The sequence below is a fragment of the Dysosmobacter acutus genome (genome assembly GCF_018919205.1).
Taxonomy (GTDB): Bacteria; Bacillota; Clostridia; order Oscillospirales; family Oscillospiraceae; genus Oscillibacter; species Oscillibacter acutus.
The window spans coordinates 1,198,567-1,310,777 of sequence record NZ_JAHLQN010000001.1 but is presented as its reverse complement, the minus strand read 5'-3'; the positions used below and the strand labels follow the sequence as shown (position 1 = coordinate 1,310,777).

Annotated in this window: 118 protein-coding genes and 5 tRNA genes (1 of these 123 running past the window's edge); 46 read left to right on the top strand and 77 right to left on the bottom strand. The window is 57.8% G+C overall.

Features of this window, described 5'->3' with window-relative positions; genetic code table 11:
- The 19 genes from KQI82_RS06410 to KQI82_RS06320 form a co-directional block, all read left to right on the top strand.
- On the top strand, positions 1-1,254 hold the 3' portion of the coding sequence (locus tag KQI82_RS06410; RefSeq protein ID WP_216632032.1) for a major capsid protein. The gene continues 429 nt to the left of window position 1, outside the view; only the last 1,254 of its 1,683 coding nucleotides appear in the window; its start codon lies off the left edge, out of view; its stop codon occupies positions 1,252-1,254.
- Positions 1,255-1,266: 12 nt separating this feature from the next.
- The gene (locus KQI82_RS06405; RefSeq protein WP_216632031.1) at positions 1,267-1,509 is read left to right on the top strand and encodes a hypothetical protein; all 243 of its coding nucleotides are present in this window, start codon (positions 1,267-1,269) and stop codon (positions 1,507-1,509) included.
- 1,046 nt (positions 1,510-2,555) lie between these two features.
- Positions 2,556-2,777: a hypothetical protein gene (locus KQI82_RS06400; protein ID WP_216632030.1), complete on the top strand. Its 222-nt coding sequence runs from the start codon at positions 2,556-2,558 to the stop codon at positions 2,775-2,777.
- Positions 2,778-2,808: 31 nt separating this feature from the next.
- Positions 2,809-3,240 (top strand): DNA-packaging protein, encoded by a 432-nt coding sequence (locus KQI82_RS06395; protein ID WP_216632029.1) that lies wholly within the window; start codon positions 2,809-2,811, stop codon positions 3,238-3,240.
- The gene (locus tag KQI82_RS06390) at positions 3,237-3,449 is read left to right on the top strand and encodes a hypothetical protein (RefSeq protein ID WP_216632028.1); all 213 of its coding nucleotides are present in this window, start codon (positions 3,237-3,239) and stop codon (positions 3,447-3,449) included. The genes KQI82_RS06395 and KQI82_RS06390 overlap by 4 nt, the downstream gene beginning before the upstream one ends.
- A complete protein-coding gene (locus KQI82_RS06385; RefSeq protein WP_216632027.1) occupies positions 3,446-3,883 on the top strand; it encodes a hypothetical protein in 438 nt (145 codons plus the stop codon). The genes KQI82_RS06390 and KQI82_RS06385 overlap by 4 nt, the downstream gene beginning before the upstream one ends.
- A gap of 103 nt (positions 3,884-3,986) precedes the next feature.
- The gene (locus KQI82_RS06380) at positions 3,987-4,853 is read left to right on the top strand and encodes a hypothetical protein (protein ID WP_216632026.1); all 867 of its coding nucleotides are present in this window, start codon (positions 3,987-3,989) and stop codon (positions 4,851-4,853) included.
- A gap of 58 nt (positions 4,854-4,911) precedes the next feature.
- Positions 4,912-5,751: a hypothetical protein gene (locus KQI82_RS06375; RefSeq protein ID WP_216632025.1), complete on the top strand. Its 840-nt coding sequence runs from the start codon at positions 4,912-4,914 to the stop codon at positions 5,749-5,751.
- Positions 5,752-5,863: 112 nt separating this feature from the next.
- Positions 5,864-7,363, top strand: a complete 1,500-nt coding sequence (locus tag KQI82_RS06370; protein WP_216632024.1) for a phage terminase large subunit — start codon at positions 5,864-5,866, stop codon at positions 7,361-7,363.
- Between the two features lie 27 nt (positions 7,364-7,390).
- Positions 7,391-9,211 (top strand): hypothetical protein, encoded by a 1,821-nt coding sequence (locus KQI82_RS06365; protein WP_216632023.1) that lies wholly within the window; start codon positions 7,391-7,393, stop codon positions 9,209-9,211.
- 10 nt (positions 9,212-9,221) lie between these two features.
- Positions 9,222-10,883: a portal protein gene (locus tag KQI82_RS06360; protein WP_216632022.1), complete on the top strand. Its 1,662-nt coding sequence runs from the start codon at positions 9,222-9,224 to the stop codon at positions 10,881-10,883.
- A 14-nt stretch (positions 10,884-10,897) separates the two neighbouring features.
- On the top strand, positions 10,898-12,781 hold the full coding sequence (locus KQI82_RS15620) for a collagen-like protein (protein ID WP_241426634.1): 1,884 nt from the start codon (positions 10,898-10,900) through the stop codon (positions 12,779-12,781).
- Between the two features lie 11 nt (positions 12,782-12,792).
- On the top strand, positions 12,793-13,299 hold the full coding sequence (locus KQI82_RS06350) for a hypothetical protein (RefSeq protein WP_216632021.1): 507 nt from the start codon (positions 12,793-12,795) through the stop codon (positions 13,297-13,299).
- Positions 13,300-13,326: 27 nt separating this feature from the next.
- Complete coding sequence (locus KQI82_RS06345) at positions 13,327-13,566, top strand: hypothetical protein (protein ID WP_216632020.1); 240 nt, start codon at positions 13,327-13,329, stop codon at positions 13,564-13,566.
- A gap of 14 nt (positions 13,567-13,580) precedes the next feature.
- Positions 13,581-13,889, top strand: coding sequence for a hypothetical protein (locus KQI82_RS06340; protein WP_216632019.1), 309 nt, complete (start codon positions 13,581-13,583; stop codon positions 13,887-13,889).
- 359 nt (positions 13,890-14,248) lie between these two features.
- Entirely contained in the window at positions 14,249-14,527 is a 279-nt protein-coding gene (locus tag KQI82_RS06335) for a phage holin family protein (protein WP_216632018.1), read from the top strand.
- Positions 14,520-15,545: a D-Ala-D-Ala carboxypeptidase family metallohydrolase gene (locus KQI82_RS06330; protein ID WP_216632017.1), complete on the top strand. Its 1,026-nt coding sequence runs from the start codon at positions 14,520-14,522 to the stop codon at positions 15,543-15,545. Before KQI82_RS06335 ends, KQI82_RS06330 begins: the two co-directional genes overlap by 8 nt.
- Positions 15,546-15,558: 13 nt before the next feature.
- Positions 15,559-16,908 carry a hypothetical protein gene (locus tag KQI82_RS06325; RefSeq protein WP_216632016.1) on the top strand — a complete coding sequence of 450 codons (1,350 nt, stop codon included), beginning with the start codon at positions 15,559-15,561 and terminating at the stop codon, positions 16,906-16,908.
- A gap of 12 nt (positions 16,909-16,920) precedes the next feature.
- A complete protein-coding gene (locus KQI82_RS06320; protein ID WP_216632015.1) occupies positions 16,921-21,873 on the top strand; it encodes an LPD3 domain-containing protein in 4,953 nt (1,650 codons plus the stop codon).
- A 37-nt stretch (positions 21,874-21,910) separates the two neighbouring features.
- Here KQI82_RS06320 and KQI82_RS06315 read toward each other — a convergent pair whose 3' ends face one another.
- The 3 genes from KQI82_RS06315 to KQI82_RS15615 form a co-directional block, all read right to left on the bottom strand.
- Entirely contained in the window at positions 21,911-22,648 is a 738-nt protein-coding gene (locus KQI82_RS06315) for a phage antirepressor KilAC domain-containing protein (protein WP_216632014.1), read from the bottom strand.
- An 11-nt stretch (positions 22,649-22,659) separates the two neighbouring features.
- Positions 22,660-22,830 carry a hypothetical protein gene (locus tag KQI82_RS06310; protein WP_216632013.1) on the bottom strand — a complete coding sequence of 57 codons (171 nt, stop codon included), beginning with the start codon at positions 22,828-22,830 and terminating at the stop codon, positions 22,660-22,662.
- A 129-nt stretch (positions 22,831-22,959) separates the two neighbouring features.
- A complete protein-coding gene (locus KQI82_RS15615; RefSeq protein ID WP_241426633.1) occupies positions 22,960-23,091 on the bottom strand; it encodes a ribbon-helix-helix protein, CopG family in 132 nt (43 codons plus the stop codon).
- A 168-nt stretch (positions 23,092-23,259) separates the two neighbouring features.
- Here KQI82_RS15615 and KQI82_RS06305 point away from each other — a divergent pair, with 168 nt between their 5' ends.
- Positions 23,260-23,502 (top strand): hypothetical protein, encoded by a 243-nt coding sequence (locus tag KQI82_RS06305; RefSeq protein ID WP_216632012.1) that lies wholly within the window; start codon positions 23,260-23,262, stop codon positions 23,500-23,502.
- Positions 23,503-23,533: 31 nt separating this feature from the next.
- On the opposite strand, the gene KQI82_RS06300 is transcribed toward KQI82_RS06305, so the two are convergent.
- The 17 genes from KQI82_RS06300 to KQI82_RS06225 all read right to left on the bottom strand — a co-directional run bounded on the left by KQI82_RS06300 (position 23,534) and on the right by KQI82_RS06225 (position 31,487).
- The gene (locus tag KQI82_RS06300) at positions 23,534-23,695 is read right to left on the bottom strand and encodes a hypothetical protein (protein WP_216632011.1); all 162 of its coding nucleotides are present in this window, start codon (positions 23,693-23,695) and stop codon (positions 23,534-23,536) included.
- Complete coding sequence (locus KQI82_RS06295; protein ID WP_216632010.1) at positions 23,692-24,090, bottom strand: RusA family crossover junction endodeoxyribonuclease; 399 nt, start codon at positions 24,088-24,090, stop codon at positions 23,692-23,694. Before KQI82_RS06295 ends, KQI82_RS06300 begins: the two co-directional genes overlap by 4 nt.
- Entirely contained in the window at positions 24,087-24,248 is a 162-nt protein-coding gene (locus tag KQI82_RS06290) for a hypothetical protein (RefSeq protein WP_216632009.1), read from the bottom strand. Before KQI82_RS06290 ends, KQI82_RS06295 begins: the two co-directional genes overlap by 4 nt.
- 35 nt (positions 24,249-24,283) lie before the next feature.
- Positions 24,284-24,550: a hypothetical protein gene (locus tag KQI82_RS06285; RefSeq protein WP_216632008.1), complete on the bottom strand. Its 267-nt coding sequence runs from the start codon at positions 24,548-24,550 to the stop codon at positions 24,284-24,286.
- Positions 24,551-24,771: 221 nt separating this feature from the next.
- Positions 24,772-24,969, bottom strand: a complete 198-nt coding sequence (locus tag KQI82_RS15875) for a DUF551 domain-containing protein (protein ID WP_338149001.1) — start codon at positions 24,967-24,969, stop codon at positions 24,772-24,774.
- 4 nt (positions 24,970-24,973) lie between these two features.
- Positions 24,974-25,246: a hypothetical protein gene (locus tag KQI82_RS15605; protein WP_241426902.1), complete on the bottom strand. Its 273-nt coding sequence runs from the start codon at positions 25,244-25,246 to the stop codon at positions 24,974-24,976.
- Positions 25,239-25,427 (bottom strand): hypothetical protein, encoded by a 189-nt coding sequence (locus KQI82_RS06275; protein WP_216632006.1) that lies wholly within the window; start codon positions 25,425-25,427, stop codon positions 25,239-25,241. Before KQI82_RS06275 ends, KQI82_RS15605 begins: the two co-directional genes overlap by 8 nt.
- A gap of 31 nt (positions 25,428-25,458) precedes the next feature.
- The gene (locus tag KQI82_RS06270) at positions 25,459-25,707 is read right to left on the bottom strand and encodes a hypothetical protein (protein ID WP_216632005.1); all 249 of its coding nucleotides are present in this window, start codon (positions 25,705-25,707) and stop codon (positions 25,459-25,461) included.
- A complete protein-coding gene (locus KQI82_RS06265) occupies positions 25,694-25,852 on the bottom strand; it encodes a hypothetical protein (RefSeq protein ID WP_216632004.1) in 159 nt (52 codons plus the stop codon). Before KQI82_RS06265 ends, KQI82_RS06270 begins: the two co-directional genes overlap by 14 nt.
- Positions 25,845-26,315, bottom strand: coding sequence for a hypothetical protein (locus KQI82_RS06260; RefSeq protein ID WP_216632003.1), 471 nt, complete (start codon positions 26,313-26,315; stop codon positions 25,845-25,847). The genes KQI82_RS06265 and KQI82_RS06260 overlap by 8 nt, the downstream gene beginning before the upstream one ends.
- Positions 26,312-26,734, bottom strand: a complete 423-nt coding sequence (locus KQI82_RS06255; RefSeq protein ID WP_216632002.1) for a hypothetical protein — start codon at positions 26,732-26,734, stop codon at positions 26,312-26,314. The genes KQI82_RS06260 and KQI82_RS06255 overlap by 4 nt, the downstream gene beginning before the upstream one ends.
- Before the next feature lie 3 nt (positions 26,735-26,737).
- Complete coding sequence (locus KQI82_RS06250; RefSeq protein WP_216632001.1) at positions 26,738-26,923, bottom strand: hypothetical protein; 186 nt, start codon at positions 26,921-26,923, stop codon at positions 26,738-26,740.
- Positions 26,920-27,297 (bottom strand): hypothetical protein, encoded by a 378-nt coding sequence (locus KQI82_RS06245; protein WP_216632000.1) that lies wholly within the window; start codon positions 27,295-27,297, stop codon positions 26,920-26,922. Before KQI82_RS06245 ends, KQI82_RS06250 begins: the two co-directional genes overlap by 4 nt.
- 317 nt (positions 27,298-27,614) lie before the next feature.
- Complete coding sequence (locus KQI82_RS06240) at positions 27,615-28,217, bottom strand: hypothetical protein (RefSeq protein ID WP_216631999.1); 603 nt, start codon at positions 28,215-28,217, stop codon at positions 27,615-27,617.
- Positions 28,218-28,367: 150 nt separating this feature from the next.
- Entirely contained in the window at positions 28,368-29,477 is a 1,110-nt protein-coding gene (locus tag KQI82_RS06235; protein ID WP_216631998.1) for a tyrosine-type recombinase/integrase, read from the bottom strand.
- Between the two features lie 473 nt (positions 29,478-29,950).
- Positions 29,951-30,364 (bottom strand): type III toxin-antitoxin system TenpIN family toxin, encoded by a 414-nt coding sequence (tenpIN, locus tag KQI82_RS06230; protein WP_216631997.1) that lies wholly within the window; start codon positions 30,362-30,364, stop codon positions 29,951-29,953.
- A gap of 340 nt (positions 30,365-30,704) precedes the next feature.
- Positions 30,705-31,487, bottom strand: a complete 783-nt coding sequence (locus KQI82_RS06225; RefSeq protein ID WP_216631996.1) for an XRE family transcriptional regulator — start codon at positions 31,485-31,487, stop codon at positions 30,705-30,707.
- Positions 31,488-31,933: 446 nt separating this feature from the next.
- Between KQI82_RS06225 and KQI82_RS06220 the strand changes: the two genes are divergently transcribed.
- Complete coding sequence (locus KQI82_RS06220; RefSeq protein WP_216631995.1) at positions 31,934-32,140, top strand: helix-turn-helix transcriptional regulator; 207 nt, start codon at positions 31,934-31,936, stop codon at positions 32,138-32,140.
- A gap of 98 nt (positions 32,141-32,238) precedes the next feature.
- Here KQI82_RS06220 and KQI82_RS06215 read toward each other — a convergent pair whose 3' ends face one another.
- A complete protein-coding gene (locus KQI82_RS06215) occupies positions 32,239-32,718 on the bottom strand; it encodes a hypothetical protein (RefSeq protein ID WP_216631994.1) in 480 nt (159 codons plus the stop codon).
- A gap of 94 nt (positions 32,719-32,812) precedes the next feature.
- On the opposite strand from KQI82_RS06215, the gene KQI82_RS06210 reads away from it, so the two are divergent.
- Entirely contained in the window at positions 32,813-33,034 is a 222-nt protein-coding gene (locus tag KQI82_RS06210; protein ID WP_216631993.1) for a hypothetical protein, read from the top strand.
- Entirely contained in the window at positions 33,019-33,219 is a 201-nt protein-coding gene (locus KQI82_RS06205; RefSeq protein WP_216631992.1) for a helix-turn-helix transcriptional regulator, read from the top strand. The genes KQI82_RS06210 and KQI82_RS06205 overlap by 16 nt, the downstream gene beginning before the upstream one ends.
- Here the strand turns inward: KQI82_RS06205 and KQI82_RS06200 are convergent.
- Both KQI82_RS06200 and KQI82_RS06195 read right to left on the bottom strand, forming a co-directional pair.
- Positions 33,213-33,428 (bottom strand): hypothetical protein, encoded by a 216-nt coding sequence (locus KQI82_RS06200; protein ID WP_216631991.1) that lies wholly within the window; start codon positions 33,426-33,428, stop codon positions 33,213-33,215. The two genes, KQI82_RS06205 and KQI82_RS06200, sit on opposite strands and share 7 nt — an antisense overlap.
- On the bottom strand, positions 33,425-33,643 hold the full coding sequence (locus KQI82_RS06195; protein WP_216631990.1) for a helix-turn-helix domain-containing protein: 219 nt from the start codon (positions 33,641-33,643) through the stop codon (positions 33,425-33,427). Before KQI82_RS06195 ends, KQI82_RS06200 begins: the two co-directional genes overlap by 4 nt.
- A gap of 342 nt (positions 33,644-33,985) precedes the next feature.
- Here KQI82_RS06195 and KQI82_RS06190 point away from each other — a divergent pair, with 342 nt between their 5' ends.
- The 10 genes from KQI82_RS06190 (at position 33,986) to KQI82_RS06145 (ending at position 39,717) form a co-directional block, all read left to right on the top strand.
- Positions 33,986-34,180: a hypothetical protein gene (locus KQI82_RS06190; RefSeq protein WP_216631989.1), complete on the top strand. Its 195-nt coding sequence runs from the start codon at positions 33,986-33,988 to the stop codon at positions 34,178-34,180.
- A gap of 69 nt (positions 34,181-34,249) precedes the next feature.
- Positions 34,250-34,555, top strand: coding sequence for a hypothetical protein (locus tag KQI82_RS06185; protein ID WP_216631988.1), 306 nt, complete (start codon positions 34,250-34,252; stop codon positions 34,553-34,555).
- A complete protein-coding gene (locus KQI82_RS06180) occupies positions 34,542-35,123 on the top strand; it encodes a hypothetical protein (RefSeq protein ID WP_216631987.1) in 582 nt (193 codons plus the stop codon). Before KQI82_RS06185 ends, KQI82_RS06180 begins: the two co-directional genes overlap by 14 nt.
- Complete coding sequence (locus KQI82_RS06175; protein ID WP_216631986.1) at positions 35,120-35,842, top strand: hypothetical protein; 723 nt, start codon at positions 35,120-35,122, stop codon at positions 35,840-35,842. Before KQI82_RS06180 ends, KQI82_RS06175 begins: the two co-directional genes overlap by 4 nt.
- A gap of 1 nt (position 35,843) precedes the next feature.
- Positions 35,844-36,266, top strand: coding sequence for a single-stranded DNA-binding protein (locus KQI82_RS06170; RefSeq protein ID WP_216631985.1), 423 nt, complete (start codon positions 35,844-35,846; stop codon positions 36,264-36,266).
- Between the two features lie 9 nt (positions 36,267-36,275).
- Complete coding sequence (locus KQI82_RS06165; RefSeq protein ID WP_216631984.1) at positions 36,276-36,854, top strand: DUF6291 domain-containing protein; 579 nt, start codon at positions 36,276-36,278, stop codon at positions 36,852-36,854.
- Complete coding sequence (locus KQI82_RS06160) at positions 36,844-38,190, top strand: AAA family ATPase (protein ID WP_216631983.1); 1,347 nt, start codon at positions 36,844-36,846, stop codon at positions 38,188-38,190. The genes KQI82_RS06165 and KQI82_RS06160 overlap by 11 nt, the downstream gene beginning before the upstream one ends.
- The gene (locus tag KQI82_RS06155; protein WP_216631982.1) at positions 38,177-38,566 is read left to right on the top strand and encodes a hypothetical protein; all 390 of its coding nucleotides are present in this window, start codon (positions 38,177-38,179) and stop codon (positions 38,564-38,566) included. The genes KQI82_RS06160 and KQI82_RS06155 overlap by 14 nt, the downstream gene beginning before the upstream one ends.
- Positions 38,567-38,657: 91 nt before the next feature.
- Positions 38,658-39,239, top strand: a complete 582-nt coding sequence (locus KQI82_RS06150) for a hypothetical protein (protein WP_216631981.1) — start codon at positions 38,658-38,660, stop codon at positions 39,237-39,239.
- A gap of 82 nt (positions 39,240-39,321) precedes the next feature.
- Positions 39,322-39,717 (top strand): hypothetical protein, encoded by a 396-nt coding sequence (locus tag KQI82_RS06145; RefSeq protein WP_216631980.1) that lies wholly within the window; start codon positions 39,322-39,324, stop codon positions 39,715-39,717.
- A gap of 645 nt (positions 39,718-40,362) precedes the next feature.
- On the opposite strand, the gene KQI82_RS06140 is transcribed toward KQI82_RS06145, so the two are convergent.
- The 14 genes from KQI82_RS06140 to KQI82_RS06075 all read right to left on the bottom strand — a co-directional run bounded on the left by KQI82_RS06140 (position 40,363) and on the right by KQI82_RS06075 (position 56,739).
- Positions 40,363-41,739, bottom strand: coding sequence for a transglutaminase-like domain-containing protein (locus tag KQI82_RS06140; RefSeq protein ID WP_216631979.1), 1,377 nt, complete (start codon positions 41,737-41,739; stop codon positions 40,363-40,365).
- Positions 41,740-41,839: 100 nt separating this feature from the next.
- The gene (locus tag KQI82_RS06135; protein WP_216631978.1) at positions 41,840-43,024 is read right to left on the bottom strand and encodes a DUF819 family protein; all 1,185 of its coding nucleotides are present in this window, start codon (positions 43,022-43,024) and stop codon (positions 41,840-41,842) included.
- A gap of 178 nt (positions 43,025-43,202) precedes the next feature.
- Positions 43,203-44,294 (bottom strand): dipeptide epimerase, encoded by a 1,092-nt coding sequence (locus KQI82_RS06130; protein WP_216631977.1) that lies wholly within the window; start codon positions 44,292-44,294, stop codon positions 43,203-43,205.
- 20 nt (positions 44,295-44,314) lie between these two features.
- Positions 44,315-45,685 (bottom strand): dipeptidase PepV, encoded by a 1,371-nt coding sequence (gene pepV / locus KQI82_RS06125; protein WP_216631976.1) that lies wholly within the window; start codon positions 45,683-45,685, stop codon positions 44,315-44,317.
- 151 nt (positions 45,686-45,836) lie between these two features.
- Positions 45,837-46,163: a DUF3870 domain-containing protein gene (locus KQI82_RS06120; RefSeq protein ID WP_216631975.1), complete on the bottom strand. Its 327-nt coding sequence runs from the start codon at positions 46,161-46,163 to the stop codon at positions 45,837-45,839.
- A 366-nt stretch (positions 46,164-46,529) separates the two neighbouring features.
- Positions 46,530-47,882, bottom strand: coding sequence for an MATE family efflux transporter (locus KQI82_RS06115; protein ID WP_216631974.1), 1,353 nt, complete (start codon positions 47,880-47,882; stop codon positions 46,530-46,532).
- An 84-nt stretch (positions 47,883-47,966) separates the two neighbouring features.
- Positions 47,967-48,914, bottom strand: coding sequence for an ABC transporter ATP-binding protein (locus KQI82_RS06110; RefSeq protein ID WP_216631973.1), 948 nt, complete (start codon positions 48,912-48,914; stop codon positions 47,967-47,969).
- 2 nt (positions 48,915-48,916) lie between these two features.
- Positions 48,917-49,936 (bottom strand): ABC transporter ATP-binding protein, encoded by a 1,020-nt coding sequence (locus tag KQI82_RS06105; protein ID WP_216631972.1) that lies wholly within the window; start codon positions 49,934-49,936, stop codon positions 48,917-48,919.
- A gap of 32 nt (positions 49,937-49,968) precedes the next feature.
- A complete protein-coding gene (locus KQI82_RS06100; protein WP_216631971.1) occupies positions 49,969-50,844 on the bottom strand; it encodes an ABC transporter permease in 876 nt (291 codons plus the stop codon).
- 8 nt (positions 50,845-50,852) lie between these two features.
- Positions 50,853-51,791 carry a nickel ABC transporter permease gene (gene nikB / locus KQI82_RS06095; protein ID WP_216631970.1) on the bottom strand — a complete coding sequence of 313 codons (939 nt, stop codon included), beginning with the start codon at positions 51,789-51,791 and terminating at the stop codon, positions 50,853-50,855.
- Between the two features lie 43 nt (positions 51,792-51,834).
- Positions 51,835-52,656, bottom strand: a complete 822-nt coding sequence (locus KQI82_RS06090) for a tetratricopeptide repeat protein (RefSeq protein ID WP_216631969.1) — start codon at positions 52,654-52,656, stop codon at positions 51,835-51,837.
- A gap of 42 nt (positions 52,657-52,698) precedes the next feature.
- Positions 52,699-54,699 (bottom strand): S9 family peptidase, encoded by a 2,001-nt coding sequence (locus KQI82_RS06085; RefSeq protein ID WP_216631968.1) that lies wholly within the window; start codon positions 54,697-54,699, stop codon positions 52,699-52,701.
- Positions 54,700-54,768: 69 nt separating this feature from the next.
- Positions 54,769-55,134 (bottom strand): Rid family hydrolase, encoded by a 366-nt coding sequence (locus KQI82_RS06080; protein ID WP_216631967.1) that lies wholly within the window; start codon positions 55,132-55,134, stop codon positions 54,769-54,771.
- Positions 55,135-55,158: 24 nt separating this feature from the next.
- Positions 55,159-56,739 carry an ABC transporter substrate-binding protein gene (locus KQI82_RS06075; protein WP_216631966.1) on the bottom strand — a complete coding sequence of 527 codons (1,581 nt, stop codon included), beginning with the start codon at positions 56,737-56,739 and terminating at the stop codon, positions 55,159-55,161.
- A 148-nt stretch (positions 56,740-56,887) separates the two neighbouring features.
- Here KQI82_RS06075 and KQI82_RS06070 point away from each other — a divergent pair, with 148 nt between their 5' ends.
- Complete coding sequence (locus KQI82_RS06070; protein ID WP_216631965.1) at positions 56,888-57,802, top strand: LysR family transcriptional regulator; 915 nt, start codon at positions 56,888-56,890, stop codon at positions 57,800-57,802.
- Positions 57,803-57,894: 92 nt separating this feature from the next.
- Here the strand turns inward: KQI82_RS06070 and KQI82_RS06065 are convergent.
- From KQI82_RS06065 to KQI82_RS06030, 8 genes are all read right to left on the bottom strand, one after another.
- Positions 57,895-57,969 (bottom strand) — tRNA-Cys (locus tag KQI82_RS06065).
- A gap of 70 nt (positions 57,970-58,039) precedes the next feature.
- Positions 58,040-58,115: transfer RNA gene (locus KQI82_RS06060), tRNA-Gly, on the bottom strand.
- Between the two features lie 3 nt (positions 58,116-58,118).
- Positions 58,119-58,194, bottom strand: a tRNA-Phe gene (locus KQI82_RS06055).
- Between the two features lie 3 nt (positions 58,195-58,197).
- Positions 58,198-58,274 (bottom strand) — tRNA-Asp (locus KQI82_RS06050).
- 91 nt (positions 58,275-58,365) lie between these two features.
- Positions 58,366-58,442, bottom strand: a tRNA-Val gene (locus KQI82_RS06045).
- A gap of 93 nt (positions 58,443-58,535) precedes the next feature.
- Positions 58,536-59,429 (bottom strand): Hsp33 family molecular chaperone HslO, encoded by an 894-nt coding sequence (gene hslO, locus KQI82_RS06040; protein WP_216631964.1) that lies wholly within the window; start codon positions 59,427-59,429, stop codon positions 58,536-58,538.
- Positions 59,430-59,443: 14 nt separating this feature from the next.
- Entirely contained in the window at positions 59,444-60,184 is a 741-nt protein-coding gene (locus KQI82_RS06035; protein WP_216631963.1) for a class I SAM-dependent DNA methyltransferase, read from the bottom strand.
- Complete coding sequence (locus KQI82_RS06030; protein WP_216631962.1) at positions 60,181-60,471, bottom strand: YerC/YecD family TrpR-related protein; 291 nt, start codon at positions 60,469-60,471, stop codon at positions 60,181-60,183. The genes KQI82_RS06035 and KQI82_RS06030 overlap by 4 nt, the downstream gene beginning before the upstream one ends.
- 127 nt (positions 60,472-60,598) lie before the next feature.
- Here KQI82_RS06030 and KQI82_RS06025 point away from each other — a divergent pair, with 127 nt between their 5' ends.
- Positions 60,599-61,270, top strand: a complete 672-nt coding sequence (locus KQI82_RS06025) for an RsiV family protein (RefSeq protein ID WP_216631961.1) — start codon at positions 60,599-60,601, stop codon at positions 61,268-61,270.
- A 47-nt stretch (positions 61,271-61,317) separates the two neighbouring features.
- Here the strand turns inward: KQI82_RS06025 and KQI82_RS06020 are convergent, their stop codons facing one another.
- From KQI82_RS06020 to KQI82_RS05995, 6 genes are all read right to left on the bottom strand, one after another.
- A complete protein-coding gene (locus KQI82_RS06020; protein WP_216631960.1) occupies positions 61,318-62,568 on the bottom strand; it encodes a dicarboxylate/amino acid:cation symporter in 1,251 nt (416 codons plus the stop codon).
- Between the two features lie 223 nt (positions 62,569-62,791).
- Complete coding sequence (locus KQI82_RS06015; RefSeq protein WP_216631959.1) at positions 62,792-63,550, bottom strand: sulfite exporter TauE/SafE family protein; 759 nt, start codon at positions 63,548-63,550, stop codon at positions 62,792-62,794.
- A 4-nt stretch (positions 63,551-63,554) separates the two neighbouring features.
- Entirely contained in the window at positions 63,555-63,827 is a 273-nt protein-coding gene (locus KQI82_RS06010) for a chorismate mutase (protein ID WP_216631958.1), read from the bottom strand.
- Between the two features lie 21 nt (positions 63,828-63,848).
- Positions 63,849-64,382 (bottom strand): gamma carbonic anhydrase family protein, encoded by a 534-nt coding sequence (locus tag KQI82_RS06005; RefSeq protein WP_338149000.1) that lies wholly within the window; start codon positions 64,380-64,382, stop codon positions 63,849-63,851.
- Positions 64,357-65,589: an aminopeptidase gene (locus KQI82_RS06000; RefSeq protein ID WP_216631957.1), complete on the bottom strand. Its 1,233-nt coding sequence runs from the start codon at positions 65,587-65,589 to the stop codon at positions 64,357-64,359. The genes KQI82_RS06005 and KQI82_RS06000 overlap by 26 nt, the downstream gene beginning before the upstream one ends.
- Before the next feature lie 124 nt (positions 65,590-65,713).
- Entirely contained in the window at positions 65,714-66,583 is an 870-nt protein-coding gene (locus tag KQI82_RS05995) for a YihY/virulence factor BrkB family protein (protein WP_216631956.1), read from the bottom strand.
- A 149-nt stretch (positions 66,584-66,732) separates the two neighbouring features.
- Between KQI82_RS05995 and KQI82_RS05990 the strand changes: the two genes are divergently transcribed.
- Positions 66,733-67,104 (top strand): cupin domain-containing protein, encoded by a 372-nt coding sequence (locus KQI82_RS05990; RefSeq protein WP_216631955.1) that lies wholly within the window; start codon positions 66,733-66,735, stop codon positions 67,102-67,104.
- A 124-nt stretch (positions 67,105-67,228) separates the two neighbouring features.
- On the opposite strand, the gene KQI82_RS05985 is transcribed toward KQI82_RS05990, so the two are convergent.
- From KQI82_RS05985 to KQI82_RS05955, 7 genes are all read right to left on the bottom strand, one after another.
- Positions 67,229-69,166 (bottom strand): NAD(P)/FAD-dependent oxidoreductase, encoded by a 1,938-nt coding sequence (locus KQI82_RS05985; RefSeq protein WP_216631954.1) that lies wholly within the window; start codon positions 69,164-69,166, stop codon positions 67,229-67,231.
- Positions 69,167-69,170: 4 nt separating this feature from the next.
- Positions 69,171-69,782: a peroxidase-related enzyme gene (locus KQI82_RS05980; protein ID WP_216631953.1), complete on the bottom strand. Its 612-nt coding sequence runs from the start codon at positions 69,780-69,782 to the stop codon at positions 69,171-69,173.
- 163 nt (positions 69,783-69,945) lie between these two features.
- Entirely contained in the window at positions 69,946-70,713 is a 768-nt protein-coding gene (locus tag KQI82_RS05975; RefSeq protein ID WP_216631952.1) for a cyclase family protein, read from the bottom strand.
- Positions 70,714-70,989: 276 nt separating this feature from the next.
- Complete coding sequence (locus KQI82_RS05970) at positions 70,990-71,397, bottom strand: RbsD/FucU family protein (RefSeq protein WP_216631951.1); 408 nt, start codon at positions 71,395-71,397, stop codon at positions 70,990-70,992.
- 14 nt (positions 71,398-71,411) lie between these two features.
- Entirely contained in the window at positions 71,412-72,026 is a 615-nt protein-coding gene (locus KQI82_RS05965) for an SIS domain-containing protein (RefSeq protein ID WP_216631950.1), read from the bottom strand.
- 43 nt (positions 72,027-72,069) lie between these two features.
- Complete coding sequence (gene rbsK / locus KQI82_RS05960) at positions 72,070-73,068, bottom strand: ribokinase (RefSeq protein WP_216631949.1); 999 nt, start codon at positions 73,066-73,068, stop codon at positions 72,070-72,072.
- 168 nt (positions 73,069-73,236) lie between these two features.
- Entirely contained in the window at positions 73,237-74,304 is a 1,068-nt protein-coding gene (locus KQI82_RS05955) for a branched-chain amino acid aminotransferase (protein ID WP_216631948.1), read from the bottom strand.
- Positions 74,305-75,174: 870 nt separating this feature from the next.
- Between KQI82_RS05955 and KQI82_RS05950 the strand changes: the two genes are divergently transcribed.
- On the top strand, positions 75,175-76,539 hold the full coding sequence (locus KQI82_RS05950; protein ID WP_338148952.1) for an MmgE/PrpD family protein: 1,365 nt from the start codon (positions 75,175-75,177) through the stop codon (positions 76,537-76,539).
- Here KQI82_RS05950 and KQI82_RS05945 read toward each other — a convergent pair.
- Entirely contained in the window at positions 76,536-77,483 is a 948-nt protein-coding gene (locus KQI82_RS05945; RefSeq protein ID WP_216631946.1) for a LysR family transcriptional regulator, read from the bottom strand. The two genes, KQI82_RS05950 and KQI82_RS05945, sit on opposite strands and share 4 nt — an antisense overlap.
- A 109-nt stretch (positions 77,484-77,592) precedes the next feature.
- Between KQI82_RS05945 and KQI82_RS05940 the strand changes: the two genes are divergently transcribed.
- The 6 genes from KQI82_RS05940 (at position 77,593) to KQI82_RS05915 (ending at position 84,979) form a co-directional block, all read left to right on the top strand.
- Positions 77,593-78,090: a tripartite tricarboxylate transporter TctB family protein gene (locus KQI82_RS05940; RefSeq protein ID WP_216631945.1), complete on the top strand. Its 498-nt coding sequence runs from the start codon at positions 77,593-77,595 to the stop codon at positions 78,088-78,090.
- A gap of 67 nt (positions 78,091-78,157) precedes the next feature.
- Complete coding sequence (locus tag KQI82_RS05935) at positions 78,158-79,168, top strand: Bug family tripartite tricarboxylate transporter substrate binding protein (RefSeq protein ID WP_216631944.1); 1,011 nt, start codon at positions 78,158-78,160, stop codon at positions 79,166-79,168.
- A gap of 143 nt (positions 79,169-79,311) precedes the next feature.
- A complete protein-coding gene (locus tag KQI82_RS05930; RefSeq protein WP_216631943.1) occupies positions 79,312-80,757 on the top strand; it encodes a tripartite tricarboxylate transporter permease in 1,446 nt (481 codons plus the stop codon).
- Positions 80,758-80,785: 28 nt separating this feature from the next.
- The gene (locus KQI82_RS05925) at positions 80,786-82,546 is read left to right on the top strand and encodes a M28 family peptidase (protein ID WP_216631942.1); all 1,761 of its coding nucleotides are present in this window, start codon (positions 80,786-80,788) and stop codon (positions 82,544-82,546) included.
- Positions 82,547-82,551: 5 nt separating this feature from the next.
- Positions 82,552-83,748, top strand: a complete 1,197-nt coding sequence (locus KQI82_RS05920) for an amidohydrolase (protein WP_216631941.1) — start codon at positions 82,552-82,554, stop codon at positions 83,746-83,748.
- Positions 83,749-83,758: 10 nt separating this feature from the next.
- Positions 83,759-84,979 (top strand): NADP-dependent isocitrate dehydrogenase, encoded by a 1,221-nt coding sequence (locus KQI82_RS05915; protein ID WP_216631940.1) that lies wholly within the window; start codon positions 83,759-83,761, stop codon positions 84,977-84,979.
- A gap of 162 nt (positions 84,980-85,141) precedes the next feature.
- On the opposite strand, the gene KQI82_RS05910 is transcribed toward KQI82_RS05915, so the two are convergent.
- The 15 genes from KQI82_RS05910 to KQI82_RS05840 all read right to left on the bottom strand — a co-directional run bounded on the left by KQI82_RS05910 (position 85,142) and on the right by KQI82_RS05840 (position 102,431).
- Complete coding sequence (locus KQI82_RS05910; protein ID WP_216631939.1) at positions 85,142-86,440, bottom strand: acetyl-CoA hydrolase/transferase family protein; 1,299 nt, start codon at positions 86,438-86,440, stop codon at positions 85,142-85,144.
- A gap of 60 nt (positions 86,441-86,500) precedes the next feature.
- Positions 86,501-87,037, bottom strand: a complete 537-nt coding sequence (locus tag KQI82_RS05905; protein ID WP_216631938.1) for a 2-oxoacid:acceptor oxidoreductase family protein — start codon at positions 87,035-87,037, stop codon at positions 86,501-86,503.
- Position 87,038: 1 nt separating this feature from the next.
- Positions 87,039-87,788 (bottom strand): thiamine pyrophosphate-dependent enzyme, encoded by a 750-nt coding sequence (locus KQI82_RS05900; RefSeq protein ID WP_216631937.1) that lies wholly within the window; start codon positions 87,786-87,788, stop codon positions 87,039-87,041.
- Between the two features lies 1 nt (position 87,789).
- Positions 87,790-88,860: a 3-methyl-2-oxobutanoate dehydrogenase subunit VorB gene (locus KQI82_RS05895; RefSeq protein WP_216631936.1), complete on the bottom strand. Its 1,071-nt coding sequence runs from the start codon at positions 88,858-88,860 to the stop codon at positions 87,790-87,792.
- Between the two features lie 17 nt (positions 88,861-88,877).
- Entirely contained in the window at positions 88,878-89,090 is a 213-nt protein-coding gene (locus tag KQI82_RS05890) for a 4Fe-4S binding protein (RefSeq protein WP_216631935.1), read from the bottom strand.
- 28 nt (positions 89,091-89,118) lie between these two features.
- Positions 89,119-89,796 carry a hypothetical protein gene (locus KQI82_RS05885; RefSeq protein ID WP_241426630.1) on the bottom strand — a complete coding sequence of 226 codons (678 nt, stop codon included), beginning with the start codon at positions 89,794-89,796 and terminating at the stop codon, positions 89,119-89,121.
- 232 nt (positions 89,797-90,028) lie between these two features.
- On the bottom strand, positions 90,029-91,738 hold the full coding sequence (locus KQI82_RS05880) for a carbon starvation CstA family protein (RefSeq protein ID WP_216631934.1): 1,710 nt from the start codon (positions 91,736-91,738) through the stop codon (positions 90,029-90,031).
- An 86-nt stretch (positions 91,739-91,824) separates the two neighbouring features.
- Positions 91,825-92,328, bottom strand: a complete 504-nt coding sequence (locus tag KQI82_RS05875; RefSeq protein WP_216631933.1) for a DUF8052 family protein — start codon at positions 92,326-92,328, stop codon at positions 91,825-91,827.
- 360 nt (positions 92,329-92,688) lie between these two features.
- Entirely contained in the window at positions 92,689-93,372 is a 684-nt protein-coding gene (locus KQI82_RS05870) for a FadR/GntR family transcriptional regulator (RefSeq protein WP_216631932.1), read from the bottom strand.
- Positions 93,373-93,597: 225 nt separating this feature from the next.
- On the bottom strand, positions 93,598-95,340 hold the full coding sequence (gene pyk / locus KQI82_RS05865; RefSeq protein ID WP_216631931.1) for a pyruvate kinase: 1,743 nt from the start codon (positions 95,338-95,340) through the stop codon (positions 93,598-93,600).
- Between the two features lie 215 nt (positions 95,341-95,555).
- Positions 95,556-97,421 carry an S-layer homology domain-containing protein gene (locus KQI82_RS05860; RefSeq protein WP_216631930.1) on the bottom strand — a complete coding sequence of 622 codons (1,866 nt, stop codon included), beginning with the start codon at positions 97,419-97,421 and terminating at the stop codon, positions 95,556-95,558.
- 16 nt (positions 97,422-97,437) lie between these two features.
- Positions 97,438-98,637 carry an ABC transporter permease gene (locus KQI82_RS05855; protein WP_216631929.1) on the bottom strand — a complete coding sequence of 400 codons (1,200 nt, stop codon included), beginning with the start codon at positions 98,635-98,637 and terminating at the stop codon, positions 97,438-97,440.
- Positions 98,634-99,374, bottom strand: a complete 741-nt coding sequence (locus KQI82_RS05850; RefSeq protein WP_216631928.1) for an ABC transporter ATP-binding protein — start codon at positions 99,372-99,374, stop codon at positions 98,634-98,636. The genes KQI82_RS05855 and KQI82_RS05850 overlap by 4 nt, the downstream gene beginning before the upstream one ends.
- Positions 99,371-101,089: an efflux RND transporter periplasmic adaptor subunit gene (locus KQI82_RS05845; RefSeq protein ID WP_216631927.1), complete on the bottom strand. Its 1,719-nt coding sequence runs from the start codon at positions 101,087-101,089 to the stop codon at positions 99,371-99,373. Before KQI82_RS05845 ends, KQI82_RS05850 begins: the two co-directional genes overlap by 4 nt.
- A gap of 175 nt (positions 101,090-101,264) precedes the next feature.
- On the bottom strand, positions 101,265-102,431 hold the full coding sequence (locus KQI82_RS05840) for a pyridoxal phosphate-dependent aminotransferase (RefSeq protein ID WP_216631926.1): 1,167 nt from the start codon (positions 102,429-102,431) through the stop codon (positions 101,265-101,267).
- A gap of 388 nt (positions 102,432-102,819) precedes the next feature.
- On the opposite strand from KQI82_RS05840, the gene KQI82_RS05835 reads away from it, so the two are divergent.
- From KQI82_RS05835 to KQI82_RS05825, 3 genes are all read left to right on the top strand, one after another.
- The gene (locus tag KQI82_RS05835; RefSeq protein ID WP_216631925.1) at positions 102,820-103,506 is read left to right on the top strand and encodes an anaerobic ribonucleoside-triphosphate reductase activating protein; all 687 of its coding nucleotides are present in this window, start codon (positions 102,820-102,822) and stop codon (positions 103,504-103,506) included.
- 315 nt (positions 103,507-103,821) lie between these two features.
- Complete coding sequence (locus KQI82_RS05830) at positions 103,822-106,194, top strand: ribonucleoside triphosphate reductase (RefSeq protein ID WP_216631924.1); 2,373 nt, start codon at positions 103,822-103,824, stop codon at positions 106,192-106,194.
- A 256-nt stretch (positions 106,195-106,450) separates the two neighbouring features.
- The gene (locus tag KQI82_RS05825; protein WP_216631923.1) at positions 106,451-107,815 is read left to right on the top strand and encodes a cation:proton antiporter; all 1,365 of its coding nucleotides are present in this window, start codon (positions 106,451-106,453) and stop codon (positions 107,813-107,815) included.
- Between the two features lie 160 nt (positions 107,816-107,975).
- On the opposite strand, the gene KQI82_RS05820 is transcribed toward KQI82_RS05825, so the two are convergent.
- The 3 genes from KQI82_RS05820 to KQI82_RS05810 all read right to left on the bottom strand — a co-directional run bounded on the left by KQI82_RS05820 (position 107,976) and on the right by KQI82_RS05810 (position 112,124).
- Positions 107,976-109,358, bottom strand: a complete 1,383-nt coding sequence (locus KQI82_RS05820) for an MATE family efflux transporter (protein WP_216631922.1) — start codon at positions 109,356-109,358, stop codon at positions 107,976-107,978.
- 152 nt (positions 109,359-109,510) lie between these two features.
- Complete coding sequence (locus KQI82_RS05815) at positions 109,511-110,689, bottom strand: ABC transporter ATP-binding protein (protein WP_216631921.1); 1,179 nt, start codon at positions 110,687-110,689, stop codon at positions 109,511-109,513.
- Positions 110,690-110,999: 310 nt separating this feature from the next.
- Positions 111,000-112,124, bottom strand: a complete 1,125-nt coding sequence (locus KQI82_RS05810) for an aldo/keto reductase (protein ID WP_216631920.1) — start codon at positions 112,122-112,124, stop codon at positions 111,000-111,002.
- Between the last annotated feature and the right edge of the window lie 87 nt (positions 112,125-112,211).

Sequence of the window (112,211 nt, the reverse complement as noted above, 5' to 3'; positions counted from 1 at the left end):
CTTCCCTTCCGTGCTTATGCCCTGGTGATGAATGAATGGTTCAGAGACGAGAATCTACAGGATCCGCTTGTTGTGCCAGTCGACGATGCCACCGTCACAGGTGTGAATACCGGTACTTTTGTTACCGATGTTGCCAAAGGTGGTCTTCCCTACGTTGCTGCCAAGTATCACGATTATTTCACAAGCTGCCTCCCTGCTCCGCAGAAAGGCCCTGATGTTTTGATTCCCGTTGCTCAAGGTGGTAAGACTCCCGTTTATGCTACCAGTGATTATCATGATCCTGGTGAGCTGCCTAAGATGGGCACATATCCTGTTCCGCTTGCTGGTTATAGTGCATTAAGTAGTAATCCTACTCTTAATAAGGGTTATTTTTCCAATGAAGGTGGTTCTGTTACTTCTCCTGATCAAAAATATCGTATGGGCGATGTTTCTGACAAATGGTCTAATCTTGCTCCCGCTAACCTTTGGGCAATTGAGACCAATCCCATGGCTGCTACCATTAATCAGTTGCGCATGGCCTTCCAGATTCAAAAGCTTTATGAACGTGATGCCCGCGGTGGCTCCAGGTACATTGAGATCCTGAAATCTCATTTTGGTGTTACCTCTCCGGATGCCCGTCTCCAGCGTCCTGAATATCTTGGCGGAAACCGTGTGCCTATTAATGTGAATCAGATCGTGCAGCAGTCCGCCACTCAGGACGGCTCTACTCCCCAGGGAACGCCTGTCGGCCTCTCCCTCACCACGGATAGTAACAATGATTTTACCAAGTCCTTTACTGAGCATGGTTTTGTGATCGGCGTTATGGTTGCCAGGTATGATCATACCTATCAGCAGGGAATCGAACGCATGTGGTCCCGGAAGGATCGCTTTGATTACTATTGGCCCGTGTTTGCAAATATCGGTGAGCAGGCCGTGAAGAATAAGGAAATTTATGCCCAGGGCAACGCCCAGGATGATGAAGTGTTCGGCTACCAGGAAGCCTGGGCAGATTATCGGTATAAGCCGAACCGAGTTACAGGTGAAATGAGATCAAGCTATGCGCAAAGTTTGGATGTATGGCATCTTGCTGATGATTATTCAGCTTTGCCTTTTTTGTCTGCCGATTGGATCAGAGAAGATAAAACAAACGTTGATCGTGTTCTTGCTGTTCAGTCTTCTGTTTCTAATCAGCTTTTCTGCGATATTTACGTGAAGAATCGGACGACCCGGCCTATGCCCATGTACTCTATCCCTGGTCTGATCGACCACCATTAAGGAGTTGACTTTATGGCTACTACAGGATATGATGTTTCCAGATTCCAGACTCCTGCAATTAACTCTGTTGCCGGTCAGGCTATGTCTCAGATCAATAGTATTCGTGGCATCTCTGCCGAAAACACTGCTAAGAGCGCGGAAATGGCCGCTGAGAATCGCAATTGGCAACAGGCCCAGAATCAGCTTGCCATGGAGTTTAATGCCCGTGAAGCCGCGAAAAACCGTTCCTGGCAGGAATACATGTCCAATTTGTAAAGATTGCAAGCAATGCCGCATTATTATTGTGTTGCTGTGTTCGCACTGTGAACGGGGCAGGTATATGAGAAAGGGGGCCATTTAGCCCCCTTTTATTGTTTAGACGATGAAGATATGCAGAAAACTGCCGTGGTTGCGAAAGAGCAAAAGATCACCGCCCAGGCGGCCGGCCAGAGCGTCAACGCATGGATTATTGACGCGATCAGGGAGAAACTGTGAACAGAGGGGACCGGGGCTTTGGCTCTGGCCCCCTTTCCGTTTTATCTTGAGTCGAAAGAAAGAAAAATCCCCCCTTTTGCCCCCTCTTTCTCTCCCTCTCATACTCTCCCTCTCATTCTCCCCCTATAATCCCCCAAAAAAGAAAGAAAGCGGGTTACTTGCTCTTTTGGGGGTTTTAGGGGGCCTTTTCTCAACCTGACGCGATTCCCCGTGTGTCATATCCTGTTTTTGCTTTACCCTGTTCCCAATGTGGGGCTAAATGGGGGGAAAGAGAGGGATTGGAGGGCACGCGCGCGAAAGCGCGGCGATTTGGCGGGAGTTGCGGGAAGCGGGGAAAGCGGCGGGGGAGTGGCGGAGCGTGGGAGGGCGCGTTTCCCTTGTATTTTTAACTTGCAGTTGCAGATAGAGGCTTACGGCGCAAGGGATTGGCGGGTTGCTGTGTCGGCGCTGTGTTTTTAGGGCGGCGGCAGGAGGCGCGGCAGGGGTGGGACTGCTTCCGGGCCGGTCGGCGGGGGCGGATGAAGAAGCGGAAGCAACGAGGGGACAACCGGGGACATGCGGGGACACGGGCGGTGGAGCGGGGCTGTTGTGGCTTACCATGTAGCAAGACAGCCGGCGGACGCTGTGGGGCGCTGTATCGGTATGCCCTGCCAGGGGCTGCGGGCGCGCTGCGTCGGGCCAGGTTCAAAGGCCCGCACCCCCCTCCCCCCCATCGGTAGGGGTAGCGGAAAAACGGGGGCGTCCCAAATGGAAGGTATAGGGTATTATCCTCATTCTCTTTTGGCGCGGCTTCAAGCACTGCTGAAAAGGAAGGGCGGCTACAGCCATTGGCCCCACTGGGTGCAGCGGCTGATTCGCGGGTGGGGGCAGGAGAAAAACAGACGGCGCTCTCTGCGCTGAAGGCCGCAAAAATGGAAATCAGGCATTTGCGCAATATTACAACTTATTACAAACATATACAGCTATCATTTATTAGATTTTCTTTTTTTGTGGACTTTTTCGGCATCTCGGTATATAAGGCAGAAGTAGGAAAGAATCGTCCGGCCTAAAACCCTTAGGCTGGGAACGTGTGAAAAAGGGGTGAGCAAACTGGCTGAGCAGAAAAAGGGCTCCAGGACTCAGGAGCGTGTGTTTCAAGGCAACGGCGAGTTGGACACGGCCATTGAAGCTTACTTTTCCCAAGTGGACGCAGAGCATCAGGCCGGGGGCAGCGGCCGGTACGACGAGTTCGGCCTGGCATTGAGCCTTGGCGTCAACCGCCGGACCCTGGCGAACTGGGCTGGCGACGAGGACGACCCTCAGCGCCGTTTCCTGGTGAACCGGGCCTATGACCGGATCGCCCACCAGCTGATCTCCGGCGACCCGTGGAACGACAAGTTCACCACCCAGAAGTCCATGAAGCTGATTGAGCAGGAGCGCTTTGGCGGGTACAACACCAAATCCAGCGTGAAGCAGGACACCACCATCCAGGTAAAGTTTGGGGAGGGGGCTGACGAGGAGTGTATGAAATGATCTTTGTGTGTTTGTCCCTCATCCAGATCATCCTCCTGTGCGCCCTGCTGGCAGAATGTAAGCGCCTTTCCGCTTCCCCCGCCCGCACGGCAGCCCTGGCAGAACCGGATGACGAGGAGGAAGCCGACCGGCTCAGGCGCCGGATGGATGAAGGCGTAACCAACCTCATGAGTTATGAGCCAAAGGTACCGGAGGTAAAGCTGCCATGACGGGTCAGGAAATTTTTGACATTGCCATCCACATCATGGACGAGCAGCACGAGACCACCGGCGCGACCATTACAGCGGACACCAAGGACTATCGCTTTCGAGCGGTAGACCTCATCAACTCCCTTGGGCAGGAGTGCTATACCCTAAGCGATACCTGCCAGGCGGAGGACGGCGCCCGTCCGGTTTTCCCCAAGCTCCGCGATCTCCAGGACACGGCAGGGCTGGACGACTACGTGGCCGGAGTCATTCTCCCCTATGGCCTGGCCTACCTGCTGGTTCAGGGTGAGGACAGCGATCCCGGCCTTGCCAACACCTGCCTGCAGCGTTATCAGGAGCTGAAGGCGGAGGCGCGCAGGCTGATGCCGGCCAGGTCTTTTCAAGAGATTGAGCGCCCCTATGGCGGCCTTGAGCTTGGGGAGTTCAGCCGCTGGTAGGGCGGCCCGCTTCAGCCACTGGGGAACATCCAGTTGAATCAATCCAACCGACCAGTTGGAACTGAATACTCTGGCCCAAACCAGGGCCGGGAAGGAGCAGCTTATGGAAGAAATCCTGAACACCACCGCTGAGGAGGAGGCCGGCATCGAGACCAACGATGCAGAGTTTTCCGCAGGATGGGGGGAGGAGGAGAGCCCGGCAGCGTATGGGCCTGACGCCCCGGAGACCACTGGGGAAGCGGCTGAGATTGCGCCGGAGAACGGTGACGCCCCGGAGGATGCCGGCGGCGCACAGCAAAAGGCCGGCCACGGCGAATCCGAACAGTCCGAAGCAAAGCAGACAGAGGAAAAAGCGGCGCAGGACATTGCGTTCAAAGTGAAGTACATGGACGAGGAGAAGACCGTCAGCGCGGAAGAGGCCCCTGCCCTGATCCAAAAGGGTATGGACTATGACCGCATCCGTGTGAAATACGACGAGGCAAAACCTGTCATCGAGTTCATGTCCCGCTATGCCCGTGAGGCCGGAGTGAGCCTGAGCGAGTATGTAGACCATCTGCGCATCGAGGAGAAAAAGGCCGCCGGGATGCCGGAAGAAGATGCAAGGCGGGCAGTGGAGTTAGACAACCGGGAAGAGCGCCTCCGCCAGGAGGAAGCATCCTCGGCCAAGGCAGCTGAACAAACAGCCGCAAGCATCGCCGCTGCTGAAAAACAAAGGGCCGACATTGAAGCTTTTGCAAGAGAATACCCCGACGTAAACCCCACCGAAATCCCACGGGAAGTGTGGGACAAAGTGCGATCCGGGGAGAGTCTTTTGGGCGCCTATACGCGCTATGAAAACGAGACTCTGAAGGTTGCCCTTGCCGCCGCCAGCAAGGCGCGGGAAAACGCGGTCCGATCCACCGGCTCACTGAAAAGCGCCGGCTCAGACAACACAAACCGCGACCCCTTTGACGAGGGATGGGAGGATTGACTAAATCCCTGGGCAACTTTTTTTCAACGTCGGGAGACATGGAAAAGGAGAAATGAATATGGCAAGTACTGTAAATTATGCAAGCAAAGCCTCCCCCAAGGTGGTGGATCGCTTCAAGCTGAGCAGCCGCACGGAGGGCCTGTTCAGCAACAAATATGACTTTGTGGGCGTCCGCACGCTGCGCCTCTACACCAACGACCTGGTCACGCTCAACGACTACAGCCGCACCGCATCTGCCAACCGCTACGGCACCCCGGCGGAGTTGGGCGATACCTACCAGGAGATGGCCATGAGCCAGGACAAGTCCTTTGTCTACACCATCGACAAAGGCAATTCCTCCGACCAGCTCAACATCAAGCAGGCCAACGCCACGCTGAAGGAGAATATCGACTGCGTGGTGATCCCCGCGGTGGACAAGTACCGCCTGAGCGTACTGAAGGCCAAGGCCGGATTGGAGCATGTCACCGGCACCATGACCAAGGCCAACATCGTCGAAACCATCATGACCGCCGCCGGTGAGATGAGCGACGAGCTGGTCCCCCTCAGCGGGCGCGTATTGCTCATCAAGCAGAGCGAGTACATCAAGTGCAAGCTTTCCGACCAGATCATGGGCAATGATGTTTTGGGCAAGACCGTCATCACCAACGGCACCATGGGCAATCTGGACTCCATGGAGGTCCGGGTGGTTCCCGACAGCTACATGCCCACGGGCACCAATTTCCTGATTGTCTGGAAGGGCGCGGCCCTGGCCCCGGTGAAGATCAAGGACTACAAAATCCACACCGACCCGCCCGGCGTCAGCGGAAACCTGGTGGAGTTCCGCATGTACCACGACTGCTTTGTGCTGGATACCAAAGCCAAGGGCATCCTGCGCGGCGTCACCACCGCCACAGCCTAAGCTCTCAACAAAGGAGCGGAGCGCACAGACTTAAGTGTACTCCGCTCCTTTCCCCTATCTGCCGGTCCGGCACAGGCAGCAAAGCGCCCGCGGCCTCTTACAGGAGAAGCTTATGAAAAAAATCTCACCGACCAAACGGAATATTGAAGGCGTCCCCTTTGAGCTTGGGGACCTGTACCCCAAGCAGCGCCTCTTCTGCACCGCCCGGCAGCGCTACATCGGCTACGGCGGCGCCCGGGGCGGAGGGAAATCCTACACGGTCCGCTGGAAAGCCAAGGCCGGATGCCTCCAATATCCGGGCATCCGCATCCTGATCGTGAGAAAGACCTATCCAGACCTGGAAAACAGCATCATCATGCCGCTGGTGGGCTCCCTCCAGCCGGAGGTGGCAGGCTACAACGCCACCATGCACCTCATCACCTTCTTCAACGGCTCCACCATCAAATTCGGCCACTACTCCAGCGCCGAGGACGCCCTGGAATACCAGGGCCAGGAATACGACTGGATTTTCATAGACGAAGCCACCCAGCTCACGGAGCAGCAGTTCCGCACCCTGGGCGCGTGCCTGCGCGGCGTCACCCGGATTCCCCGCAGGATGTACCTGACCGCCAACCCCGGCGGCGTGGGCCACCTCTGGTTCAAACGGCTTTTCATCGAGCGGCACTACTACCTGGAAAAGGGAGAAAATCCGGAGGACTATTACTTCATCCCCGCCACGGTGGACGACAACCCCAAGCTGCTGGAGTCTTCCCCGGACTACATCAACATGCTGGACCTGCTGCCGGAGGATATCCGCCGGGCACACCGCTACGGGGACTGGGACGCCTTGGGCGGGCTGTTTTTCCCCGAGTTCCGGGAGGAAACCCATGTGGAGGAGCCATTTATCCACGTGCCGGAGGAGTGGACAAAAATCCGCTCCTTTGACTATGGCCTGGACATGTTCGCCTGCCTCTGGGCGGCCATTGACTTTGAGGGAAGAATCCACATCTACCGGGAGGTACAGCAGTCCGGACTGATCGTCTCCGCTGCGGCGGAGCTGATGCACTCTCTCACCCCGGAGCGGGAGCGCATCGCCTACACCATCGCCCCGCCTGACATGTGGGCCAGACAGAAGGACACCGGGCGATCCATGGCGGAGCTGTTCATGCAGCACGGTGTGGGGCTGGTAAAGGCCAGCAACAACCGCATCCAGGGCTGGATGGCAGTGAAGGAAGCCCTTAAGCCCATGGGGCCCTCCGCCGGAGCCCAGCGCAGCGGGTCCGGTGGGGAGAGGAGGAGCACCGGAAGGAGTGAGCTTTCGCCCAAGGGCGGAAGCGAACGATATGGAGGTTGCGACGACGAAAAACCCGGACTGCTGGTCAGCCGGGAGTGCCGTGGGCTTATCCGCAACATACAGGCCATCCAGCATGACGACAAAAACGTGTCGGACTGCGCTGCAGAGCCCCACGACATCACCCACATTGTCGACGCCTGCCGGTATTTGTGCATCACCCGATCCATAACGCCGGAGCGGCCCTCCCCTTCCTTTGAGGAAGAAGACGCCCTGGAACCCTATGACAAGGCAATGACCGGCGGCGAGGCCAGCGCCTCCTATATGAGCTATGGCGCTTAATGGATGGTTTTGTAAGGAGGTTCACAATTGTCACAAATTACAAATACACGTGAGCAGGCCATTTTCCACGCGGACAAGTGGCTGGGGCTCAACGAAAGCCCGGACGGCGACACCACACTGAAGGACGGAGAGCTTTCGGTATGCCGGAATTTCAAGATCACCCGGGAGGGCCATCTGCAAATCCGCAGCGGGACCAAAACCATCTGTGACCTCCACACACCCTGGCAGCAGAGCACCACCGAGGGGAAGGCGGAACAGCCGGAAGTGTGCGGACTCTGGTATGGGAAGGTGGGGCAGAGCCACCATCTGCTGGCTTCCTACGGCGGGCTGATCTTTGATGTGGACGGCGCCGCGGCAAAAGAGGTCGGGCAGTGCACTCAGGATGACACCCACTTCTTTGGATTTTCCGACAAGGTGTATCTGCTCAACGGCCACGAATATATGGTCTGGGACGGCGGAGCTGAAAGCAGGTTTGCCCCGGTGACAGGCTACATCCCGGTCATCACCACCGCCACCCCTCCCTCCGGCGGCGGCACGCTGCTGGAGCCCATCAACCGGCTCAACGGGCTGCGCAAGCAGAAGTTCTCGCCAGACGGCATAGCCAAGCTTTTCCAGCTCAACGAGATGGGGATTGACAGCGTGCTCTCTGTCTCCGGCACCGACATCACCTATACCGTAAACCAGGAAAAGGGCCAGGTGAGCTTTGCCTCCGCCCCGGAAAAGGGCATCAACACAGTGGAGATCACTTATCAAAAGGGCGACGGCGCCAGAGGCGAGGTCACGTCCATGCGCTTTTCCGAGCTCTACAACGGCAACACCGACGCCCGGGTCTTCCTCTACGGGGACGGCTCCAACCGCACCATCTACAGCGGCCTCACCGCCGATGGGGCGCCCTCGGCGGAGTACTTCCCGGACCTCTATGAGCTGCGGGCCGGATCGGAGAACACATCCATCACCTCCTGCGTCCGGCACTACAGCCGCCTGCTCATTTTTAAAGAGGACTCCACCTGGTCCGTCTCCTACAGCACGCTGGAGCTTGCCTCCGGACAGACCACGCCGGCCTTCTATGTGACCACGGTAAACCGGCAGATCGGCAACATCGCGCCGGGGCAGGCGTGCCTCGTGGAGAACAATCCCGTGACGCTGGACGGCGATACCGCCTATGAGTGGAAGGCCACCTCCACCAGCGGCAACATCACCGACAGCGACCGCAACGCCGTGCGCATGAGTGACCGGGTCCGCTCCACGCTGCGGACCTATCGCCTGTCCGGCGTACATATCTTCAACCACAAGGAGCAACAGGAACTCTATTTCACCTATGGAAGCGAGGCCCTCCTTTACAACTACGCCAACAACACCTGGTATCAGTACACCAATTTCCCCGCCGAGCGGATGGTGAACGTGGAGGGCTCTGCCTTCTTCCTGACTCCCGCGGGAGCGCTGCGGTCCCTTGCTCCGGAATACCGCAACGACGACGGCGCGGAGATCGACGCCTATGCCGAGACCGGGTCCATGTCCTTTCAAAAGGAGTGGATGGAAAAATTCGTGGCCTACTTCTATGTGAGCCTGAAGCCGGAGAGCGGGGCCCTGGTGACCATGACCGCCCAGACCAACCGCCGCTCCGACTACGAGGAGAAGGTGGTGGCCTCCTCATTGAGCACCTTCAGCCGCGTCAACTTTGCCCACTGGAGCTTTGGCACCAACCGCAAGCCCCAGATCCGGCGGATCAAACTCAAGCTGAAACGGGCGGCCTTTTTGAAGATCATCTTCAAAAGCACCTCCGCCAGTGCTGCGGCCACCATATTGTCCTTAGCGGCCAAGGTGCGCTACACAGACAACGTGAGATAAAGGAGCGCATATGAAAGAAAAACTGACGCCGGAGACGGTGTACCGGGAATTCAGCGGCGCGGTGGAGTTCAACGAGGGCATCCATCTCTACGACTGCGTACGCAACAACGAAAACTTTTTCATCGGCAAGCAGTGGGAGGGCGTCCAGTCCAACGGCCTGCCCACACCGGTTTTCAATTTTTTGAAGCGGGTGGTTCTCTTCTCCGTGGCCAGCGTATCCACGGACAACTTAAAGCTCCACGCCTCCCCCATCCCCTCCTCCGGCGTCCGGACCAAGCTGGAGCTGGACCTGATCTGCGGCGTTTTGAACAACCAGTTCCAAAGCATCTTTGAGATGAACAAAATGCCCTCCCTGATCCGGGAGTTCAGCCGCAACGCCGCCGTGGACGGGGACGGATGCACTTACACCTACTGGGACGAGTCCATCCAGACAGGGCAGGACGCCAAGGGCGGCATCCGCACCGAGGTGCTGGACAACACCCAGGTCCATTTTGGAAATCCCAACAGCCGCGATCTCCAGAGCCAGCCATGGATCCTCCTCTCCCGCCGGATGCTTCTTGGTGAGGCAAAGCGCCGGGCCAAAACCTACGGCGGCGAAAGCGACAAAATCCGTCCGGACTGCAAGGAGACGGGTGAAAGCGGGAATTTGGACGAGTTGGGCGGCAGCAAGGTGACGGTGCTGCTGCGGCTGTGGCGGGATTTGGAGAGTGGGACGATCCACGCCTATGAGTGCACGCAGACTGCCCTCATACGAAAGGAGTGGGACCTTGGCGTCGACCTTTACCCCGTGACCTGGATGAGCTGGGACTATGTGAAGGATTGCTACCACGGCCAGGCCATGATTACAGGGCTGATCCCAAATCAGATTTTTGTGAACAAGCTCTTTGCCATGTCTATGATCTCCCTGATGACCACCGCCTATCCAAAAGTGATCTACGACTCCACCCGGATCAAAAAGTGGGACAGCCGCGTGGGCGCCGCCATCGGCATGGCCGGCGGCGATGTGGCCTCAGCGGCCAAGATCATGGACCCGGCCACCATCTCTCCCCAAATCAGCCAGTTCATTGAGCTGGCCATCCAATACACCCAGAAGTTCTTGGGCGCCTCTGATGTGGCTTTGGGCGACACCAGGCCGGATAACACCTCTGCCATCATCGCCCTCCAGCGGGCCAGCGCCGTGCCCATGGAGCTTACCAAGCAGGACCTTTTGCAGTCCATCGAAGACTTGGGCCGCATCTACCTCTCCTTCATGAAGACCCACTACGGCCGGCGGTGGGTGGAGGTGAAACACCCTGCGACAGAGGAAACCGACCTGGTCACCTTTGACTTCTCCCAGCTTGCCGGCATTCCGGTCTCCATCAACCTGGACGTGGGGGCCTCCTCCTATTGGAGCGAGATCGCCACCATGCAGACTATGGACAATCTGCTGATGCAGAACAAGATCGGCATCATCGAGTACCTGGAGCGTGTGCCGGCGGGGATGATTACCGACAAGGAGCGGCTCATCGACGCCCTGCGTCGCCAGCAGTCTGCCCTTGGCGCGGCAATGCCGGCAGCCGGAACACCCCAGGGCGTAGCCGCGCCAACTATACCGGCGGACATCCCTGTCGGCCAGGGGAACGGCGCATTGCAGCACGAAATCAACCGCACCGGCGAAGTGCCGGGACTGTGAAGTGAGGTGCAACCATGGCAGAAGAACTCCAAAAGCTTCAGACCCTGAACGATGATCTCAACATCATCCAGAAATTAGACGACGAGCCCAATGATGTGGGCGGCATGTCCGCCCAGGAACTGAAAGCCGCGTTTGACAAAGCAGGGAATTCCATTCAAGGGTATCTCAATGATACGCTGCTGCCGGAGCTGGAGCGGCTTGGCGTCATGAAAATCGTACAGCGGTCAGGCGACGCGGTGGCATACCTCCGGCTGAACGCAGACAGGGTGCTGGAGGTCAGCGCAGATGGCACCGTATGGGAGGCCACCGGCTCCTCCGGGCACGTGATCCTGGACGCGGCGGGGAACGCCCTGCCCCAGCGGAGCCGGATGCAGTTTACCAATGGCGTGGTGACAGACGAAAACGGCGTCACCGTAGTGACCGGCGTCAAGGGCGACCATGGCGAAAAGGGCGACAAAGGAGACAAGGGTGACACCGGAAGCCAGGGGATTCAAGGGATGACCGGCCCTTGTATTGTCCCCAGCGTAGATACCAATGGCGTCATGTCCTTCTCAATCCAGGATACCGCAACAGCCCCTCAAAGCGTTTCTGTCCGGGGCCCTCAGGGTCCCCAGGGTGTGCAGGGCGCGCAGGGCGCACAAGGCGCGGCAGGGCCACAGGGCATCCAGGGCGTCCAAGGCGTACAGGGTCCCAAAGGCGACCAGGGGGAGCAGGGCGTAGCGGGTCCCCAGGGCACCCAGGGCGAGGCCGGTCCCCAGGGGCCGATGGGCCCCCAGGGCCTCCGGGGCGACGACGGAGCGGACGGCAAAAGCTTCACGGTGCTGGCGCTGTACGCTACGCTGCTGGCTTTACAGACCGCCCACCCCACCGGCGGGGAGGGGGACGCCTACGCCGTGGGCACCACAGAGAACAACGTCATCTACATCTGGGACGTGGACGCTGCCGGCTGGGTCAGCGTCGGGGCGCTGCAAGGCCCCGTCGGCCCCCAAGGCCCCGCAGGCCCACAGGGAGAGCAGGGGCCCAAGGGGGAACAGGGCGCCCAGGGCGTCCAAGGCCCCCAGGGTATACAGGGCATCCAGGGCGAACAGGGGCCGCGCGGCCCCCAGGGAGAGCAGGGCCCGGCGGGCGTGTCCGGCCAGAACGGCAAGAGCGCCTACACCACCGCCGTGGAGGGAGGCTACTCCGGGACGGAGACGGCGTTCAATGAATCCCTGGCCGAGGTGCCGGGGCATATCGCCAGCAAGAGCAACCCCCACGGCGTGACGGCGGAGCAGATCGGGGCGGCCGCCAGGGAGCACAGCCACACCAAGTCGCAGATCACGGATTTTCCTGCTTCCATGACGCCCGCGGCCCACAAGGCCAGCCACAAGACCGACGGCAGCGACGCAATAGCACCGGCGGACATCGGGGCGCTTCCCACATCCGGCGGGACCCTGTCGGGGGCTCTGACGCTTTCAGGGGCACCAACAAGCGGCCTGCACGCCGCGACAAAGGCCTATGTGGATGAAAACACACCTTTAACTGTAATAATTGGCGAGAATGATTCAGGATATACCTCCAGTCATTCAGCAAAAGAAATCTATGAAGCAATGAATAATGGGGTGTCTGTATTTGCAATGGCTTTTGGATATGTTATTCCGGCTTTTGGAAGTGGTTTTGACAGTGCTAACCAGAAGTATGAGGTCGCGTTTTCTTCTATAGGAGATAACCCAAGCGGATTAGGGAGTGTAAATATTCTCATTACGACCATTGCAGAAAACACGACTGTAACCGCAAATATGAGTAATATCACTGCGGAACAGGTGGGGGCGGCACCAGCCTACACCTACGGCCCCACCGACCTGACCGCAGGAACCTCTCCGCTGGAAACTGGCAAGCTGTACTTTGTCTATGAGTGAGGTGATCTGATATGGCGAGAAAAGCATATATCGGAATTGATGGGACAGCAAGGAAAGCAACGAATATTTATATTGGCGTGGATGGAGTGGCTCACAAAGTTAAGGCTGCCTATGTCGGAGTAGATGGCGTAGCGGAAAAATTCTGGCCAAAAATTATTCCGAGCTCTTATATCACTGTTACAGGTACTTCTGCTTACAGTAGTTGGAAAGTGAACAATGTAAGCAGCTCGTCAACTGGTTTTTATGTTGCTCCGGGAACTACCATCACGGTCATCTGCGACTCTGCTATTAACACTGGCGTATGGTATGGTTATGCAACCATCACTATTTCGTACAATGGTAGCACAGTGGTATCTAAACGCGACACCAAGGCAAGTTACACATTTACTGTCCAAGCGGGACAGAATTATACAATTGCGTTTAGTGGCGTTAAATCCTATAGCGGAACTTCTGGGTTAAATAGGTATACGGTTAATTACACAACCGCTGCTATCACATCCAATTCATTTAGCTATTAAATTTTTATATTTTATGGAGGTGCGGGCGTGACGGAGAACATCATTGTCGCAGTCCTCGCAATGATTGGCACTATGTCAGGTGCTTATTTAGCCAACAAGAAGAGCACTGCACTTATTGCCTATCGGATGGAACAGCTTGAGCAGAAAGTGCATAAGCACAATAACCTAATCGAGCGCACTTACGCACTGGAAGAGCGCGTAACAGTGGAGGAGGAAAAACTCAAAGTGGCGAATCATCGGATCGATGATTTGGAGAGCAGGAAATAGAAAGGAGATCCTTTATGAACCTGAAACAGTACGCATGGAACATCTTTGAAATTGCCAAAGCCAACAACGAGGATTTGGGCGTAGCCAGGAGGATGCTGGTCAACAACATTCAGCAGGGTATGGCCATCAACGGCGGCGCCGAGCTGGACTATCCTGCGCTGCGCAGGCGCTGGGATGCCATGGACGGCAAGGCCCAGGAGGCTGCACTGGAGGAGCTGAACAAGTACATCACCGACTTTTCCGCCAATGCGCCCTACCACAGCCTCTGTGAGGCGTTTGAGCGGGGCGACCGGGAGGCCTTTGACAAGGTACTGGCAAAGTAGTAGAAGCCGCCCAGAAGGGCGGCAGGAATTGACACAAAGCGGCGCATGCTGTATATTTGAACCACCAGTAAGGACGGCGAGGTTGTTCCTCCTCAAGGAGGTGACCGCGCATGACGACAATGGAAGTGTTGACACTTTTGTTGCTCCTTGCAACGGTTATCTTTGGTATCCTCGGGTACATAAAGAAATAACCGCCACCTAATCGGCAGCGGCTTTCCTTTCAAGCTCTAAACTTGACTAATGGGGAGCGACCTGCACCGACCAAAGTGAGCCGCCCTTACTGGTTCCATTATAGCAATTTGCGCCGCTTTGTCAAGTACGACAGGGCGGCTGTTTTGCTGCCCGGAAAGGAAATCCATATGGACATTACATCTTTGGGCATTACCGGCGTAGCGGTCATTACGGTGATCTGCTACCTGATCGGCCAGGCGGTCAAGGTGACTGGCCTGGACAACAAGTATATCCCCGTCATCGTGGGCACGATGGGCGGCATTTTGGGCGTGACGGGCATGTTCCTCATGCCCGACTTTCCGGCGGCGGACTACATGACGGCGGTGGCCGTGGGCATCGTCTCCGGCCTCGCCGCCACCGGCGTCAATCAGGCGGTGAAACAGCTGGGAGGTGGAGGCGGTGAGTGACCTTCAGGCCGTCACCATCCCCTTGAAAGACATCGCACGTATCCAAATCTACCTCAACAGTCCCCGCAAAACCCTGTCTGCCATTAAAAAGGCAACCGGCGCGGACTACCTGCTCAACGGCACCCTCTACAACATGCGCACCGGTGCCGTCAACTGCCATCTTAAGGCAGACGGCAGAGTCATTGCCAAGCCGGGCTACTCCGTGTTCGGCTACGCCTGGGATCGGGGCGGGGACATCTCCATGCGGGTGCTGCCTGGGGACGCGGCCAACTACATCGCCTGCACGCCGCTGATTATTGACGGGCAGAAATCCGTAAAGCCCACCTACGACCCCGGCCAGGGGGGCAGGCGGGGCCGCAGCGCCATTGGGATCAAGGACGGGCGGCTTGCGTTGTACTGCACCCGGGACGGCGGGAGCATGGCCCGGACGCCGGAAAAGCTGCGGGATGACCTCTATTCCGCAGGATGGGACAGCGCCGTGATGCTGGACGGAGGCGGCAGCTCTCAATGCGATTTTGTGGGGAAGAAGATCACGAGCACCCGGAAGGTCCAGCACCTGATCCTGGTCTATCTCCACAAAGGGGAGAGCCATACAGAGCCGGAAGGAGAAAAGCCCATGGTAGAGATCAATGCATACAGCAAGAAGGCGGATGGGACAAAGAAACTGTCCACCAACTTCAAGGTCAGCGAGTTCGCCTGTAAGGACGGCTCCGACGCGGTGCTGGTGGCGCCTCGGCTGGTGATGGTCTTGCAGAGCATCCGCAGCCATTTCGGAAAGGCGGTAACGATCAACAGCGCATACCGGACACCGGCCTACAACGCCAAGGTGGGCGGCGCTGCCCAGAGCCAGCACTGCTACGGCACGGCGGCGGACATCACGGTCAGCGGAGTCAGCGCAGCCCAGGTGGCCGCTTATGCCCGATCCATCATGCCGGACTGGGGCGGCGTGGGCGTCTACGCCAGGCAGGGCTTCACCCATGTGGACGTAAGGGAAACCAGGTCGGACTGGACGGAATAAGAGGAGGCTAAACATGAGTATTTTGGGAACAGCCGGGGCGCTTGGCACTCTAATCAAGGCAGCCGCGGCCGCGGCAAAGAAGACAACCAGCGGGGCAACGTCCGCTTCCTCCGCCCCTTCCCCGTCCGGCTCCTCCTACAGCGGAGGCACGGCCTCCACCGGGAAGGTCAACACGCCCTACACGGAACACATTGCGGCGGACCAGGGGCTGAGCGATTCCCAGCGGGCGGTCATCCAGTCCTACCGGGATCAGGCCAAAGCAGGCAACATCTCCTGGGATGACGCCAACAAATACGCCAATGAAATCCGAACCGCTTCCGGCGCCTACAGTGTGGACAAGCGGGGCAACGTCACCTCCTCCCTTCCTTCCTCGGACCTCTCCAACTACATCAACCAGATTTACGAGGCGCAGGCCAGGGAAAACGAAGCACGGCTCCAGTCCGCCTACTTGCAAAATGCGGCGGAGCTGGAGGCGAACCAGAAGAAGATCGCCCAGAACTTCCAGGACACCAGGAATCAGACGGCGGCCCAAAACGACCTGGCCCAGCAGTCCTTCAACGAATTCGCAGCGGCCCGGGGGCTGAACACCGGCACCTCCGGCCAGGCCCAGATCGCCCAGAACGCGGCGCTGCAAAGCGGCCTCACCAACATCGGCGTCAGTGAGGCGGAGGCCCTGAGCGACAACGACCTCGCCATCCGCCAGCTGACCATCGAATACAACAACGCCATCAACGAGGCCAAGGCGGCAGGCGACATGGCCCGGGCCCAGGCACTCTACCAGGAGTTCGTCCGGCAGATGAACCAGAGGGACCAGAACGCCCAGTACCAGCAGAGCGCCCAAGCTGCGGCCCAAAGCGAGGCCAAGCAGTACGCATACAAGCTTGCCATGGCTATGATTGAGTCCGGTATCCTGCCGGACAGCGCTACGCTGAACCAGGCGGGCATCCTTCAGAGCGACGCCCAGGCCATGGTGGCCCTGGCCCAGGCCCAGATGACGCCCGCCACTGACTCCGCATCTCCCTCTTCCGCCCGCTCCGGTGGAGGCGGAGGAGGCTATGACAACCAGGGCCTCACCAGCGCCCAGGTCAGGGAGATGCAGAGCTATTACGGCGCAGCCGCCGACGGGCTCTGGGGCGCCGCTTCCCGCGAAAAGGCCGGCGGGCTCAGCGCCGGTGAGGCCTGGGAGCAGTACCGGAAAGAAAAATCGGGGTCGAATTATCAAGTGGTCGCACAGCAGTTGGCCGGGATGAAGCGCTCGGGCCGTTCCACCTCAGAGCTGCTGGAAGCAATCCGGGACGCCTATCAAAACGGCCTTATCAATACTGGAGATTACAGCAGCCTTTACAATCAATACCGCGGGTAGGGGGATTCGGCCATGACGTTGGATCAGTGGAAAAAGAAATATGGCACAGGCACTTCCGCATCAGGGGTCAGAGCGCGGGTGGGGAGCAGTGTAAAACCCACCCCAACCACCTCCAACCGGGAGCGGCAGCTGACAGATTTGGAGCGCTCCGCCAGAAGCGCGGAAAGCACCAGCCGCGCCCAGACGGCGATCAAGAAGCAAAACAAGGAGAAGGAGCGGCAGGCCAGGACAGCGGAGAGCCTTGCCCGGGCGCAGATGGCGGCCGCACCGCAGGCCAACATTTCCCCCGCCGGCACGCTGCGCCGGGTAGAGGCCCCGGATACAACGCCCTATTCCCTGATGAAGTCCATCGGAGGCCTCGCCCAGAAGGGCATCGGAGGCCTTGCCCAACACTTTGGCGACGCACTGGCCCTGGGGGAAGACGTAGTGCTGGCCCCATTCGAGCTGTTCTCCGGGCAGGAGCTTGGCGCCCTCTCCGACCATGCGCCCCTCAACGCCTGGGCAAAAAACATCCGCCGGGAAAATGAAAATGTGGCCCAATACTACCAGGAGAATATGGACAAGGGCGGCACGGGCGCAAGGCTCCTGGAGGAATTGGGATCGGCCACCATTGCCGCCGTCCCCCAGGCAGTGTTGGCCATGCTGACCGGCGGAACCAGCGCAGCAGCCCAGACGGCGCAAGGCGTGGCCCAAACGGCGGCGCGGGAGCTGACCCCTGGCACCCTGGCCACTGTGACCCGGGCCGTCAGCTCCATGGCAAAGGATCCCCAATACTGGACAGCGTTCTCCCAAGTGGTGGGCAGCAGCTATGAAGACGCCCTTGCAGACGGGACAAGCCGGCCAAAGGCAGCCCTTTATGCCGTCGGCAACGGCCTTTTCAATGCGGCGGTAGAAGTGGGCGGCGGCATCCAGACGCTGCCCGCAGAGCTCCGGCAGGGCGGCAAAGCCCTGCGCACATGGATTGACTCCATGGTGGACGAGGGCAAAGAGGAAGTGGTACAGGGTGTGATTGAACGTGCACTCCAAAACGGTGTGTACGGCAAGGGCAGTCCCCTGGCCTCCGTCTCCGACCCCAACGCCGTATTCAACCCCGCCACCGCCGCCCGGGAATTTGCAGGCGGCGCAGTCGTGGGCGGAGTCCTTGGCGGCGGGCAGATGCTTGCATCCAAGGCGATCGATGCGGCAGCGCGGCCCAGCGCGCCAGCGCAGGCCCAAGACAATGTTTTGCTGCGGGAGGTGAGAAATTCTGCCGGGCAGAAAAACGCCGCTCAGCGGGGCGAAAACGCCGCCGTGGAGGGGTCGCGGGACTTCCTGGAGCAGCAGCTCTTTGGGCAGCAAAAAAACGCCTCCGGGGAGGCGGCGGGCCCAATACAATATACATTCATTGATGGGAGCAACACAGACGGGAAAAATGCAGCCCTTGCATCTGCCTATCAGCAAACGGCTGGAAAAGCCATTGAAATTCCAGATGCACTCGTCCAAAAGTACAGCAATATCAATAATGACCCGGCACAGAAGTTAATCAATGTTGTAAAGCAATTCTATGAAAAGCATCTGAAGGGCCAGCAGGTCGGCGTCAGGCTTAATAACGGCGTCGTGGAGATCATGTTCGAGAATGATGGAAAGAAGAAGGCGACCGGATGGCGGATGAAGCCGGAGAAGGCCGCAAGCTTTGAGCGCCTTTTGGATTTGGTCAAGAACTCGGAATACGCCTATTCAGAGGTAAACCGCAACGCCAACGAGGCAACATCCATTCCGCGATTCCACTACTTTACCGCAAGGGCCATCGTGGACGGAGTGGAAGTGCCGGTAAAGATTCAGGTGCGAGACGTTAATACAGGTGCCAACACGCAGGAGACCCATTATTATACGCACAATCTGCAAAACAAAAGAGGAAGTAACAGCCCTGTTGCGGGCGCACAGAGCGCCAACATTGACAGTAATGCATATACTTCCTCTCTTATTGATCCTACCATAGCACAGGAGGCGGATTCTGTCAATCCCTCTGCCGGCGTGGACGGGCAGGGTGATGAAGGAGCAGTAAGGCGTGACGACTCCTTAGGCAGCGCAAGGGCCGGATTCACCACGCCGGGCATGGCGGGCACGGAACGGGTCAGCCGCCTCCAGGACTCCCTCCCCTATGACCGCTATCAGGGCGAGGCCACCGGCATGAGCCGGGAGGACTACGCCAAGCTCTTCCGCTATGAAAGCCAGACCGAGGGGCGCTCCATGAGCCTTGCGGACGACACCCTTTACCTGTATCAGGACGGGGAGCGGCGCTTTATCAGGGACGTGGATGAGAACTCCTATCATGAGCTGGTGGAGAGCCTGAAGGACGCCACCGCATGGAACGCCCCCCAGACCGACGCGGCGGAGCTGATCCGCCGGGAGCTGGAGGGCCGGGCAGTCAATTTGGAGATTGACTCCGGGGAGTATGCGGACTGGATATCCACCATGCGCGAACACGCCACAGCCGGCGGCCAGGGGACCCAGGCCTGGAGCAAGTGGAGCCGGTCAGGAACGGAGGGCCGCATAGAGGGCGAGGCGGAGGCGTGGGACAACCTTCAGAAAAGCAAGCTGTCCCAGAACAAGAAGACGGAGGTATTCCGGAAAATCCTCCAATGGAACAACCAGATCGAGTCCACGGAAAACGGCGACACGGCCGCATTGAAGGATGTGATCCTGGATGTTGCCCGGCAGCGGGGCGTATTGGATGGGCTGACCGGGAAGCAGAGCACACTGCTCCGGAAGATCGCGGGCACGAGCCTGGACAGCATGAGCTTTGACCAGCTCAAAAGCCTTGCCTATGCCTCCACCTCCGCCCTCTCCACGGACGCCATACCCGCCAATGCCGGGCAGAAGCTCAAGACCATCCAGATTTTGAACATGCTCTCCTCGCCCAAAACGGCGGCAAAGAACATCGCCGGCAACACCACCTTCTACGGCATCGACGCGGCGGCCATGCGGGGCGCCGCCATATTGGACATGGCGCTCTCCAAGCTCACAGGGACCCGCAGCGTGGCATTTGAGCAGGGCACCCTCTCCAGGGCATCCCGCGAGGCGGCGGTCAAGGCCATGCAGATGGCAGCGGCGGAAATTACTCTTGACGTCAATATGGATGGGGCGCAGAGCCGCTATGGCACCGCCAGCAGCCGGACCTTCAAGGCCGGCGGCAGCCTTGCGGACCGGGTGCTGTCCGCCCTGGAACGGAACCAGGCTTACCTGCTGAACGCCACCGACGAGCTCTATAAGGGCGCCGCCCGCTCCACTGCGGAGCGGACCCAGGCCCTTGTGGACCAGGGCAGGATCAAGACGGAAGATCAGGACTACGCCGCCAAGCAGGCGGAGGAGCTGGCAAAATACCGCACATTCCAGGACAACAGCAAGCTGTCTGTAGGTATCCAGACCATCCGCGACGTGCTGAATATGATCGGTGTGGGAGACAGCGGCAGAACCGTGGGCGGCCATACCGTTCACAGTTTCGGTGCAGGAGACGTAATCGCCCCCTTTACCAGGGTGGCGGGCAATCTGGCGTCCCGGGGCCTGGAGTACAGCCCCGTGAACGCCGTGCGCGGCACGCTGGAGCTGGCGGGTGTGGTGGCTCAGGCGGCCCGGGGCAATGTGGACGCCGCCAGGCAGGCCAAAGCAGTCTCCAACCTGGCCCGGGGCATGACCGGGACCGCCATTGCCTACGGGTTTATGCTCCTTGCCCAGGCCGGGCTTTTGCGGCAGGCGGACGACGAGGACGACGCCGACGTGCGGGCACTAAACCAGGCGGAAGGGATTACGGGGACGCAGCTCAACCTGAGCGCCGCCCAAAGGGCACTCTCCGGAGAAGGCGCGGCGTGGCGCAGCGGCGACACCCTGATCGACCTCAGCTCCATCGAACCGCTGAACCTGCTCATGAATCTGGGCACGGAGATGGCCAAGTCGGAGGCAAGCCCCATCGTCACCGCCTGGAACGCAACCTCAGATTCCTTTATGGATGTGACGGCGGAGCTGCCGGTGATGCAGTCCATCGGAAACGCCGCAGTGGATATCGTGCGCTACAACCAGGACCCCAAGGAGGTATTTGCCAAGGAGGCAATGAACACCCTGGTTTCCTCCACGCTGCCGAACCTGATGCGCTCCGCCGCCCGGGGCCTGGACGACCGGCCCCGCAGCACCTATTCCGGAGACACCTTGGCGGAGCGCCTGCGCGACAACGTAAAAAGCGGCGTCCCCGGACTGCGGGAGACTCTGCCCGGTTCCGTGGACGGCTTTGGACGGGACCGCACCTATCAGGGCAGCCGGAGCTTCAACCTGTTCCAGGCCATGCTGAACCCCGTGGGGGTCAACACCTACACGCAGGGAGAGGTCAGCAAGGAACTGGAAGCCGTCCGGAAAGCGACCGGCGACACATCCTTCTACCCGGACAAATCCGCGCCCTCCAAACTCAAAGCAGATGGGAAAGAGCTCCCCCTCACCTATGAGCAGCGGCAGGAGTTCCAGCGGACCCGTGGCTCCGCCGCCCTGCTGGTGATGGGCCAGATGATGGGCGCCGACGCTTACAAGCAGTCCAGTGACGAGCAAAAGTCCAAGCTGCTGAGCGATTGCAGCGCCTACGCCTACCAGGCGGCAAAGGCGGAGGCGATGGGCAGGGACAGTGTGGATGAGTGGGTCCTCAACGCCCAAAACGCCCAGCGGGACTTAGGGATTTCCACGGCGGACTTCATCGCTCTGCGGCAGAGGTACGGAGAAATGCTATCCGGCAAGAGCTATGAGAAAGTAAAGCAGGCGGCGGCCGCCGGGCTGAGCGTGGAGGAATATGCGGCCATGCAGGATGGGTTAGACGCCGACGGCAACGGCGGCGTCTCCCAGGCGGAGGCCCAGGCCTACCTGGACGCTCAGGAGTTTTCCCGCGAACAGAAGGCGGACCTTTGGAGCATCATCAACAAGGGCTGGAAGAAGAACCCGTATGCATAGGAAGAGCCCCCTCCAGGACGGAGGGGGCCTTTTTGCTTTATACGGTGGGGTACAGCAGGCGGAAGGTTTCACGGCCTTTCGGCGTCACAAGGGCCTGTGTGCCGCTCCACTGGGTCTTTTCGTTGAAGCACTCCTTGACCTCGAACAGGCCGCTGTTCTTGTCCTCTTTGGGCAGCAGCTTGCCCTTTTTGTCCCGGTAGATGTACTTCTTTTCCAGCAGGAACGAAACAAACTTTTTGGGCGGGATGCCCAACTCTTTAGCGGTTTCCCGGAAGTTGGTGAGGGTATTCCGCTCCACCAGCTCGTCAAAGTAATCCGCCTTGGGGGCCATGATGGCGTTGTGGACGGTCAGCGCGGAAATGCGGGCCTCTTTTTCTGCAATCGTCCGCTGGGCCACCAGCACCGCCTTTGCCATCAGTTCCTCTGGGGTCAATTCGGACTGCCCGGCAATGTAGCCGCCGTTTTTGCGGATGGAGGGCAGGACTTCCTCCGTCACCCAGTCGGTGAACCGCTCAGCATTGGGCAGCTTGGAGCTGAACACCAAACGGTAAACGTCGGATTCGGGGATGAAGGAAAGCTCCTGTGGTCCTCCGGCGGTAGGGGTGTTCCGTTTTAGAACCCCCTTGCAATGGTCGAACAGCGCCTTGCGGGGAACCGCATATCCGAGAGCTGTTGCCACATCGGAGCCACAGAAAAGGATCTTCCCGTTATCTTCCGTCAGCGTCCGTACCGTTCCAAATTCAGGGTTGTTAAATAGCATCATTTCGTTTTTCATAAATACCTCCATCAATTCAATGTCTCGACCTCATCGCTGATACGGGCCAGGAACTCTTGGACACCATACAGTGCCTCCCAAGTCGTATCCCCGACGCCGCACTCGGTTCCGGCAGAAATGATGTTTTCCAGGATGGCGATTGCATGGTCGAGCTGTGTTTTCAGCAGTAAGGATTTGCTCATATTCCGTTCCTCCATAAATTCTTCTTGATTGGAGGTCTCGATGGTGGTATCATAAATTTACCGTCAGGGAGACCTGCCGGGGCGTTGGGACACTCGCAACTCTGTGGTAGGGGGAGCGGGTGTCCTGCATTATTTATCAAAATACTCCGAACAGATCATCCTGACCAAGGCGGCCAGAGAGATGTTTTTTCGCTCGGCTTCTTTTTTGAGCCTTTCGTAAAGTTCAGACGGCATCTTGATATTTAATGCGCGATCATTCAATTGCTACACCTCCTCGCTACCAAAATACTACAATTTTTGTAGCGAGTCAAGAAGAAAATTCACAGTGGAACGGCAAAGCGTTGGGGCTGTAGGGAATAAAATAATTTTGGCGTAAAATCTTGCAAAGATATGGAACATGCTGTATGCTGACGAAAAGGAGGCGGTTTGATGTATCTTGAAGAAATCGGCGCAGCGCTTGTTGCCTTGGGGATTTCCTGCATTCCTCTGGTCCTGGTGATTCGTGCGGAGCGGGACCGGGGGTGGAGTGTGCCCGGCATCATTGCCGCAGTGGTGATGGCAGTGGTTCAGCTTTTTGCTCAAAAAGGCGGCTTATCCTCCATTATTTTGGGAATCGTGATGTTTAGCTCCCTTGCCTACTATGTGGCGGAGCGGCTGACGCGCAAGGGCTGATCCTCCGGCGGGGCTTTTGGCCCCGCCTTTCCTATTCCTGCTCCCGGTACTCCACGAACCGCTTATAGGCCCTGGGCCTGACTGCCTCGCGGACCACACGGACCTCAAGGCCCGCGGCGGCAAGGATAGCGGCGAGCTCCCTTCTATCCTCCTCCCGCTCCATGGGGGCGGGGATGCGCGTCCACTCGTTCACAGCTTCACCTCCCTCAGCTCCACGCCAATGACGCCGGAGGGCTCGTCCCAGAACCGGTTCTCCACCGCGCGGACATACCGCCGGGAGTCGTCCTCAATGAGCCAGCCCTTCATCCCATCCACCACCATCTTGGAGATGTAGGCATGGTTGTCGCAGTCCAGGCGGTCATCATAATAGAACACGATCTTCACCGGATACGGCGCCGGGGCCTTGCGCAGGGCGGCCCTTTGCATGGAAAGGCGGGTCAGCTCATGCCAGTAATCCGCATTCTTTTTCCGAACCGCCCAATGGAGCCCCGCGTACAGGGCGTTCATGCCATAGCGCTTGCACCAATCCTTCCTGCCGCCAGATGTGGCCGGATAGGGGATGGTGAAGCGGATCACGCGGCCGCTCACGAGGCCCCTCCTAACTCCATCGGAAAGCTTTCGCGGAAGCTGCCGTGGGGCAGATTGAACTCCAATGTGTAAAACCGCCCCTTTGGGTGTATGTAAACCACCGTCCCGACCAAACGCTTCTCTTTTCTCTGGTTGCCCAAGCCTGTTTTCTCTGCCATCCACTCTATGGGCTTTATGATGCGGTCTCCTCTGTTCACCTGAGTGTCACTCCAATCTCCTGTTTGAGTACATCCCGCAGATCGGCCACCGTGCAGTAGCCTCCCGCGATGCTGTCGGAAAGGTCCTCCACCTCGTTCCAGACCCGGCGCAGATCATCAAGCTCATACCCCTCCTTATCCCGCAGCACCGTGAAGAAAATAGACCAGGCTGACTTTATCGCCACCTCCTGGGCCTCCCGCTTGGCCCGCTCCACGTCCGCGCGGCTTGCGGGCCGACGGCGGGGGTTAACCTTCTTTTTCATGCGCCAGCAAACCCTTCCCCCATCTTGGGGTCTCGGAATTTCATTTCAGCACCAGCTTCCCATCCTTCATATTTTGAAAATGTGCGCCACAGTGCCGGCAAGTATCAGCTTTTCTGGAAACCTTATTCCCACAATGACCGCACTGGCACCACGTCCGCCCTGTTATGGGATTGTCCCAAAGGTATTTCATGCACCCAATGGAACCGCTGGGCTTGTACTGCTTATCCATGGTCGTCCTCCTTCGGCGGCTCCGGCAGGGGCATCCAGTGGGTGACGATAGTCCCTAACGCATCCCGCCACGCAAAGCCACTCATCCGATACCAGCTTTTTGCGCTTGTCCGATATGCCTCACCAACAAATGTGCCGTCTGTGGCAAGTACACGCTCTCCGCATCCCGGCAGTCTTTCCTTGACGCTGATCCACTTACTTATCGTGGCGCTCCTCCTCTCCCTCCGGCAGGTCCATACGAGTGCCGCAGTTGGGACAATAGTTTCTCGGAATATTATAGTCTGTTCCCCAGTTACATTCAGAGCATTGCTTATCAACCCCGCCTCTGAAGGCAATCCACCGCCCGTGTACCACCGGCACTGCGTCCACGGCGGGAAACTTCGCTATTTCCTTCATAATGTCTAACGGCTCGTCCTGCTTGCTGAACAAATGTGCTAAAAGCGCCTCCCGGCTGATCAGGTCATCCATGTTGGGAATCCTTCCGGAGCACGTCAGCTTCTTCAAAAATATCATTGAGGCTCTTTCCGCTTTCGAGAGCCAAAATTGCGTTATTTAGCTGCTCTTTCCCAATTTCGATTTGAATTGGAATTGCGGCGTTGCAAAGGTTATACTGTGCGTTATACAAAACTTCCATAATTGTAAGGCTCATTATTTTCCCCTCCCCCGGCTCAGGCCGGACGTTATGTTTCGCTCAGCGGGCGGCCACAGATTGGGCAAAACGCTGGCGTGTAGACCGTACCGCTGGAATCGCAATCTCCGCAGGCATTAATGTACGGGTAATCATCCAATTCTTTTCGGCAGAAATCGCACCCCTTCTCCCGCTCCTGCTTCTCACGGAGGGCGGCAAGGGCAACCTTGTCGGATTCCGTGCAAATTCCGCTGCCTGCCATGCGCTCAAAGGCTATGACCGCTTTCTCAATCTCCGTCATGCTCCGCTCCTTCCTGGGATGCCAGCTTATCGGATGCCATTAACAACAGCGATTTTACTTGACAGCCATAATTGCATCTGTCACAATTTTCCGCCCACCAGCGCAGGCGTTCGGACAATGTCATATCGGTGTAGTCCTTATCCATTCTCTCCACCTCCCAAAGCCGCCTCTGCCTCGGCGCGGGTAAGAAAAACGGTTTTGCCAATTGATGTTGCCCCAAAAGAGGCCTTGTAGGGATGTCCGCTTTTCCAGATTCCATCTACAGAGAATTTGACTTCTCCCTTTTTGGTCAACCTGTGCGTTTTTACCCGACACTCAATAATTTCTTCCACTTTGAGATTTGCTGTCCACCAGCAGGAATCGGTTAGAACAAATACCGTCTCACCACATGAAGGAATTTTGCACCGTCCCTCCTTCTCCGCCTTGACCAGCTCTGCGGCGCGGGGAAGATCGGCAAACGGGATGGCGTCCTCGTAGGCGGCGAGGCGGTCAATCACATCTTGCACACGCTCACACGGAGCATCAGCGAATGGGCATCGTTCAGACGAACAGTCGTCATCAGTGCAAATTGCATGGCATCCATCGTGCCACATGGTCAATCTATTCATTTCGACCCTTTCCTGCTTGGCATCAATAAGGCAGAAACAATATCAACCCCTCTATGCACGCGCATGATAACCATGTTGTAGCTAATCCCGTACTCAATACACCACGCTTTTAGGGTCTGTGTTTTTCCGTTGATGGTAACTCTTCTTGCCTGTGTTGTGTTTTCTCGTTGCTCTGAAAATGGAATCCAACGGCAATTACTCGGCTCATATCCCCGCAGAACATCAATTCTATCAATAGTCAAATTATCGTCATATCCGTTTTGCTTAGCCCATATCTCAAAGTTTCCATATGTCTGCCATTCATCGCAGACAGTAATGCCTTTTGCCCCATAATATTTATAATCAGGCCTATTGCGATTGTAACAACGTGCTTTCATATTTTTCCAAACGACATATAGTCTTGTTTTGTTGACGTTCATCGTCTATTCCTCCTGCGCGGGCTGGGTGAGCCAGGCCAAATTTTTTCTGATCGCATCTTCTGCGGATACGTCGTACTTTCCCGAAACACCTGTATACATTGCCTTGTCAAATATAGTCGGCACGAAAAACAGGAGGAATGAAGCCATCTCCTCGTCGCTTATGGACCGGATTTTCTGGGCATTTGTCATGCCAAATCCCTCCTCTTTGGCGGTGTAAGTAGGGCATCCTCCACGTTCCATCCAAGCCTTAACCGTTCGTAAAGGCAAGAATAAGCCAGCCCATATTTATCCGCAAATTCCCTGATGGTCTTGGTTTCGCCATTGTAAGAAAGGTATCTACTTGTGCGCTTATTGTTGTTTTGCTCATAAACCGTTGCCCATCTACAATTTTCAGGGCAATAGTTTCCATTTACATCAATTCTGTCTATGGAGAGATGGTCTTGATAGCCGTTCGCAAGCGCCCATGTTTGGAATGTTTCAAAACTATTCCGCCACTCATCGCACATCGTGATTCCTCTTCCGCCATACTTATTCCACTCATACCCACGCTTTACAAAGTACAAACAGTAATAGCTCCACCAAAACTTGCAAAAGCATGTTGTTAGGTGTCACTCCGCACAGTTACATCAAGAGGGTAACTGTGCGGATCAACTTTCTCGTCATCGCTGGCCGCGCTCACGCTTGGCTGCAACAGCAAAGACAGTAATAGCAGAGCTATTCCTGTCCCTGCTGTTCATCATCATAATAAGTATGCTCTCTAATATAAATCTTCAAAGCCTTTGAAGCCAACAACAACAAACGAATCCCAAAAATCCAAAGAAAAACACCGGGACAAAGAACCAAGAAGACAATGAGCAAACCTAAAAGAACATCCAAGAAATCACCTTCTTCCAGCTGAACTCGTATCCATACGGGTATTACCAGTAATGCGATTCCACAAGCTCTTAGCAGATTGACCAATATCAGAAAGAGCATTTTCACCTAAAATATCATTCAGAACTTTAGAGCCAAACTGATACTTAGAAGAAGGATACTTTTCAGTAAGATACTTCTGAGTATCAGATGAATACTGAGAGGCAGCACGGGCATTATCCGACGCATACCTGGTCGCAGCTGAGGACATGGCAGCTGCATCGCGAGTGGCACCAGCATGAATGCCAGCAGCTCCGAGGGTAGCATTGGCGTTAATACCAGCAACGATCTCTGACATAGCATTATACTTGTCGGCTACAGCAAGATTAGCCTGGGCGTTATTACGGCTGATCTCCAACTGATTCTGCGCATTCAGCATTGAAGCGAGCAGAGAAACAATAGCTGAATTGGCAGATGTATCGACCTGACCTTTATCACCGGAAGAAGTAACACCAGAAGCTGTAGCTCCGGAGGTAACGGCGGCGCCGTTACCTCCCATAGCTGACAAGACAGGATTCAAACCGGCAGCTTGTAAATCCTTTACCTCACGCTGATGAGCAGTATTGGACATATTAAACCCTCTCCGCCGCAATCTGCACACTCTTGCAACGCTCTGCACGGAAATGCAGCGATACCAATGGGCGCAGGCGATTTGCCCGAAACGGATTCGTGTAAATTCCCGCAAAGCTTTGCATCAACAATCTACACAGAAAATACACAGTTACGAGCCGGCCTCAACCCGCTCCACATAGGCGGCAAGCTTTTCGGACTCAGAGGCCTTGTGCTGGGCGCTCAGGTGAGTGTAGAGCTGGAGCGTCAACCCCTCGTCGGCGTGTCCCAGCATGGCCGCCGTGCTTTTTGGGTCGATGCCGGCCTCGAAGCAGATGGTGGCGAAGGTGTGGCGGAAGCAGTGTGGCGTGACCGGGAAAGTTTCCTTCCTGCGGAGCGTTCCGTCCCTGCAAGGCAGCTCTTCATATTCCACGAATCCAAGTTGACGGCAGTATTGTTTCCAGATTCGGGCCATGGTGGCCATCTTCAGAGGCGAACCGTCCGGCTCGTGGAAGATGAGGCCGATCCTGTCCCGGGGAATCGCGTCGTCCAGGATCGGCAGCAGCAGGATGTCCCGCATCCCGGCCTCCGACTTGGTGTGATCCTCCACGACGGGAATGTTGCCGTTGACGTAAGAGAGCTTCTTGCGGATGTGGATACGCTTGGCCTTGCGGTCGATGTCCTCGTAGCGCAGGGCCAGCAGCTCGCCGCGGCGGCAGCCGGTGTAGAGCAGCATTAGTCCAAGAAGCCACCATTCGCCGGTGCGGCAGCTGGTCACGGCGGCGATTTGTTCGTCCGTCAATGGCATCCGCTTTTTTGCATAGAGCCCCTTGGGCTGCCTTACCTCCGCGCAAGGATTAATATCTACGTCTCCGTGGATCACGGCCCAGCTGCAGGACATCTTCAGGACGGATAGATCCAACCCCACGGTACCGGAACGGTATCCATGGTCCTTCATTGCGCTCAAGTAGCGCACAGCATCCAATGGCCGCATTTCCCGAATGCGGAGCGGCCCAAGGGCCTCCTTCACCCGGCGGAAGGCCCTGAGGTAGGCGCTGGCGCTGGAGGGTGCCCACTCCGGTTCTTTCTGGCGCCACCAGTCCTCCAGGACTTGGGCGTAGGTTCGGCCTACGGCCTGTTCCTCCCGGTATTCCAGAATTTTGCGGTCCACCTCCCTGCATGTCTTGGCCCGGAAGGCCACCCGCTTGCCGCCAATGGTGCGGATGCTCTCGAACAGCCCGTCCGGCCTCTGATAGTACTTTGCTTTTTTTGCATTTGCCATAAAATAAACCTCCTTGCGTTTTGTGAAGGAGGCAGGTATAATGAGACTGCCCCCTTGTGGTTCTTGGTCGTTCTGCGGGGTGTGGTATGCCGCTCCGGTGTTCCAGCACCGGGGCGGTTTTTATTTTTTCCGCTTATTTCAACGCCATAATTTTACAGTGCCTGCACATGCTTCCTGAGCGCCCGCGCCCTGCACATACGGTTGCAATCCCGCCGCACAGTGGACAGCGGAAGGGATGCTTCTTACCATCCTGGCAGCAACCCCGGGAAGCGGCTTGCTCCGTTGCCTGCATAAATGCAAACAGTTGTTCTTCTTCCATGGATGTTCTCTCCTTGCATCTCGATTTATTGGTTTGAGATGCAAGGCGGGTCGCGGCACTTATTTACAACTTTTCACTATCACATGATGTTCCAGTTGGCAGACAGCGGTTTTTTAGCTTTGGACAGTTTCATGTTGCGCTCCTTTGTTGGTCGTCAGATGTACTCTTCAAAATACTGCAGCGCACTGCATTGCAAAATGTTCGCATAGTGCCGATTCTCTTTGTACCGTGACGCCTTTTTGTACAGCGCTATATAATCGGCCAGACCCTTTCTGACCCGGCTATCCATGCCTTTCAGCGCATTGAACTCCGCCTGCTCAACTCTTGGGCACTCCGCCGATATGTAGCTTTTGTCCCGGATAACGACAGCTTTCGTATAGTCCAGTCCACACTCTCCACAAGTGAAAAATGCGTGCTTATGTCGAATATGATGCCGGAATGGGATAGCAAAGGTGCTGGAACGAATCTTTACCTCCAGGCACACATAGGGCCGCGTCTTTTTCTGCAAAATCTCAGGACACTGCCCATATTCATCATAGAATTTTTCTGACAGAATAATCAGGCGCATAGCTTCTCCTTAAAAAAAGCCCTCTGTATTTCTACAGAGGGCTTCACATCGATTGAGCTTTCTTTTGATTATGCTGCTCGCGCTCTACGAGCAAATCATCAATTGAGCTTTCTTTTTCCCGCGGTGGCCGTGCTCTGCGGCCACATCATCAAGGTTTCCCTTGCACCCTCATTATATGCAGTTTTCAAGGTCTTGTCAAGGTATGTGTCGGTCATTTGTGCTCATTTCGGCCACCAGCCCAGCACCGGGCCCCACTGCTCCAGCGTGACTTTTAAACTGGTCGAATTCGACCCCTTTAAAATTAGGGTTATTTCGTCGCCGCTCTCCAACGCCTTGCGCCTTACCACTCGCCGGGCAGAGGATAGCGGCCTTTCACGATGACCCGGCCAAGGCAGACAAGATTTTGTCCGCCGGAGGAGGTAATCACCACATCGGCGTCAGAGCGATCCCGGTTGATAGAGAACAAATAGGTCATTCCCAACGCCGAATCATAGTGGTACTGCTTGCAGACGATCTCGCCGCCGTCCACGGAGAAAATGCCGATGTCCCCATCACTGAGGGGGTCGTGATTGCAGAAGACCTTGGAACCGTCTGTGATAACCGGCTCCATAGAGTCGCCCTGTATCCTGACGGCGAAATCGGCCCCCTGCGGGTCGTTTTTTTCAAGGGCCAACGGGATAAAGTCCGTCCCAAACGCCGGAGCGGCATAGCCCGCAGCGGCAGGAAAGAGGTACAGGGGGATGACCTTGGGGGCCTTGGCAACCGGCTCCTCCGTATCGTCCAGGAACCTGGCTTCCGCCTCCATACGTTGGCGTTCGGTATCCGCCAGCTCCCGCAGGGCCTGTTTTCCCCAAACGTCCAAAGCGTCATAGTCCTTTGCAATCTTCATTGCCCCGCTCGAATAGAGCGGGGTTTCGTTTTGTCCAAGCCCTGTGTCTAACAGTTCATCACCCGTAATTCCAAGCGCTTTCGCCAGCCGCTTGATTTTCTTCACATCCGGCGCACGATTTCCGCGCTCATACCCGGTTATTGTCGTTTTAGCAACGCCGATGATTTCCGCAAGCTGCTCCTGCGTATATCCGCGCGCTTCCCGATATTCTTTCAGCCGTTCTCCGAATGACATCAAATCGCCTCCTTGCTTATATTATAAGTTTGCAAATTGCAAATGTCAATGCAAAGTTTGCACTTTGAAAACTTTTTAGAAAAACCATCTTGACAAGTTCGCAAAATGAGACTATTATTTGCTCATGGGTTTGCGTTTCGCGATCATCAAAGCAGCAGGAAATGAGAGCAAGACGCGGGAGCGCCCTTCCCTTTGCTACTGGAAGAGTTCCAGCACATCGGGGCTTGCACAGACCAGAGAACCATCGTCCATCACGTAGACGGTATGTCCATCTACGGCGATTGTAAACAATACCTTCATCTGCTGTCCTCCTTTCCTTCAGGCTCTCCCAATCTCTTCAAGAAGGGCGGACCGGGCACTCCGGCATCTTGCTCTCATTTCCTGCCGCTTTGGGCTCTTCTATCTTATCGCAATGCAAAGTTTTTCGCAAGAAAGGAGAAAAAACAATGTACCCTAATTTGCTCGGGCAGAAAGCGATCCACAAGCTGACAGAGGAAGACATGGCAAAAATCATCGGCGTCAGCCGGACGGCGTACCAAAGCAAAGCCCGGTCTGGCAGGTTTACGCCGCAGGAGTGCCGTGCCTACTGCCAGTATTTCGGGAAAAAGTTTGAGTACTTATTCGCCGCGGACGGCGACGAGTTTGCCAGCTAACCCTCACCAGCGCGTGAAAGGAGGTACGTATGTTCAGAGACAAAAAAGAAGAGCAGCTGTTTAAAGCCGCTCTCCGGTGGGCCGTCAAATGGACGCTGTTATTCTGGCTGGCCTGCATTTTCCCCTTTGTCCTTGCCATCGGGCTTGGAAGTGGAATCTGACCAGCCATATTGTTCGATTTTAGGCGCTGTGAATGTGGCAAGATCACGCTGCATCACAATCAGCATGTCGGCCCGCACGGCGTCGAAGTCCAAGTAGCTTCCCGAGGTGGCGGCTTCTGTCAGAAGCATCATTCTGGCCGCAGCGTTTGGAGAGGCCACCACGCAGGCCTCCTTGACAGCCCGCAAAAGTGACGTTGCGGTTTCCGCCGTCCTGCTGGCGGTGAAAGCCGTTTCTGCGTCAAACACCTTTTGGTAAGATGCGCGGCGGGCGTTGTATGTACCCTCCAAAACGCACCGGCTAAGCTGAGCCCTGCTCTGCTCCCTTGCAATTCTGATGGATGCATACGCGCCTATCGCGGCACCTCCAAGCCCTGCGCAGGCTGTGATGGCAGAAATCAAAACCGTTTCCGTAATCATGAAGCAGCACCTCCCTTTCGCCGCCATTTTATCACATTGATCGCCAATCCGCAACCAAGCAGAACGGCCAATTTCATAGAGAAGGAGTGATCCCATGCCAAGAGAATCGGAATTTTACCGGGACAACTTAGAGCGCATCATCGCCCGGTTTCCCGGCAAAGAGGTGCTGAACAAGAAGGACGTGTGCGAGTTCCTGGGACGGAATTACCGCACGGTTTCCAGGTTTGTCCCCTTTAATTCCGCCGGCTACATCAGCGTGGCAACCCTGGCCCGCTGCCTTTCCAAGGGGGAGGTGAGCGGATGCGGGAAAACCTGAAAGCCGCCCGGAAGGCCAAGGGTATGACACAAGCCCAGGCGGCAACCAAGTTAGGGGTTACAGAGCGCTACTACAGATTTATCGAATCAGGGGAAAGAAATGGAGACTTTGAACTCTGGGATACACTGGAGGATCTGTTTGGAGTCCATCAACGAACATTGAGAGAGGATACGGGGCGTCAATGAAGAGACGAGAAAAGCCATGCAAAGAGCGCACCAAACAAACCGCCGAACAGTCCCGCAAAAAGCGAAGAAAATATGGCGAGCTTATATTGCTCTCTCTTGTTTGCAGCGCTTTCAGCGCATTTGCGGTCAATCTGCTTCTGTCTTTCCTGTTCTGAAGCCTCAATCCGGATGCGTTCAATGCCTTCTTCCAATTCCCGCTGGCCGCTCATTGGTTTGCCTCTTTTGGGAATTCGCGACCGATTAAATTGTCCATAGACACATTTAGTTTATCAGCGAGTGATACTAAGAATGAAAGATTTGGCTCCCGGGTTCCAAGCTCGTAATTTCGATATCCCCTTGTTGTTATGCCAAGAACCATTGCCATTTCTTCCTGCGTATAACCCATTTCATTGCGATATTGTTTTAGCCTTTTTGCAAATTCCATAAAACCCTCCAAGATATCTTGACAGGAACGAATTGTTCCTATATACTGAGAGCATAGGAACGAATTGTTCCCATACATATGCTGTCAGGAACAGTTAGTTCCACTATATCATGGATTTGGAGGCAATGCAATGAATGTCAGCAAGCGTAGAGAACTCTGCTACTGGTCCCTTACACCGGAACTTCCGTTGTGCGTCAACTGCAAGCACTACTATCAGCACTATCGGCAAGACGGGAAGCCATTTGCCTCTGGGCACTGCTGCTTCCCAAGGTTGAAGTTGAGGAAAGACTACGATACATGCGAACACTTCAAACAGAAGAACCCTGAATAATGGAGAGAGCGATGAAATTTGAAAGAAACTGTTTTACCCGGGAGCAGCGGCGGCAGCGCCGCCGGGAGACACAGCTGATCGCGTTTGTGATCTTTGCCATCTTAGCCTCCCTTGCCCTGACCATCCACGCAAACGCCGGCCTCACCGGCCTGAGCGCTTCTGAGCAGCTGTATACGGCCCTATGCGAGACCCACGACTGGGAGTAGGGGAGAGGGCCGGCCACGGGAAAACGCGGCGGAGCGCGCAAGCGCAGCCGCAAGAGAGGAGGAAAGGCCATGCGTTACATCTGCGATTGCGGAGCCACTTTTGAACAAGAGGAGTGCTACGAGGGGACATGCCCCTACTGCGGCGGAGGCGGTTACGAGCCGGAGTGCCGCTGCGTGCTCTGCGCCTCGGCGATGCCGGACAGTGAGATACTGCCCGGCGAGCTGTGCCCGGCTTGCGCGGGAAAGGCCCTTACCCGGTTCCGGGAGGCCCTTGCGCCCTTCCGGGAGGAGGAGCTTCAGTACATAGACAGCGTGATCGAGGGGAATTCCCTCACAGACATTGCAGAGGGGAGGATGCGCCATGCTGGCCTTTGACGAAGCCGCCCATACCTACACCCTGGACGGGAAGCGCCTCCCCTCCGTCACGGAGGTCTGCCGCTTTTTGAGCTGCGACTACCAATCAAACAGGCCCTGGCTGGCCCGGCTTGCCGCCGAGCGGGGGACGGCCATCCATGGGGCCTGCGCCCTGATCGACTACGGCGAGGAGGCGGAGGAGCGGCCGGAGCTTGCCGGGTACCTTGCCGCCTACCGGCTCTTTTTGAAGGATTACCGCCCGGACTGGGACCTGATCGAATCCCCCATTGGGGATGCGGCCCTTGGCCTTGCCGGTACGCCGGACCGCTGCGGGACGCTCTATGACGGGCGGCGGTGCATCCTGGATATCAAGACCGGGCAGCTGCACAGCGCCGCCCTCCGGGCCCAGCTGACGGGCTATGCCCGGCTGCTGCGCCGGTGGAGGCCGGAGCTTGCGCCGGAGGTGCTCTATGGGCTCAGGCTCTGCGCCGATGGGACCTATGAGCTGCGGGAGGCGGCGCCGGACGAGCAGCTGCTGGACGCCTGCTTGTTCCTCCACGCCGCCACAGAAAGGAAGAAGAAAAAATGAGCAATGAACTGACATTGTACCACTATGACGCCGCCCCCATGTCGGTGGAAAAGAAGCCCCGCACCGGGGATTATCTGATCTCCGTCTACGGCTGTGCCCCGGCCACGCTGCGCCGGGGCGTGGATTTTGGCATGATCCGGAAGAAAAACGGGGAGGCCATGACCAAGTACCCGACTTTGTTCAAATCCGGCGCTGAGAAAGTGGCCGTCAGCTACGGCCTGTGCCAGCGCTACCGGCTGGAATCCAGGATCGAGGATTTGGAGAACGGGTTTTTCTATTTCCTGGTCCGCTGCGACCTGGTGAAGATCGTGGATGGCACGGAGTATATCATCACCAGCTCCTACGGCAGCGGCAATACCCGGGAGGGGCGCACAGGGAACCAGTCGCCCTATGACGGGGCCAACTCCGCCCTGAAAATGGCCCAGAAGCGGGCCCTGGTGTCTGCGGCGCTGTCCCTTGGGTGCATGTCCGACTGCTTTACGCAGGACATTGAAAGCGATGGGGAAGAGGCGGGGGCCTACTTCAACCAGAAGGACCCGGAGGCCCCCATCACGCCCCAGCAGGTGAAATTCTTCTATGCCGCCGCCGGCCGCCATGGCCTCACCAAGCAGGAGGCCAAAGCGCTGCTGGGCGCCCACGGCTACACAAGCGCCAGCACGATCAAAACCGGGGAGTTTGACGCCCTGCTCCGGGAAATGGACCAGGGGAGGGCGGATTGAGATGTATATCAAAGGGATCACGGAGTACGCAAAGGACGGCTCCCCCGTGGAGACCGCCCTGGTGGCGGGGAAAGCCGTTTCAGACGGGGAACGGCGGACGACGAAGTCCGGCAAGGCCTATGGCACGGTTTCCGTCAAGGCGTTTGGCCGCAAGGATGGGACGGCGGCATTTTTGACGGTCAAGGCGTGGGACGGCCCGGGCGCCTCTGCCGTTGCCTCACTGCGTAAGGGGGATGCGTTCCTTGTCGCCGGCCGGATCGACCGGCGGGAGTATAACGGAAAATCCTATACGGACCTTGCCGCGGATTTCGTGTGGACAGGCCCCGCCGCGCCGTCTCCCGCCGCCGCCCTGACAGAGCGGATGGAGTCCGCTGGGGAGGGCTTTGTGGTGCTGGATGGGGACGAATCCGAGCTGCCCTTTTGAGGTGTGTCCATGGAGTACATCAAGATTCCCATAATCTGTGTGGAGGCCATCCTGGCTCTTGGAGAGGCCGAACGAGGCCGGTTGCTGAGGTCGCTGCTGGTTTACGGCAGCGGCGGAGGCGCGGCGGAGGGCGGTGGGAACGAGAAGACAGTATTTTTGGTTCTGAAGGCACAGATGGACAAGGATGCGAAAAGCAGGGAGCGGGAGCGGGAAAGAAAACGGGAACAAAGGTGGGGACAAGTCGGGACAAGTTGGGACAAGCCGGGACAACTTGGGACAAGTTGGGACACCCCTTTCCCTCTTTCCTCTCCCCCCACACCCCCTGTACCTATCTCTCTAACCCCCAAAGAAAAACCCCCTAAAGGGGGTAAAAAGAAACCCCTGTTTTCCCCGCCCACTGCGGAGGAGGCCAAAGCCTATTGCGCCCAGTACGGCATAGAGGCGGAGCGTTTTGTGGACTATTACGCCGCCCAGGGCTGGAAGCTCTCCAACGGGAACCCCATGAAGGATTGGCGGGCGGCGGTGCGCAACTGGGCCCACAGGAGGGCCGGGGCGGAGGGGAAGGAGGACTGGAGCGTTGACGGATAGAGAGCTGGCTGCGGCTGGGGAGGTTCTCCTCTTTGACCCGGCGTTCCTGAACCCACGGTACGATGGGACGCTGTGGGTCTGCGCGTCGCCGGAGGATGTGTACGCCCAGGGGATCAACGCCGTGTGCTTCCTGCCGGGCAGGGGGCCGGAGGACCTGAAGCGCTGCCGGCCCTTTTTGAACCAATTCGACTGTCTCTTTGTGGCGGTGGCGGAGGAGAAGGCGCGGAAGGCCCTTGCCGGGGAGCTGCGCTCGGCCGCGTTGGGAAAGCCGGTGTGGGTGCCGCCGGGGCAGTCCTTCCGCGGCTGCGCCTCCCTGGCGGAACTCAAGTCCCGGCACGGTACGGAGGCGCTGGAGTCGCTTCCGATGGACGCGGTGGAGCTGCCGGCCTATGGGCTCATCGACCTCTCGGACGTGGATGTGGAGGAGGGGGGCCGCCGGGCGGTGGCCGTCTCCGGGATATCCACCCTGGACGGGGCCATCGGCGGCTTTGGGGAGGGGGAGCTCTCGGTGTGGACCGGCCGCCGGGGGGAGGGGAAGTCCACCCTTTTGAGTCAGCTCCTGCTGGAGGCCATCGACCAGGGAGAGCGGGTGTTCGCCTACTCCGGGGAGCTGCCCAAGAAGCTCTTCAAGCGCTGGACGCTGGTCCAGGCGGCGGGGAGCGCCAACCTGACCGCGCTCACCGACCCCGTGACAGGCAGGACGGATTATGCGGTGGACGCCATGAAGCGCCGCCGCATCGACGAGTGGTGGCGGGGCCGGTACTTTTTGTATGACCTGGAGATTGCCAGCGCCCACGACGAGGGGAGCGTCCTGAGCATGATGGACTATGCCAATCTGCGCTATGGCTGCAAGGTGTTTTTGGTGGACAATGCCATGACCATGCGCTTTCGACAGGGCAGTGACAGCGACTATTACCGGGCCCAGTCCGCCTTTGTGGGGCGGCTGAGCGAGTTTGCCAAGCGCCACAGCTGCCATGTGCATCTGGTGGCCCATCCCAGGAAAAGCGAGGGGAAAGCATTGGCTGCCGACGATGTGGGCGGAAGCGGAGATATCGTGAACCGGGCGGATAACGCCTTTGCCATCGAGCGGCTGCCGGAGGCGGCGGCGGAGCAGTCCGGGTATACCGCCCGGCTGAGCATTTTGAAGAACCGGCAGTTTGGAGCCAGGAAAACGGTGGGGCTCACCTTTTTGGAAGACTGCCGCCGGTTTTCCGGCCTGGACGGCGTCTTGGGGCAAAAACACTACGGCTGGGAGAACGGGGAGTGTGTCCAGCAGATCGTGGAGCTTCCGCCGGATGGGAATGACCCGTGGGAGACAAGCCATGAAAGCACTTGAGCGCCATGAGGTGGATCGTATCCGGGAGCTGACGCTGCAGGGGAAGATGGCCCGGGAGGTGGCGGACGAGGTGCATGTCTCCATCGCCACCGTCCGGAACTGGCGCAAGCGGCTGGGCCTGGACATCAGCGCAATCCGTAAGGATCTGCGCGCTCAGGGCAAGCTGGAGACGCGCTGCAACGACGCCTACCACCCGCCCGGCGAAAGCCCCTGCTGGGACTGCATCCACGCGGTGCCGGATATGCAGGGCCACGGCTGCCCGTGGACGATCGGGGCGATGTTCCGGGACGTGCCCGGCTGGACGGTGCGCCGCTGCCGGAGAGAGGGGAAAGAGGCGGTGCAGATTTTGCATTGCCCGATGTTTGAGAGGGGATGACACCATCCCGAGCGTATAGAACCGTTGAAGGAAAATAACACAGGAGGCCCATGGATAAAGGCGCGCCGCCTCCCAGACGTGGGAGGAACCTGTGAAAATTTTAGTTGCCTGCGAAGAGTCGCAGGCGGTAACGATTGAACTGAGAAGGCTGAGGCACGAGGCATACAGCTGCGATATTGAACCGTGCTCCGGCGGACATCCGGAATGGCATTTGCAGGTGGATGCGTTGGAACTGCTGAAAATGCGGTGGGATATGATTCTGGCATTTCCACCGTGCACACACCTTGCAGTGTCCGGGGCCAGATACTTTGAGGAAAAGCGAAAAGATGGACGGCAACAGCAGGGAATTGAGTTTTTCATGGCATTTGCAGGCGCAGATTGCGACAGGATCGCCATTGAGAACCCTGTGGGAATTATGTCTACATACTGGAGAAAACCGGACCAGATCGTCCAGCCATGGCAATTCGGGCACGGAGAAACAAAGGCAACCTGCCTGTGGCTGAAGGGATTGCCGCTGTTGCAGCCGACAAATATTGTGGATGGTAGAACTGCCCGCGTATGGCGTATGCCGCCCGGCCCTGACCGGGCGAAACTGCGGAGTAAGACCTACCAGGGGATTGCCCGTGCCATGGCAGAGCAGTGGGCAGGCAAATGTGAGGAGGAGGCAATCTGATGGATACCAAAGACAAAATCAGGGACTACCGGCATCTGCATAATACACGGCGCGGCCCGCAGGGGGCCGGGGAGGGCGAAGAATGACGCATCATGTCACTATGCCAACAGATAAGGCACTGGAATACTTGGGAGCACTCAAAGACTACGCAAACGCCAAATTTCCAGACCCCGGTTTTGCGATCGCCCTAAGTATGGCCATTGGCGGCATGAGCCGCGCCGCGACCGAGGCCAACGAGGCGCTGACGCTGGATAGCAGACTAACGCCCAAAATGGTGACCTGTCCAAAGGGATGGCAAGGGATAAGAGATACCCGCTTTTATTGTCCTGGCTGCAAGAAAGCAGTAAGAAAAGGCGAGGCGTATTGCCATAAGTGCGGACAAGCCCTTATGTTCCCAGTAGAACGATATGACAAAGAAAACAATAGGATTTGGCTGGACTTTTTTGATCGCCGCCCGCCGGAAGGGGGCGAGGGGTGATGAGTAAGAACGCAAAAGATTTAACCGGAGAGAAGTTCGGCAGATGGACAGTTGTGGAATTTGCGGGAAGAGGTTCACATGGAGAAATTAATTATAAATGCCGTTGTGATTGCGGGGCAGAGCGTATCCTGCGGCGAAGCTCTCTTACCTCTGGGAATAGCAAAAGTTGCGGCTGTTTATCGCGGGATATAGCCAGAGAGTGCGGGATTAAGCACGGACTAACCGGAAGCCGTTTATACCGTATTTGGGCTGGAATTGTTCAACGGTGCTGTAATAACCACAAAAGATATTCGCGCTTTTAACAGTGCCGTATCCCTCTACTCCAATGTACACGGCTTCCTCTGTCACCGGCCCGTTTTCTTCAGCGGATGCGGGAACAATGAAGGAACACAGAAGGCACAGTGCAAGAAATAATGCGCAGGTCCTTTTTTTCATATTTACGTCCCTTTCTTTATAATTATTCCGTTTACAAGTCCATTTGCAAGATAAATACTGCTACAGAGCTCCTCAAAATTGCAGTCATACACGTTTTCAAACCCATGTATGCAGAGGTCTTTGTGCTCTATTGTAAATAGAGCACAAATCAGGGGCCCCTGATTTGAATTTTTTTCCCGTGTCCGGCATGGGCTGCCGAGCCGAGGCGTTTTAGAGCTCCACGTACTCCAGGACCTCTTTGGTTCGCTCGAACTCGTCGTAGCGCAGCCCCCGGTCTCTGGTTTCCATTTCGCCCAGCTGGTTGTCGTAGGGATCGGCGCGCCAATGGTCCTTCGGCGCATCAAAGTCTCCCTCAAACTGGGTGTTGGCCACCATACGGTAGGGGTCCAGATTGCCGAAATAGTACTTGCGCCGTTCCTCATTGCCATCCCGGACAGCGCCGCCCCCAAAGGAGGGATCGGCATACAGCCATCCATAGGGCTCCACGTAGAACTGGGTCCAGTCGTGGGCGCCGCAGAAGCCCGGTTCCGCCTTCCATCCACTCTGCCAACGGGCGGGAATACCCGCGCAGCGGCACAGCGTGATGAACAGCAGCGCCTGCACGCCGCAGTCGCCGATGCGGTTGCGGGCACACATCTCCGGAATGTTCTCCAGCCCAAAATAGGCCCGCATAAAGGAGTACTCCACGTTCAGCGTGATGAAATCATAGAAGCGTCTGGCCTTTTCCAGCGGCTCCTCCACCCCGTCGGTCAGCGTGCGCACCAGTTCCTTGATATAAGGGGTGAACATAACGTGAGGCGGAATCTCCTCCGTGTCAAACGTGGGTCGTTCCAGCGCGCTGACCGGCTGGGAGATGTCCACATACCGAGCCGTCTGCATATAGGAGAACTCCACGGCGAATTCGTGATTTTCCTCCATGACCTCCTCCCAGAAGACCACCCGCTGAGGGGCTGTCTCCGGTGAGATGTGGGTGGGCTGGGGAAAGACCTGTTCAATCCGGATTTCGCTCTGGGAATCACATGCGCAGGGCAGCGGCAAATAGGCCCGGACCCGCTCTCCCTTTTGAAAGCACTCGTCCTTCATCCGCACGCTGGCCCGACAGCGGATACGGGCCGACATCCGTCCCTTTTCCCGCATCAGCCGGGCGGCCCGGTCCAGCCGGCCCTCGCCGCTGTCCTGTCCGTCGGCGCCGGCCACCACCACGTTGGCACGCTTGGCAAAGGCGGCATCCGTCTTGCACAGCGTCTCAAAGAAGCGGTTGAAATAGTGGGGTACGCCGTGGTCGTAGATCCAGTCGATCTTCCAGGCGTCCTCAAGGGCGTCAAACTCCGCCTCGGTGAATTCCGGAATATGCCCTCTCACCAGCGCCAGTGCCTCCGCCTTGGTATAGGGGTAGTCACTGGGCAGGCGGCGGATCATCTCCCGCTGCACCGTCAGACATTTTTTCAGCGCCTCAGGAGTATTTTCCGCCTTTAAATGACGGTCGATTGCGCTGATCGCGCCCTCAAAATCGCCGTGGAGCTTGCGGCGGAGCACATCGTCCGGAAGGCCGATATGCAGGTATCGAAAATTGTCATTTATGCTCATAATTGCTCCTTACCTGTCGAATTTGGGTAGAAGTATCCCCCACCCGTCTGGGGCAGGTGAGGGATACCGGATCACATAACTTCGGAAATTGCCGCTGCGGTCATACAAACATCTGCAGGAGGGCACCCATGCCAAGGCCGCAGAAGTTTCCTATGGCCGCGCCTAACACACCCATCAGCACGCCGATACCGGCAAAGGAAGCATCGTAGGCAGTTGCGATAATGGGCGCGGACGCGGATCCTCCGATACAGGCCACCGATGCTGTGGAGCACATGCACAGATCCCAGTGGAACAGCTTGCACAGCAGGAACATCAGCACCACGTGGATCACCAGGATCAGCAGGCCGTAAACAACCCACATGGGCGCGGTCAGCAGATCGGTAACGGAAGCGGTGGAAGCCAGCAGGGAAACAACCGCATACAGGTAGACGCTGGAGAGTTCCTCCACGGCGGGAAGCTTGCCCAAGGGAGTCATGGCGCAGATCAGGCCGAACACGGTGATCAGGACGGTCACGCAGGTGCCCTTGTCGAACATACCCAGGCCGATGGCCTTCAGGCCTCCATTGGCGGCGCCGCCCAGCCACTGGAAAATGGCGGAAACGAGGAGGGACAGACCGATCAGGAATATCCAGTCGGTAGCGGTGGCCTGCTTCTTCTCCTTGGCCACCTCAGCGTTGGCAGCCTCGGCAATGGCGTCCAGGCCGGTGGTGTTGGCCTTCACGGCATTGTTCCACTTATTTGCATAGCGGACGGCCAGCAGCAGGGCGATCCACAGCGAGTAGCACACCGTATCGAGGGCCAGCGCACAGCTGTATGCGCCGGCATCCACAGGCAGGGCATCCTGCATGGCGGCCATATTGGCGCTGCCGCCTACCCAGGAAGCGTAGAGCGCGGCCACGGCGGCCCAGCTCTTCTCTCCTCCGCCCAGAAGGCCCATGAACGCGGGATACAGCACGATGAAGCCCACGGCCAGGGTGGCGGCACAGCCCAGGAAGATGGCGATCATGCGGGGGCCCAGCTTGCCTAACTTACGGAAATCGCAGCGCAGCAGCATGACGAAGATCATGGCGTAAAGAATATTGTTTTTCAGGGATCCGTAAGCGGCGGAAACGCCGTCGGAACTGTAGAGTCCCATGGTGCAGAAGATCATGTTCAGCACATAGATCCACACAAGGGGAGGAACAACGTTAAATACCTTCCATTTTGTCTTTTTCTCCAGGAACAACAGGCCGCCGGCAATGAACATCAGAAATGCGATGTAAGTAAATCCATTGGTGATAACCATAAATTTCTCTCCCTTTCACGTATTTTTTGTATCAGGCGTCCGTTTTGCCGCTTTGCGGTCTCTCTATAAAACGCCTCCTGCCAACGCCATCCCTTGGGATGACGTTCTCAACCCATTGGCCTCACCCTCCTTTTTGTAAGTTCAGTTATTTGATGGGCACTTGCCCAGGTTCACAAAATCAGTCCAGATACCGAATTCCCTCAATGCCCTGAATGCCCAGGCCGGGTCCGTTGGATACGGTGATCTCCTTCTCGTTGAACACCGCGCCGCCCAGAACCGGGTCCTCACTGCACAGCACCGGACCATCCAGGTCGATCTTGGTGATGATCTGCTTAGCGCAGGCCAGATGCACGGCAGCGTTGACGCTGACCTTTGCCTCAAGCATGCATCCGATCATGCACTCCACGCCGTAGACCTCGGCGGCGGAAGCGATCTTTAGCGCGTTGTAAAGTCCGCCGCACTTCATCAGCTTGATATTCACCAGATCCGCAGCGCCCATCTGCATGATCTTCACCGCATCCTCCGGGGAGAATACGCTCTCATCGGCCAGAACCGGCACATAGGAGCGCTCCGTCACATACTTCAGGCCCTCAAAATCGTGGGCCTTGACAGGCTGCTCCACGAACTCGATGTCCAGGCCCTTGTCCTGCATCTGGTTGAGGAGTTTGACCGCCTGCTTGGGCGACCACGCCTGGTTGGCATCGATGCGGATGCAGGCTTTGTCTCCGATGGCTTTACGAACCGCCATCAGCCGGGCCACATCCAAATCAGGATTGCTGCCCACCTTTACCTTCAGGCAGTCATAGCCCCGCTCAATGGCGTTGATGGCGTCTGTTGCCATTTCCTCAGGGTCGTTGACGCTGATGGTGATATCGGTGACGATCTTGCTGCGGCTGCCGCCCAAAAGCTTGTAGACCGGCAGGTTGTACAGCTGGCCGTACAGGTCCCACAGGGCCATGTCCGCCGCCGCCTTGGCGCTGGTGTTCTTCACGATGCAGCCGTTGAGCGCCTTCATCACGTCCTCAAAATCGTCCACATCCCGGCCCACCAGGGTCTTGATGATGTGGTCCTGAAGGGCGCCGATGATCGCGCCGGTGGTATCGCCGGTAATTGCTCCCGTGGGGGGCGCCTCGCCATAGCCCACAGCGCCGGTATCGGTGTGGATCTCCACAATCACGTCCTCCACGCTGGAGACGGAGCGCAGCGCTGTCTTAAACGGCACCCGCAGGGGTACGGAGATCATGCCCAAACGAATTTCTGTAATTTTCATTACGTTCCTCCTCTTTTCCTTTATTTTGCCAAATCGTACAGTGCCTGTGCGATGATTTGCGCGTTTTTCATCAGCTTCTCCACCTCGATGAACTCATCGGGCTTGTGCTCGCGCACCTCGTCACCGGGGAAGATGGGGCCAAAGGCCACGATGTTGGGGATGGCCTTGGCGTATGTCCCGCCGCCGATGCTCTTGGGTCTGGCTTCCAGGCCTGTCTCCTCGGTGTAGACCTTCATCAGCGTCTGGATGAGCTCACTGTCCTCGGGCACATAGAGGCTCTTTTTGTGGCTCTGGCCCGTGAGCTGGAAGCCGGCCTCCTCAAAGGCCCTTCGCAGCACCGGATCGCAGTCCTCTATCTGTTTTGTCACAGGGTAGCGGTAATTGATCCGGAGATTCATCTCCTCTTCTCCGCCCTCGATGGTGCCCAGGTTCAGGGTCAGCCCGCCGGAGACCTCATCGTAGAGGGCAATTCCCAAAGAGGCTCCGTCGGTTTCCATGCCCACTTTACCGGCCAGAAACTCCACCGCCTCCTTCAGGTCGCCCTCCAGCGGCAGCTTTCTGAGCGTCTGCATCAACCGGCCGATGGCGTTTTCCCCCTGCTCCGGCGTGCTGCCGTGGGCACCCACGCCCGACGCCTCGATCCGGACGCCTTCCTCCGTGAGGGTGCAGACAACCTTCTCCGGTGCGGTGCGCCGCAGCTCTTGCGCAATCTCCCTGGAGCAGCGCAGCTCCGCCGAAGCCGCCGCAGGCACCACGTTGGGCGCCGAGCCTCCGCTGAGCCGCACCAGCCGCACCGGTCCGCTCTGGCTGTACTGTCTGCGGAAGGCCACATTGACAATGCCCTTTTCCCCGTTGATCACCGGGTATTCTCCATCCGGGGTGAACCCCATCAGCGGCAGCTCGCCGCCGTGGCTTATGTAGTACTTCATATCGGCGCTGCCCGTCTCCTCGTTGGTGCCGAACATCAGACGGATCCTCCGCCGCAGGGGCAGGCCGGACTCCTTCAGGGCCTTCATGGCATAGAGGGCCGCAAACACCGGGCCCTTGTCGTCCATCGTTCCCCGTCCCAAGACCTTGCCGTCCCGGATTTCGCCGCCAAAGGGGTCCACCGTCCAGCCGTCCCCCTCGGGGACCACATCCAGGTGTCCCAGAACAGCGATCATCTCCTCGCCGCTTCCGTATTCACACCAGCCCACCTGGTGGTCCATATCGCTTGTTTCAAATCCGCACCGCCGCGCCGTAGCCAGGGCGTGCTCCAGGCTGCGCTGTACGCCTTCTCCATAGGGGAAGCCGCTGTCGTCCGCCTCCTCCACGCTGCGAATCCGGACACTTTCCTGTAGGCTTTTGAGCAATTCTTCCTGCTGCGCGGCCACCGCATCCCGCAGTTCCATTCTTGACCCTCCTATTTTCTTCCAAAAAAACAAAATACCCAGCAAAGGCCAGGCAAAAGGCCAGGCAGTTAGGGTCCCGGCCTTTGCTGGGTTTCATCAAGTTCATTGATATATTGGGAAATATATCACACAAAATGAAGCAGCAATTGATTCAATTCAGTTTTTCCTTTGCCATGATATACCGCTTGTTGGCATCTTTCAGTGCCGCAATCACCGCGCGGGTGGAGGAGCCGTAATACCGGCGGGTAATCTCCGCTTCAAGCTGTTCATACTCCCGGTCCAGGGAACGGCCCACGCATATCCTCCTGAGAAACGTCTCCGTGAGATCCAGCGTATGGGTGCAATCCATATTCAGGATTTCCCCGCTGCTAAGATCCACTTCCAATGCGACAAAAAAGGCACCGTAGACCTTGGTAATTGCATTGTCGATATTGGTTCTGGACTCCCCTGTCACATACACCGTCTCACGATGCTCCATACTCTTTTCCTCGCTGTCGCCAATTGGGTTTGCCTTTGCTTTACGGTTTTATTATATCATCGAAACAATGCCTGTCAAGAGAGCAGTTGTCTTTTCATACAATTCTCTCAGATTCTCTTCAGAATTTTTATATATATTGTCTATCATATCTTTGTTTTTTATAGAAAACAGAAAAATTCAATTTATCAATTTATGCACTATGACAATATTCTTTACATAAAGCTGTTCCCTTTTTTTACCACCATTTTTCGCCTTCTTTTTCAAAAAAACACCGGATGCGATTCCATCTTTTGCCGCAGAGGACGGCCCGGGATGGCCCGACGTACCTCTTCGCAGGCCGCCGGGTGAAGCGGAGATTACCTGGATTCAGACCGGACGCCCCGGCCTTCCGTTTTTATAATTTCTGATAAAGTGGATACCCATCATAAGCACGGTAACGCCCCATGTAATCGGGTAGCAATAATAAATATGGGCGATGTTGTAATCAATCTCCATGGAAATGGCCAAATACACCTGTCTGACCACGACCATTCCAATCAGGGACAGTACCATTGGGACCTTTGTATCCCCATATCCCCGCATCATTCCCAGCCCCACCTCCCGGATTGCCATGAGGCAGTAAAAGGGGATGATTGTGCGCATCATTGCTGTCGCGACTGCGGTTACGCCCGGTTCACTATTGAACCATCCGGCTATCCTATCAGAAAACATGTAGAGCGCCGCGCCGAACACCAATGTGACGGACATTGCAAGCGCCACGCTTTTTTTAAGTCCCTCATTGATTCGCTCAAACTGTGCCGCGCCGTCATTTTGACTGACAAGCGTGGTCAATGCAAGAGCGATGGCCCGGCTGGGAATCGCAATAAATCGGTCCAGCCGCTGCGCAATCCCAACGCCGGCCATGGCCGCCGTATTCAGTTTGTTCACATAGCGCCATACGAAAAGATTGGACAGGGAAATCAGCGAGTTCTGAAGGCCCGCCGGAAAACTCACGCCCATGATCTCCGCTATAATCCCCTTTGCCCCTCTCAGTTTGCGGAACGACAGGGAAAAATTTTCGGACACACTTCCAATTTTCCGGTATACCAGCACAACCGATACCGCCTGCGCACATACCGTTGCAAGGGCGACGCCTGCCACGCCCCACATCAGCAGCGCCGTAAAAAGCAGATCCAGCCCTATATTCAGCGTACACGCAATCAGAAGGATATAGAACGGGGACCTGGAGTCCCCTATCGCCCGAAGGATTCCCGCACCCACGTTGTAGATGATCGTAAACATGATCCCGGCAAGATAGATCCGCAAATACACAGCCGCCATGCTCCATGCCTCTTCCGGAACCGCGGCCAGGCGTAGAAGCGCTGGCGTAAACACTATGCCGATACAGGATAAAATCACACCCAATACCACCGAAAAGGAAAACGCGACCTGCACACACTCATTCAGTCCCGCTTTGTCCTGCTTTCCAAAGGCGCGGGAGATGATCACCGATGTGCCCACCGACACCCCAGTGAAAAATCCAATCAGGAGGTAAGAGAGCGTTCCGCACACGCTGACGGCCCCTATCGCAACCTGTCCCACGAAATTTCCAACCACCAGGGAATCCACGCTGTTGTACAAATTTTGAAAAAGCTCGCTCAGCATAATCGGGATTGCGAACCAGATCAGTTCCGGTGTGATGTTCCCCTGCGTAAAGTCCACGCTGTCATGCGGCTTCATTTCCGTCGCCTCCTCCGTATCAGTCAATTAAGAGCCCCGCAAACCGTCTGCAGGGCTCTTAATGAACCGTTTGTATTTTGTTTTTTAACGGGGATGGTGGCATGCCACAAGGCGTCCGTTCCCCTCCACCGCCGCCGGGACATTCTGCCGGCATTCCTCCGTCGCGTAAGGGCAGCGCGTATGGAATCTGCAGCCCGGCGGCGGAGCCATAGGGCTGGGCAGCTCGCCGGAAATCAGCTGTTTCCCCTGTCTGTCGCTGGGGTCCGTGACAGGTACCGCACTGAGCAGGAAGCTGGTGTACGGATGCCGCGGATGCGCAAATATCTCCTCCGTGGGTCCGCTTTCGCAAATCATACCCAAATACATGATGCACACACGGTCGGAGATACGCCTCACCACATTCAAATCATGGGAGATGAACAAATAAGTCAACCCCATTTTCTCCTGCAGGTCGGCAAGCAGATTCAGCACCTGGGCCTGAATGGACACATCCAGCGCCGATACCGGCTCATCGCAGACAATCAGTTTGGGGTTCAGCGCCAGCGCACGCGCGATCCCGACGCGCTGACGCTGGCCCCCGCTGAACTGGTGGGGAAAGCGGTTTTTGTATTCCACCGGGATGCCCACAATCCGCAGCAGCTCCTCGACTTGTTTCTGCCTGTCCTGCTTGCTGCCAACACCGTTGATTGTCAGCGGCTCCATAATGGAGTTTGCTATGCTCAGCCGGGGGTCCAGACTTGCATAGGGGTCCTGAAAAATGCACTGGATATCCTTTCGCATCTTCCGAAACTCGCCTGTGCTCATTGCGGTCAGTTCTTTTTCTTCGAACCACAGTTTTCCCGCAGTGGGGCGGAGCAGCCCAAGGATCAGCCGGCCCAGCGTACTCTTGCCGCAGCCGCTTTCCCCCACAAGGCCCAGGGTCTCTCCCTTGTAAATCGTGATGTCCACATCTGATACGGCATGGACCTTATTGCGTCCGGCGGGGAACTCCTTTACAAGGCCTTCACCGCGCAGCAATACTTCCCGCTCCATACTCATTCCTCCTTTTGGAACATCCAGCAGCTGACACGATGTCCCTCATGTACTTGCGCCGCGGAAGGAAGGGCCTGCCTGCACTTGTCCGCCGCGTGCTGGCAGCGGGGAGCAAACCGGCAGCCCTGCGGCATCTCCGCCAGCATGGGCACGGTCCCCGGGATGCTTTGCAGACGCTTTTCCGTGTTCCGGCTTGGGAGCGATCCCAGCAGGCCCCGTGTGTAAGGATGCTTCGGATTGTGGAACAGCTCATATACGTCTGCCGTCTCCACAATTTTTCCGGCATACATGACATAGACCATGTCGCAGATTTCCGCGACAACGCCCAGATCATGGGTGATCAGAAGAATGGAAGTCCCGGCCTCCTGCTGAAGCCTGCGCATCAGCTGCAGGATCTGCGCCTCAATGGTCACATCCAGGGCGGTCGTCGGCTCATCCGCGATCAGCAGATCGGGCCTGCATATCATTGCCGCGCTGATCATAACCCGCTGGCGAAGGCCGCCGCTGAGTTCGTGGGGATAGCAGTTGTAGCGCCGTTCCGGCTCCGGGATTCCGACGCTGCGGAACATCTCGATCACCTGCTTTTTTGCCTCTTCCTTGCCGATCTCCTTGTGCAGCATCACGACCTCAAGAACCTGGGGTCCAACCTTGATGACCGGATTCAGGCTGCTCATCGGCTCCTGAAAAATCAGCGTCATCCGGTCGCCGTACAGCAGCCGGCGCTGCTCCGCCGTATAGGCCAGAAAGTCATTTCCGCAGAATCTGACACTGCCCTCGGAAATGTGACCGCCCTGCGGCAGCAGCCCCATCACTGAATTTGCCATCATGCTTTTTCCGCAGCCGCTCTCCCCTACCAGCCCAACGATCTTCCCTCTGGGAATATCCAAATCCACGCCGTCAACCGGATACAGCTTCCCCTTTCTGGTCTCCAGGCAGGTGCGCAATCCGGAGATCTGCAAAACAGAGGCTTCGGGGGCCGCAGCGGCTCCCCCGGCCTGAGCTTTATCGTTTTGTGTTCTCATCCTTTTGCTCCTTTTCGATCATTCGGATACCGTTACCGCCGTAATTTCGGATCAAATGCATCACGCAGACCATCGCCCATAAGGTTCAGTGAGAGAACCGTAAGCATGATGGCAAGACCGGGGAAAATCGTAATGTATGCATTGTGGCGCAGAAACTCCTTGCCGTTGGAAAGCATCGCTCCCCACTCCGGGGTAGGCGCCGGTATTCCAACGCCAAGAAAGCTCAGTCCGGCACAGGCGATAATTGCCGATCCCACGCTCAGGGTCGCCTGAACAATGATCGGAGCAAGGCAGTTGGGGATGATATGGCGCAGGATAATGAACATGTGGGAGGCGCCTGATGTACGCGCCGCATCCACGTACTCCGTGTTCTTGATCTGGAGCACCGACGCTCTCATAATGCGGCAATAGCGGGGAATGTTGGCCACGCCCACGGCCAGCATCATGTTGAACACGCTCTTTCCAAGCGCGGCGACGATTGACAGATTCAGCAGAAGACTGGGGATTGCAAGAAGAACATCCATGCAGCGCATCACCATCGCATCATAGGCCCCGCCGAAATAGCCGGCGCTCGCTCCAAGAAGGCTGCCGAAGACGCATGCGATTGCCACGGACACAACGCCGACCAGCAGAGATACCCTGGCGCCGTAAAGCACTCTGCTGAAGATGTCCCGCCCAAACTCATCCGTGCCGAAGATATGGGAGGAGCTTGGATGCTGCAGGGCTTCTGAATAAACCTGGAGGTAGGGATCATGGGGTGCAAGCACATCAGCAAATACGGCGACAAAGACAATGGCAAGCAAAATTGCCATTCCCAACACGGCTGCCTTGTTCTTCCTAAACTCATTCCACACAGAAGCAAAATAGCTCTCGCTTTTTATTTTGGCCCCTAAAGTTTTATCACCCATCGGCTCCGTCACCTCGCGTTACTCAAACTGGTTTTCATTCTTGGGTCAATAAATGCGTAGATAATATCTACCAGCAGATTGTTGACGCAGTAGATAAAAGCGATCATCAAAACGCCGCCCTGAACCACCGGATAATTGCTTGCACGGATCGAGTCGACCATCAGCTTCCCAATGCCGGGGATGGCAAATATGCTCTCGGTGATGACAGACCCGCCCAGCAGGATTCCGAATTGGAGCGCGATTGTTGTAATAATCGGGATGAGGGCATTCTGGAGCGCGTGGCGGGTGATGATGATCAGTTTTTTCTGGCCCTTTGCATGTGCAAAGTTGATGTAGTCCTGATTGATTACCTCCAGCATGCTTGAACGGGTCATTCTTGCAATGATCGCCATGCAGCCGTATCCAATCGTCAGCGCGGGCAGGACCAGTTGGGCAAACGTGCCGTATCCCGATATTGGCAGCCAGCCCAATTTTACGCCGAACAGGAGCATCAGCAGCAGTCCCTGCCAGAAGTGGGGCATGGATACGCCGCCCAAGGCAAAAACCATGCAGAGGTTGTCAAAAATGGAGTTGTGCTTCACTGCCGCAATCACTCCAAGCGTAATCCCCAAAACAATTGCAAGGGCAGCCGATACGCATGCCAGCGTCATCGTCTTGGGCAGGCGCTCCAGCAGCATGTCCGCAACCGGCCTCTTATTCAGGTAAGAAACGCCCAGATCGCCGTGCAGCAAGTCCAGAACATAGTTGCCATACCGAACCCAAAAGGGGTCGTCCAGGCCCAGTTCCTCATGTACCTGGGCAATTGCCTCGGGCGTCGCAGCTTCATCGCCCAGCATAATCAGAGCCGGGTCTCCGGGAGTAAAATACAGCAGCGTGAAGATAATCAGCGTCACTCCCAAAAGCACAGGAATCAGCGCTATGAAGCGTTTAACAATGTATCTAACCATCGCGTCTTCCCTCTATCCTCCGCAACAGAATGTTGCAAACTTTTTAAAAATACTCCTTCGCCCAGGTAGCCCGGTCAAGCAGAGCCATCTTATAGCCAAAGGCATGGTGGTCCTCTTCTACGGCCAAAATCTCCTTCAGGTAGCCGGCGGCTCTTTCATCGTCGCCGCTGATCCAGTGGCAGTAAACAACAGCGCCATAAAGCTCGGTGATGATTCTCTTCGCCATGCTGCGGTCGACCTCGCGGTCAAACTCATCGATGCTGGTCTGGCCGGTATAGAGCAGGCAGCGCTTGAGATACATGAGGTCGCCCTTTTCCACAGGCGTGTCCGGAGTGACGTCGGCAATGGATTTTAGCGCCTTTTCCTTCTCGCCCATGTGCAGATAGGCCATAAAGATCCAATCCCGCTCAGGCGGCGTGTTGTTGGTCCCATTTTTCAGGTGGCAGTCAATGCCGCGTTCAAAACACTCAATGGCCTCTTCATACTGCTCAAGGAAATAGTGGGCCACGCCGCGGAAATGCCACTTCCACGCATCCTTGTCATCCAGACGCGTGGACAGGACAAAGTCGGACAGGGCCTGGGGATAGCGGTCCTCAGAGAGGAATTTACGGCCGCGGTTGTAATACTGGTCGCCGTTGAAAGGCTGGATGGCCAGCGCGTTGGAAAAGCTCTCGATGGCCTTTTCGAAATCATCGTTAAAATACAGGATTCCTCTGGAAACCCAGGCGATAAAATCCTTGGGGTCCTTCTCTAACTTTGCATCCACCTCTTTCAGAATATCCCTGTCCATGACGATGGGGCCCCGGGTGGCGCCGCCTTCTCTCATGATTTTAAGCTGTCTCTCCTGAATTTTTTCGTGACTCATTGTTGGGTCCTCCTTATTATTTTTTGTCGTACAACGGTGCTTTTACTCTTCAGTCAGATAGCGGTCAACCCATCCGGAAAGCTCTTTGAGCCTGCGGATGCGGCTGCGCGGAGCGCCTGATCTTGACAGTTCATGGCTTGAGCGGCGGAACAGGCACATCCTTGTGGGCACGCCTTTTATCTGCAGCGCGGAATACATCTGCATCGCCCCGCTGAGGGAGCAGCGGAAGTCCTCAAATGAGTGCAGAAAAAGCGTGGGGGTGGTCACATTCATCGCGTAGGTATAAGGAGACTGTTCCCTGAGGCGCTCTTCATGGTTCCAGGGCGTTCCGCCGTAAACGCCGGGCGTTCCCCAGACGCCGAAATCCGTGGCGCCAAAGTCGCCCGTGATGTTGGAGATGGAGCGCATGGAAACCGCGGCGTGGAACCGGCGGGTATGGGTGATGCACCAATTCGTCAGATAGCCGCCGTAGGAGCCGCCCATCACGCCCAGCCGCTCCGGATCGATTGCCGGATACTGCTCCAGCACAAAATCAGTCCATTCCATCACATCCATAAAGTCGGCCGAGCCCCGGTGGCCGCGAATGTCCGCGAAGGCCTCCCCGTTTCCCGCCGAGCCTCTTGGATTGCAGAAAAAGACGAAATACCCCTTCCCAGCCAGATACTGCATCTCATGGAAAAAGCCCGCCGTAAACGCGGCCCTTGGCCCGCCGTGGATTTCCAGAATGCCGGGGTATGTCTTTTTCGGATCGTATCCGACAGGCTCTATCACAAATCCGCTGACCAAAAAATTGTCCCGGTCTCTGAATTGATACTTGCGCGGCCTGCTGACCGCCTTGTCCTTCAGCGCCTCCGCATTGACTTCGCTTATGCGGCGCGGTCCATCGTCCTCCATGGAAAAGAGCTCCTGAAGGCCGTCCGCCGTACCGGTCGCCAGCAGCGTCCCGCTTCCCACCGCCAGGCTGTCGGGGATGAACTCTTCCCCGTTCAGGCGCTCCGGCTGCTGTCCGGGCTTCCAGCGATTGATATAGGCCGCCGTGTCGCAGGTCGTGAAATAGTAGAGATATCCGTCGGACACCCGGAACGTGGTCCCGGCCCCATAGCGGCAGTCCGAACAGGTTTTGCTCCCAAAGTCCTCCCTGCTGTGCGTGTGGCGCAGACGCATGGCGCCGCCGGTCAATGGCAGCGTGTACAGGTTGTGGTTTGGAAACGGACCTTCCCCGTTCCAGGGGGAGGCCGCGACAACAAGCTCCTCCCCAAGAAAGTCCAGTCCCATAATCTGATAGGAGCCGGGCGTCAAAAGCGTGCTGGTTTTCCGGGTCTCCGTATCGTAGAGGTAAATGCCGTGCTGACGCACATAATAGCGGTCATAGCTGACGCCGCTGAACGCGATATACCTTCCCTCCGCGCTGAGTGCGCAATGGGCGGCTTCAAAATCGCGTTCCGTCAATTCGGACAGCTCCTGCTTCTGCGTGTCATAAAGGTAGAGCGTATGCCTCTTCTTGTTGATGAACCCCCGGCCGTCAGAGAGGAAGGGCAGTTCATCGCAAATCTCAAAGTCCTCTTCCTCCTTCCATTTTTCCAGCGCGGCGTTGCGTTCTTCCTCCGCCATCGCTTCAATATTCGGCCTTGCATTGTCCCGAACGCAGGATAAGAGGAACAGGTTCGGATGGACAAGGCGCGCCGTCGCCCCTTTCAGCGGGACCCTGAAGGCCTCCCTGCATTCCTGGGTCTTCAGGTTCTTTTCCGCGAAAATCGTAAGCCAGCCGCCGCGGCCAACGTAGTCTCTGTCCTGTTTGTCCCCGGGGGTGGGGAACAGAATGCGGTCCGGGTCCAAATAGCAGAAGCTGCGCGCCGACTCCGTTCCCCCAATGGGGGCAATCCCGTTGTCATCCCGCGTATAGCGCCACAGCGCACTGTCGTATCCATTTTTTTCTTTTACTGCCTGGGACAGGCAAAAGACTGCCGAGCGCCCGTCAGGCGCCATTTCAAGGGCAGAGAAAAAGCGATAATTCAGAAAGTCTTCACATTTGATTGTCTGCATCCTTCGTTGCCTCCTTACAGAAAAGGACTGCCGCAGGGCAAAGCCCTACAGCAGCCCTTTCTCATTCTCTCATGCGGCTTTTTTCGCTGCGGTAATCACAACGCCAAGAAGAACGCTTTCGGGAAGGATCAATCCAGTGTGCGTCAGCCTGGCGGGCTGGAAGCCATCGTCCACCCACTCTGTCCAGGCCCGGTTGAACTCGTCCAGATCGGAGGCATCCCGTAAAATAATCTCCGCCCTCAAAACGTGGTGCTTATCCGAGCCGTACTGTCCAAGCAGCTCGTCATAGCGGCGCAGCAGCGCTGTCGCCTGGTCGTACATCGTCATCTGGCGCCTTGCGGCGTCAGCAGGCGCGTGGATTTCAAAATACAGGACGCCGTTGTATTCAACGATCCGGCTCGCCCGGCCATGGGGTTCATGATGAATTACTTCCATAATCAGCTATTTCCTCCGTCAGCGTTAGTCCACAAAATAGACGTTGTTATACTTCTGATAGTTCGTCGGCAGAACCAGGTCAAATCCGCGGATCTTGGCCGTGGTGGCCGTCATTGTCATCATATTGTAGAGGGGGATGTAGACAACCCGGTCATAGAGATACTGCTGAATATCCGCATAGAGCTCCACACGCTTTTCGGCGTCATTTTCCGCGGCGGCTTCATCCAGCATGGCATCCAAATCGGGGTCAACATAGTTGACGCGGTTTCCGCCGGAGCCCACAAGATCGGAATACAGCTTTCCAAGCGTCTGGTGGGGATCGCGGAGCGTGCACACCGTCGTCAGAATCGCGGCGGTCTGCTCACGGGCATTGAGCATGGGGGTATAGGCGGAGCTGTCCATCTCGTTGAGTTTCACGGTGATGCCGCTCTCCGCCATCATGTTCTGCAAAAATTCGCCCATGCGGCGGTTGTCCGCGCTGGTGTAGAAGGAAAGCTCCAGCTCATACCCATCCGGATATCCCGCTTCGGCAAAGAGCTGCTTGCTGAGTTCGGGATCATAGGAATATCCGCCGGTGTCATAGGCGCCGGGAACCGTATCGGGCAGATAATTGTCCAGGGGCTCCGCCGCGCCAAGCAGGCAGACGGAGCACAGGGTCTCGTTGTCGATGGAGTGCGCAATTGCCTCACGGACCTTGGTGTCCGAAATCTTATCGAAATTCAGGGCAAGGTAGCTTGTATTCACGCCGGAGCATGTCCACAGCTTCAAATCCGGGTTCGCCTTGATATCCTCCATAATGGTGCCGGACACTTCCTGGATCAGATCAACGCCGCCAGCTTCCAGCTCCATCAGGCGGGTGCTGACCTCGGGAATATACCTGAAGTTGATGGTGCGCACCTTCGCGGGACCGTCGAAATAGTCGTCGAAGCGCTCAACAATAATATTTTCGCCCTCATTCCATTCGACAAGCTTGAACGGGCCCGTTCCGTTTTCCACCAGGTCCAGATCCCCGGCAGCCTCGTGCTCTTCATAGAAGGACTGCTGGAAGATGCTCATTGTCGCATGGCAGAGGATGGGCAAAAAGGGAGCAAAGGGTTCCGTTGTCGCAAGGACAACCGTGTAGTCGTCCTCCACCACAAAGTGATCGGCATCAAACTGCGCGGCATTGCTCTTGGCGCCCGGGGTCTCCTTCAGCGTTGTAAGGCTGAATACAACGTCGCTGGCCTTCAGTTCGTCTCCATTGTGGAACTTGACGCCCTTTCTGAGGTGGAAGCGGTAAGTTGTGTCACTCAGCTGCTCCCAGCTCTCGGCAAGCAGCGGCAGGATGGTCCCGTCCTTGCCCATGGTGACCAGCGTATCATACAGGTTGACATGCATCTGTGCGCCCGGGAGCTTGCTGTCGTTGCCCGGGAACATAGACTGGACAGCGCCATAGCAGGCAACTACCATTTCATCTTTGCTGGAGACTGTTTCCGCCTCGCCTTCCCCACTTCCCTGGGGCTGACTCGCGTCGCCTCCGGTTTGGCCGCAGCCCGCAAGAGAGAGCATCATAACGATGGCCATACTTGCGCACAGCAGTCTCATGAATCGCAAATTTCTTTTCATGTTTTACCCTCCTTATTTTGCTTTTTGTGTCGTACCTTCTTCTGGCAATTATCGACAAAATTATTATCACATTGTAAAATTTTATTCGCAATGCTATAATTGCTATAACCGCTATAGGTATTCTCTATGACAGGACGGAGGGAACAATATGACCATTAGCCAGCTTCGCTATGTGACTGAGATCATCAAATGCAAATCATTCAACAAGGCCTCGGAGAACCTGTATATCTCGCAGCCTTCCTTGTCGGTTTCCATCCGCAAACTGGAGGAGGAGCTGGGCGAGCCTTTATTTGTCCGGACAAGCACCGGCGTGGCCCCCACGCCTTTCGGGGTTGAATTGCTGCCTTTTATCCAGGACATCGTCAATTTGTACGAGCAAATGCCCCTTCAGGTCTATGGCAAGGCTTCGAAGCACTACTTACGGATTTCCATCGCCAACGGCGGATACCGGTTCTTTACCGAGGTGATCGGTAAACTTTATATGGCTCACAAAGAAGACGGAATCCATATTGAATACCACGACGTGCCGCCGGAGGGGAGTCTCTCAATGGTTGCGGACGGCACGGCCCAAATAGGCGGGTTCACCATATGGTCTTTTCAAAAAACATCCATAGAGTCCCGCCTAAACCGGATGGGGGTCCGGTTTGTCCAGCTTGGCAGCTGTTCCCCCACAGTCTCCATAGGCCCCAAAAACCCGCTGTGGACACGGGCGGAAAACTGGGTTACGCTGGACATGATCCGGGAGTATCCCATCATCTACTCCTTTTCCGAACACTCGAATATGCTGCTGAAAAAGCTGGGCTTGTACAACAGGGGCAACCTCATCACATGCAAGGAACGCGCCGGCCGCGGAGAACTGCTGTCGCACACCGACGGCATCTCCATCGGCGGATTTCCGTCCCAGGTTTACCGCAAGGCCAGCCACTATCCGAACCAGCGGATTTTTCAATTGCATGGGTATAATTTTAAAAACGAGTTTGGATATATCTACAACCAGTCCTATGACCTTTCCCGTGTTGCCCTTGAGTTCATCGGCTATCTGGATGAACTGATCGCCGACTGATTCAGACCGCTTTCTGCCGGGGCGGCGGTCTGTGTGCATCCGCAAAATTGCGCAAAAAAACTCCCCTGCAACCATAAGGTTGCAGGGGAGTTTGGAGGCGACACCCAGATTCGAACTGGGGAATCAGGGTTTTGCAGACCCATGCCTTACCACTTGGCTATGTCGCCGTTTCTCCATCTGCCATATTGTATGCGAAATCCATCTGGAATAGTCACAAAAATTTGTGACTATTCCAGATGGAGCGGGCGACGAGGCTCGAACTCGCTACCTCCACCTTGGCAAGGTGGCGCTCTACCAGATGAGCTACGCCCGCAAATGGTGCCTCCGGTCGGAATCGAACCAACGACACGAGGATTTTCAGTCCTCTGCTCTACCAACTGAGCTACAGAGGCAAATGGCGACCAAGATGGGGCTCGAACCCACGACCTCCAGCGTGACAGGCTGGCGTTCTAACCAACTGAACTACTTGGCCATTTGCTGCGCTATTATGGGAAAGCAACGCTCCAACCACCAGTCAGACATCCAAATTGCTTCCCCCATACACCTCAATCAAAAAGATTGAGTGGTGGGAACAACTGGACTCGAACCAGTGACCCCCTGCTTGTAAGGCAGGTGCTCTAACCAGCTGAGCTATGCTCCCGAACCTTGCCGACACTTTCGAGCGGCAAGGGTTATTATACTAAAAGGGCGTTCTCCTGTCAACCTTTGGAACAAACTTTTTTCGTTTTTTCCATTATTTTTTTCTTGCCCCGATTCCGTCGATCAGCGCCTGAAGATCAGCGCCGCTGAAGCGCTGCACCTGATCGCAGAACTGACAGGTCATCTCCGCGCCGCCCTGGTCATTCATCAGAGCGTTCAGCTCGTCGGCGCCCAAGCTGATCAGCGCCCGCTCCATCCGGTCCCGGCTGCAGTAGCAGCGGTATTCGATGGGGCTGCGCTCCAGCACCTCGATCTCAAACCCGCGCAGCACCGTACGCAGCATCGATTCGGGATCCGCTTCCCGGTCCAAAATCCCTGTGACAGGTCCGGCGGCCAGAATGCCGCCCTCCACTTTTGCAATAACGTCCTCCGGCGCTCCGGGCAGCAGCTGGATCAAATAGCCGCCCGCGGCACGGACGCTCTGGTCCCGCTCCACCAGCACCCCAAGGCCGCAGGCGGTGGGAACCTGTTCCGACTCCACAAAGTACTGGGCCACATCCTCGGCGATCTCACCGCCCAGGAGCGCCACGCTTCCCACATAGGGGTCTTTCATCCGCAGGTCCTTGATGACCGTGATGGTACCGTCCATTCCCACCGCGGTCCCCACGTCCAACTTCCCGTCCGGCCGCAACGGCAGGTCAACGTGAGGGTCCTGCACATAGCCCCGTACATTGCCCTGGTCGTCGGAGACGGCCAGGACGGTGCCAAGGGGGCCGCCGCCTTTGATCTGCACCGTAACGCTACCCCCCTCCACCTTCAGGGCGTTGCCCATCATGGAGGCAGCCGCCAGCGTGCGGCCCAGGGCCGCCGTCGCCACCGGCAGCAGCGTATGGATTTGGCGGGCCCGTTCGGTCAGCTCCCTGGTGGAAACCGCCGAGGCCTTGACAAATCCGTCTTTTGAAATTGCTCTGATCAGCTGATCGCCCATAGTTTCCATTTCCCTTACTTTCTGATGGCTGTAAATACGATGCGCTGCTCGCCCTCCCGGGGAGGGCTTTTGCGGAGGTCGCCGTAGACGTGGACGCGGGTAAACCCCGCCGCCTCCAAAGCCTGACGCAGCTCATCAACGCTGTAGGCCCGCTCCCGGTGCAGCTCGGTGCTGCGGCTCCAACTGCCGTCGCCGCGGCGGCTGAAGATATCCATCCAATAGGTCACAACGCGCCGGGCGTACTCCGCGCGCCACACACAGTACACATCCTCCGTCTCATCCAAAAATATCTGCCCGTCCAGCCGGCGGAGCTTCTCCTCGGAATTGACGTCAAAGATCAGTATGCCCCCTGGGGCGATAAACAACCGCAGCCGCTCCAATGTGGCGCGCAGATCCCTGGGGCTTGTCAGATAATTGATGCTGTCAAGGGCGCATACCGCGGCTTCCACCGTGCCGTACAGGTCCAGCTCCGGCATGGACTGGTGCAGAAAAAGGGGGCGCTCCCCCTCCAGGTTCCAGGACTTCCGCTGCGCCTGGGCCAGCATTTCCTCGGACCCGTCCACCCCGATCATCTCATATCCCCGCTGGGCCAGCATGCAGGTGAGGGTGCCCGTCCCACAGGCCAAATCCAGCACGGTGCGGACCGGAATGCGGCTCTCCCCGAACAGCTTCTCCAGGTAGTCCGCCCGCCGCTCATATCCCACGTCGGTGGTCAGCGCGTCGTAAAAGCGGGCCAGGGACTCATAGCTGCTCATTGTTCCCGCGTCCGCTCAAAGGCGATTTCATAACCGCCCGCGCCATAGCTCAAAGAGCGGTTGACCCGGCTGATGGTGGCGCTGGAGGCGCCGGTGCGCTCCAGAATATCGTTGTAGATCATCCCTTGGCTCAGCAGCTCCGCCACCTCAAAGCGCTGCTCCATGGCACGCAGTTCAGATACCGTGCAAAGGTCCTGGAAGAATGCGTAGCACTCCTCCTCTGTTTTCAGCGTCAGGATCGCCTTATAGAGCGCCCCGTTCTTTTCCTTTTTTCCGATTCTGACCATACGGATCCTCTCCTTTCAAGAGACTGTTCCTCCTGATTTTAGCATTGTGAAGCGTAAAAGTAAAGCGTTTCTTTCTCACCTCTTTTTCCCGCCCGGCATAGATTGTGGAAAAGAAAGGTGGGGTCTTATGGAGAGTCTGGAGATTGCCCAGCGGACGGCACAGCGGGAGTGGACCGTGGACGGCATTCCCGTGCTGACGGCGGAACTGAACCTTCCTCAACCGGTGGGGGAAGGCAGAGGCCTTCGGAGGCTCTGCCGATATTATGAACAGTTCGGCCGCTCGTATCTGCGCTACTGCGAACGCTTTCTCTTCCCTCAGGCGGCGGAGGCCTATCGGGACGCGCTCTGTGCCAGCGCGCCCCTGCCCGCCTGCACCGCCTCCCTCACGCACCGCATCACCTGGAACGAGGGCGGTGTCCTGAGCCTGTTCACCGACTCCTGCGAGTCCTGCGGCACCCGGCCGCTGCGGGTGCGGCGGGGCGACACCTGGGATTTGAGCAGCTTCCTCCCCGTCTCCCTGGCCGACTGCTTCCCGCCGCGGTGCAATTACCGCAAGCGGGTGCAGGAGCACGCGGCCGGCTGCATTGAAAGGCAGCTGACCGCTCAGACGTCCGTATACCGGGAGGACTGGCGCCGGGCGCTGAGGCGCGGGTTCAACCGGGAGAACTTCTATCTGAGCGGTGAGGGCCTCTGTGTGTTCTATCAGATGTTTGTCCTGGCCCCGCCCATGGAGGGCATCCCCGTCTTTTGTCTTCCCTACGACAAGGAGGGCCCCTTTTCCCATCCCCGGCGGGGATAGCTCTTCAGAAAAAAAGAGGCCCCGTCTCCGGGGCCTCCCCTATGGGTTTACTTGGAAACGGCGGCCTTCTTCCCCTTTTCCTTGGTCTGCCAGCGGTCCACGCAGATGGCGCAGGAAGCGTCTCCGATGACGTTCAGCGTGGTGCGGCCCATGTCAAAGAGACGGTCGATGCCATAGATCAGGCCGATGTAAATGGGATCGATATTCACCGCCTGAAGCACCATGGCCAGCATGATCATGCCGGCGCCGGAGGTTCCCGCCGTGCCGATGGAAGCCAGCGTCGCGGTGACGACGATCATCACCATCTGCCCCACAGTCAGCTGGATGCCCATGCAGCAGGCGATGAAGATGGCGGCCACGCACTGGTAGATGGCGGTTCCGTCCATGTTAATGGTGGCGCCCAGAGGCAGCACAAAGGAGGACACCTCCGAGTCGCATCCCATCTTATCGCAGCACTCCTTGGAGATGGGCAGCGTGGCGATGGAGGAGGTGGAGGAGAAGGCGAAGATCATGGCCGGGAAAATCCCCTTGAAAAACTGAAGGGGGCTCATGCCTGCAAAGACCTTCACCGACGCGGAGTAAACGAGGATGCCGTGGAGGATATAGCCAAGGTAGGCGGCCCCCAGGACGATGGCAAGGCTGGTCAGAATCTTCGGTCCCTGACTGGCCACCACCCAGGTCATCAGACAAAAAACGCCGATGGGCGATACGTTGATGATGAACATCATCACCTTCATCATCACCGCGTAGAAGGAGCTGACAATGTCCGCCGCGATTTTCCCCGCCTCACCGGCCAGCAGGATGCCGGCGCCGAACAACAACGCGATGACGATGACCTGGAGCATTGACGCCGTGCGCAGGGACTCCCAGAGGTTACTTGGGAAGATGTTGACAATGGTGTCCATCAGGCTGCTGGTGGCCGCCTCGTAGGCCTGGTCCTCTGCCATCTGCAGCACCGGGAAGGCTGGCTTGAAAATGTTTGCAATCACCAGTCCGATGATACAGGCAATGGCTGTGGTCACAAGGAAATAGACCACGGTCTTCCATCCGATGGCCCCCACCTTCTTGATGTCCTTCATGGAGACGATGCCGTCGATGATGGACAGCACCACCACGGGAACCACCACGAACTTCAGCAGATTGATGAAAATGGTACCGAAAGGCTTGATATAGCTGGTGGTGAAGCTGTCCGCCGCATCCGCGCCCATGGCGGCCCAGAGGATTCCACCCAGTACAATGCCGGCTATCATCGCAATGCCAATCCACGCTGGAAGTGAAAGACGCTTTTTCTCCTTCATATTCCCTCACCTTTCTCCGCAATCTTGATTCCCTGCCGCCTGAGACAGCCGCTTTTCCACTTCTCCGGTTATCGCAGGCGGCCTTCTATGGAAATATTTTACTCTTTTTAAACGCGGATTGCAACCCACAGTTGGTGATCTTCTTCATTTTCATTCTTTAAAGCGCGGAATTTTATGTTCAAACTGCACAAAAAATGATCTGCCCCAATGGGGCAGATCATTTTTAAAGCAATCCGGAAAGCACCTTGACCGCCAGCAGCACAAGCACCACCAGCACCACGGGCCGCACGATCCGCGAGCCGTTCCTGATGGCCAGCCCGGCACCCACAAAGTGGCCCGCAAAGGAGGCCGCCGTTGCGATCAGGCCAAGCTGCCAGAAGACCTGGCCGTGGAGCATGGCGGTGACCATACTGGAAAGTCCGGAGGCCAGGTTGACCACCTTCACGTTTCCTCCGGCGGTGCGCACGTCCATCTTGCCCCACCGGGTGAAGATCAACAGCAAAAATGTCCCTGTGCCGGGTCCATAGAACCCGTCGTAGGAGCCGATGACCAGCGCCGCGGCCAAAACCACGGCCGCCTGCTTTTTCGGATCGATCTCCCCCGGCTCCTCCGGGAAGGAGCGCTGGCGCAGCACCACAAAGGCCACCACCGGCAGCACGATCAGCAGCAGGAGCTGAAGATACTTCTCGTCGATCAGCAGCTGGAGCCGGGTGCCCAGTGCGGAGCCGGTCAGCGCCAGCACCACCGCGGGCAGCGCCAGGGACCAGGTCACGTATCCGTTTTTGAGAAACCGTCCGGTGGAGGCGATGCTTCCAAGAGAAGCGGAAACCTTATTGGTCCCCAGCGCCATATGCATGGGAAGCCCTGCCAAAAGATATGTAGGCAGGGACACAATTCCGCCCCCACCCGCGATGGCATCCACAAAAGAGGCCAGAAATACGCCCACCACGGCGATGAGCACCATGGGCAGTGTCAGCGTCATCTCCTCACCTGTCCTGCTGCTCTTCCTGCCGCTGGCGGGAGAGCTCTAAGATCGTCTCAAACAGCTTGTCCACGTATGCGGTGAGACTGCGGTTGCGGAGCATCTTCTCACGGTTGCGCACTTTGGCGGCCTCCCGGGCCTCATTCCACACCTCGATGCCTCCCTCGTTTTTCAGCACGCCCATCCGGGTGGAAATGGCCATCCGCTGTTCAAACAGCGTGACGATCTGCTCGTCGATGACATCCAGTTCCAGCCGCAGCTTATCCAGCTCCTGCATTGGCGACTCTCCCTTCTTGATTCAATTCTCCTGCTGGGCCCGGTGGGCCTCCATCAGGCAGATATACCCCTCGGCGGAATACTGGTTTTCACCGATCTCCCGCTCCGTCAGGGGACGGATGACTTTTGCCGGGCTGCCCATGGCCAGCGAGCCGTCGGGAATCACCATATGCCCTGTCACCAGGGCGCCGGCCCCCACCACGCAGTCGCTGCCCACCTGGGCGCCGTCCAATACCACGGCGCCCATGCCAATGAGCGTGTTGTCTCCAACGGTGCAGCCGTGGACCACCGCGCCGTGTCCGATGGTGCAGCCGCTGCCGATGGTGGTCAGGTTATGGACCACGGCGCAGTCCTGAATGTTGGTCCGCGCCCCGATCACCACCTTGCCGTTGTCGCCCCGCACCGAAGCGCCATACCAGACGGAACACTTTTCCCCAAACGTCACATCGCCGGTGACGGCGGCGTTTTTGGCGATCCAGACCGCCTCGTCGGTCTCCATCACTTCCGCATGAATCTCCACCGCGCTCACCTCAGATTCCCTGGGCGAAGTTTCCATTTTCAAACACCGGAACCTCCCGCCCGTCATGGGTGGTTCCCACAATGGACAGGTCCGGCGTCCCCACCATGAAGTCCACGTGGGTGATGGATTCGTTGAGTCCCCGCTCCTTCAGCTCCTCCTTGCCCATCTCCCGGCCCCGCTCTATGCAGGGGTATGCCTCGCCGAAGGCAATGTGGCAGGCGGCGTTCTCGTCGAACAGGGTGTTGTAGAACAGAATCTTCTGATTGGAGATGGGGCTGTCGTAGGGCACCAGCGCCACCTCGCCGAAATAGGATGCGCCCTCGTCCACGGAGATGGCGGCCTTCAGCGTCTCCTCGCCCTTTTCCGCGTGGGCCTCCACGATCTTGCCCTCTTTTACCACAAAGTGGAATTGATCGATGATGTTTCCGTCATGGACCAGCGGCAGAGCGGAATAGACCACGCCGTTGACGCCGGTGCGCAGCGGGGAGGTGAATATCTCCTCGGTGGGCATGTTGGCGACAAAGGACCGGCCGGAGAGCAGCCTGTCGTCACCGGATTCCCACACGTGTCCCTCAGGCAGCTCCACCGTCAGGTCCGTGCCCAGGGAGTTGGTGTAATGGAGAGAGCGGAAGCGCAGCGCATTGAGCCTCTCCTTCCGCTCCGCCAGCGTCGCAAGGTGCTTTTCCCACCTCTCCACGGATGTCCCGTCGCCGCTGATGCGCACGGCGGAGAAAATGGCCTCCCACAGCTTTTCCATGGCCCGCTCCTCTCCGTCCTCCGGGAAGACGGTCTTTGCCCAGCTGGGGATGGGGATAGAGGCGATGCACCAGGGGAAGCCGCTGCACATCTGGAGCCGGTTAAACTCCCTGAGCGCCTTTCCGCTGGAGCGCTGAGCCCGGACGATGCGGTCGGACTCCACCCCTTTGAGGCTCTCCGGGTCCGTGGCGGAAATGGCAAGGTAGGCCGCGCCCTCCAGCGCATAGTCGTTGAAAAAGTGGCGGCGCCACAGCGGCACGTGGTCAAAGACCTCCTCCCGGGCGTGGAGGTACTTCATCCTGCTCAGGGCGTCGTCGGTCCAGTTCATCACCACTTCCCGGCAGCCGGCCTCATAGGCCTTCTCCGCGCACACTCTTGCAAAAAAAGCGCACTCCACCGGCGCGGAGATCACCAGGTTCTGTCCCTTCTGGATATTGAGGCCCACACGGATCAGCAGCTTTGCATACTCCTGCAGTTTATCGTTCATGTTCTGTTTTCTCCTTACCAGTTGATTTCCAAATTGTAAGCACTGGCATCTATTATATGTCGTCAAGTGCTATTTTACTGCGATTCCTCCGCCAAGTAAAGGCAGAGGGCCGGAAAACTTTTCCTCACTCCATGTCCTCCGGCCCGATCCGCCGCCAGTCCTTGCGCATGGACATGAGCATCCCGTTGAACTCCGCCCCCATCACCAGCGTGGTGGCGCTGAGGTAGAGCCAGATCATCAGCACAATCACCGCGCCGATGGAGCCGTAGATCACCGTGTAGTTTGCAAAATTCTCCACATAAAAGGAGAACAGCATGGAAAGGGTCATCCACATCACCAGAGAAAACAAAATGCCCGGCAGGATGTTCTTCAGCGGCTGGCGCCGGTCCTGGGCCAGGGCATACAGCGATCCAAGGGCAAAGGCCAGGATCAGGCCCAGTGCCGGAAAACGGAGGCTGGCCCACCAGGAGGCAAACATTTGAGGCAGGTGAAAGTTATCCACCAGCAGGTTCAGCACCCGGTCGCCCACCGTAACCAGCGTCAGGGAAAGACCGATGGTAAGAATCAAAAACACGGTGTAGATCAGCGTCTTCATCTGGTGGAGCAGCACCCTGGAGGGCGGGCCAAGGTGATAGGCCGTGCGCACGGACAGGATCAGGGAGTTGGTGGCCCGCATGGGAAAGTAGATGGAAAACACCAGTCCAAACCACATCATGCGGCTGCTGGAGGTCTGAGACACATAGCTGAGATACAGCTCCAGAAAATCCACCACCTCTTTGGGGATCAGGCCCTGAAGCCCAATGGCGATGGCATCCACATCCAGATGCAAAAGGCCGATGAGGGAGCTGATGAAGATCAGAAACGGAAAGAGCATAAAGAGCAGATAGTAGGCCAGCGCGGCGGAATCCCGGGCCACGCCGTGCTGGTAGTAGCGCCGCACCATCAGGTAGATGCCTCTTCCAAATTTGCCGGCCGGCAGCGGATGGTCTTTCATGCGACGCCCCCTTTCATAAAATGTCGGTTCTACGCAGTATATCACAGCAAATGGAAAAAAGGAAGAAGAAAGCGTCGCCCGCTGTTGCGCCTTGCATTTCTCCGGCCGCCGCGGTATACTGATTTTATCCATACTGAGGAGGGGTATTCATGAGCGAATATGGCGGCAATATCCGGGACCTGCCTGTGGTAACAGGGGGACACTTTATTGAAAATTCCACGAAAAAGATTGTATTCGGGCCGGATGGCCGGTTTTGGGGCGACTATGTCATGCGGCTGTTTACCCTGGAGAGCGGCGCGGAGAGCAGTATCCACGCCCACGCCTGGTGCCACTGGTTCATGTGTATCAAGGGCGAGGGGTACTTCATGGTGGACGGCGAGCGCATCCCCCTGGAGTTCGGCACATGGATCCACGTGCCCTCCGGTGTGCGCCACAACTTCGGCAACACCGGAAAGGGAGAGCTGATGGGCCTTTGCATCGTCCCGCCGGAGGGCGACGTCAATCCCCTGACCGGCTGCTGAGCATAACTGAAAGCGGGAAGCCAAACAGGCTTCCCGCTTTTTGATTCATATCTGCCAAAGTACCGCGGCGGACCGATTCCCTGGCGCAAAAGCCGGGAAGATCCGGCGCCCGCGGCTCTTTCCCTTACGCTCTGAACACAAAGGCGCTGTCAAACCCGGTCCGGATGGCATCCCGGATGCGGCCGCCCCGGGCCGCGTCTCCCACCGCCACCGTGTTGGGGAACGCCTTTTCAAATTCCTCCACAAGGGCGCTCCGGGGCCGCACGCCAAGGGCCAGCACCACGGTGTCCGCCTCCAGGCGCACTGTTTCCCCATCGCTGAGACGGGTCATGGTGATCTGACCGGGCGCGATGGACTCCAGCCGGTGGCCTGTAAAGATCTTGGGGTCCTTGATGCGGCTCATGGTGTCGTCGAGCACCACGTTGTAGATCCCAGGGCCCACTGTGTCCAGCATCTCCACCAGCGTCAGGTCCATTCCCCGGCCGGAGAGGATTTCCGCTGTCTCCAGTCCGGTCAGACCGGTGCCGATAATGGTCACCTTTCCACGGGGCGTGACCTTGCCTAAGATTACATCCTCCGCCAAAAACACCCGCTTTCCGTCCGCGCCGGGCAGCCTGGGCACCAGAGGATCGGCGCCCGCGGCCACGAACACGCCCACCGGATCCAGCTCCTTCACCTGCTCCACCGTGGGCGCGCAGTTCAGCCGGATTTCCACGCCTGCGCGGCGCAGCTGGGTCTCCATGGTGCGGATCAGCCCCTCCAGATTCTCCTTGTGTGGAGGCTTGTCCGCCACGTTCAGCGTTCCGCCCAGGCATCCCTCCTTTTCAAAAAGCACCACCCGGAACTCCCTGTGGGCCAGAGTCAGCGCCGCCTGCATGCCCGCGGGGCCTCCGCCGATCACAGCCACAATGCGGTCCGCCCCGTCGGTGCGGAAGCCCCGGTGGTCGTATTCTCTGCCCAGGCGGGGATTCACCGTGCACTGGACGCTCATGCCCTTTCCAAGCAGCCGCTCCCGGCAGTACATGCAGCCGATACAGCTGCGGATCTCATCCGCCCGGCCGGAACGGGCCTTGTTCATGAACTCCGGATCGGCCAGTTGGCTGCGGCCCAGTCCCACGAAATCGCATACGCCCTCCTCTAACAGCGCCTCGGCAAAGTCCGGGGTCTTGATGGTATTGGTGGCGATGACCGGAATGCGCAGCGCTTCTTTAAACGCCTTGGCCACGTGCTTTTTCCAGCCCGGGGTGTAGGAAAAGGGATCGCAGTTGGCGTTGCCGTTGAGGGAGGAACCGTTGGAGATGTTGATGCAGTCGATGCCGCACTGCTCCAGGTACTTGCCGATCTCCAGCCCGTCCTCCAGGGTCAAAAATCCCTCCACATCCGTCATCTCGTCGCCGCAGATGCGAACGGAGATGGGATAATTGCCCAATTTTGCCCGGATGCCCTCGATGATCTCCCGGATGACGCGGCAGCGGTTTTCCAGGCTGCCGCCGTACCGGTCCGTTCGGCGGTTGTAGTACCTGCTGAAAAACTCCGCCAGCAGGTAGGAGTGGGCGCCGTGGAGCTCCACACCGTCGTAGCCCGCCTTCTTGCAGCGGACCGCGGCGTCGATAAACTTCTGCTCCACCCGGCGGATGTCCTCCTCGGTCATGGGCCGGGGCGTCGGCTTTCCCGGCGCGATGGGCACGTCGCTTGGGGCGATGTTCTGCCGCCCGGTCAGCGCCGGGTTGGAGGTGGCGCCGCCGTGGTGCAGCTGGGCAAAAATCTTGCAGCCGTACTGGTGCACCGCGTCGGTCAGCTTTTCGCACTCGGCGATGTGGTAGTCCTGAGCGATGCGGAAGTTGTGGATATCCGGGATGGAATCCACATCGTCCACGCCGGTGAACTCGTTGATGATGAGGCCGATGCCTCCTCTGGCCCGCTCCTCATAGTAGCGGATCAGCTGCTCGGTGGCACAGCCTGAACGGTCGGCAAAATCGGTGCCCATGGGCATCATGACCGCCCGGTTCTTCAGAACCAGAGGTCCGATACGGCCGGTTTCAAATAATCTTTCGTAAGCCATGGCTTTACTTCTCAAAATTCCGGTTGTGGCTGAAGTGCCCCGCATTGGCCACCGGAGCGATGGTGCTGACCCAGCGGTTGGTGTAGTTGAAGAAGCCGGCCACAAACGCGGCCTCCAAAATCTCATGGTCGTTGAAGCCCGCCTGACGCAGCTTTTCGATCTGCTCCTCCCCGATCTCATCGGCGTGCTTGGTCACATACCAGGCATATTCGCACAGGGCGTACTGCTTTTCGCTCAGCATATCCCTGGCGGAGCGGAAATTATAGCTCAGCTTATCCACCAGGATAGGGTTTTTGGTGTAGCCCCGCAGCGCGTCCCCATGGGTGGTCAGGCAGTAGGAGCAACAGTTGATGGAGGACACCACCACGCCGATCATCTCCTTGTCGGCATTGGTGAGGTAGCAGGTCTCAGGGTTGAAAAGAGAGCCCTTGAAGTTCAAAAAGCCGATGTACTGAGAGGCGTTGAGGGGCAGCACCTTGAAGAGGTTGTTGATAAAGCCCCAATTCTTTTCCATGGCCTCCACATTCTGGTTGAAGACCTCATACTCCTTGTTGGTCATCTCGTCCCGGTTGGGCTTTTGCAGGCGGGACAGCTGTTCATCAAATTCCAGTGCCATAATAATATCCTCCTTTTCGTTCTCTTCCCGGCGACTCCAGGCGCCGGGCCGGCCAACGGACTTCCCGGCACCGTCCGCTGATAAAATGGTAGCACTTGTGACGCCGAATGTAAAGGTCAATCAGGCGCGGCAGGAAGTTCCTGCCGCGCTCTTTGCATATTGATCAGTCCGCGGGGCAGATGGCAAAACATCTGGCCGGGAATCCAGTGCCGTCTTTGAGCTTGGGAAACGCGCAGACGATCAGTCCGCCCACCGGCGTCAGCTGGTCCAGATTGCGCATGACTTCGATCTGGATGCGGTTTGCCTCAAGGATGTACTGTTCGCCGGGATAGGGATAGGCGTCCTCCCTTGTGGTGACAAAGCCCGGGTCTGTGTCCGCCGGCTCATGTCCGATGGCCCCAATGTTGCGCTCCTCCACCAGCCACTGAATGGCCGCCTTGTCCCAGCCGGGGTAGTGGGGCACGCCGTTTTCATCCGGATTGTCCAGATTGGCCTTTTTGTGCCAGTCGGAGCGGAAGGCCACAAAGGCGTTCTCCGGAATCCGGCCGTATGCCGCTTCCCACGCCTTCAAATCCTCCACCGTCAGCATGAAGTCCGGGTTGGCCGCGCATTCGGCGGACTTGTCCACCACCAGGGGATAGACCATCTCCTGGACCGCGATTTCGTTCATGGCCCGGCCGTCGCCCCAGAAGTGGCGGGGCACATCCACATGGGTCCCGTACTGGCTGGCCACGCTGTACTGGTAGCAGCGCATGGGAGCGGCTTTCTCCTCCGGTGTCCCCTCGGCATAGTCGAACAGCAGCTCGGCCTGGAGGGGCTGGAACCCAAACCAGTGGGGCGTCTCAGGACTCAGCTCATGGGTCAGATCCACCCATTTGTATTTTGCGCTCTTCCATTCCTTTACCTGGTCCCACAGTTTAAGATTAGCCATAAGCGAATCCTCCTTTTCCAAATTGGCAGCATTATACACTTTAAATCGATAAATTGCAGTCTATATCTGACAGAAAATTCTGTTGCCCTGCATTTTATCTTCCACGACAAACACACTTGGAAAAATCGTCTTTCCCAATCCCCACCAATTGAATCGCCTCTTTTTCACTCCAGGGAAAAGGAATCCGGCCACCCTTATTTTCGCATGAAAAGCACGGTCGGCCTGCAAAATGCAGGCCGACCGGTTCATACGTAATTTAAAAAACAGGTTGGACACTTACGCGCAGCCCACTGTCAGCAGCAGATTGGCAAAGGTGCGCTTTTCTCCGGTGGAGATCACCATGCGCACGCCGTCCACGCAGCAGGCATCGTAGAACTCATAGCGGCCTAACTTTTGAAGCTCCATGCCGCCCAACATCTGCCGGAACTCGCCGAAGATTTCGGGAGTGGTCCCGTCGGCGGGGTCCATTACCTCCGCCTTCTCGAAGTTGGCCACGCTCTGCAGCGCCGCCAGCACATCGGTCACCGTGGGAAGGCCGGGCGTCAGCCCCAGGTAGACCTTCTCCGCACTGCCCGTCTTGGAGGCCAGCGGATAGTTGCCGTCGGCAATGAGGATTTTGTCGCCGTGTCCGCACAGGGACAGCAGCCGCATGAGCTCGGGGTGAATGCATTGACCGGTCAGCATGCTCTCAATCCTCCTTATTTCTCATTTTCCCGCAGCTGGCCCAGCTTCCCGCCGGGATGGCAGCGGACATATTTGACAGGGTCCCAATCCTGCTCCACCTGGAGCGCCACGCTCAGCGCCTGCAGCGTCAGCATCTCGGCCAGGATGGAGTTGCGGGGCGCCCGATTCAGGGGGCCGCCCTCCTCGCTTACGCCGGCAAAAAGGCACTCGTCGCTCTCCCGGGCCAGCCAGGAATCCATATGGCCCGTAATACCGATCACCTTGCAGCCGTTGTTCTTCACAGCCAGGACCGTAGCCTTCAGTTCGACGGTCTCGCCGGAGTTGGAGATGGCGATGACCACGTCGTCCGCCGCCAGCTGGCCGCATGAGCCGTGGACGGCCTCGGTGCCGTGGAGGAAGTAACAGGGGTTGCCGGTGGAGGAGAACAGAGACGCCATGTAGGCGGAGACATGGCCCGGCTTGCCGATGCCGGTGATGTGGAGGCGGCCGCCGTTTTTCTGGGCCTCCAGAATGATCTGAGCAGCCTTTTCATAGGTCTCGCCGCTGAGGGTGGAGGCAAATGCGGAAAATTCCTTTTGGGCGGAGGCTACAAAGCGGTCCACCGCCTGTCTGCTTTCTTGTTTGAGCATGCAATTCGTTCCTTTCCGTTGGATGATCGGCATGAGGCACGGTTTAGTTCAGCGCATCTAACTCACTCAGGTCAAAGCCCTGGTAACCCCGCTGGCGCATCAGCGAGCGCACCTCCTCAAGGGTGGGCAGGCTGGGCATGGCGCCCATGCGAGAGACGGTGATAGCGGCGGTGTGGCTGGCAAAATTCAGCGCCTGATCCTGGCTGAGTCCGGCGGTGAGGCCGGTGCAGAAGGCAGCCACAAAGGAGTCGCCGGCAGCCGTGGGATCGGCCACGTGGTCCATCTTCACGCAGGCGGTATAGTGGACGCCGTCCACCCCGGCCACGGCGGAGCCGTTGCCTCCCAGGGTGATGATGACGTTTTCCACACCCTTTTCCCGCAGCGCTGCCGCCACCCGCTTCATGTCCTCCTCGTTGACGCCGGTCTCATCGGCGCGCAGAGGCAGTCCGGTGATGGCGGCAGCCTCATGCTCGTTGGGGGAGAGGTATGTAACGCAGGAGAGAAGCTCTTCCGGCAGCGGTGCGGCGGGAGCCGGATTCAGCATCAGCGGCACGCCGGCGGCCTTGGCGTAGGAGGCTACAGCGCAGGTCACGTCCATGGGCAGCTCCAACTGCATCATCAGCAGATCGTACCGGCCGATTTCATCCTTCAGCCATGCCACATCCGCAGTCTTGAGCGTGTAATTTGCACCGGGAATCACGGTGATTCGGTTCTGGGCGCCGTGCTCTGTGACTTCCAGCAGGATGTGGCCTACGCCGGAGGAGACCTCTTTATCCACCAGCACATGGGAAATGTCCACGCCGGCAGCACGGGCCGTGTCTACCATCTCCTGGCCAAAGGAATCTCCTCCCACCTGGCCCACCATGGTCACGTGGGCGCCCAGACGGGCGCACTGCACTGCCTGGTTGGCGCCTTTCCCGCCGGGAGCGGTACGGAAGGACTTGCCGATGACCGTTTCGCCCGAGTTGGGCGCTTTTTCCGTGGAGGCAATCAGGTCCATGACAAAACTGCCGACCACCAAAATCTTCGGTTTTCTCAACATACGTTCCTTTTTCCTTTCACTACGCCTCAAAACGGGGCTGTTAATCGTTTACTTGGATTATAGCGCATCCATTGGCAAAACGCAAGTGTCAATTGTCTTCCCCCAAATGCCCTGCGGCCTGTCTAAAAAGAGGATGCGCCCATGACGCATCCTCTCCTTGAACATCAATCAGTCGATGGGGAACACCCAACCGTGGGTGTCGCTCACGCGGCCCCACTGGATGCCGGTCAGCATATCGTACAGGCGGCGGGACAGGGGGCCCACCTCGTTGTTGTTGATGACATAGTCCTTGCCGTGGATGCACAGCTTGCCCACGGGGGAGATAACAGCGGCGGTGCCGCAGCCCCAGACCTCGTCGACCTTCCCCTCCTCCAGGAGTTTGGCCACGTCATTGATGTCGATCTTTTTCTCCTCCACCGTGTAGCCGTCTTCCTTCAAAAGCTCCACAATGGACTTGCGGGTGATGCCGGGCAGCACGCTGCCCAGGAGGGCCGGCGTCATCACGGTGCTGCCCACCTTGAACATGATGTTCATGCCGCCCACTTCCTCCACATAGCGGCGCTCCACACCGTCCAGCCACAAAACATCGTTGTAGTTCTTGGCATTGGCCCGGTTGGCTGCCCGCTGGGCGCAGGCGTAGTTGCCGCCGCACTTGGCAAAGCCGGTGCCGCCCCGGACGGCGCGGACGTCCTCGTCCTCCACCAGGATGGAGTTGCACTTGAGGCCGCCGGGATAGTAGCTGCCCACAGGGGAGCAGAAGATGTAGAACATGCAGTCGGTGCAGCCGTGGAGTGAGAGGTCTGCGTTGGTGGCCATCATCACCGGGCGGAAGTAGAGGGAGGTGTTGGGCTTGCTGGGCACCCAGTCCTTCTCCACCCTGGCCAGGGCCTCCACAGCCTCCACAAAGGTCTCATAGGGCAGATCGGGCAGCGCCATGCGGGCGGCGGAGTTCTGCATGCGCTTGCCGTTTTCATCCACACGGAACATCTGAATCCTGCCGTCTTCGGTGCGGTAGGCCTTCAGACCCTCGAAAATCTCCAGCGCATAGTTGAGCACAATGGATGCGGGGTTCAGGCTGATATTCTGGAAAGGGACAATGCGGGGATCATACCAGCCCTTGTCCACATTGTAGTCCATTACAAACATGTAGTCGGAATAGGTTGAACCAAACTTTACGGTGTCGATGTCGGGCTTGGGCTTCAAGGTAGCGGCCTGCTCAAAGCGGATGTTCATCATGTTTCTTTCCTCCCATATTGCACGAATGCAAGATTTCAAAATAAAAAGCCTCCGCGCAGTCCTGCCTGAAAACAGGAGAGGCGAAAGCTCAAGCTTCCGTGGTACCACTCTCATTGCCGCAAATGCGGCCGCTCGTCCGCGTGCCCGGTTTTACGGGGACGCGCCTCTCTGTAACGGGAGAACCCGGTGCCGTATACTGGGGCCGATGCCCTTTCTGCGGACTGCTCGCAGGTGACTCGGAAAGGCCCGTGTCCGCTGCCTCTCACCATCCGGCAGCTCTCTTTGGGACGTAGCCCATCCCTTTCCCGGTCATTGCATTTTCGCGCGGTATCTTTTTATATAGTAAAACTTATACGCTTTTGCAGAAACAAAGTCAATTGGTATTTCCTACATAAATCCAACTTTTCGATCCATTTCTTTTCAGTTTTTTGCGAAAAGCGCTGAAATGACGCGTCCCGGCAAGCGTCTGCACCGCCGGCAATGACGCGGGCCATAGAAACTTGACACAACTCAGCCCCTTTTGGCCCCTCCCACGCTGTGGGCTTTGCGGCCATACTATAAAAAACGTTAAAGATTCTTGAATTATTTGTTTAGATAACTTTTGATATCAGGCACATCCCTGTAAGCAAAACGCCATCAGCGCAAGCGCCTTTTTCTCTTAACGGCATCTCCAATTCCCTGTTTCAGCCTGCCGCACAGCACGGTCGTATTGTTTTGCGCCGCGAAAGACAGCACACCCGGCTCTTTCAATGCGCCGGCCCTCCCGCGCTAAATTAAGATATATCTAAACAAAAATTGAAATTAAATTCGATTTTACTTTATTGAAGCCCATGTTAAAATGATCCCAATCAGTTACAGATTGTTGGAAGGATGGGGCGAATGAGAGAGCTGAGGACGCTGGCGCAATTCATATGCAATTTGCAGGCGGAAGATATTCCCCAGGAAGTAGCAGAGGCGGCTGTCCTTCGTGTGCTTGATACAGTGAGCGTTGCAGTCGGAGGCGCAGGAAGTGATTTGATCGAACGGGTGGAGGAGGAACTGATTCCGCTCCATACGAATGAACCAACGGCATCCCTCTGGGGACGGAATCAAAAGTCCGCTTTAAGCTCTGCAATATTCTTTAACGCCATGCGGGGGCATTATCTGGAGCTGGACGATGTCCACACAGGCTCCAAAACCCATATTGGAACCGTGGTGATCCCCGCCGCGTGGGGGCTGGCGGAAAAGCTGGACCGGACCGGAGCAGAACTCATCGTGGCAATTATCTGCGGATACGAGACAATGGCCCGGATCGGCCTCTCCCTTGGAACAGTCAGCCACCGGCAAAAAGGATGGCATGTGACCGGAACGGCTGGGACCTTTGGCGCGGCGGCAGCCTGCGGAAAGCTTTTGGGGCTGAGTGAAGAAAAGATGGTGTGGGCGCTGGGACTGGCGGGGACGCAGTCTTCCGGGCTGTGGGCTTTTTTACAGGACGGGGCAAACTGCAAGGTGCTCCATCCGGCGCGGGCGGCCCTGAACGGCTGCGAGGCGGCCCTGATGGCGCACAGCGGAATGAGCGGCCCCGAATCCATTCTGACGGCGAAGGACGGCGGGCTGCTTGCGGCAATGTCAGATGAATACGATGTGCACCGGCTTACGGACGGCTTGGGTCAATGGTGGGCCACTTTGCAGATGGACGTGAAGCCGTATCCCTGCTGCCGCAGTACGCACTGCGCAATTGACGCAGCGCTTGCCCTCCGCAGCACATGCAGCGTCTCCCCCGATCACATCGCCCGTATCCTGGTGGAAACTTATGACATTGGATACAAGCAGTGCGGTATGTCGAAAGGCAGCATCTCGCCAACCACTGCGGCGGAGGCCAAATTTTCGACGCCCTATACGGCGGCCGTCGCCCTCCTGAAGGGAAGCGTTTCTCTGAAAGACTTTCAAAGCGGCGCAATTAACGAACCGGAACTCCGAAACCTGATGGGGAAAATAACAGTGGTATCTGACAAGGCTTTTTCGGAAAAATACCCTGAACACTGGGGCTGCCGTATGACAATAGAGACTCTTACGGGGGAAGTATTCCAAAAAGAGATCATCGACGCCGCCGGAAGCATATGGGCTCCCCTCACAAGGTCACAGCAGATCGAAAAGGCGGGAACAATGTTCTCCTTCGGCGGATACGCTTCCGCGGATACCGCGATCCTCGATTTGCTGAACCTGCCGCGACTTGACCATATTCCTGTCATTTAAAAATTTCCGATTCCGGAAAACGCGGTGTGGTTCTGCCGGATGAGCTCCACGATGTAGCGTATGGGCGCGGATAAGTGCTTCCTGTAATAGTGCTGCAGATAAATCGTTCGTTTGATTGGGAAAAGGTCTGTTTCGAGGCGGAAAAAATGAGAGGGAGATTCCCCGGCAAGCAACTCCGCATGCGCGTTGATGAAGCCAAAGCCAAGCCCCTGGTTGACCAATCGCAGAATTGAAATCGAGTTGGATATTTGAATGCGTTCATTTGGTAAAATATTGTGGTGCTTGAAAAATGTGTCGGCAGCAGAGCGGAGCCAGTCGCCGGAGGGGGCAAGAATAAAGCTTTCTCCCCGGATCTCATCCAGGTTGATAAACGGGCGGTCTTCCCAGGTCTGCAGCGCGCAAAATTTTTTCACAATGGGATGCAGCGGCGGCGCCGCCAGAATGGGCGGCGGATAGGGGGCCAATTCGATACTGGTTATTTTGGGACAGGTGGAAAAAGCGCCCAGAATCGCGAAATCCGCTTCCCGGTTGAGCAGCGTGGTCTCATACATATTCGCATTCGGACTGATCATCCGGAAATGGGCGCCGGGATAACGGGCATAGAACTGTGAGGAAACCGTGGAGAAGAAGCTGCTGATCATAATGGCGGGCATCGCAATGGTGATTTGAAAATCGTTGGTGTAAAGCCTGTTTTCTGTCAGCTGTGTCTCCATGTTTTCATAGCACTGCAAAAGCTCCTGTATATACTCAAGGTAGATCGAGCCCTGCACCGTCAGACGCATGGGTTTTGAGCTGCGGTCAAAAATTGAGATGTTGTGTTCTTTCTCCTCAGCCGCTATGCACTGGCTGATGGCGGACGGCGAAATAAAAAGCTGGTCCGCCGCCTCCTGGATTCCGCCGACCTGCGCCACCCGGAGAATGTAGCGATACCGATTGATGTTCATACTGCTCTCCATATCCAGAAAAAAGATAAGCTTTTTCTAATTAATTAAGTATATTATACTAAATATGCTCAATTTTGTAAAGTAGATAAGAAAGCGAGGGTACGACAACATGAAGGCGTGGAAAAAAGACTTGATTCTCAGCATACTCCTCTTGCTTTTCTGCGCGGCCGCATATTTCTATTGTGCGACGCTGCCCCCCGGATATCAAAAATATACGATGGCCCATGCGGGCGCATATGTTCAGTTCTGGATAGTTATCCTGGCGATTCTTTCCCTTGCGCTTTTGATCAGAACTATTTTGCGCAAGCCGCAGGAAGAGAGCGCATCCATGTGGAGCAAAATGGTATTTCTGACGCTGCTTTCCCTTGCGGCTTACCTGTTTTTGATGCCCCACATCGGCTTTACCCTGGCCACATGCCTCTTCCTTTTCGGACTTGCTGTGGCTTATCAGCGGCAGGATACAGAAAACCGGCCGTCGGGAAAAGCGTTGGCTCTTGCCGCGGTGAAATGGTTTATTCTCTGCGCTGTTACGACGGCCGCATTGCAGCTTTTGTTTACAAAGGTGCTGAAAGTGGTCCTGCCCACATTGGGCATCCTTGGAATCTGATTCAACTGAAGACAACTGATGGTCCAGGCTGTCAGTCGGTCTAATAAACATGAAAGGAATAAAAGAGATGGAAAAGAAGAAAGTACTCGCAACGCTCCTTGCTCTCGCAATGATCCCCGGCCTTGCGGCATGTGGAGAAGCCGGAACGGCTTCGCAGTCTTCGTCAGGAGTCGGCTCCTCTTCTGCTGAAGATACCTATCCGGAAAAGACCATTGAAGTAGTAGTGCCCTACTCCACCGGCGGTACGCACGATCTTGTGGCCAGGCTGGCCGCTCCGTATTTCGCGGAGCTTGGATACAACATGCAGATTGTGAATATCGGCGGCAACAGCGGCATGACCGGCACCAACGACTTTCTTTCCAGGGACGCGGACGGATACAGCATCCTCATGATGTCTCCCGAAGTCCTCGCCGGCCAGACCGCCGTCGGCACCGTGGAGGACAAGATCTGGCAGCAGCTTGACTACATCGGCTGCTTTGTCAGTGATCCCAAGTGCATCACCGTTAACGCGGATTCCCCCTATCAGACAATCGATGATCTGATCGAGGCCGCAAAGGCCAATCCCGGAGAGTTGAACTGGGAGGCCAACGGCGCCACCGGCGCCAGCCCGCTCTCCGCCTATATCACCTGGGATGCCATCGGCTGTACATTCAATTACGTGCCCAGCGGCGATGTGACGGAAGGCATTGCGGCCCTCATGGGCGGGCATGTTGATGTGGGCCAGTATATGCTCTCCGAAGTGCTCTCCTACCATGAGGCCGGCGAGCTTCGCACGCTTGCCATCATGGTCGACGAACGCAGCGACCTTGCCCCCGACATCCCCACATTGAAGGAGCTTGGCTATGACGTCTCTGTGGACCTCACCCGCTGCTGGGCCGTCAAAAAAGGAACCGACAGCGCAATTGTGGACGAATTGGCGGCCGCCTTCAAGCAGGTCTGTGAAAATGAGGAATTCCAGGCGGATCTGATCCGCCTCGGCGCCAACCCGTTCTATATGACCGGCGAAGAGCTGACGGCGCACGGTGACGAATGGTATGACCTCTATATGGCAAAAATTGAAGAGATCGGCATTGCCTGATCAGTAAAAACGCGCAGGCATTACCACCGGGTGAAGCGCCCCGTCCGGGAGCGCTTCACCCCAAGCCAAACTGGGAGGTGACAAATTTGGAAGCCCTTCATTCTCTGTTTTCGGGGTTCGGATCTTTCTTTTCCGATCCCACTATGATTGTATTGCTGACTGCCGGTGTATTGGGCGGCATGATCTTTGGCGCGATTCCCGGTCTGACAGCGGCATTGGGCGTGAGCCTGATGCTCCCCTTTACGTTCCACATGACGCCGGACCAGGGCATCTGTACCCTGATTGGGATCTATGTCGGCGGAATCAGCGGCGGCCTTGTGTCGGCAACCCTGCTGAATGTTCCGGGGACCTCTGCAAGTATGGTCACTTGCTTTGACGGCAGTCCAATGGCACGGCAGGGAAAACCCGCGCTGGCACTTTCCTATGGGATTACATCCTCCCTGCTTGGCGGAGTGTTTTCCGGCATTGTGTTGATATTCGTTTCCAAAAAGCTGGCGGAGGTCGCCTTGATCTTCAGCTATTGGGAATATTTTGCCATGGGCATTGTCGGTCTTTCCGTGGTCGTTGCCCTGTGCAGCAAGGACATATTAAAGGGGCTCATCGGCGCAGTGATCGGTATGCTCCTGACCACGGTTGGCGTGGACAAGCTGGACGGCATTGCCCGCTTTACCTTTGGCTTTTACCAGTTGGACAACGGATTGACTGAGCTTGCGACGATCATGGGCATTTTTGTAATTCCCGAGGTTTTTTCCCAGATCCAAAAAATCGGCCAAAAAACCGATAAAATTGAGGTGGATAAAAAAGCTTCCGTCAAGCCCACCTTTTCCATGTTCAAGGGATGCGGCAAGCTGCTTGCCATATCATCGGTCATTGGGACGGTCATCGGAATCATTCCGGGTGTTGGGCAATCCACGGCATCGCTGATCGCCTATAACCAGGCCCGCTCCATGTCCAAGCACCCTGAGGAGTTCGGGCATGGCTCCCGCGAGGGCATCATCGCCTCTGAGACCGCCAACAACGCTGTCTGCGGCGGCGCGCTGATTCCCATGCTTGTCATGGGCATTCCGGGGGACATGGTCACATCGCTCCTCCTTGGAGGCTTAACAATTCACGGCCTCAGCGCGGGCCCGCTTCTGTTTTCAAAGCAGCCGGAGCTCATCGGCAACATCTATGTTTCCTACATGGTAGGATGCGTGATTATGTTCGTTCTGTTCCTTCTGCTCATGCGTTTTTTCATCAGGGTCATTGATATCCCCATGAACTTCCTGCTTCCGCTTATCATGCTGATGTGCGTGATCGGCACCATGACCAGCAACAACCGCGTTTTTGACAGTTGGGTATTCCTTGCGATCGGTGTTCTGGCGGCGGTTTTGCTCAATTGCGGCATCAGTCTGCCCTCGGTCGTTCTGGGATATGTTCTGGGCAGCATGGTTGAATCGAACTTCAGGAAGGGCGTTATCGCCAACAGAGGGTCTGTCCTCTCCATGTTCCATCACCCGATTGCAGTTGTGCTGCTGATTATTGCGGCCCTGCTGGTCGTACTTCCCCTTATCAAATCCAGAAAATCCCACAAACATTCTGACACTTAGTGTCATCCGCTGTAAGGAGAGCTGTATCATGTATGAAACCGCTTCATTTGCAAAGGACGTTTTGGCCTCGCTGAGCCGTGAAAACATGGTGGAAACGGTGAACGCCTTCTCCACATTGCACCGCTACTCCGGCAAGGAGCAGGGCGAGGCCTCCGTTGATTACTTAATGCGCAAGTGCGGAGAATACGGAATCGCCTGTGAACGGGAAAGCTATGAGGGCTTCTTCAGTATTCCGGTATCCGCTTCCCTGACAATCCAGTCGCCTTATTGCAAGACCTATGAGGCCTGCGGCATGGTGTTCAGCGGCGAGGCTTCCAATCTCACGGCCGAGGTGTACTACGACTATTTGAGTGGCCAAAAAAACCGCACCCTCTCCCAGGAACGGGAGCGCGACGCCGCGTTTTCCGGAAAGATTGTCCTTTCGCACGACGGCCGCGCGGCGTTTGCAGACCGCCTGAAAAAAGCCGGGGCCGCCGGATTGGTCTACATCTGGCCATCCACCGACGATATGCTGCATCACAGCAATATCGGACCCATCTGGGGAACGCCGGACACAAGGGATTTCGATCATCTCACCTTTTTGCCCTCGGTCTCCTTTCGGCACAGTGACGGCGAGGAAATCGCCGAGGCCTGCAGGGCGGGCAAGGTCTATGGAGCCTTGCATATCAAAATGGACTCAGCCATCGCAAGGAGCACAATGCCCATCGCCACGATCCCCGGCAAGACCAGCAGCTTTGTCCTTCTTTCAGCCCACTATGACTCCTGGTACGAGGGGATTACGGACAATGCCGCCGCCGACGCGATCATTTTGGAGATCGGCCGGGTCCTGCAGGAAAAACAGGATCAGCTGCTCAGGGGCGTAAAAATCTGCTGGTGGTCAGGCCACTCTGACGGCCGCTACGCCGGTTCGGCATGGTGGTGCGACAACCACTGGGAACAGCTCCGCAGGCACTGCGTCGCCCATGTCAATCTGGATATCTGCGGCTGCAAGAACACAGGCCGCATCATCATGCGGACCTCCTGTATGGAGGGCATGGAGTATGGCGCAGATCGTGTGGAACATTTGACCGGGCTGCGCCCCGAATCCTATATTCCAATGGTGAAGGGCGCGGACCAGTCTTTCTGGGGCGTCAATGTGCCAATCACCGTTATGGCTAAAAACGAACCGCTTCCCGGCAATGAAAAAGCCTGTGGAGACTTCTACGGCGCGGGAGGCGGTCCCTGGTGGCATGCGATCGGGGATACCCTTGATAAATTGGATGTCGACGCAATGGTGCGCGACGCCAAACTCAATGCCGAATTTGTTGCCGATTTTGCAACCTGTCCCGTTCTGCCGGTACAGATACTCTCTTTTATTTCAGAGATGAAGCATAAACTGAAAGAGCTTGGCCAGGGAATCGACGCAGCGGAATTCGATATTGCTCCGGTTTACGAAAAGCTTTGCGCCCTGGAGGGTCCGGCAGCGGCATTGGAGGAGAAAATCCGAGCCACGGCAGACGGTGCATCCGACGGGATCATCCAGGCGGTGGCCGGTGAGCTGAATCGAATCTTTTATACAACAGTGGATCCTTATTCCTTTGAACCCGCGATGAGCATCGCGTTCGGCGGCAATCAAAACACGACCATGGGCGGGCTCAGGACTGCTGTGGGCGTAACCCGTGAAACCACAGACGCCATGACCTATCTCTGCGTGAAAACGACCTTTATCCGCCAGAGAAACCGCTTGGTGGGGCAGATGAATGAAATTTTGTGGAAAATTGAACAGTATCTGCGCACATGTGAGGGATGAGGAATATGAAAGAACAAGTTTTTGCCCGCATCGATCAGTGCCGCGGCGAGCTGGTCGATTTGGCAGACAGGATCTTCGACAACCCCGAGCTCAGCATGGAGGAGCATCAGGCCAGCACCTGGCTTGCGGACAGCCTTGAACGCTATGGGTTCTTTGTGGAACGGGGTATTGCGGGGCTGGAGACCGCGTTTCGCGCCACATTTGAATCCGGGCACGGCGGCCCTTCCTTTGGCCTTCTGTGCGAATACGACGCCCTTGAAAAACAGGGGCACGCCTGCGGCCACCACGCCCAGGGCCCCTGTATCTTAGGCGCGGCAATTGCCCTGAAGGATGCAGCGGCCGGCAGGGATTTCAAGGTTGTTGTTTATGGTACGCCTGCTGAAGAGCGATACAGCGGAAAGAACATCATGATTGAAAAGGGCTGCTTCAAAGATATCGATGTCGCCTTTATGATGCACATGGACGGCGCGACGCGTGTCGATGTAAAATACCTTGCCAATATCCACTATCAGGTGATTTTCCGCGGCATCGCGGCGCATGCCGGAAGAAAGCCGGAGGAGGGAAGGAGCGCGCTGGACGCGTTGATCCTGTCATTTAACGGCATTGAATTTCTGCGCGAACATGTGATCGACGATGTGCGTATGCACTATACCGTCGTCGACGCGGGAGCCCCGGCAAACAGCGTTTCTCCCCGTGCGGTGGGCTCCTTCATCCTGCGCAGCTATGATATGGAGTATCTGGAGCAGGTAGCCGCCCGGTTCAGAAAGATTATGGAGGGGGCCGCCCTGATGACCGAGACCAGTGTGGAGATCATAGAAGAAACCAGAATGTATAACATGATCCCCATCCTGACACTCAACGATCTTTTGATGGAAAATGCGCATTTGGTGGGAGCCCCGCAGATTCAGCCGCCCCGTGCGAAAACCGGATCAAGCGACTTTATGAACGTGTGCCATATCCTACCCGGCGCATGCATCCGTATGGCTTTTGTTCCGATTACGGTAGGTCCTCATTCACAGGGATACTATGACGCCGGCAAGACGGAGCTGTGCCACAATTCCATGATCCAGGGAGCCAAAATTATTGCGGGAGCCATTTGTGACCTGTTGGAAAAACCTGAACTTCTTGACGCCGTGAAAAAAGAGTTTACCGAAAACCAGCTTCATAAGAACCGTCAAACATACACTGGACCGTATTCATGAGGAGACTGGAATGCAGAAAATCAATATGGCAACGCCTCTCGTTGAAATGGACGGAGACGAGATGACCCGGATTCTCTGGCAAATGATTAAGGAACTGCTTATCCTGCCCTTTGTCGAGCTGAAAACCGAATACTATGACCTGGGCCTTCTGAATCGTAACCGCACGAAAGACCAGGTTACGGTGCAGGCGGCTTTGGCCGCGAAAGAACTGGGAGTCGCCGTAAAATGCGCAACCATTACGCCAAATCGCCAGCGCATGGAGGAATACCCCGAATTAACGCAAATGTGGAACAGCCCCAACGCAACCATCCGCTCCATTATGGACGGTACGGTTTTCCGCCGTCCGATCATTGTGAATCATGTGAGGCCTGTTGTCCGCACCTGGGAATCCCCAATCACAATCGCCCGTCATGCGTACGGAGACCTCTATAAAGCGGTGGATTTGCGGACCGAGGAGCCGGGCAGCTGTGAATTGCTTTTTACCGCGGACAGCGGCAGGCAGGAACGGCTGCTGGTGCAAAGGGCTGACGGGCCGGCAGTCTGGCAGGCCTGCCACAATTACCGCAGCTCCATCCGCTCATTTGCAAGGTCCTGTTTCCAGTACGCACTTGATACACACCAGGATCTCTGGTTTTCCACCAAAGATACGATTTCCAAAACGTATGACGGCGAATTTAAACAGATCTTTGAGCAGGAGTATTCGGCTTTCTCCCCCGCCTTCAAGCGTGCCGGGATTCGCTATTTTTATACGTTAATCGACGATGCCGTCGCACGCGTCATCCGGTCCCGGGGCGGGTTCATATGGGCGTGCAAAAATTACGACGGCGATGTTATGAGTGACATGGTGTCCACGGCCTTCGGGTCCCTTGCCATGATGACCTCCGTGCTGGTCGCTCCGGACGGAAGCACCGAATACGAGGCCGCTCACGGCACGGTGACACAGCACTACTATCGCTACCTGAAGGGAGAAAAACCATCCACAAATCCGACGGCCACCATCTTTGCCTGGTCCGGTGCGCTGAAAAAGCGGGGATCGATCGATCAGCTTCCCGACCTGGTGAGATTCGGAGAATCCTTAGAGCAAGCTTGCCTCGACACCTTGAACAATGGACTCGTCACAAAGGATCTATTTCAGCTTGCCGAGCAAAACGCGGCCCTCCACCCGGTGAGCAGCGAGGAGCTTCTGGAGGCAATCGCAGAAAGGCTGCGCCAAAAATTCGACTCTAAATAATCGGTCGAATACGCTTCCGGCAGACAAAATCGGCAGAACATATTGCAGCGGCGGAGGGGAACAATCCCCTCCGCCGTTTTTTACAGAAATTACGCCTCTGCAAACGTTAAATCCAGCGCCTAATTGGTCTGCCGCAGGCGCCCCGGCGCTTTTAGCCTCGGGTCAGATAAGGATGTGCTCCGCCTTTGCCTGATGCTCCAGCTCCGCCCGGAACCTGGGATGGGCGATGGAGATCAGCGCCCGGGCCCGCTGGCTCAGGGATCTGCCCCGGAGCTTGGCCACGCCGTACTCCGTCACAATATAGTCCACGTCGTTTTTGCTGGTGGTGACGATGGCTCCGGGAGACAGCGTGGCTTTGATGCGGCTCACCTCTCCGCCTTTGGCCGTGGAGGGGAATGCGATGAAGCTCTTGCCTCCCTCCGACTCCGTGGCGCCCCGGACGTAGTCTGCCTGCCCGCCGGTGCCGGAGATATGGCGGGTGCCGATGGACTCGGCGCAGACCTGCCCGAAAAAGTCCACCTCCAGAGCGGCATTGACGGAGATGAAGTTGGGATGCCGGGCGATCACCGCCGGATTGTTGACATAGTCCACCCCCAGCACCTCCACCGCCGGGTTATCGTCGATGAAATCGTAGACCCGCCGGGTGCCGAAGGCAAAGGTCATCACCGACCGCCCACGGTGGATGGGCTTTAAGCTGTTGTCCGCCGCGCCGCACTCCAAGAGCTCCACCAGGCTATCGGCAAAGAGCTCCGTGTGGATGCCCAAATGATGCTTGTTTTTGAGGAACATGCCCACAGATTCCGGCACCGCCCCGATGCCAAGCTGCAGCGTGGCGCCGTTGGGAATCTCCTCGGCGATGAGTCCGCCGATGGTGCGGCTCACCTCGTCGATCACCGGCGGCTGGGATTCCACCATGGGCCGGGATACCTCGCAGAATGCATCCACCCGGGAGATGTGGACAATGGGCGCGCTGAGCACCCGCGGCATTTGGTCGTTGACCTCCAGATAGATGTGCTCCGCCTTCTCCAGGGCCGCCTCGGAGTAAGAGCCCACGGTGCACAGGCTGAAGTAGCCGTGGCGGTCCATGGGGCCCACGGCCGCGCAGAAGGCGTCGATCCGGGGCTGCTGCCGGACCAGCCGGGGCATGTCCCGGTAGTAGCAGGGCATCACGTCGGCCAGCCCTTCATTCACCGCCCTCCTGGCCCCGGCGCTGGAGAACCAGCTGACCGCGTGGTAGCCGCCTCCGCCGGTATAGAAGGGCATGGGATAGCTGTCCAACAGGATGTGCTGGGTCAGGTTCCGGTATCGGTTGGCGGATGCGTGGGCGCCGATCGATTCCAAAAGCCCAATGGGCTGGGCCAGGGCGGCGTCGCTGATCAGGACGCTTCCGTCGGGAATGGACGCGGCGATCTCCTCCGCTGTCCGTTTTTTCTCCCGGTACTGTTTCAAAACTGTTTTCATACGTTCCTCATTTCATGAAACAGCGGAAGAAGCACGCTTCCTCCGCTGTGCGCTGCTTGTTTACCGGGCGCAGGCCATGCCGCGCTTCAGTGCCTCCATGTTCAGCGGCACCAACTTCGCCTTTGGACCGGTGAACATGGCCTCGATCATCTGCCTGATGGTCTCCTCTCTGAGCGCGCCGGTGGCGGCGATGTAGGCGCCCAGCATGACCATGTTGGCCACCTTCCCGTTGCCCACCTCATCGGCGATCCTGGAGCAGGGCACGTAGACGGCTTTCACATCCTGCCGGGCGACCCGTTCGCTGATGACGGAGCTGTTGACAAAGATCAGGCCGCCCTCCACCACCAGAGGCTCAAATTTCTCAAGAGAGGGCAGGTTCATGGCAATCAGCTCCGTGGGGTGGGTGAACAGGGGCGAGCCTACCGGCTTGTCGGAGAGAACCACGGAGCAGTTGGCCGTGCCGCCCCGCATCTCCGGCCCGTAGGAGGGAGCCCAGGTGACCTCCAGTCCCTCGCTGACGCCGGCCTCCACCAGGGATTTTCCGATGGACATGACGCCCTGGCCGCCGAACCCGGAAATGATGATTTCCTTTTTCATCTCATTTCACCTCCGCGCTGCTTTCCTTGATGACGCCCAGGGGATAGTAGGCCGCCATGTTGGTCTCCAGCCACTCCTTTGCCTTCAGGGGCGTCATGCCCCAGTTGGTGGGGCATGTGGAGAGCACCTCCACAAAGGTGAACCCCTCCCCTGCCATCTGCTTTTCAAATGCCTTGCGGATGGCCTTCTTGGCCTTGTTGAGATGTGGGATGTCCGTGACGCAGACCCGCTCGGCATAGACGCAGCCGTCCAGCGTGGAGAGCATCTCCGCCACGCGGATGGGCTTGCCGGCCTGCTCCACCGTCCGGCCGTGGGGGCAGGTGGTGGCCTTCTGGCCAATGAGGGTGGTGGGCGCCATCTGGCCGCCGGTCATGCCGTAGATGGCGTTATTGACAAAGATGGTGGTAAACTTTTCACCCCGCATGGCGGCGTGGACGATCTCCGCCGCGCCGATGGAGGCCAGATCGCCGTCGCCCTGGTAGGTGAACACCGGGGCCGTGGGGTGGGTGCGCTTGATTCCGGTGGCCACGGCGGGAGCCCGGCCATGGGCCGCCTCCATCATATCGCAGCTGAAATAGTTGTATGCAAAGACGGAGCATCCCACCGGGCAGACGCCGATGGCCTGGTCGATGAGGCCCATCTCCTCCATCACCTCGGCGATGAGCTTGTGGATGATGCCGTGGTTGCAGCCGGGGCAATAGTGCAGCTCCGCATCCGTCAGCCCTTTGGACTTCTGATATACAATCGCCATCTCACTTGACCTCCTTCAAAGCCGCCCGGGCCGCTTCCACGATCTCCTCCACCGTGGGCAGCGCCCCGCCGGCACGCCCCAGATAGCGGACCCTCTTTTGCCCCTCCACCGCCATGCGGACGTCGTCGATCATCTGTCCGCCGGCGCTGAGTTCCACGTCCAAAATCACTTTCACATGATCCCGTCCCGCCAGGTCGTGAAGGGCCTTTTCCGGGAAGGGCCACAGCGTGATGGGCCGGAAGAGGCCCGCCTTGATGCCCGCCCCGCGGAGCGCCTCCAGAGCGGTCAGCGTGATGCGGGCCGGGGTGCCGTAGGCGGTGATGACTATCTCCGCGTCCTCGCACTCCCGTTCCTCCCAGCGCACCTCGTTCTTCTCCATCTCCCGGTACTTTTCCAGCAGGTGGTCGTTGTGCTGGTCGCACTCGTTGGGGTCGATGAACAGGGAGTTGATGATGTTGTGGCGGTCACGGCCGTGCCTGCCGCCGGCCGCCCAGTCCTTGGGCGGCAGCTTCCTCTTGGGCACGTCGTGCCAGACTATGGGCTCCATCATCTGGCCGATCAGGCCGTCAGCCAGGATCATCACAGGGTTTCGGTACTGGTCGGCAATGTCAAAGGCCTCCTGGGTGAAGTCCACCGCCTCCTGGATGTTGGCCGGCGCCAGCACCACCGTCCGGTAGTCGCCGTTGCCGCCGCCCCGGGTGGCCTGGAAATAGTCGCCCTGGGCGGGCTGGATGGTGCCCAGGCCCGGGCCGCCGCGCATGCAGTTGACGATGACCGCCGGCAGCTCCGCTCCGGCCAGATAGGTGATGCCCTCCTGCTTGAGGCTGATGCCGGGAGAGGAGGAGGATGTCATGGCCCGCATGCCCGCTCCCGCCGCGCCGTAGACCATGTTGATGGCCGCCACCTCGGACTCCGACTGCACAAAGACCTTTCCGTGCTCAGGCATATGTAAGGACATGTACTCCGGCACCTCGCTCTGAGGCGTGATGGGATATCCGAAGAAGCAGTCGCAGCCCGCGCGGATCGCCGCCTCCGCAATGGCTTCATTTCCCTTCCAAAGCTCTTTTTCCATAAAACTTCCCTCCTTCTTCAAACCTTCTCCACCGTAATCACAGAGTCCGGACAGATCTTGGCGCAGCTTGCGCAGGCGATGCACTCCGTGATGTCCGTCACTGCGGCCGGATGGTAGCCCTTGCAGTTGATCACCGTCTGGTCAATGGCCACAATGTGCTTGGGGCAGACGGAGGTGCACAGCTCGCAGCCCTTGCAGCGCTCCTGGTCAAATGTCACTTTCGCAGTCATGGTTGAGCCTCCCTTTCTGTTGCCTGATTTACTCCCAAGGTTTTTTCATATAGATCTCAATGGGAAACTGATCCGCCGACCCGTCGGCCATCTTCCGTTCCACCACGTGGCAGAGGATCGGCAGTCCGGTCATCTCCGACACCTGCCGGATCAGCTCCCTTCCCTTTTCAAGGTCCCGCTCCCCGGTTTCCCGGCACAGGTGCGTGTTGTCCACCAGGGCGGTGACAGCCACGCCGCTGGCCGCCTCAATACCGCGCAGATACGCCGTCGCCGCCTGGGCTGTGGCGGTCTGGGGCCGGTTGGCGTTGACCACACACAGCATTTCGTGGTCCAGCGTGTTGATCTGCGGTGCAAACCGGGCCAGCACCCTTGCTCCCGCCGGGTCGCCGCCCACATCGTACACGCTCACCAAATCCGGGTCTTGAAAGGTGGTGAAGAGATCCGCCGGCAGCGCGGGCACATCCGCGTCCGTACAGGCCTGGGAAGTAGCGATCAGCCGGATGTTCCTCTGCTCCAGCATCTCCCTCCGCTCTCTGGAGCGAAAATAGGGATTGACGATGTCCAGGTCCGCCAGCGCCGTCCTACAGCCTGTGCCGGCTATGGCCAGAGCAAGATTCACGGCAAACTCCGTCTTTCCGCTGCCGTAGTGGCCTGTGACAAAAATGCGCCGCTTCTCCGCCAGTATCCTTGCCATCTCCATCTCCATTCACTTCCTCCCGCCGGATTCTCCCGTTAATTGTAAGACTACTATTTACGTTGTCTGATGTCATGATACTGCTTTCGTGATCCGATGTCAATTGCGGTTTTGTTTAATTTTTGCGGTGCATTTTTGTAGAAAACGTCACCCATCCTCTTAAGCATGACGGGCGGCTTCCGGAGCGGCGTCCGCAATAAAAAAGACGCGGGGACTTTCGTCCCCGCGTCTTTTACGCGGCAATTTACTTGGCAGCCTTGGTCTTGCCCTGCTTGGACAGCGCGCCCACGCCTTCCACAGTCAGGATAATGGCCAGGATGAACAGGGCCGCGCCTAAGATGCCCTGGGCATAGGCGGCGGCATCGCCGCTGCCGGCCATGATCAGGCCGACCTTGCTCTTGATGGTCATGAACAAAGAGCACAGCGTGACGATCAGCATGAAGAACATGGGGATGTAGAACATCTTGTTGTTCTTGCCGATGTTACCCAGCCAGCAGCACACAGCCAGCAGAGCCAGAGCGGCCAGCAGCTGGTTGGCGGCGCCGAACAGGGGCCAAATCTTGGCATAGCCGGTCATGCCCAGGCCGACGCCCAACACCACGGTGATGACGGTGGCCACATAGGGGTTGCACAGGACGGCCTTGTAGCCCTTGGCATCCTTATAGGTCTCGCCCTTTTCCAGCCAGAACTCCTGGAACATGTAGCGGGCCAGACGGGTGGCGGTATCTAAGGAGGTCAGGCAGAACACGGACACAGCCAGGACCAGCAGGGAGTACAGAGTGGTCTCCGCACCGGCCAGACCGGGGATGGTGGCAACCATCTTGGAGATACCGGAGGCGAACACCTGGGTGGGGGTGGTGACCTCGCCGGCGGAGTAGGAGGTCCAGATGTAGCCCACGGCGATCAGGGAGACAATGGCCAGGGCCGACTCAATCAGCATGCCGCCGTAAGCGATGGGCAGCGCGTCGCTCTCCTTGTTCAGCTGCTTGGCGGTGGTGCCGGAGGCAACAAGGGAGTGGAAGCCGGACACAGCGCCGCAGGCGATGGTTACGAACAGGGCGGGGAACATGGAGCCCAAAGAGGTTCCGGTGGGAGCGACCGTATCCACCCAGCCGGTGAACATGGGGATGTCGATATTGGGGTGAGCGCCGACGACACCCACAAAGGCCACGATCATCATGAAGTACAGCAGGAAGGAGCTCAGGTAGTCACGGGGCTGCAGCAGAATCCACACAGGCGTGACGGAGGCAACAAGGATGTAGATTCCAAGGATAATCATCCAGACATTTCCGGCCACATAGATGGGGCACTTCAAGCCAATGACCACAACGGCTACGATGCCCACAATGCCGATGATGGTGGAGATGCCCAGAGGCGCGTTGCGGCGGTAGACCAAAAAGCCGAAGATGATCGCCAGCACGATGAACAGCAGGGAGATGGTGGCAGTCTGGCCGTTGGCCACGATCTGCTGGCCCTCCGCGTTGAAGCCGTTGAAGGTGGAGGCAACGATGGAGGCGAAGGCCGCCACAACCAGCACCAGAACCAGATAGCCGAACACGGTGAACAGCTTCTTGGCACGGGAGCCGATGCTGACGTCAATCACCTCGCCGATGGACTGGCCCTTGTTGCGGATGGAGGCAAACAGGGCGCCGAAGTCATGGACGGCGCCGAAAAAGATGCCGCCGATGACAACCCACAGCAGGACGGGGAGCCAGCCAAACACAGCGGCCTGAATGGGGCCGTTGATGGGGCCGGCGCCTGCGATGGAGGAGAAGTGATGGCCCATCAGGACAGGGGCCTTTGCGGGGCAGTAGTCCTGGCCATCTTCCAGCTCATGGGCCGGGGTGGATTTGCTGTCGTCGACGCCCCACGTCTTGGCCAGCCAGCGACCATAGAACAGGTAGCCGACCACCAGGCATGCAACACCGACCAACAGGATGACAAGTGCATTCATGCGAATACTTCCTTTCTCTTTTCCGGCACTCCTCTGGCGTGCCGGCTCATATTTATAAAACGCACGCACATGCGTCTTATAACCGCTCAGATCATACGCAGGACGGACTTTTCAATGTCCCGGCCCATGTGGTTGGCGCACCATTTGCCGCTGGAGACCTCCAGCGCGGCGCCCCGGAACTGGGCCCAGCCCTTCAGGGTAAAGCAGAAGTTCTTGGTGTACTTCAGCTTTTTCATGGCCCTGGCCGCCTCCGGGTCCACCTGGTCGGCAAACACGATCAGCGTCACATAGGAGCACATATGGTCGCCCTCAGGCTTCACCCGGGACATCCCCTCTTTCAAAACCGCATCGTAGTAGGCGTTCAGATTTTCCACGCTCAGACGGTCTGTCAGCACGAAAAAAGCGTACTCGTTGTTCTCTGCCGCCCATATCTGGGCGGATTTAACCAAGACGTACTTCTCATCCCGGGAGTGATACTCCGCCTCGGCCGCCACCGGCAGCCCGTCTATCACAATGTTCTCTTTCACATTAAAGTAGCCGGAATACCCCCGCAGCACCTTCTGCAACAGCGCCTCTTTGCTTTGCTCCATAGCTCCGCCCTTTCCGTCCTCTGTATCTGAACGCCGGCGGAAACAATCGTTTATCCGCCGCGTTGTCAGACATCGCCGTTCTCTTGATGCCATCTTATGCCTCCATCCAGATGCTGTCAAGTTGTTTCAAATAATTTCGTAATATCATTTAAAACCCTTTTTAGATTTCTGTGCAATTTCACATTTCATAATTTAGACATATTTATTAAGCATTTGTTAAATCCAATTTCTCCGCGCCATTCCCACGCGCTGACCGACATCTTGGCGAAAACGCGGCCAGAAGGCCAGATCCGGTAAAAATCAGCCGCCTTAAAAATCGGAAACGTTTCCAGTGCCGCTGAGGTACTTTTTCGATTCCGCTCATGCCTGGAGGGTCTCCATCAGGTGGAGCATGTGCATGCGCATGGCTAACTTTGCGCCCTCGGCGTCCCGCTGCGTCAAAAACGCAAGGATCATCTTGTTGTCCGACAGGGCGATGCGCTGCATCTGCTCCTGGCTGGCGGTAATCTGCATGATCTCGTTGACCGCGTTGTTGATGATGGGATACAGCGTGCGCATGTACTCGTTGTGAGAGGCTCTGGCGATGGCCATGTGGAACTCCTGGTCCGCGCCGGACCAGTCGCCCCGGCTTTGCGAGGCCTCCTCCACCTTTTCCGCCCTGCGGCAGATCTGCTCGATCTCCGCGTCCGTTGCCCGCTGGCAGGCAAGGGCCGCCGTCTCAGGCTCGAAAATCAGGCGCATCTCAAAGAGGTCCTTGGCCCGTACACGGGAGCGCAGTCGCTGAAAGGAGCTGAAGTCCATCGCATCCTGGGGCAGGCTGTCGGCCACAAAGGTGCCCTTGCCCCGGCGGATCTCAAGTATCCCCTGGGCCACCAGGCAGGAGATGGCCTCCCGCAGCGTGGTCCGGCTGACGTGCAGCTCAGCGGACAGGTCATTCTCATTGGGCAGCTTGCGGCCCGGTTCAAACTCCCGCTCATAGACAATTTTTTCATACAGCCAGTTGGCGGCCTGCTCCGATCGCTTGACCCGCGTTCCCTCTGCCACATTCTCACCCCACGTTCTTCTCTTCGTTGGTTAATATAGCACAAAATGTTTGGAAAGGAAAGGTCCAAAGTCGAAAAAAGCAGGGGCAAATTTTGTAAATAAAAACAATTACCTCTCTTCTTTTTTATGGAAAACGCTTAATATCCACGATTTCTCCCTCACTGGGAACTTCTCCCGGCGGAGAAAAGAAACGCCCGACCACCAAGGCGGTGGCCGGGTCTCTTTTTAAAGCGGCAGACCGTGGATCACGCCCCGGGCGCAGTCCACGCTGACCATGGTGCCGTCCTTCAGAGTGCGGGTGGCGCCAAAGGCCCCCACAATAACGGCCTTATTCAGTGTCAGCCCCACCGTGGCGGCATGGCTGTTGACGCCTGACTCCTCGCTGATGACGGCGGAGGCCTGGCGCATCACATCCAGCATCTCATTGGTGGTATAGGGCACCACCAGCACATCGCCGGGATGGAACTTTGCACGGATTTCCTCCGGACTGGCGCACACGCACAGGCGTCCCCGGGCGTTGCTGGCGCCGATGCCCACGCCGGTCATCAGGCTGTCTCCCACCAGGTGCACCTTAATCATGTTTGTGGTGCCCGGGATGCCCGCCGGCAGCCCGGCGGTCAGAACCACCAGGTCTCCGTCGGAGACCAGACCGGCTTTCCGGGCCGCCTCCACCGCCAGGTCGATCAGCTCGTCGGTGTTGTTGGCATAGGGCATCATCAGCGGCATTACGCCCCAGGAGAGGCTCAGATGCCGCTGAACCCGCTCGTCCAGCAGGCAGGCGATGATGGGCGTCCCCGGGCGGAAGCGGCTGACCAGCCGGGCAGTCTCCCCGCTCTTGCTGACCGTGATGATGGCATCGGCCCCCACGTCCATGGCCGTGGTGCAGGCGGCGTGGGCCGTGGCGGCGGCAATGCTCAGGTGGCTCTCCGCTGTCATGTTCCGCATCCGCTTGGAATAGTTGATGTCCGACTCCGTCCGCTGGGCGATGGCGGCCATGGTGCGCACCGCCTCCAGCGGGTATTTGCCCGCCGCCGTCTCGCCGGAGAGCATGATGGCGGAGGTGCCGTCATAGATGGCGTTCGCCACGTCGGTGATCTCCGCCCGGGTGGGGCGGGGATTTTCCATCATGGAGTCCAGCATCTGGGTGGCGGTGATCACCGGTTTGCCGCAGGATGCGCACTGGGCGATGATGTCCTTTTGGATGATGGGGATTTCCGTAAAATCGATCTCCACGCCCATATCGCCCCGGGCTACCATGATACCGTCGGCAACAGAGAGAATTTCGCTGAGGTTGTTGACTCCCTCCTGGTTCTCAATTTTGGCGATGACCCGCATGGTGGAGCTCCTGCTTTCGATCAGGCGGCGGATTTCCAGCACATCGGCGGCGGAGCGGGTAAAGCTGGCCGCCACAAAGTCGAACCCCTCCTCGATGCCGAAGAGGATGTCCTCCCGGTCCTGGGCACTCATATAGGGGATGGACAGCCTGACGCCGGGCACGTTCACGCCCTTGCGGTTTTTAATGCGGCCGCTGTTTTCCACCCGGCACAGGATGTCCTGGTCCTTTACCTCCAGGACCGTCAGGCGGATCAGTCCGTCATCCAGCAAGATGGTGCCGCCCGCCGCCACGTCCAAGGGCAGGTCGCGGTAGGTCACGGCGCAGATGTGTCCGTCCCCCTCCACATCCCGGGTGGTCAGGGTAAACTCCTGTCCCGCCTCAAGCTCCGCCACGCCCTTGGCAAAGGTCTTCAGGCGGATCTCCGGCCCCTTGGTGTCCAGCATGGCGGCAACGGGCAGCGACATCTCCTGGCGCAGCTTTTTTACCATCTCCAGCCGGGCCTTATGCTCTTCGTGGCTGCCGTGGGAAAAGTTGAAGCGGGCCACGTTCATGCCGGACTCTATCATCCCCCGGAGGATTTCCTCCCGATCCGTGGCAGGGCCCAGCGTACAGACAATTTTCGTTTTGTGCATAATTTTCCTCCATCATGCAATTTTCTGGATTCTTCCTATTTCACACCTTCATTATACGCCTTTTTTCAACGCCGGCAACGGAAATCTGCACCGCCGCGGCAGGATTGTGAAATCCGCCGCCCGGCTCCATGTTCTTTTACATGCATTTCATAAAAATCTGGCACAGTTGCACAAACAGGGCAGGCCCTTTCGGGGCCTGCCCTGTTTGGAACCGTTTACCGGGCCTCTGCGATGATCACCCGCACCCGCCCACCGGCGGCAGCGCCAAAGCTGTCGTACCAGCCGGTGAGCTTGTAGGATGCGCCGTCCACCGATGAGAGCGTGGCGGCATAGTAGCTGCTGCCGCTCTTGAGGTAGACCTGCACGTCATCGGAGAGCTGGCGCCTTGTACCGTCGCTGACGGCGTAGAGGGTGGTCAGCTCCGTGATGGGGAAGGAGGTGAGCTTTTTCATATCCGCAATGGCGCCGTCCGCGTCGTAGCGGTAGGCTATGGCGGTCTCATCCTCCATGCCGTACACCTTGCCCGTGGTGGTCAGCGTGGTGCTCTTGCCGTCCTCCATGCAGGCGTAGTAGCCGGTCAGCGGCGAGGCGCTGCTGCCGTCCTGCTTGGTCAGCTCCACCAGGAAGCAGTAGTTCCATACGTCGCCGGTGGCGTTGTTGAGCAGCATGTGGCTGATCTCGCCGTTTTCGTTGAGGGCGTAATAACGCACCGCGCCGCTCTGGAGGGTGGTGCCGGCCAGCCGGGCGGCGGAGATCACCGCATAGGCTCCATCGCTGGTGGTGTCCAGAATCTGGACGTCCCCGGCCACCTTCAGGCTGCCGATCTTGGTGCCGTCGCTGTTCACCGCGCCGGTGGCGCTGCGGGCGGCCAGGTTGGAGATCACCGTTCCGTTTTCCGTGACGGTGACGGAGACCAGGTTGCCCTTGGAGTAGGTCTTATCCTTCTCCACGGTAAAGGTGCGCACGGAACCGTCGGTGCAGACCACCTCAACCGCCTTTTCCACCGCGGCGCTTCCGCTGACGGTGGTGGTCCGGCTGGAGGCGAGGACCATACCGTAGTAGATCTGGTTGCTCAGGGCGATGTCCAGTACATCCACCACAGTGCCGTCCATGCCCAGAAGCAGCGTGGCGGTGTCGCCCACCTTGAAGCTGCCCATGGAGGAGAGCTTGTAGGCCGCCGTGGAGGCGCCGATGGTATAGGTGGTTCCGGCCACCGTCACCGTGGTGGGCGAGGCGCCGCTGGGGGTGATAGCGGTGATGGTGCCCGCGGCCCGGTCGGTGTAGACCCAGACCGTGCGCAGGTTCTGATTGTAGTAGTAGACGTCGTACTGGGTGATGGCGCTGAGCGCGGAGGCGGCGCCGTTGCGGTAGACCGCCGAGGCGGTGAAGGGCAGCGCGGCAGTCCCGCCTTCCCCGGCCACATAGGGGCCGGACATGGTGGCGTTCACCACGGCGGCGTAATCCACCTCGCCGCTGGCATTCAGGCTGTATCCCATCGTGGCGGCGTACACCTGCCCCGCCTTGGTCTGGGCGGTCATCATGTTGTAGAAGAGCTGGGCGCAGTTGCCCCGGGTCATGATCCCGCCCTGGCTCAGGGAGATGTCGTCCCGCAGCCCCAGAGCGGAGGCCTTGGTCAGCTGGGCCGTGGGATAGGAGCCGGCCAGGTCGGAGGCCTCATAGCCCAGCACGCGCAGCACGGTGGTGCAGGCCTCCTCCACGGAGATGGTCCGGGTGGGGCGGAAGGTTCCGTCTGTATAGCCCACCATCCAGCCCTGCTCCACGGCAATTTTAATGTAGGCGCTGGCCCAGTGGCTGCTCTTCACATCTTTGAAAAGAGAGCTTCCTGTGCCGTCGCCGATGCTGTCCTTATACGAGGACGCGGCCACGATCATCTTTGCAAACTCTGCCCGGGTCACATTCCGGCCCAGGTTCAGATTGCCGTTGGTGTCGCCCACCAATATCCCCATGGCACGAACCGTCTGCACCACTCCGGAGCCCTCGTCCAAAGCGGAGGCCGGTACGCTCATCATGGTAAATACCGTGCACACCGCCAAAATCAGGGCAAGGATTTTCTGTTTCATGCTTTCTCCTCCCAAATCATTCATAGTGCAGCGCGTCAATGGGATTCAAGCGCGCCGCTTTCTTTGCCGGCAGATAGCCAAAGGCAATTCCAATGGCCATGGACACGCCCACCGCCACCAGGATGGAGTCCGCCGTGGGCACCACCGTCATGGCCTCGCCGGTAAGCTGCACGATCAGCACGGTGGCCACCGAGGACATTGCGTAGCCCAGAAGGATCCCGATGACGCCGCCTAAGGAGCTGGTGGTGGCCGCCTCGATGACAAACTGCTGCATGATGTAGCGTTCCTTGGCGCCCAGGGCCTTGCGGATACCGATCTCCCGGGTGCGCTCCGTGACGGACACCAGCATGATGTTCATGATGCCGATGCCGCCCACCACCAGGGAGATGGCCGCGATCACGGTGAGAATGGTAATCATCACATCGATCATGCTGTTCATCATATCCAGAATCTCCGACATGCTGATCACCGCGTAGGCGTCGGAGTCGTCAAAGACGTCAAAGAGCGCGTTTTCCACCACCTTTTTCGCCGCCGCGGACTGGTCCTCATTGACCACGGTGATGGTGTAGCTGCTGATGGTGCCGACGCCGGAGAGGCGGGAGGCCGTGGAGTAGGGGACGTACACCGCGTCGTCGGTGCCGCCCTCGTCCGCCTCATCCGCCTGCTGGGCCAGCACACCCACAATGGTGAACTTATTGGCTCCAACCTTGATGGTCTGCCCCACGGCGCTGCCTCCATAATAGGTGTCGGCCACGTAGCTTCCCACTACGCAGATGTGCTTGCGCTCGGAAACATCCACATACTGGATGCCCCGGCCCTGGGCCACCGTGTAGCCCTTCATGCTGAAATAATCCTCGCTGACGCCGGACACAGCGGTGGCGCTGTAGGTTTCGGTCCCCACCTTCACCGTGCCGGACATGGTCACGTTGGGAGACAGCTGGTCCAGATACTCGTGGTTTTCCTCCACGATCTTATACATGTCGTCCACCGACACGCTTCGGGACGAGCTGCCCCGACCGCTGATCATTACGGAGAGCGTATTGGTGCCCAGCTCCGCGAAGCTGTCCTCCATATACCTCTGCATGCCGTTGCCAAGGCCCACAATGACGATTACCGCCGTGATGCCGATGATGATGCCTAACATGGTCAAAAAGGTTCGCATCTTGCTGGAGGCAATGTTCTTCAGCGCAAGGGAAAAGGATTCTGTCATCTTCATGGACGTCCCCCCCTTCCCCCGGCAAGAGACGGTGTCACCACTGCCTCCGGCGCATGGGCGTCGCCGTCGTAGATCACCTGGCCGTCCTCCAGGCGGATGATCCGCTCGGCCTGAATGGCGATGGAGTTGTCATGGGTGATGAGCACCACGGTGTTGCCCGCCTCGTGCAGCTGCTGGAGCAACGAGAGCACCTCCCGGCCCGTCCGGGAATCCAAAGCGCCGGTGGGCTCGTCGGCCAAAATCACCGCCGGTTCGCCCACCAGAGCCCGGGCGATGGAGACGCGCTGCTGCTGGCCGCCGGAGAGCTGGTTGGGCTTATTTTTGACCTTGTCCCCCAGTCCCACCAGCTCCAGCGCCAACTTCGCCCGCTCCCTCCGCTCGGAGCGGGACACGCCGGCATACATCAGCGGCATCTCCACATTCTCCAGCAGGTTCAGCTTGGGCAGCAGGTTGTACTGCTGAAAGATAAAGCCCAGCAGCTTGTTGCGGATCTCCGCCAGCTCGTTCTTGTTCATCTGGCCCACGTTCCGCCCATCCAACAGATAGGTGCCGGAGGTGGGTACGTCCAAGCAGCCGATGATGTTCATGCAGGTGGACTTGCCGGAGCCGGACTGGCCCACGATGGCCACAAACTCCCCGCGCCGAATCTGCATGGAGATGTGGTCCGCCGCCCGGACCTCCGTATCACCCATGTGATAGGTTTTACAGACGTCCCGGAACTCAATCAGCGCGTTCATCCCTGGGGCCCTCCTCCGGGCCCCCCTCCGGGTCCTCCCCCGTCGGGCGGCCCGCCGGCCTCGCTGGTGGTCACCATCGGCCCACCCATCATCATGCTGTAGATGTCGCTGTACTGGGCCTGGGCCGGAATATAGGCAACTGTGTCGCCCTCCTTGAGGCCGCTGAGAATCTCAATATAATCGTCGTCGCTGATGCCTGTCTCCACCTGGACGTAGACATACCCCTCCGGCGCCGTATCCGCAAGGGCGTCGGCCGCGCTGGGGGAGGAGGTGGTGATCAGCACCTTGTTGCCCCGCTCCACGGCGCCGCCGGGAATGGCCAGGGCGTTGTCGGCGGCCGCCACGATGATCTCCGCGTCCACGTTCATGCCCGGCAGCAGCCCGTCGGTCTCATCGATGCGGATGGTGACGGGATAGCTGGTGGTTCCGCCGGTGGTGGTGCCCGCCACGGAGACCTTCGTGATCACGCCCTCATAGCTCCTGCCCTCCACCGCGTCGGCGGTGATCTGCACTTTCTGCCCCACTTCCACCAGGCTGATGTCCAGCTCGTCGATGTTCAGCGTCATCTCCAAATAGCTCAGGTCATAGATGGTGCAGAGCGTCTTTCCGGACTCCACTTTGTCGCCGGCCTTGTACTGCTTATCCACGATGGTGCCCGCGATGGGCGAGGTGATGGTGTAGTCGTCCATCTGATTCTGGGTGTTTTCCAGGGAAATCTCCGCGTTGCGCACGTTCTCGGAGGCGCTTTGCACCTGGTTGTCAATGGTGTCGCCGCCCAGGGTCAGCACCGTCTGTCCCTTGGAGGCGTAGCCGCCCTCGCTCACGTTGATGGCCGCCACCTCGCCGGAGGATGGCGCGGTGAGCACGCTCTCCGATTTATATTGGAGCGTGCCGCTGTCGCTGCTGCCCACGCCGTTCACCGACGCCGTCGCGGACTGAGTGCTGGTCAGGGCGCCGCCGTTTGCCACCTGGATCGTCACCTGGCGGACGATGCGGTTGCCGGTGAGCACCTCGTCGCTGCCGGAGATGGCGCTGATGAAACCGGAGAGGGTCTCAAAGGAGCCGTCCAGCGTCACGGTTGCTCCCTGCCCCACATAGAAGCCGGCCGCGTCGTCCGCGGGGAAGTGAACCTTCAGCGACAATGTGCTGCTGTCCCGGATAGTGGCCAGAGTCTGCCCGGCACTGACCTGGTCTCCCACGGAGACCTGAAGGCCGGACACCGTTCCCGAGGTCTTTGCCGTCAGATATTTGCTCTCCAGCGCCGACTCATAGCTTCTCTGAGCCTGGTTCAGCGAGAGCTCCGCCTTCTCCACATTGGTGGAGGAATCCGAGGAGTCGATCTCATAGAGCACCGTGTCCTTCTCCACGGTGTCCCCTTCTTCAAAGCCCGCCGTCAGGATTTCCCCCTGGAGCAGCGTGGTCACTGTGTAGGAGTTGGCGGGAGCCAGCGTTCCGCTGCCGGAGAGAACTTGGGAGATGGCCCGGTAGGCGGCCTGCTCTTCGGTATATGTAGTCTGCGGCGCGGCACTCTTGCCGCCGCATCCGCGCAGCACCGCCGCCGCCAGCACCACCACCGCCAGGGCAATCAACAGCCATTTCTTCTTTTTGCCGCCTTTAAAGGGATTCTTCCCTCCTCCGAACCGTTTTTTCTTCTCCTCCTGCCTTGCGGGAGCGGACAGAGCTTCCTCAGCTTGACTGCACACTTCGTTTTCCATGTCAGGGATTCCTTTCTTGCGTCTTTATTTCAAGTTTCACCTAATTGAAGTCATCAAGAGGTTACCACTTTAACATAAAACGAACCTGAAAAATACACATATTTTGTAAACAATCCACCCTGAAAAAAGCCTGCCGCGCAAAAAATTCGCGGCAGGCTTTCCTGATTTTTGTGTATTATTTTTTCAGTTTTCCCCGCATGGACTCCAGTCGGTTCAGCGCCTCGTTCAGGGTGTCGTCCCGCTTGGCAAAATGGAGGCGGATGAGATGGTTCACATCCTCCCGGAAGAAGCTGGAGCCGGGGACAGCGGCCACGCCCACCTCCCGGGCCAGGCTTTTGCAGAACTGAAGGTCGCTGTCGTAGCCGTATTCGGAGATATCCAGCAGCACGTAATAGGCGCCCTGGGGATCGGTATGGGGAATGCCCATGGCATCCAGCCCGCCCAAAAAGAGGTCCCGCTTGCGGGTGTATTTCTCCTGCAGGTCCGCATAGTACTCCGGGCCAAAGCGCAGCGCCGGCACCACCGCCTCCATCAGCGGGGCGGCACAGCCCACCGTCAGGAAGTCATGGACCTTTTTGGCCCGGTCGATGATCTCCGCCGGGGCAATGATGTATCCCAGGCGCCAGCCGGTGATGGAGTAGGTCTTGGAGAGAGACGAGCAGGTGATGGTGCGGTTCCACATCCCCGGCAGCGCGGCAAAGTAGGTGTGCTGATTGGGCGCGTAAAGAATGTGCTCATAGACCTCGTCGGTGATGACGTACACATCGTACCTGGTGGCCATCTCCGCAATGGTCAGCAGCTCCTCCCGGGTGAAGACCTTGCCGCAGGGGTTGGAGGGGTTGCAGAGGATCAGGGCTTTGGGGCGCTGCTTGAAGGCCGCCTCCAGTTCGTCCACGTCAAACTGGAACGCCGGAGGCTTCAAAGACACATAGATGGGCTCCGCGCCGGAGAGGATGGCGTCGGCTCCGTAGTTTTCATAAAAGGGGGAGAACACCACCACCTTGTCGCCCGGGTTGGCCACGGTCATCATGGCGGCCATCATGGCCTCGGTGCTGCCGCAGGTGGCCACGATCTCGCTGTTGGGGTCGATGGTCCGGCCCATGAGAGCGCTCTGCTTTTCCGCCAGAGCCTCCCGGAAATTCTGGGCGCCCCAGGTGACGGCATACTGATGGGGTCCCTTATAGGCCACCTGGGCCAGCCGGTCCAATATCTCCCTGGGCGGATCAAAGTCCGGAAACCCCTGGGACAGGTTGACTGCGTCGTATTTCATGGCAATGCGGGTCATGCGGCGGATCACGGAATCGGTAAAGCTGTTGGTTCTGTCGGACAGGGGCTGAGGCATGGATGTTCACTCCTTTAAAGTTCTAAATCAGTTTATGTAGGGCAGTATATCACAGGACATCTCATTTTTCATGTAAGAAAATACTCGAAATTCCTCTCTGATTTCGACTCATTTCAAGCGAAACTGCCAAAATGATTGTTTGGCGTCATATTTTTCCGGATTTTAACGGATTTTGAGCAGAATTCTGCGGAAAGAGCCCCTCATTGCCCACAGCACGCTTCCCTCTCCGAATTTGTTTCTGTCTTTTGATTCCCTTGCCTTTCCCCGGCACAGAGCGTATACTTGTCTCATCTGCGCGGCGGCTTTTTCGTCTCTCCGCCGCTTGGGAAAACCGCGTCTCAGAGGCTGCTCCGGCAGTTTAGGCGGACCAGACGTCAGGAGGCATGTTATGAAGATTTCGGGACTGCAAAAGGTGACGCTGCTGGACTACCCCGGCAAGGTGGCGGCCACCGTGTTCACACCGGGGTGCAATCTGCGCTGCCCTTTCTGCCACAATGCCTCTCTTGTTTTGCAGCCCGGCGGGGAGGAAATCCCGCCGGAGGAGGTTCTCTCCTTCTTGAAAAAGCGACGGGGCATTTTGGACGGAGTCTGCGTCAGCGGCGGAGAGCCTCTGCTCCAGCCGGACCTAAGCGACTTTCTGGGACGCATCCGCGCCCTGGGCTTTGCCGTGAAGGTAGATACCAACGGCACCAACCCCGCTCTGCTGGGCCGCCTCATCCGGGAAGGACTGGTGGATTACGTGGCCATGGACATCAAGAACAGCCTGGAGCGGTACGGACAGACCGTGGGCGTCCCCGGCTTTGACTGCTCGGCTGTGGAGGAGAGTGTCAGGCTTCTGCTCTCCGGAGCCGTGGACTATGAATTTCGCACCACCGTGGTCCGGGGCCTCCACGATGCCCAGAGCTTTTCCGCCATCGCCGACTGGATCGGCGGCGCCAAACGCTACTTTCTCCAGAACTTTGTGGACAGCGGCGATCTGATCTCCCGCTGCGAGGGCTGTTCCCGCCAGGAGATGGAGGAGTTCCTCCATCTTTTGTCCGGGCGGATGGCCCATGTGGAGCTCCGCGGACTATAACACTGCATCTTGTATCTTTACCGCCCTGCAGCATACCAAATCTTGCAGGGCGTTTTTGTACAGTTTTTCTTCTCCGAATACTTTTTGTATTGGTTTTGGGAAATCCCCCCCTTTTCCCACGTTTTATGTTAAGTGAACCAGAATTCCGAATACCATTTGTACTACTATATCTTGTGCTACTATTATATTATTTAAACAAGATATGGTATTTTTGCATTGACCCGCCCAATAGAGTGTGCTATGATAATAAATACCGGCTCCCTGTGTGCCGCCGGCTCCAACATATGAAACTACTCAAGACAGGTGGGAGAATTCATGTACGACGTTATCAAGCGCGACGGCAAAATCGTATCCTTTGATCTATCCAAGATCAGTGCCGCCATCACCAGGGCCTTTGACGCCCAGAACAGGCAGTATAACCCCGACATCATCGATATGCTGGCCCTGCGGGTGACCGCCGATTATGAGCCCAAGGTCAAAGACGAAAAAATCAGTGTGGAGGACATTCAGGACAGTGTGGAGTCCGTCCTTCAAAAGGCCGGGTATACCGACGTGGCCAAGTGCTACATCCTCTACCGCAAGCAGCGGGAGAAGATCCGCAACATGAAGAGCACCATCCTGGATTACAAAGAAGTGGTGGACAACTATGTCAAGATCAACGACTGGCGGGTCAAGGAGAACTCCACCGTCACCTACTCGGTGGGCGGACTGATCCTGTCCAACAGCGGCGCCATCACCGCCAACTACTGGCTCTCCGAGATCTATGACGACGAGATCTCCAACGCCCACCGCAGCGGCGACATCCACATCCACGATCTGAGCATGCTCACCGGCTACTGCGCCGGGTGGAGCCTCAAGCAGCTGATCCAGGAGGGTCTGGGCGGCATCCGGGGCAAGATCACCTCCTCCCCCGCCAGCCACCTGAGCACCCTGTGCAACCAGATGGTCAACTTCTTAGGCATCATGCAGAACGAATGGGCCGGCGCCCAGGCGTTTTCCAGCTTTGACACCTACCTTGCCCCCTTTGTCAAGGCGGACAACCTCTCCCAGAAAGAGGTGAAGCAGTGCATCCAGTCCTTTGTATACGGCGTCAACACGCCCTCCCGCTGGGGCACTCAGGCGCCCTTCACCAACATCACCTTAGACTGGACCGTGCCCAAGGACCTTGAGAACCTGCCGGCCATCGTGGGCGGCAAGGAGATGGACTTCACCTACGGCGAGTGCAAGCAGGAAATGGACATGGTGAACAAGGCCTTCATTGAAATCATGATCGAAGGCGACGCCAACGGCCGCGGCTTCCAGTACCCCATCCCCACCTACTCCATCACCCGGGACTTCGACTGGAGCGAGACGGAGAACAACAAGCTCCTCTTTGAGATGACCGCCAAGTACGGCACCCCCTACTTCTCCAACTACATCAACTCCGACATGGAGCCCTCCGACGTGCGCAGCATGTGCTGCCGCCTGCGTCTGGACCTGCGGGAGCTGCGCAAAAAGTCCGGCGGCTACTTCGGCTCCGGCGAATCCACCGGCTCCGTGGGCGTGGTCACCATCAATATGCCCCGGATCGCGTATTTGGCCAAGACGCCGGAGGAGTTCTATCAGCGGCTGGACAAAATGATGGACATCAGCGCCCGCAGCCTGAAGGTCAAGCGCACCATCATCACCAAGCTGTTGGATGAGGGCCTGTATCCCTATACCAAGCACTATCTGGGCACCTTTGACAACCACTTCTCCACCATCGGCCTGATCGGCATGAACGAGGCCTGCCTCAACGCCCGCTGGCTGGGCGAGGACCTGACCCACGCCCAGGCCCAGCAGTTTACCAAAGAGGTCCTGAACCACATGCGCGAGCGGCTCAGCGACTATCAGGAGGAATACGGCGACCTCTACAATTTGGAGGCCACCCCCGCCGAGTCCACCACCTATCGCCTGGCCAAGCACGATGTGGAGAAATACCCGGACATCATCACCGCCTCCGAGCACGGCAAGACCCCCTACTACACCAACTCCTCCCATCTGCCCGTGGGCTTTACCGACGATGTGTTCGAGGCTCTGGACATTCAGGACGAGCTTCAGACGCTCTATACCAGCGGCACCGTCTTCCACGCCTTTTTGGGTGAGAAGCTGCCCTCCTGGCAGGCCGCGGCGGCGCTGGTGCGCAAGATCGCCGAGAACTACAAGCTGCCCTACTACACCCTGTCCCCCACCTACTCCGTGTGCAAAAACCACGGCTACTTGGCCGGCGAGCAGTTCGTCTGCCCGGAGTGCGGTGAGCCGGCGGAGGTTTACTCCCGCATCACAGGGTACTACCGTCCGGTCCAGAACTGGAACGACGGCAAGGCCGAGGAGTTCAAAGAGCGCAAGCTCTACAACATCTCCACCTCCCGCCTGAAGCAGGAGGGCCGCGCGCCCCGGCGGGAGGAGGAATCCGCCGTGGTCCCCGGCGATCAGGTCGGAGCCTTCCTTTTCACCACAAAAACCTGCCCCAACTGCCAGCTGGCCAAGGACGCCCTCTCCCGTTCCGGCGTCCTCTATACGGTCATCGACGCGGAGGAACAGCCGGAGCTTGCGCGAAAGTACAAGGTCATCTCCGCCCCCACGCTGCTGGTTTCAGACGGGTCCCAGGCCCAGAAGTACACCGGCGCCTCCGCCATTGCAGGGTTCGCCGAACAGGTGACCGCGTGAGGCCGGGTTTGACTCCGTAATCCATTCCCATGCCAAGAAGCGCTGGAGATCGCAGGATTTCCAGCGCTTCTTTTCTTTTGATGCAAAACTTTCATCCTTTCCATGAAATTATTTCTTTACAAAACATTTATGCAAAATGTCTTGCAAATTTTAGAAAAGGGACTACAATACAAACTGCCGGTTCTCCGGCCCAATCCTGCGGTGGGTGTGATTCCCCCGCGCGTTTTGTTTGTTGCAGTGAAAAAGGAGATGCATTGTGGTTTCGTACCAGTTTTTGATGGATCTTGCATTGATCCTGCTCAGCACCAAGGTGCTCAGCATGGCCACCCAGAAAATACATATGCCCCAGGTGGTGGGCGCGCTGATGGCCGGATTGATCCTTGGGCCCTCGGTCCTCAATTTGCTGAGGGAGACGCAGTTCATCTCCGAGATGAGCGAGTTGGGCGTCATTGTGCTGATGTTCACCGCCGGTCTCGGCACTGACATCAAGGAGCTGAAAAAGGCCGGGAAATCCGGCTTTCTGGTGGCGCTGTGCGGCGTACTGGTGCCGCTGGTCATGGGCGCGGGCCTTGCCTACTTTGGCGGCCAGGCAGGGCTCATCGATATCGGCGGCTTCCTCTCCGACCTGTTTGTGGGCACCATCCTCACCGCCACCTCCGTCAGCATCACGGTGGAGACGCTCAAGGAGATGGGCAAGCTGAACACCGCCGTGGGCAACACCATTCTGGCCGCGGCTCTGATCGACGATGTCCTTGGCCTGATCGTCCTGACCCTGGTGTCCAGCTTTGCCGGCGATGGAGCCAGCATCTATATCGTTCTTGTCAAGATCGCCCTGTTTTTTGTCTTTGCCTTTGTTCTGGGATTGCTTGCCCTCCGCTTTTTCGGCTGGATGGCGGAGCAGAGCAGCGGCCGTGACCTGCACCGCTTCCCGCTGGCGGCCTTCGTCCTTTGCCTTGTGATGTCCTACTGCGCGGAGGTCTATTTCGGCGTGGCGGATATCATCGGCGCCTTTGGAGCCGGTTTGGCGGTGGCCTCCACCTCCAAGGCAAAATTCATTGAATCCAAGTTTGAGCCCGTCTCGTCGCTGCTGCTCACGCCCATTTTCTTTGCCAGCATCGGCATCAGCGCCCAGCTCCCGGCGGCCAGCGGCAAGATGCTCCTCTTCTCCGTGCTGCTCCTTGGGGTGGCTGTGTTCTCCAAGTTGGTGGGCTGCGGCCTCGGCGCAAAGATCTGCCATTTTGACAACCAGGAATGCGTCCAGATCGGGACCGGCATGGCCTGCCGCGGCGAGGTGGCTCTGATTGTGGCCAACAAGGGCCTTTCCATGGGCGTGCTGAACAGCATGTTCATGGGGCCTGTGATCATCACGGTCATCTGCTGCTCCATTCTGACGCCTGTGATGCTCAAGGTGCTCTTCCGCAATCAGACCGAGGTCTCCCTCCAGGAGAGCAACCTTGTGGACAAATACAGCGAGACCGAGCAGCTGGACCTGGTTTCGGAACAGCTGCTGCAGGCCAACCGCGCCCTGATGGAGGGCGGCGCAAAGGCTGCGGAGGAGGCGTCCAAACAGCCCCGGCAGCGCAGGCAGCCCGCCCGGCCCTGCGCGGTCAGGGAGAAATAGAACCGGACTCCATTTACGCGTATGCGCCTCTTTGTGCGGGCGCTGCATCTTCAGATCCGCTGGCCGCGGCGCAGCCAGCATAGATAAGTCAGCCTCTGCTCCATAAATAGAAGCCTGCCCCGATATGGGGCAGGCTTTTGTTCTCTATTCTTCCGGTTCTCTATTCTTCCGGTTCGCTCCGCTCTCCGCCCAAGAGGCACTTCTCCTTCCAGATCCCCTTCTTCCATCGCCACAAGAACAGCGCCGCCCTGGTCACCTCATCCGCCGCCATGGCGGCCCAAAGCCCCGCGAGGCCCCATCCGCAGAGCATGCTCAGCGCATAGCCGCCGCCCACTCCGAAAAGCCACGCGAAAATCACGCACAGCGCAATGGGAAACTGAATGTCTCCGCAGGCCTGAAGCACACGGCACATGGTCATGTTCACCGCCCGGCCCAGTTCAAGGGGTATCTCCAGCAGCATGATGGTTTTTGCCAGGGCAATGACCTGGGGATCGCTGGTAAACAGGCTGTATACCGGCTCGCAGAAGAGGTACAGCAGGATCGACACCGCGCCGGAAGCCGCCGCAGACAGAGCCAGCGTCCTGCCCACGCTGCGCTCCGTGCCCTCTGTGTCCCCCGCGCCCATCAGCCGGGCGGCCACCACCTGGCAGGCCTGCGCCATGGCGCAGGCGCACAGGTACGTCACGTTGGCGAACATGGCGGCGTAGACCCGGGTATTCACCACAAAGGCCGCGAAGCGGTTGCAGATGGTCTGGATGCACACCTGGGACAGATTGTAGGAAACCGATTCCCCTCCGGCCGGCAGGCCGATGCGCAGCAGCTTTTTCAGCTGCATCCAGGGAAATGGCGAGAGGCTGTCCCGCACCTGGGAAAACCCGAACTTTTTTGCAAACAGTGTCCCCATTATCAAAAGGCCGATCAGCCGGGAGATGGTGCTGGACAGCGCGGCCCCTGCCACGCCGAAGGCGGGCAGTCCAAAGGGCCCGCCGATGAGCAGGACGTTGCCCAATATATTGATTCCATTCATCACCAGGGATACGGCCATGGTGTCCCGCATCAGCTGACTGGAGCGGAAAAAGGCGGTGAAGGTAAGATACAGGGACTGGAACACCATGCCGGCCCCCACGATCTGCATATAGACGCAGGCCTTGTGGAAAATCTCCTCATGGACGCCCATCAGCCGCAGAATCGGCCCGCAGCCTGCGATTAGAACCAGGCTCACGGCGATGCCGAACGCAAAGTTCATAGCCAAGGAGGCCGCATAGGTCTCTCCCACCCGTTTGGTGTCTTTCGCACCGATGTACTGGGATATCAGAATCATGGACGCCGTGGACACCACGGAGAAGACCAGCAGCAGAAGGCTTGTCACCTGATTGGCGTTTCCGATGGCCCCCACGCCGTTGGGGTCGTGCCAGCCCACCATGATCTGGTCCACATTGCCCACCAGGAGCTGCAGCAGCAGTTCCACAAAAATTGGCCCGCTGAGGGCCAGGATGTCGTTTTCTTTTCCGCGCCGCTGAAGCGGCGCGCCCGTTGTCCCCATGTTTTCTTCCCCTCCATTGGTTTGACACTTCATTATACGAATCTCCGGGCGGAAAACAAGAGGAAACTTATACAGAATTTGCAGCAAAACAGCCCCGGATTCTATCCATCCGGGGCTGTTTTCAAACCGTGGGAAATCTCCCGCGGCGTTCATCAAAACTCCAGGTTCCCGCCGGTTTCCCGGCTGAACACATGCGCCACATTCCCGCCAAAGGAAAAGGCCACGTCCTGGCCGATGGCAAAGGCCTCCCGCTGGTTTCCCTCCATATCCATGGTGGGCACGATGATGATGGTGTCGTCGCCGCAGGCGCTGACGTGCAGGTGCACGGCGCTGCCCATCATCTCGCTGACGTCCACTGTGCCGTGGATGGCGTTGTTCTCGCCCAAGAGGGCGATGTGCTCCGGCCGCACGCCAAGGGTGACGCTCTGAGGCTGCACGCCGTTTTGTTCCAGCCGCCGCTGTTTTTCCCCGCTGAGCTCCACGCTGACGCCCTCTATCTCCACTGTATACCTGCCGTCCGTGCGCAGCAGCTGCGCATCGTAGAAGTTCATTCTGGGCATGCCGATAAAGCCCGCCACGAACACGTTGGCCGGGTGGTCAAAGACCTCCTGCGGCGTGCCGATCTGCTGCACCAGTCCGTCCTTCATGATGACGATCCGGTCGCCCAGCGTCATGGCCTCGGTCTGGTCGTGGGTCACGTAGATGAAGGTGGTGTCGATGCGGCTTCTCAGCTTGATGATCTCAGAGCGCATCTGGTTGCGCAGCTTGGCGTCCAGGTTGCTCAGCGGCTCATCCATCAAAAACACCTTCGGGTCCCGGACAATGGCGCGGCCGATGGCCACACGCTGGCGCTGGCCGCCGGAGAGAGCCTTGGGCTTGCGGCCCAGGTACTGGGTGATGTCCAAAATCTCCGCCGCCTGGCGCACCCTCCGGTCGATCTCCTCCCGGGGCGCCTTTTTCAGCTTCAGGGAAAAGGCCATATTCTCATAGACGGTCATATGGGGATAGAGGGCATAGTTCTGGAACACCATGGCGATGTCCCGGTCCTTGGGCGCCACGTCGTTCATCAGCCTGCCGTCGATCCACAGTTCACCGCCGGAGATCTCCTCCAGCCCGGCAATCATCCGCAGCGTGGTGGACTTTCCGCAGCCGGAAGGGCCCACCAGCACGATGAATTCCCGGTCCCTGACCTCCAGGTTGAAGTCCTGGACCGCCAGAACTCCCTCCTCCGTGACGGCAAGGGCGCTCTTTTTCTCCTTGTCCTTTTTCCCTTTTCCGGTCTCTGTGTTGGGGTAGACCTTCTTGATGTGTTTGAGAATCACTTCTGCCATCTTCGCAGCTTTGACTGCCCCGCCTCCGCGCGGCAGCCTCACGGCCGGCCCCGGGCCGCGCCGCATTACGGCAGGTCTCCACACTGCCGCACCGCAAGCTAAGCGGTTTGATTGTTCCTCCTTTTGTTCTCCCTCCGCCCTATTGTGTGGAGTAGGGCAGAGGCAGCGGATTGAAGCTTCCTGAGGTCACAATAGCACAAAACCCGGATACTGTAAATGTTTCCGGCAAATTTTGAACCAATTTGCGGCCAATTTTTGGCGCATTCAGCAAGGGAAACGGCTCCCGCCAAAGCGGGAGCCGCAGATTCGCTCAGTTGTCAAACAACCCGGCGGCCCGGCGCAGCTCATCGATGATGCGGATGTGCTGGGGACAGGCTGCTTCACACTGCCCGCAGCCGATGCAGTCCGAGGCTCTGACGCCTTCCCTGGTGGCGAAAGAGTAGTTCCCTCTGGCCCCCGCCAAGTTCTGGTAGACCAGGTAATTGTTCATTGCCTTGAAAATGCCGGGGATATCCACACCCTTGGGGCAGCCCTTGACGCAGTACCGGCACTCCGTGCAGGGCACCCTTGGAATCTGATCCAGCGCGGCGCGGACCTCTGCCACCGCCTGCTGCTCTTCGTCGCTCAAGGGCCTGAACTCCTTCATGACCGAGAGGTTATCCCGCACCTGATCCAATGTGGACATACCGGAGAGCACGGTGACAAGACCGGGCAGCGAAGCGGCGAAGCGGATGCCCCATGAGGCGGTGGACCAGTCGGAGTGCAGTCTCCGGAACGGGCCGGTCACATCCTCCGGCAGCCCCGCCAGGGACCCACCCTTCACAGGCTCCATGATGATCACGCCCTTGCCATGGGCGCGGGCCACCTCATAGCACTTGCGGGACTGGATGCTCTCGCTCTCCCAGTCGGCGTAGTTGATCTGGAGCTGGACAAACTCCGCCTCCGGGTGCTGCTCAAGCAGTCCCTCCAGCACGTCGGCCTTGTCATGGAAGGAAAAGCCCAGATGGCGGATCAGGCCCTCCGCCTTGCGCTGGGCCAGAAACTCCCAGATCCCATAGTCGTCAAAATAGTGTGTGCGGCCGCCGCCCAAGTTATGCAGCAGATAGAAGTCAAAATATCCGGCTCCCGTGCGCCTGAGGGAGGTCCAGAACATCTCCCGGGCCTCCTCGGCGCTCTTGGCCCCGGCCCAGGCCGGCAGCTTGGTGGCCAGCTGAAAGCTCTCGCGGGGATGGCGGTCCACCAGAACGGTCTTAACAGCCTCCTCCGAACGTCCGTCCAAATACCCATAGGCGGTATCAAAATATGTAAATCCGTTCTCTATCATCAGGTCCGCCATCTGTGCCGTCTGCTCCAGGTCCACGCTGCCGTCGCTGCGCATGGGCAGCCGCATCATGCCAAGTCCCAACTTGGGAAGCTCTTCCCCCAAATATGCCATACGCGTCCTCCTTCTTTCCATATTCCATATAAGATGTTCTCTTTTATTGTACTTGGAACAAAATTCTTTGTCAAATGATGATTGGAA

Bases quoted from the DNA above. Each gene is read 5' to 3' on its own strand.
- KQI82_RS06275 (WP_216632006.1), bottom strand. From the start codon at position 25,427: ATGAGCCTTACAATTATGGAAGTTTTGTATAACGCACAGTATAACCTT.
- KQI82_RS15620 (WP_241426634.1), top strand. From the start codon at position 10,898: ATGGCAGAAGAACTCCAAAAGCTTCAGACCCTGAACGATGATCTCAAC.
- KQI82_RS06130 (WP_216631977.1), bottom strand. From the start codon at position 44,294: ATGAAAATTACAGAAATTCGTTTGGGCATGATCTCCGTACCCCTGCGG.
- KQI82_RS06170 (WP_216631985.1), top strand. From the start codon at position 35,844: ATGTATATCAAAGGGATCACGGAGTACGCAAAGGACGGCTCCCCCGTG.
- KQI82_RS06405 (WP_216632031.1), top strand. From the start codon at position 1,267: ATGGCTACTACAGGATATGATGTTTCCAGATTCCAGACTCCTGCAATT.
- KQI82_RS06240 (WP_216631999.1), bottom strand. From the start codon at position 28,217: ATGTCCAATACTGCTCATCAGCGTGAGGTAAAGGATTTACAAGCTGCC.
- KQI82_RS05910 (WP_216631939.1), bottom strand. From the start codon at position 86,440: ATGAAAACAGTTTTGAAACAGTACCGGGAGAAAAAACGGACAGCGGAG.
- KQI82_RS06310 (WP_216632013.1), bottom strand. From the start codon at position 22,830: ATGAGCAAATCCTTACTGCTGAAAACACAGCTCGACCATGCAATCGCC.
- KQI82_RS06140 (WP_216631979.1), bottom strand. From the start codon at position 41,739: ATGAGCATAAATGACAATTTTCGATACCTGCATATCGGCCTTCCGGAC.
- KQI82_RS05990 (WP_216631955.1), top strand. From the start codon at position 66,733: ATGAGCGAATATGGCGGCAATATCCGGGACCTGCCTGTGGTAACAGGG.
- KQI82_RS06035 (WP_216631963.1), bottom strand. From the start codon at position 60,184: ATGAGCAGCTATGAGTCCCTGGCCCGCTTTTACGACGCGCTGACCACC.
- KQI82_RS06155 (WP_216631982.1), top strand. From the start codon at position 38,177: ATGAAAGCACTTGAGCGCCATGAGGTGGATCGTATCCGGGAGCTGACG.
- KQI82_RS05980 (WP_216631953.1), bottom strand. From the start codon at position 69,782: ATGGCACTGGAATTTGATGAACAGCTGTCCCGCCTGCAAAAGCCCAAC.
- KQI82_RS06350 (WP_216632021.1), top strand. From the start codon at position 12,793: ATGGCGAGAAAAGCATATATCGGAATTGATGGGACAGCAAGGAAAGCA.
- KQI82_RS06270 (WP_216632005.1), bottom strand. From the start codon at position 25,707: ATGACGGAGATTGAGAAAGCGGTCATAGCCTTTGAGCGCATGGCAGGC.
- KQI82_RS06025 (WP_216631961.1), top strand. From the start codon at position 60,599: ATGGAGAGTCTGGAGATTGCCCAGCGGACGGCACAGCGGGAGTGGACC.
- KQI82_RS05950 (WP_338148952.1), top strand. From the start codon at position 75,175: ATGGGGCGAATGAGAGAGCTGAGGACGCTGGCGCAATTCATATGCAAT.
- pepV (WP_216631976.1), bottom strand. From the start codon at position 45,685: ATGGAACTGCGGGATGCGGTGGCCGCGCAGCAGGAAGAATTGCTCAAA.
- KQI82_RS05875 (WP_216631933.1), bottom strand. From the start codon at position 92,328: ATGGAGCAAAGCAAAGAGGCGCTGTTGCAGAAGGTGCTGCGGGGGTAT.
- KQI82_RS06205 (WP_216631992.1), top strand. From the start codon at position 33,019: ATGCGGGAAAACCTGAAAGCCGCCCGGAAGGCCAAGGGTATGACACAA.
- pyk (WP_216631931.1), bottom strand. From the start codon at position 95,340: ATGCACAAAACGAAAATTGTCTGTACGCTGGGCCCTGCCACGGATCGG.
- KQI82_RS06090 (WP_216631969.1), bottom strand. From the start codon at position 52,656: ATGAGTCACGAAAAAATTCAGGAGAGACAGCTTAAAATCATGAGAGAA.
- KQI82_RS06360 (WP_216632022.1), top strand. From the start codon at position 9,222: ATGAAAGAAAAACTGACGCCGGAGACGGTGTACCGGGAATTCAGCGGC.
- KQI82_RS05940 (WP_216631945.1), top strand. From the start codon at position 77,593: ATGAAGGCGTGGAAAAAAGACTTGATTCTCAGCATACTCCTCTTGCTT.
- KQI82_RS06180 (WP_216631987.1), top strand. From the start codon at position 34,542: ATGCTGGCCTTTGACGAAGCCGCCCATACCTACACCCTGGACGGGAAG.
- KQI82_RS05935 (WP_216631944.1), top strand. From the start codon at position 78,158: ATGGAAAAGAAGAAAGTACTCGCAACGCTCCTTGCTCTCGCAATGATC.
- KQI82_RS05945 (WP_216631946.1), bottom strand. From the start codon at position 77,483: ATGAACATCAATCGGTATCGCTACATTCTCCGGGTGGCGCAGGTCGGC.
- KQI82_RS06305 (WP_216632012.1), top strand. From the start codon at position 23,260: ATGTATCTTGAAGAAATCGGCGCAGCGCTTGTTGCCTTGGGGATTTCC.
- KQI82_RS06075 (WP_216631966.1), bottom strand. From the start codon at position 56,739: ATGAAAAGAAATTTGCGATTCATGAGACTGCTGTGCGCAAGTATGGCC.
- KQI82_RS06200 (WP_216631991.1), bottom strand. From the start codon at position 33,428: ATGAGCGGCCAGCGGGAATTGGAAGAAGGCATTGAACGCATCCGGATT.
- KQI82_RS05815 (WP_216631921.1), bottom strand. From the start codon at position 110,689: ATGGCAGAAGTGATTCTCAAACACATCAAGAAGGTCTACCCCAACACA.
- KQI82_RS06220 (WP_216631995.1), top strand. From the start codon at position 31,934: ATGTACCCTAATTTGCTCGGGCAGAAAGCGATCCACAAGCTGACAGAG.
- KQI82_RS05890 (WP_216631935.1), bottom strand. From the start codon at position 89,090: ATGACTGCGAAAGTGACATTTGACCAGGAGCGCTGCAAGGGCTGCGAG.
- KQI82_RS06285 (WP_216632008.1), bottom strand. From the start codon at position 24,550: ATGAAAAAGAAGGTTAACCCCCGCCGTCGGCCCGCAAGCCGCGCGGAC.
- hslO (WP_216631964.1), bottom strand. From the start codon at position 59,429: ATGGGCGATCAGCTGATCAGAGCAATTTCAAAAGACGGATTTGTCAAG.
- KQI82_RS05970 (WP_216631951.1), bottom strand. From the start codon at position 71,397: ATGCTGACCGGTCAATGCATTCACCCCGAGCTCATGCGGCTGCTGTCC.
- KQI82_RS05885 (WP_241426630.1), bottom strand. From the start codon at position 89,796: ATGGAGATGGAGATGGCAAGGATACTGGCGGAGAAGCGGCGCATTTTT.
- KQI82_RS06265 (WP_216632004.1), bottom strand. From the start codon at position 25,852: ATGGATAAGGACTACACCGATATGACATTGTCCGAACGCCTGCGCTGG.
- KQI82_RS06385 (WP_216632027.1), top strand. From the start codon at position 3,446: ATGACGGGTCAGGAAATTTTTGACATTGCCATCCACATCATGGACGAG.
- KQI82_RS05915 (WP_216631940.1), top strand. From the start codon at position 83,759: ATGCAGAAAATCAATATGGCAACGCCTCTCGTTGAAATGGACGGAGAC.
- KQI82_RS06020 (WP_216631960.1), bottom strand. From the start codon at position 62,568: ATGAAGGAGAAAAAGCGTCTTTCACTTCCAGCGTGGATTGGCATTGCG.
- KQI82_RS05840 (WP_216631926.1), bottom strand. From the start codon at position 102,431: ATGCCTCAGCCCCTGTCCGACAGAACCAACAGCTTTACCGATTCCGTG.
- KQI82_RS06165 (WP_216631984.1), top strand. From the start codon at position 36,276: ATGGAGTACATCAAGATTCCCATAATCTGTGTGGAGGCCATCCTGGCT.
- KQI82_RS06370 (WP_216632024.1), top strand. From the start codon at position 5,864: ATGAAAAAAATCTCACCGACCAAACGGAATATTGAAGGCGTCCCCTTT.
- KQI82_RS06175 (WP_216631986.1), top strand. From the start codon at position 35,120: ATGAGCAATGAACTGACATTGTACCACTATGACGCCGCCCCCATGTCG.
- KQI82_RS05925 (WP_216631942.1), top strand. From the start codon at position 80,786: ATGTATGAAACCGCTTCATTTGCAAAGGACGTTTTGGCCTCGCTGAGC.
- KQI82_RS06085 (WP_216631968.1), bottom strand. From the start codon at position 54,699: ATGCAGACAATCAAATGTGAAGACTTTCTGAATTATCGCTTTTTCTCT.
- KQI82_RS15605 (WP_241426902.1), bottom strand. From the start codon at position 25,246: ATGGATGACCTGATCAGCCGGGAGGCGCTTTTAGCACATTTGTTCAGC.
- KQI82_RS06225 (WP_216631996.1), bottom strand. From the start codon at position 31,487: ATGTCATTCGGAGAACGGCTGAAAGAATATCGGGAAGCGCGCGGATAT.
- nikB (WP_216631970.1), bottom strand. From the start codon at position 51,791: ATGGTTAGATACATTGTTAAACGCTTCATAGCGCTGATTCCTGTGCTT.
- KQI82_RS05845 (WP_216631927.1), bottom strand. From the start codon at position 101,089: ATGGAAAACGAAGTGTGCAGTCAAGCTGAGGAAGCTCTGTCCGCTCCC.
- KQI82_RS06135 (WP_216631978.1), bottom strand. From the start codon at position 43,024: ATGGTTATCACCAATGGATTTACTTACATCGCATTTCTGATGTTCATT.
- rbsK (WP_216631949.1), bottom strand. From the start codon at position 73,068: ATGTTGAGAAAACCGAAGATTTTGGTGGTCGGCAGTTTTGTCATGGAC.
- KQI82_RS06375 (WP_216632025.1), top strand. From the start codon at position 4,912: ATGGCAAGTACTGTAAATTATGCAAGCAAAGCCTCCCCCAAGGTGGTG.
- KQI82_RS06005 (WP_338149000.1), bottom strand. From the start codon at position 64,382: ATGGAAACTTCGCCCAGGGAATCTGAGGTGAGCGCGGTGGAGATTCAT.
- KQI82_RS05930 (WP_216631943.1), top strand. From the start codon at position 79,312: ATGATTGTATTGCTGACTGCCGGTGTATTGGGCGGCATGATCTTTGGC.
- KQI82_RS05860 (WP_216631930.1), bottom strand. From the start codon at position 97,421: ATGAAACAGAAAATCCTTGCCCTGATTTTGGCGGTGTGCACGGTATTT.
- KQI82_RS06380 (WP_216632026.1), top strand. From the start codon at position 3,987: ATGGAAGAAATCCTGAACACCACCGCTGAGGAGGAGGCCGGCATCGAG.
- KQI82_RS05895 (WP_216631936.1), bottom strand. From the start codon at position 88,860: ATGGAAAAAGAGCTTTGGAAGGGAAATGAAGCCATTGCGGAGGCGGCG.
- KQI82_RS06190 (WP_216631989.1), top strand. From the start codon at position 33,986: ATGAAATTTGAAAGAAACTGTTTTACCCGGGAGCAGCGGCGGCAGCGC.
- KQI82_RS06320 (WP_216632015.1), top strand. From the start codon at position 16,921: ATGACGTTGGATCAGTGGAAAAAGAAATATGGCACAGGCACTTCCGCA.
- KQI82_RS06260 (WP_216632003.1), bottom strand. From the start codon at position 26,315: ATGAATAGATTGACCATGTGGCACGATGGATGCCATGCAATTTGCACT.
- KQI82_RS06000 (WP_216631957.1), bottom strand. From the start codon at position 65,589: ATGAACGATAAACTGCAGGAGTATGCAAAGCTGCTGATCCGTGTGGGC.
- KQI82_RS06195 (WP_216631990.1), bottom strand. From the start codon at position 33,643: ATGGAATTTGCAAAAAGGCTAAAACAATATCGCAATGAAATGGGTTAT.
- KQI82_RS06105 (WP_216631972.1), bottom strand. From the start codon at position 49,936: ATGAGAACACAAAACGATAAAGCTCAGGCCGGGGGAGCCGCTGCGGCC.
- KQI82_RS05905 (WP_216631938.1), bottom strand. From the start codon at position 87,037: ATGAAAAAGGAAATCATCATTTCCGGGTTCGGCGGCCAGGGCGTCATG.
- KQI82_RS05955 (WP_216631948.1), bottom strand. From the start codon at position 74,304: ATGATGAACATCCGCTTTGAGCAGGCCGCTACCTTGAAGCCCAAGCCC.
- KQI82_RS06210 (WP_216631993.1), top strand. From the start codon at position 32,813: ATGCCAAGAGAATCGGAATTTTACCGGGACAACTTAGAGCGCATCATC.
- KQI82_RS06255 (WP_216632002.1), bottom strand. From the start codon at position 26,734: ATGAACGTCAACAAAACAAGACTATATGTCGTTTGGAAAAATATGAAA.
- KQI82_RS05880 (WP_216631934.1), bottom strand. From the start codon at position 91,738: ATGAATGCACTTGTCATCCTGTTGGTCGGTGTTGCATGCCTGGTGGTC.
- KQI82_RS06215 (WP_216631994.1), bottom strand. From the start codon at position 32,718: ATGATTACGGAAACGGTTTTGATTTCTGCCATCACAGCCTGCGCAGGG.
- KQI82_RS05855 (WP_216631929.1), bottom strand. From the start codon at position 98,637: ATGAAGATGACAGAATCCTTTTCCCTTGCGCTGAAGAACATTGCCTCC.
- KQI82_RS05965 (WP_216631950.1), bottom strand. From the start codon at position 72,026: ATGCTCAAACAAGAAAGCAGACAGGCGGTGGACCGCTTTGTAGCCTCC.
- KQI82_RS06030 (WP_216631962.1), bottom strand. From the start codon at position 60,471: ATGGTCAGAATCGGAAAAAAGGAAAAGAACGGGGCGCTCTATAAGGCG.
- KQI82_RS05900 (WP_216631937.1), bottom strand. From the start codon at position 87,788: ATGGCGATTGTATATCAGAAGTCCAAAGGGCTGACGGATGCGGAGCTG.
- KQI82_RS06235 (WP_216631998.1), bottom strand. From the start codon at position 29,477: ATGGCAAATGCAAAAAAAGCAAAGTACTATCAGAGGCCGGACGGGCTG.
- KQI82_RS06110 (WP_216631973.1), bottom strand. From the start codon at position 48,914: ATGGAGCGGGAAGTATTGCTGCGCGGTGAAGGCCTTGTAAAGGAGTTC.
- KQI82_RS06010 (WP_216631958.1), bottom strand. From the start codon at position 63,827: ATGCAGGAGCTGGATAAGCTGCGGCTGGAACTGGATGTCATCGACGAG.
- KQI82_RS05835 (WP_216631925.1), top strand. From the start codon at position 102,820: ATGAAGATTTCGGGACTGCAAAAGGTGACGCTGCTGGACTACCCCGGC.
- KQI82_RS05830 (WP_216631924.1), top strand. From the start codon at position 103,822: ATGTACGACGTTATCAAGCGCGACGGCAAAATCGTATCCTTTGATCTA.
- KQI82_RS06145 (WP_216631980.1), top strand. From the start codon at position 39,322: ATGACGCATCATGTCACTATGCCAACAGATAAGGCACTGGAATACTTG.
- KQI82_RS05850 (WP_216631928.1), bottom strand. From the start codon at position 99,374: ATGAACGCGCTGATTGAGTTCCGGGACGTCTGTAAAACCTATCACATG.
- KQI82_RS06335 (WP_216632018.1), top strand. From the start codon at position 14,249: ATGGACATTACATCTTTGGGCATTACCGGCGTAGCGGTCATTACGGTG.
- KQI82_RS06390 (WP_216632028.1), top strand. From the start codon at position 3,237: ATGATCTTTGTGTGTTTGTCCCTCATCCAGATCATCCTCCTGTGCGCC.
- KQI82_RS05995 (WP_216631956.1), bottom strand. From the start codon at position 66,583: ATGAAAGACCATCCGCTGCCGGCCGGCAAATTTGGAAGAGGCATCTAC.
- KQI82_RS05985 (WP_216631954.1), bottom strand. From the start codon at position 69,166: ATGGCTTACGAAAGATTATTTGAAACCGGCCGTATCGGACCTCTGGTT.
- KQI82_RS06290 (WP_216632009.1), bottom strand. From the start codon at position 24,248: ATGGCAGAGAAAACAGGCTTGGGCAACCAGAGAAAAGAGAAGCGTTTG.
- KQI82_RS05920 (WP_216631941.1), top strand. From the start codon at position 82,552: ATGAAAGAACAAGTTTTTGCCCGCATCGATCAGTGCCGCGGCGAGCTG.
- tenpIN (WP_216631997.1), bottom strand. From the start codon at position 30,364: ATGCGCCTGATTATTCTGTCAGAAAAATTCTATGATGAATATGGGCAG.
- KQI82_RS06315 (WP_216632014.1), bottom strand. From the start codon at position 22,648: ATGAAAAACGAAATGATGCTATTTAACAACCCTGAATTTGGAACGGTA.
- KQI82_RS06115 (WP_216631974.1), bottom strand. From the start codon at position 47,882: ATGAAGCCGCATGACAGCGTGGACTTTACGCAGGGGAACATCACACCG.
- KQI82_RS06325 (WP_216632016.1), top strand. From the start codon at position 15,559: ATGAGTATTTTGGGAACAGCCGGGGCGCTTGGCACTCTAATCAAGGCA.
- KQI82_RS05810 (WP_216631920.1), bottom strand. From the start codon at position 112,124: ATGGCATATTTGGGGGAAGAGCTTCCCAAGTTGGGACTTGGCATGATG.
- KQI82_RS05975 (WP_216631952.1), bottom strand. From the start codon at position 70,713: ATGGCTAATCTTAAACTGTGGGACCAGGTAAAGGAATGGAAGAGCGCA.
- KQI82_RS06250 (WP_216632001.1), bottom strand. From the start codon at position 26,923: ATGACAAATGCCCAGAAAATCCGGTCCATAAGCGACGAGGAGATGGCT.
- KQI82_RS06015 (WP_216631959.1), bottom strand. From the start codon at position 63,550: ATGACGCTGACACTGCCCATGGTGCTCATCGCCGTGGTGGGCGTATTT.
- KQI82_RS06080 (WP_216631967.1), bottom strand. From the start codon at position 55,134: ATGGAAGTAATTCATCATGAACCCCATGGCCGGGCGAGCCGGATCGTT.
- KQI82_RS06070 (WP_216631965.1), top strand. From the start codon at position 56,888: ATGACCATTAGCCAGCTTCGCTATGTGACTGAGATCATCAAATGCAAA.
- KQI82_RS06120 (WP_216631975.1), bottom strand. From the start codon at position 46,163: ATGGAGCATCGTGAGACGGTGTATGTGACAGGGGAGTCCAGAACCAAT.
- KQI82_RS06100 (WP_216631971.1), bottom strand. From the start codon at position 50,844: ATGGGTGATAAAACTTTAGGGGCCAAAATAAAAAGCGAGAGCTATTTT.
- KQI82_RS06340 (WP_216632019.1), top strand. From the start codon at position 13,581: ATGAACCTGAAACAGTACGCATGGAACATCTTTGAAATTGCCAAAGCC.
- KQI82_RS06185 (WP_216631988.1), top strand. From the start codon at position 34,250: ATGCGTTACATCTGCGATTGCGGAGCCACTTTTGAACAAGAGGAGTGC.
- KQI82_RS05820 (WP_216631922.1), bottom strand. From the start codon at position 109,358: ATGGGGACAACGGGCGCGCCGCTTCAGCGGCGCGGAAAAGAAAACGAC.